This is a genomic window from Pseudomonas sp. FW305-E2 (assembly GCF_058782925.1).
This window is the reverse complement of sequence record NZ_JBYSYE010000014.1, coordinates 19932-109451: the sequence shown is the minus strand read 5'-3', so window position 1 is coordinate 109451 and position 89520 is coordinate 19932. Positions and strand designations below refer to the sequence as shown.

The window sequence follows — 89520 nt, the reverse complement described above, 5'->3', positions numbered from 1 at the left end:
CCCCCCCCCCCCCCCCCCCCCCGGCTCTTTCCTGCTACCCGCCAACAGCGCATACTCTGGCGCCGGGCCTGCGCGCCCGGCGATCTTTGCCTATGCTGCTGTCTACCAACAAGGAACCAACGTGACGAGGGACATCGCCATGTTCTACGTGCAACGCAACGCCGCCGGCCAGTTGCTGCGGGTGGAAGCAGCCGCGTTTGATCAGTTCACCGAAATGCTCCCTTCAGACCATGCCGATATCCAGGAATGGTTTGCCGATGATGTCGTGGAAAACAGCCTCAACCAGCTCAAACAAAGCGACCTGGACATGATCCGCGTGCTTGAGGACCTGATCGACGTGTTGACCGCCAAGGGGGTGTTCAAGATCACCGACCTGCCCGCCGGCGCGCAGGCCAAGCTGCTCAACCGTTCCACGGCGCGCAAGGCGCTCAGCAGCCTCAATAACCTGATTGACGAAGAAGAGCAGGGCGGGCTGATCTGACTGCAGGACGCTCCCGCGAGAGTGATATTGTTATTCCTTAATGGTATTTAAAATATTGGCTTTATGACTTTATAGTCGCTTTCACTGCGTACCCGTCGACCAATCGATGCGCCGCACGACTTGAACCCACACGGGAAATCCCCGTGCGTTTCTGATCGTTGCGCGCCATTGAGGTCGCGCATTGCGTGGGAGTGAAAAATGTCAGCCGCCTTGAACGCCTTGTCGTCCATCGACAGCGCCCAGCCGCAAGTTTTTGAAGTTCGCCCCTTCTCGGGTGCCGTCGGCGCCGAGATCATAGGTCTGGACCTGGCCAAACCGGTCAGCGCCGAGGATTTCACCCGTATCCATCGCGCCCACCTCGACCACCATGTGCTGGTGTTCCGCGACCAGCGTATCAGCCCGGAACAGCAGATCGCCTTTAGCCGCCGCTTCGGTGAGTTACAGATCCATGTGCTCAAGCAGTTCTTGCTGACTGGCCACCCCGAGATCCTGATCGTTTCCAACATCATCGAAAATGGCCAGAACATCGGCCTGGGTGATGCCGGCAAGTTCTGGCATTCGGACCTGTCGTACAAAGAGCTGCCAAGCCTCGGTTCCATGCTGCATGCCCAGGAACTGCCCAGTGAAGGCGGTGACACCTTGTTCGCCGACATGCATAAAGCCTGGGACGCTGTACCTGATACCCTGCGCAAAGTGGTCGAGGGCCGCAGTGCCGCTCACTCCTATACCGCCCGTTACGCTGAAACCAAATTCGAAGGCAACTGGCGCCCGACCCTGACTGCCGAGCAACTGGCGCAGGTAAAGGAGGTCATTCACCCGGTAGTCCGCACCCACCCGGAAAACGGCCGCAAGGCCCTGTTCGTGAGTGAAGGCTTCACCACCCGCATTGTCGGCCTGCCTGATGATGAAAGCCGCGACGTGCTGCAGCAGCTGTATGCCCTTAGCGTGCTGGAGCAGAACATTTACCGCCACCAGTGGCAGCCCCATGACCTGGTGTTCTGGGACAACCGCTCGCTGATCCACTTGGCCACCGGCTGCCCCGCGCACCTGCGGCGCAAGCTGTACCGCACCACCATCCAGGGCGATGCCCCGTTCTGACGACTGAGGAAACCATCATGCGCAAATCCATCAGCCGCCTGGCGGCAAGCATCGGCCTGGGCGCAAGCCTGGTCGTCGGCAGCCTAGCCGCCCCCGCCGTGGCCCAGGCCGAAGGCAAGATCCGTATTGCCGAACAATTCGGCATCGTCTACCTGCTGCTGAACGTGGTGCGTGACCAGCACCTGATTGAGAAACACGGCAAGGAGCAGGGCATCGACATCGAAGTCGATTGGGCGCAGCTGTCGGGTGGCTCGGCCATCAACGACGCATTGTTGTCCGGTTCGGTGGACATCGCCGGCGCCGGTGTCGGGCCGCTGTTGACCGTCTGGGACCGCACCAAGGGCCGGCAGAACGTGAAGGCCGTGGCTTCGCTGGGCAACTTTCCGTACTACCTGGTCAGCAGCAACCCCAACGTGAAGACCATCGCCGACATCTCCGACAAAGACCGTATCGCCGTTCCGGCGGTGGGTGTTTCGGTGCAGTCGCGCTTCCTGCAGTACGCCGCTGCCCAGCAGTGGGGCGACAAGGAATACAACCGCCTCGACAAATACACCTTGGCCGTGCCGCACCCGGACGCCACCGCCGCACTGTTAGCGGGCGGCACCGAGCTGAACGGGCACTTCTCCAACCCGCCGTTCCAGGACCAGGTGCTGGCCAACAAGGACGTGCACGTGGTGCTCAACAGCTACGACCTCCTCGGCCCCAACTCGCCGACCTTGCTGTTTGCTACTGAGAAGTTCCGCAAGGACAACCCCAAGACCTACAAGGCCTTCGTCGATGCCCTGGCCGAAGCCGCAGACTTCGCCCAGAAAGACAAGGCCGCTGCCGCCGACACCTATATCCGCGTAACCAAGGCCAAGATCGACCGCGACGCGCTGATCAAGCTGATCGACAACCCGCAGTACGAATTTACCGTTACGCCCAAGAACACCTACAAGCTGGCCGATTTTCTCTATCGGGTAGGCGCCATCAAGCACAAGCCGCAATCGTGGAAGGATTACTTCTTCCAGGATGAACGCCCGCTGCAGGGGAGCTGACCGATCATGACCGCCCCATTGCCAGGCCACACGGCCAGCAACCTGAGCCGTGTTGCAGCGCCGCCTTTGCTCAAGGTGGATAACCTCAGCCTCGAATACCGTACCGCGCAACGCGTGGTGCGGGCCACCCATCAGGTCAGCTTCGAAGTCGACCGCACTGATCGTTTTGTACTGCTCGGCCCCTCCGGCTGTGGCAAGTCCACCCTGCTCAAAGCCGTGGCCGGTTTTATCCAGCCGCAAGAAGGCCAGATTCTGCTGCAGGGCCAGACAGTTCGTGGCCCAGGCCCCGACCGCATCGTGGTGTTCCAGGAGTTTGACCAGTTGCCGCCGTGGAAAACGGTGAAGCAGAACGTCATCTTTCCGCTGCTGGTGTCTGGCCAACTCAAGCGTGCGGAGGCGGAGGAGCGGGCGCTGCATTATCTGGAGAAGGTCGGTCTGGCCGCCTTTGCCGATGCTTATCCACACACGTTGTCCGGTGGTATGAAGGCACGTGTGGCAATTGCCCGGGCCTTGGCCACCCAGCCCAAGATCCTGTTGATGGATGAGCCGTTCGCCGCCCTGGATGCGCTGACCCGGCGCAAGATGCAGGAAGAGCTGTTGCTGCTGTGGGAGGAAGTGCGGTTCACCCTGTTGTTCGTCACCCACTCCATCGAAGAAGCGCTGGTGGTCGGCAACCGCATCCTGTTGTTGTCGCCCCACCCGGGGCGGGTGCGCGCCGAAGTGCACAGCCATCAATACGGCCTGGGCAGCCTGGGTGGCAGCGACTTCCAGGCCAGTGCCCGGCGTATCCACCGTTTGCTGTTCGATGAAGCCGATATCCCGGAACAGCCTGACAACCTTGGGTTCAACGATATTCGTATCGCCTACTGACAGGAGCCTCAGCCATGACCACTACACCTGTACGCCAGGAATACGAGGTGCAGCTGGAGCCCCTGCTCAGTGTGCCTGTAGAACGACAACTCCCCTTGGCCCAACGCCTGTGGCAGCAAGGCTGGTTGAGAAAGGCGGTCATATTGCTGGTGATCGCTGTGCTATGGGAAGCCGTTGCCCGCTACCAGGACAATGACCTGCTGCTGCCAAGCTTTCTGCAAACCGCCACGGCGCTATGGGACGGCATGATCAGTGGCGAACTGCCCGCCAAGGTCGGTGTTTCGCTGGTAATACTGCTCAAAGGCTATGTGCTGGGTATCGTCCTGGCCTTTGGCCTGACCAGCCTGGCGGTGTCGACCCAATTGGGCCGAGACTTACTGGGCACACTGACCTCGATGTTCAACCCGTTGCCGGCCATTGCCCTGCTGCCGCTGGCCTTGCTGTGGTTCGGGCTGGGTGACAACAGCCTGATCTTCGTGCTGGTGCATTCGGTGCTATGGGCGTTGGCGCTGAATACTTATGCCGGCTTCCTCGGTGTGTCGGAGACGCTGCGCATGGCTGGCCGCAACTATGGTCTGAAGGGCCTGCGGCTGGTATTGCACATCCTCGTGCCAGCAGCCCTGCCGTCAATCTTGTCGGGGTTGAAGATCGGCTGGGCGTTTGCCTGGCGTACCCTGATCGCCGCTGAATTGGTGTTTGGTGCCAGCAGTGGCAAAGGCGGGTTGGGTTGGTACATCTTCCAGAACCGCAACGAACTGTATACCGACAAGGTCTTTGCCGGGTTGGCGGTGGTGATCCTGATCGGTCTGCTGGTGGAAGGGCTGGTGTTCAATACGCTGGAGCGGTTGACGGTGCGGCGATGGGGGATGCAGCGCTAGCAGGTTAGCCAGTACCGGCCTTTTCGCGGCAGATTGACGCTAGAATCCGCGTCTGCGGGATCTTCGTCCTTGAAAGAGGGGCGAGGCGCCGAACCGCCGCGAAAGCCCCTGTACTGGCTACAAATTCTGGTACTGAGCTGCCGCATTGCTCAGAATCCTGCCAATCTCTTCCCGCAAGCCGGCAGGCTGCTCTACCACCACCCTGTCCCCATGGCTCAACAGCCACCAGCGTAATGGCCAGCCGTCACTTACCGTGCCGCGTAACCGATGCCCATGCTCCAGCGCCGTCAGTTGCATGTCGCTGCTCAATGGCGCATCCCGCAACTGCCGCGCCAGTGCATCGCTGATTCGCGCCACCAGCTCCACGCCCTCACCCTGCGATGGCTGCAATGCATCCCCTCGCAGATGTGTCAGCAAGTCGAAATTGCCGCGCAATTCGCCCACGGCACTGGCCGACCAGTGCCAACCGAACGGAATGCTCTTGTCATTGCGCTCCAGCGGGAATATCAGCGAAAGCTCGTTGAGGTCACGCTCGACAGTGCGTTTGCTGACCGTGAACCCCACGTCACGCAGGCGCCAGACCAGCTCGGCACTGGTTATGCCTGGGGAACGGCTGGGCAACTGGCGCAGCAGCGCCCACTGTCGGCTAAGGGTGGCGCGAGTGGTGGCGAACGGCAAAAGATAACGTCCTTGTCTAGGCTTGCCGCAATAGGATGGCGGCATGCGAGGGGCATGGCAATTGGCCACAGCCTGCTCAGATCAAGGAAGTCGCATTTGGTTGCCTCGTGCCGGTTCGTTCGCGACAGGTTTTGACGTGACATCACGCAGAATCACGCCTCATCACAGCCGAAGGTTGGGGCTGTGCGTCGTTCAATGAGGATGAACATGTCTGTTGCCAGCAATATCCATTCGCTACTTGCCCGCCTTCTGCCCGAGCGGGTCATCGCCCCTCCTGCCCCTGCAGGAAGGCGACAGCGGCTGTTCTGCGGTGTGGGCTTGCCCAGCCAGCGGTCACTGCTGGTCAACCGCCTGGATGAGGCCAACGACCTGCAGGCGGTGTATGTCGACCTGCGGCGCCAGGCATTGCAAGGCAGCGTGTCCGCATTGAACGATCTCGGCTGGATCTGGCTCAACGGCAAGTACTGGCGGGCCGATACCGTGCTGGCCGGGCACCTGTTGCGCATGGCGGCCCTGCAGGGCAATGCTGCTGCCTGGTTCAACCTTGGGCAACAACACTACTTCGGCAAAGGCATCGACCCTTCCTATGTGCAGGCGGCGGAGTGTTACCGGCAGGCCTTCGACCGCGGCATGCTGCATGCCGCCGCCGCACTGGGTGACCTGTATGAGGAGGAGGTGTGCGACGGTGACCTGGAGTGGCAGGTTGACCTGGTGCAGGCCTACCAGTGGTTCATGCGTGGCGCCGAACAGGGCGAGGCGCGTTGTCGTTTTGAAGTGGGCTACCGGCTGATGCATGGGCTGCACGTAGAGGCCAACCTCAAGGCAGCGCTGTACTGGCTTGAGCTGGCAGCAGCGGCGGGGGTGGTGCAAGCGGCAGAGGAGCTGGCGGTGCATTTCAGCAGCCGTGATGCGGTGCGGTATCAGGAGTGGCGGGACCGGGCGGTGCAAATGGGCAGTACATTGGCCTTGACCATGAAGCTGGAAGACCAGATCCAGCCCTGAGTATTTCTCTCCAGTGCTGCACAGGGATTGCGTAGATTCCGAAACCGGTGCAGCCCCTGTGTGCGGGTTTACCCGCGAAGCGCGCCAGCACTGGCTGAAAAATGAACAACATTTCACCCCGGCTTTCCGTCGCCCCCTGTTGACGACAGGGGGATGTCGGGGCGTATATTGATAGTTAGCAAACTATGAATATACTTGGTTCTCTTCATGTCCCTTGATTTCCTGCGCCTGCAAGTCAGCAGTGGCCTGGTAGTTGCTGCCCGCCACTGGCGGCGCATCTGTCATACCGCCTTGACCGGCTACGGCATTTCCGAGGCCTGCGCTGCGCCGTTGCTGATGATCGTGCGCCTGGGCGACGGCGTGCATCAGGTGGCTGTGGCCCAGGCCGCTGGCCTGGAAAGCCCGTCGCTGGTACGCCTGCTTGACCAACTGTGCAAAGCTGGCCTGGTGTGCCGCAGCGAGGACCCACTGGATCGCCGCGCCAAGGCACTGAGCCTGACTGCCGAAGGCCGTGCCCTGGCCGAAGCCATTGAAGCCGAACTGGTGCGCTTGCGCCGCGATGTGCTCGGCGGTATCGATCAGGCCGACCTGGAAGCTGCCTTGCGTGTGCTTCGTGCCTTCGAGGCTGCCGGCCTGGGCAGCGCAGGCGGGGTGGCATGAACGGTTTCTTCAGCTCTGTCCCTCCGGCCCGTGACTGGTTCTACGGCGTGCGCACCTTCGGCGCGTCCATGATTGCCCTGTACATTGCCCTGCTCATGCAACTGCCGCGTCCCTACTGGGCCATGGCTACGGTGTACATCGTCTCCAGCCCCTTCGTCGGCCCGACCAGCTCCAAGGCGTTGTACCGTGCCGTCGGCACGTTGCTCGGCGCTGGCGGGGCAATCTTCCTGGTGCCGCCGCTGGTGCAGTCACCGTTGCTGCTGAGCATCGCCATTGCCCTGTGGACCGGCACCTTGCTGTTCCTTTCGCTGAACCTGCGCACGGCCAACAACTACGTGCTGATGCTGGCCGGTTATACCCTGCCGATGATTGCCTTGGCCGTGGTGGATAATCCGCTGGCAGTGTTCGATGTGGCCTCTTCTCGCGCGCAGGAAATCTGTTTGGGAATTGTCTGCGCGGCAGTCGTCGGGGCTATCTTCTGGCCACGCCGGCTGGCGCCGGTGGTAGTCGGTGCCACCGGAAACTGGTTCACCGAGGCGATTCGCTACAGCGACACCTACCTGGCCCGCGATGCCAGTGCCGACAAGGTCGGCGGGATGCGCGGGGTGATGGTCACCACCTTCAACTCGCTGGAGCTGATGATCGGTCAGCTCGCCCACGAAGGTGCCGGCCCGCATACCCTGAAGAACGCCCGCGAATTGCGCGGGCGGATGATCCATCTGCTGCCGGTGATCGACGCCCTCGACGACGCACTGGTAGCCCTGGAAGGCCGCGCCCCGGCCCAGTTCGCCCAGCTTCAACCCGTGCTGGAAGCCGCTCGTGAATGGCTCAAAGGCACTGCCGACAGCGCTTCGGTAGCGCACTGGGCCACGTTGCACGAGCAGATCGGCCGCTTGCAGCCCGCTACAGCCGCCCTCGACCAGCGCGCCGAGCTGCTGTTGTCCAACGCCCTGTACCGCCTGACCGAATGGGCCGACCTGTGGCAGGACTGCTGCACCCTGCAGCACGCCCTGCGTACCGATGATGCCAAGCCTTGGCGTGCGGTGTATCGCCACTGGCGGCTGGGCCGCCTGACAGCGTTTTTTGATCGTGGCCTGATGCTGTACTCGGTAGTATCAACGGTCCTGGCGATCGTGGTCGCCTGCGGCCTGTGGATCGGACTGGGCTGGAACGACGGCGCCAGTGCGGTAATCCTCGCGGCAGTTGCGTGCAGCTTCTTCGCCGCCATGGACGACCCGGCACCGCAGATCTACCGGTTCTTTTTCTGGACGCTGATGTCGGTCATCTTCTCCAGTCTGTACCTGTTTTTGGTACTGCCCAACCTGCACGACTTCCCGATGCTGGTGCTGGCCTTTGCCGTGCCGTTCATCTGCATAGGCACCCTGACCGTACAGCCGCGCTTCTACCTGGGCACCTTGCTGACCATCGTCAACACGTCGACCTTCATCAGCATCCAGGGCGCCTACGACGCCGACTTCTTCACCTTCCTCAACTCCAACCTTGCCGGCCCCGCGGGCCTTCTGTTCGCCTTTATCTGGACCCTGGTGATGCGCCCGTTCGGCGTGGAGCTGGCGGCCAAGCGCATGACCCGCTTCGCCTGGCGCGACATCGTCGAAATGACCGAGCCTGCGACCTTGGCCGAGCACCGCCAGGTTGGCGTACAGATGCTCGACCGCCTGATGCAGCACCTGCCACGCCTGTCGCAAACCGGCCAGGACAGTGGCGTGGCACTGCGCGACCTGCGCGTAGGGTTGAACCTGCTCGACCTGCTGGCGTACATGCCGCGCGCCGGCCAGCAGGCTCGCGAGCGCCTGAACACTGTGGTCGAGGAAGTCGGTGCGCACTACGCCGCCTGCCTGCGTGCTGGCGAACGCCTGCATGCCCCGGCCGCACTGTTACGCAACATGGAACGCGCTCGCCTGGCGCTGAACCTGGACGAGCTGTACGAGCGCGGTGATGCCCGCACCCACCTGCTGCATGCCCTGAGCGGCCTGCGCCTGGCGCTGTTGCCGGGTGTGGAGGTGATGCTCGAGCCAGCTGAACAACCGCAACTGCCCCCCGGCCTCGACGGAGCACCCCTGTGATTGGTGAACTGGATATCAGCGGGGTGTTCCTGCCCACGCTGCTGGTGATGATGTTTGGCACCTACCTGCTGTTCCTGGGGGTGCACGCGGTGCTGGTGCGCCTGCATTTCTACCGCCTGGTCTGGCACCGGGCGTTGTTCAACGTTGCTCTGTATGCCGTGCTGCTTGGTGCGGTGGACCACTTTTGCCGAAACCTGATGCTGCCATGAAAAAACCTATGCTGACCTTGGGCCGTGTGGTCCTGACCTTGCTGGTAGTGACCTTCGCCGCCGTGCTCGTGTGGCAGATGGTGGTCTACTACATGTTTGCCCCCTGGACCCGTGACGGCCACATACGCGCTGACGTGATCCAGATCGCCCCCGATGTGTCGGGATTGATCCAGAAGGTCGAGGTGCGCGACAACCAGACCGTCAAACGTGGCGACGTGCTGTTCACCATCGACCAGGACCGCTTCACCTTGGCCCTGCGTCAAGCCAAGGCAACCCTTGGCGAGCGCCAGGAGACCCTGGCCCAGGCTTCCCGCGAAGCGCAGCGCAACCGCAAGCTGGGCAACCTGGTGGCCGCCGAGCAACTGGAAGAAAGCCAGTCCCGCGAGGCCCGTGCCCGTTCGGCTGTCAGCGAGGCGCAAGTGGCTGTCGATACTGCTCAGCTCAACCTTGACCGCTCGGTGGTGCGCAGCCCGGTAGACGGCTACCTCAACGACCGCGCGCCGCGTAACCACGAGTTCGTCACTGCTGGCCACCCGGTGCTTTCGGTGGTCGACAGTGCCTCCTACCACGTCGACGGCTACTTCGAGGAAACCAAGCTGGGGGGTATCCATATTGGTGACGCCGTGGATATCCGCGTGATGGGCGACAACACCCGCCTGCGCGGCCATGTGCAGAGCTTTGCCGCTGGCATCGAAGACCGCGACCGCAGCAGTGGCGCCAACCTGCTGCCTAACGTTAACCCGGCGTTCAGTTGGGTACGCCTGGCCCAGCGCATCCCGGTGCGCATCGCCTTTGACGAAGTGCCGCAAGACTTCCGCATGATCGCCGGGCGCACTGCCACGGTGTCGATCATCGAGGGCCAGCGCCCATGAAACAGCTGATCCTGGCTGGCCTGTGCCTGTCGCTGGGGGCCTGCATGATGGTGGGCCCCGACTATGAGGTGCCTGGGGATGCGGCCGTGCAACGCAATGACCTGAACGGCCCGCTGCGCCAGGATGCCGACAGCGTCGTGTCGGCGCCGGTCCCCGAGGACTGGTGGCAGCTGTATCAGGATCAGCGGCTGAATGAACTGGTGCGCCAGGCGCTGAGTGCCAACACCGAATTGCGCGTGGCGGCGGCCAACATCGCCAAAGCTCGCGCCCAGGTGGAGGTGGCTGAATCGCAAGGCGGCTTCAACGGTGGCGTCAAACTCGGCGCTCAGCGGCTGCAGGAGTCGGGCGAAGCTTTCCTGCAGCCTGAGAAGGTGCCGGTAGCCAACATCGGTGAGGCCATCATCAGTGCCTCGTACCAGTTCGACCTGTGGGGTACCTTCAAGCGTGGTACCGAGGCTGCCAAGGCAAATGCCGACGCAGTGCAGGCCGCTGCCGACACTGCCCGCATCACGCTTGTGGCGGACGTGGTCAAGGCTTATACCCAGGTGTGCTCGGCCAACGAGGAATACCACATTGCCCGTGAGTCCCTCGATCTGCAGGAGCAAAGCGTGAAACTCAACCAGCGCCTGCGCGATGCTGGGCGTGGTGATGAAACCCAGGTCACCCGCTCGCAGACCCAGTTCAAATCCTTGCGTGCCGAACTGCCACGCTTCAAGGCCGAACGCGAGACGGGCATGTACACCCTGGCCGCGCTGCTGGCCAAGCCGGTCGACCAGTTGCCTGCCGGTACCGCCGATTGCGCCGAGCTGCCGCACCTGAACCAGCTGGTCCCGGTGGGCGATGGTGCGGCCTTGCTCAAGCGCCGCCCCGACGTGCGCCAGGCCGAACGCCAGCTGGCTGCCGCCACCGCCTATATTGGCGTGGCCACTGGCGCCTTGTACCCGGACATCAGCATTGGCGCCCAGGTTGGCACCATCGGTATCCTGGAGAACCTTGGTGAGCCTTCGACCAACCGCTGGGGTTTTGGCCCGCAGATCAGCTGGACCATCCCCACCAACGGCACCCGTGCCCGCATTCGCATGGCCGAAGCCTCGACCCAGGCGGCCCTGGCGAACTTCGATGGGGTTGTGCTGAATGCCATCCGCGAGACCCAGACCCGCCTGGCGCAATACAGCGCCTTGCTCGATCGGCGCGAGGCGCTGGCCGAGGCGGAGAAATCGGCCAAGGAAGCGGCGGACCAGACGCACCGGTATTACCAGGCGGGGCGTGAGTCGTTCCTGGCGGATTTGCAGGCGACGCGGACCTATACCGATATGCGTGCGCAGTTGGCGGCGGCGAACAGCCAAGTGGCGTTGGGGCAGATTGGGGTGTTTCTCGCGTTGGGTGGGGGGTGGAAGGCCCGTACTCAGGAATAAGTGTGCTCACGGCTCGGCGAATTACGCACTATCAAAATTGCCAGTTACGCGGTTCGAAAATAGGGGGCATGCTTCCGTGAGCTAAAAAAGGAGGTGTGATATGGGCGAGGATTCGACGAGTGTCGTGAAGAGCTTTTACTGCCGAGATCGATTGGCAACACAAGTGCGCGAGTTATCGTCGTACTCGTTACTTGACCACCGGCAAGGCTGTCTGGCTCAGGTAAATGTCGGGCAGGGCGCAGGCTCTGTATTATTTGCTGTCGATGCCATGCGGACTGTAATTGCAGGTAGTGCTGAGCTATCTTTTGCCAAAATGTGCTATCAAGCGTACGGACTCAGTTCTCCTCAACCATCGATAGTTCCCTGCTTTAATGGTGAGTCTCGTGACGCCGTCACCGGCTGCTACCTGCTGGGTGCAGGCTACCGTCTTTACAGTCCGGTAATGATGCGATTTTGCAGCCCGGATAGTTGGAGCCCATTTGGCGAAGGTGGTTTGAATGCATATGCCTACGTGTCGTGTGACCCTGTCAACTATTCTGATCCAACGGGGCATGGTAAACACATTAAGATGAAGGTTTCACAACCGAAAGAAAGGCCTGGTAAGTTAGCGGTAGAGCCTCTCCGTACTCCGGCTTCGAAGAGTCCCTCACTGGATCGATCGAACTCAAGCGGTTCGAATTTATCTGGGGCGTCGTCACCCTTGACCCCCTCCCCAGTCAGTGCGGGAAGTAGTAAGCGATACAGCTCTCAAGCTTCAAGTGACACCAGTGCATCTACTGACCTTGACGACATTTGGAAGCTTGATAAGAGCCGAGCCACGTATAAAGAGCTGACACCTGCCGAGCAGTATGTGTTTGATGAATTTCAGAATGCTATAAAAAACGAGGGCAAGTCTCCCAGAGACGCTGCAGAGATGGCAGGTGCCAGTGACTATAAGAGAATGAAAGATAAAAAAGTCAATAGGTTTCAAATCCGCCTTAGTCAAGGGCAGCGTGTGTCATTTGAAATAGAAGGTAAGAACGTGATCATTCGCCAAGTAGGTGGGCATACCTGATTATCGCGTATCAAATTTGTAGCAAGATTTTTCATGAAATCTGCCCAAGACCCTTGAGGTAAGCTGAGTCAGAGTAAAGAATGTTCTCTTTCGCATTCCCTCCGAGACTGGCCATGAATTCCCGTTTCCGTCTACTTGCCTGGCTACCGGCTGTGTTGCTTGGCCCGGTGCTGGCGCTGTGCAGTAACCTGGCGCTGGCAGAAGCCCCCGCCGAGGCCACCAAGGCCTTGCATTTGCTCGATTACATCGGTGCCGACTACCCGCCGACCGTACAAGACGGGAAGGTGATCGACGATGGCGAGTATCGCGAACAACAGGAGTTCAGCGCGGTATTGGCCGATCTGCTCAAAGGCCTGCCGGCAAATGCTGAGCAAAAGGGTCTGGAGCAAGGTGTTCAAGCGCTACGCCAAGCCATCGACCAACGCCAGGAGGGCACCGCAGTCGCCAAACAGGCCCGACAGCTGGGTGCGCGACTGGCTGTGGCCTACGAGGTCAGCCAGGCACCGGTGATTACCCCGGACCCAGCCCGCGGTGCTGCGCTGTACGCGCAAAACTGCTCGATTTGCCACGGCGAAACCGGCGCCGGCGATGGCCCGGCTGGCGTGGGCCTGGAGCCTGCACCCGCCAACCTGCGTGATGTCTCGCGCCTGGACCAGTTGAGCCTGTTCGACCTCTACAACACCCTGGCCTTGGGTATCGACGGCACCGAAATGCCGTCGTTTGCCGACCAACTGGACGATCGCCAGCGCTGGGACGTGGCCGCGTACATTGCCAGCTTCACCGCCAAGCCGGAAGCAGGCAAGGGTGACAAGACCTGGAACCTCGCCGACCTGGCTCGCCAGACGCCGGCCGAAGTCGCCGCCAACGAAGGCACTGCGGCCGTCGAGGCATTCCGTGCCCAGCGTGCTCAACCGCCGCAAGTAAAGCGCGGCCCTGCGCAATTGCTCGAATACACGGCCAGCACACTGGACAAGAGCCTGGCGGCCTACCGCGCAGGCGACCACGATCAGGCCTATGACCTGTCGGTGGCGGCCTACCTGGAGGGTTTCGAGCTGGTGGAAAGCTCGCTGGACAACATCGACACCCAGGCGCGCAAGGACACCGAAAAAACGCTGATGGCCTACCGTCAGTCCTTGCAGGACGGCTTGCCCGTGGCCCAGGCCGAACAGCGTCTGGCCGACGCCAAAACCAAGCTCGAGCAGGCGGCCAAGCTGCTGGGCAGCGATGGCCTGAGCTGGACGCTGAGTTATATCTCCGGTTTGCTGATCCTGCTGCGTGAAGGCCTCGAGGCGATTCTGGTGCTGGCGGCGATCCTGGCCTTCCTGCGCAATACCGGGCAGCAGTCGGCAGTGCGCAGCGTCAACATCGGCTGGGGCCTGGCGCTGGTTGCCGGCTTCGCCACCTGGGCGCTGGCGGCCTATGTGATCGATGTGGGGGGCGCTCAGCGCGAGCTGCTGGAAGGCTGCACGGCGCTGTTCGCTGCTGTGATGGTGCTATGGCTGGGTGTGTGGATGCATGACCGCCGCCACGCCGCCGCCTGGAAGGACTACATCAAGAGCAGCCTGGTCAGCGGTGGCGGGCGCTTCGGCTTTGCTGTGCTGGCATTCTTCTCGGTATACCGCGAATTGTTCGAAGTGATCCTGTTCTACGAGACCCTGTGGCTGCAGGCAGGCCCTGCCGGGCATCAGGCGGTGCTGGCGGGTGGCGCGACGGCATTGTTGCTGCTGGTGGGCCTGGCCTGGGTGATTCTGCGGGGTTCGGCCAAGCTGCCGCTATCGCTGTTCTTCAGCATCAACGCCGCGCTGCTGTGCGCGCTGTCGGTAGTATTCGCCGGGCATGGCGTGAAGGCGCTGCAAGAGGCCGGCGTGCTGGGCACACGGCCAGTGGCGTTCTTTGAGTTCGACTGGCTGGGGATTCATGCCGATGCCTACTCGCTGTCGGCGCAAGCGGTGGCCTTGCTGGCCATCGTGTTCCTTTACGGCCGCTCGTGGCTGGCGGAAAAGCGCAGTACTGCGGCCAACTGACTGGAGCCTGCGCGGTCCTGCAGGGCCCGCGCAAGGTCTCAGATCTTGCGCGAGCCTGATGCTCAGGCCGGCTGTGGCGCCTTGAGAATGTTCTGTAGCAGTTGGACACTTTCAACGGCGTCATGACCCAGGCTGGTCAGATAGCCGCCATCCGGTTGATCGGTCAGCCCCTTCTCATGCAGGCGTTGCGCAGCCGCGATCAGGGCAGGGGATGCGGTGCTGGTTATCTTGATGCCTTCCTGGCTGCTGTCGTGTTTGAACAGCGCGAGTACTTCCATTTCGTCGATCAAATCGGGGGTAAAAGGCATGGCGACTCCTGACTTCCAGACAAGGATTGCGGCACTTTCTACGGTGCCTGATCTTCGAGTGTAGCCGGGTTATTCGTCGTCGCCTTGATCCATCTCAGGCGGCAGCTCCGGCAGTGCCCGCAGAGCGTTCTCATACCACTCGCCGTTGAACGCACGGTCCTCTACCAACATGTTGTCGATTTCGAAGGCCAGCACATGGGCCATCAGGTTCAGAATGTCTTCACGCTCATAGCCGACCAGCGTCAGCTTGTTGAAAGTGGCCTTGGCCGCAGGCGGCTCGCCGCTCTCGATCTGGTTTTCGATGGCCTGGGTCAGTGTTGCCTCGGCGAAGGCTTCGTCGTCGTCATTGTCGATGTTGGTGGGCTCGCTCATCGCGGTACTCCTAGGATGGGATGCAACAGTGTGCCATGCCTGTGGCGGCAATGCCCGGGCATTGACGGGGTGCATGACGCTGGTCAGCGGCAGGCGTTCAGTCTATAAAAGCCAGGCCAACCCCTTACGGCCTGGAGGCTGTTACCTCATGCTCAAGCTTCATGGATTCTCGGTCAGCAACTACTACAACATGGTAAAGCTGGCCCTGCTCGAAAAAGGCCTGCCTTTCGAGGAAGTCACCTTCTATGGCGGCCAGGCGCCACAGGCGCTGGAAGTGAGCCCGCGGGGCAAGGTGCCGGTGCTTGAAACCGAACATGGCTTCCTCAGCGAAACCAGTGTGATCCTCGACTACATTGAACAGACCCAAAGCGGCAAGGCACTGCTGCCGGCCGACCCGTTCGAGCAGGCCAAGGTGCGTGAGCTGCTCAAGGAAATCGAGCTGTACATCGAGCTGCCTGCGCGTACCTGCTACGCCGAGTCGTTCTTTGGCATGTCGGTCGAACCGCTGATCAAAGAGAAGGCGCGTGCTGACCTGCTGGCCGGGTTTGCCACGCTCAAGCGCAATGGGCGCTTTGCACCCTATGTTGCGGGCGAGCAACTGACGCTGGCAGACCTGATGTTCTGCTTCTCGGTCGACCTGGCCAACGCGGTGGGCAAGAAGGTGCTGAGCATCGACTTCCTGGCGGACTTCCCGCAGGCCAAGGCATTGCTGCAGTTGATGGGGGAGAACCCGCACATGGCGCGGATCATGGCGGACAAGGAAGCGTCGATGCCAGCCTTCATGGAGATGATCCGCAGCGGCAAGCGCTGAGATTTGTGTTGGGTCATTCGCGGGTAAACCCGCTCCTACCGGTAAAGCACAACCGTTGTAGGAGCGGGTTTACCCGCGAACGAGGGCGAAGCCCTCGCCCCGGAGGTTAGCGAGACGCCAACAGGGCCTTGCCACGAACAACGGCAGCACGCACCTGCGCCGGCGCCGTACCACCAATGTGGTCGCGCGCATTCACCGAACCTTCCAGCGTCAGCACGGCAAACACGTCCTGTTCGATCTGGTCGCTGAACTGGCGCAGTTCGTCCAGGCTCATCTCGGCCAGGTCCTTGCCAGTGTCCACACCATACTTCACCGCGTGGCCAACGATCTCGTGACAGTCACGGAATGGCAGGCCACGGCGAACCAGGTAGTCGGCCAGGTCGGTCGCGGTGGAAAAGCCGCGCAGGGCCGCTTCACGCATGATGGCGTGCTTGGGCTTGATCGCCGGGATCATGTCAGCGAAGGCCCGCAGCGAGTCGCGCAGGGTATCGGCGGCGTCGAACAGCGGTTCCTTGTCTTCCTGGTTGTCCTTGTTGTAGGCCAGTGGTTGGCCTTTCATCAGGGTCAGCAGGCCGGTCAGGGCGCCGAACACACGGCCGCTCTTGCCGCGTACCAGCTCTGGCACGTCCGGGTTCTTTTTCTGCGGCATGATCGAGCTGCCGGTGCAGAAGCGGTCCGGAAGGTCGATGAACTGGAACTGCGCGCTCGTCCACAGCACCAGCTCTTCGGAGAAGCGCGAAAGGTGCATCATCGCCACGCTGGCAGCGGCGCAGAATTCGATGGCGAAATCACGGTCCGACACGCCATCCAGCGAGTTGCCGGCCACGGCTTCAAAGCCCAGCAGCTTGCAGGTCAGTTCACGGTCGATCGGGTAGGTGGTGCCGGCCAGCGCGGCGCTGCCCAGTGGCATGCGGTTGGTGCGCTTGCGGCAGTCGACCAGGCGCTCATAGTCGCGGCTGAGCATTTCGAACCACGCCAGCAGGTGGTGGCCAAAGGTGACCGGCTGCGCCGTCTGCAGGTGGGTGAAACCAGGCATGATGGTTTCGGCTTCACGCTCTGCCTGCTCCAGCAGGCCCTGCTGCAGGCGGGTGATTTCGCCCAGGATCAGGTCGATTTCGTCGCGCAGCCAAAGGCGGATGTCGGTGGCCACCTGGTCGTTGCGGCTACGGCCGGTGTGCAGCTTCTTGCCGGTGATGCCGATGCGGTCGGTCAGGCGTGCTTCGATGTTCATGTGCACGTCTTCAAGGTCGACACGCCAGTCGAAGTTGCCGGCTTCAATCTCGCCCTGGATGGTTTTCAGGCCATCGATGATGGTGTCGCGCTCGGCATCACTGAGCACGCCGACCTGCGCCAGCATGGTGGCATGGGCAATCGAACCCATGATGTCGTGACGGTACAGGCGCTTGTCGAAATCTACCGAGGCGGTGAAACGGGCGACGAAGGCGTCGACGGGCTCACTGAAGCGGCCGCCCCAGGACTGATTGGTCTTGTCGGTGCTCATGGATTCACTCATTGCAGGCGTGAACGAAAAAGTGGCGTCGATGATAGCAGGGTTGGGCTGGCTGCCGCAGGGCGCCGGTCGAGAGAAATGCCCGGAAAATCGCATAGAAGGATTTCAAGGAATGAACGGCAGTGTTCCACGGACCGTCTACAGTTGGACAAAGGACTGGCAGTGAATCTGCCGGGCCGAGTGAATCTTTGGCCATCGCACCGGTCTAGAGCGTGACCGCAGTGTCGCTCGAACCACACCTGTCTACGCTATACCTGTGCGAGACTCATTCAGGAATCCAGCGCAATTATGAATGTCCTGATCGTTGATGACGAACCCCAAGGCCGTGAACGCCTCAGCCGGCTGCTCGGCGAACTGGAGGGTTACACTGTGCTGGAGCCCAGCGCCACCAACGGCGATGAGGCCTTGGCGCTGATTGAAAGCCTCAAGCCCGATGTGGTCCTGCTGGACATCGGCATGCCAGGCCTGGATGGCCTGCAGGTTGCCGCTCGCCTGTGCGAACGCGAGGCGCCGCCGGCGGTGGTGTTTTGCTCCGGGGATGATGAATACGGTGCAGAGGCATTCAAGGACAGTACCCTCAGCCATGTGACCAAGCCCTTCCAGGCCCAGGCCTTGCGCGATGCCTTGCGCAAGGCCGAAAAACCCAACCGCGCCCAATTGGCGGCGCTTACCCGGCCGGCCAATGAAGGCGGCGGCCCTCGCAGCCATATAAGTGCCCGCACGCGTAAAGGCATCGAACTGATCCCTTTATCCCAGGTGATCTATTTCATTGCCGACCACAAGTATGTGACCTTGCGTCACGAAACCGGGGAGGTGCTGCTTGACGAGCCACTCAAAGCCCTGGAAGACGAATTCGGCGAACGCTTCGTGCGCATCCACCGCAATGCGTTGGTCGCCCGCGAGCGCATCGAACGCTTGCAGCGCACCCCGCTGGGGCACTTTCAGCTGTATCTGAAAGGCCTGGACGGCGATGCCTTGACCGTCAGCCGTCGCCATGTGGCCGGTGTGCGCAAGATGATGCAGACCCTCTGAGGCCCTTGGACTCGGCCCGCTCCTGCACCTGACTGCGTGTGGCCTGTTGATCCGTATCTGCAAGCGATACCGGCGATGCTGTTATGATCGGCGGTATTTCTCTGGATCGGGGCGTTTCATGTCCACTCGCGAAATCCGCATTGCCACCCGTAAAAGTGCTTTGGCCCTGTGGCAGGCCGAATACGTCAAGGCCCGCCTCGAGCAGGCCCACCCCGGTCTGCAGGTGACCTTGGTGCCCATGGTCAGCCGCGGTGACAAGTTGCTCGACGCGCCGCTGGCAAAAATTGGCGGCAAGGGGCTGTTCGTCAAGGAACTGGAAACCGCGCTGTTGGACAACGAAGCCGACATCGCCGTGCACTCGATGAAAGACGTGCCCATGGACTTCCCCGAGGGCCTGGGCCTGTACTGCATCTGCGAGCGTGAAGACCCGCGTGATGCCTTCGTTTCCAATACCTTTGACAGCCTCGAAACGCTGCCCGCCGGCAGTATCGTCGGTACCTCAAGCCTGCGCCGTCAGGCCCAGTTACTGGCGCGCCGCCCAGACCTGCAAATCCGCTTTCTGCGCGGCAACGTCAACACCCGCCTGGCGAAGCTGGATGCCGGCGAGTACGACGCCATCATCCTCGCCGCGGCGGGCCTGATCCGTCTGGGCTTCGAGGACCGCATCACCTCCACCATCAGCGTCGATGACAGCCTGCCGGCAGGTGGTCAGGGCGCGGTGGGCATCGAGTGCCGCAGTGCCGACGTTGAGATTCATGCACTGCTGGCGCCACTGCACCATGTCGACACCGCTGACCGGGTGATCGCCGAGCGCGCGCTGAACAAACGCCTGAATGGTGGCTGCCAAGTGCCGATCGCCTGCTACGCGGTCCTTGAAGGTGACCAGCTGTGGCTGCGCGGCCTGGTCGGCCAGCCTAGCGGCGGGACCTTGCTGGTGGCCGATGCCCGTGCACCCCGTGCTGCTGCCGAGGCCCTGGGCGTACAGGTGGCCGAAGACCTGCTGGGGCAGGGCGCCGAGGCCATTCTGAAGGAAGTCTACGGCGAGGCCGGTCACCCATGAGCCAATGGCGCCTGTTGCTGACCCGGCCTGCCGAGGACTGCGCGGCGCTGGCGCAAAGCCTGGCGGCAGCGGGAGTGGGCAGCAGTTGCCTGCCACTGCTGGAAATTGAACCTATTACCGTGCAAGCCCCACAGCGACTGTCGCTGGAGGGCTTGCATGACTTCCAGGCGATCATTGTGGTCAGCAAGCCGGCCGCCCGGCTGTTGCTTGAGCATCTGGCCGAGACCAGCATCCAGCCTCCGCAGCGAGGCTGGTTCACCGTAGGTGAGGCAACCGCTGGGGTGCTGCAGGGTGCAGGGCTGGAGGTAAGCTTTCCGCCGCGTGGCGATGACAGCGAAGCCTTGCTGGCACTGCCGGCCCTGCGCCAGGCACTTACCGAGCCGGCACCGCGTGTCTTGATCGTTCGCGGCGTCGGAGGTCGCGAACTGCTGGCAGAGCGTCTTGCAGAGCAAGGTGCTAGTGTCGAATATCTGGAACTGTATCGTCGCTGCCTGCCGGCCTACCCGGCGGGTACGCTGATGCGCCGCATTGAAGCGGAACGCCTCAATGGCCTGGTGGTCAGCAGTGGGCAGGGTTTTGAACATTTGCAGCGGATGGCCGGTGCCGATTGGCTGCGGCTGGCCCAGTTGCCGCTGTTCGTGCCCAGCCCGCGGGTCGCCGAGCAGGCCAAGGCCGCCGGGGCCCAACAGGTTGTGGATTGCCGTGGCGCCAGTGCCACGGCCTTGCTGGCAGCCGTGCAGCGTAGCGCTGCACCTGCCTCTTAAGGCGCTAAGCTGAATGCGGTGCGCCCCCATGCAAAGGATGGATACGTGAGCGAGACTGTCTTGTCCAATAACGATCAACCGTCGGCACAGGCGCCTGCGGAACCCGTTACCACCCCACCTGCCAAGCGCTCCGGCAGTGGCCTGGCAGCGCTGGCCTTGCTGCTGGGTGCGGCCGGGGTGGCGGTAGGTGGCTGGGGTGTCTGGCAGGTGCGTCAACTGCAGGGCAGTGAGTTCAACCAGGGCCAGCACATCGAGGCGCTGACCCAGCGCGCCGAGGCGCTGCAGCAACGTGAACAGCAGATCAGTGCGCAACTGGCCAGTCTGCCAGCCGCCAGCGAGCTGGAAGACCGCCGGCGGCTGGTAGCCCAACTGCAGGGCGACCAGCAGCGGCTCAGTCAGCGCCTGGAAACCGTGCTGGGAGAAAGCCGCAAAGAGTGGCGCCTGGCCGAAGCCGAGCACCTCCTGCGCTTGGCTACCCTGCGCCTTTCCGCATTGCAGGACATCACCAGTGCCAAAGCCCTGGTCGAAGGCGCCGACGAGATCCTGCGCGAGCAGAGCGACCCGGGTGCCTTCGCCGCCCGCGAGCAGCTGGCCCGCAGCCTGGCCACGCTCAACAGCACTCAGCAACCGGACCGCACTGGCCTGTTCTTGAAGCTGGCTGCGCAGCGTGAGCTGGTACAGCAGTTGAGCGCCCAGTCCCCCGAGTTCGACAGTAACGCCGATGCGCTTGGCGCCCTGACCGCCGACGGTGATGGTGCCAGCAGGCTGTCGCAGTGGTGGGCAGAAATATCCAAGTACTTCCAGATCGACTTCAATGCCGATGAAAACGTGCGTCCGTTGCTGGCCGGGCAGCAACTGAACCAGCTGCGCCTGGCGCTGAGCCTGACTATCGAGCAGGCCCAGTGGGCGGCGCTCAATGGTGATGCCAAGGTTTACACGCAGGCGCTGGACGACGCCCGCAGCGTACTGCTGGCCAACTTCAACGCAGACAACCCGCAAAGCAAGGCCATGCTCGACAGCCTCAATGCCCTGGCCGATCAGCCGGTATCGGTGGTTACCCCTGACCTTAGTGAAAGCCTGGCGGCAGTGCAGGCCTATATTCAGCGCCGTCACCTGCCGGCCGAGGCTGAAGGGGGCAAGCCATGAAGCGTGTCTACCTGTTGGCCGTGCTTGCGATCGTGGTTGCTGCGGCACTGGGCATCGCGGTCGCCAAGCACAGCGGCTATGTACTGGTTTCCTATGGTGGTTTCCGTTATCAGTCGGGGCTGTGGGCAGCCTTGGCGGGTATTTTGGCGGTCGTCCTGCTGCTGTGGTTGCTGCGCTATCTGGTCGGCCTGGTGCTGACTTCCAGTGGTGTGGTCAACCCGTGGTCACGGCGTAACCGCAGCCGACGTATCCGCCTGGCGATCGAACAGGGCCAACTCGATCTTGCCGAAGGCCGCTGGGCCAGTGCCCAACGGCACTTGCACCGTGCCGCCGAGGCTGAGCGCCAGCCGTTGCTGTACTACCTCGGTGCCGCGCGTGCCGCCAACGAGCAAGGCCGCACCGAAGACAGCGACAACTTGCTGGAGCGTGCCCTGGAGCGCCAGCCGCAAGCGGAGCTGGCCATTGCCCTGACCCATGCCCAGTTGCAAATGGACCGTGGCGAAAACGATGGGGCCCTGGAAACCCTGCTGGCCATGCAGGAACGCCACCCGCACAACGGCCAGGTGCTGCGCTTGCTGCAACGCCTTTACGTGGAGCGCGGCGACTGGTCTGCACTGATCCGCCTGATGCCCGACCTGCGCAAGGGTAAAGTGCTGCCCGCCGCCGAGCTGGCTGCTCTGGAACAACGCGCCTGGGGCCAGAACCTTAGCCTGGCGACCACCCGTGGCGAAGATGCGCTCAGTGCACGTCAATCCTTGGAGCGCGCCTGGCAGCAGCTGACCGCAGCCCAGCGCCAGGAGCCACAACTGGTGCTGGCGTACGCCGAGCAACTGCGCCAGGTAGGTGCCCAGAACGAGGCCGAACAGGTGCTGCGCACGGCCCTCAAGCGCGACTACGAAAGCCACCTGGCCCGCCTTTACGGCCTGGTGCGTGGTGATGACCCGGCGCGTCAGCTGCAAACCGCTGAAGGTTGGCTCAAGGCTCACCCGCAAGACGCCAGCCTGCTGCTGACCCTGGGCCGTCTGAGCCTGCAAAACCGCTTGTGGGGCAAGGCGCGTGACTACCTTGAAAGCAGCCTGCGCATGGAGCGCAACCCCGAGGCCTGTGCAGAGCTGGCCCGCCTGCTCGCGGGGCTGGGCGAGACGGAGCGCAGCAACCAGCTGTTCCAGGAGGGCCTTGGCCTGCTGGACGAGCGCCTGCTGGCGCTGCCTTTGCCAGAAGGCGTACGCGCCTGACCTACCCCAAGGCCCGCGCAAAGGTGCGGGCTTTGGGGGCAGGTAATTTATCTTTCGCTGTCAGTTTGATCTGAAGTCCATTTCTTCCGTCGCCTCCTACGGCATATCTGGAAATTTCCTACGCGATTCAGTGACTTGTCGTTGCTGTCGTGCCTTGAAACAAAGCGTGTCTTTCCTCTACCGTTTCAAGCCACTACTTTTTCCCCGGGACCTTCACCGCCCATGCTGCCGGCCCGTTTGCGCACCTTTTTTCTTCCTGCCTGCCTAGTCGCACTGGCGGTACTGGTTGCGTCTTTCCGTCTGGAAAACACAGTGGGGCTGATGCCGTGCCCATTGTGCCTCAGCCAACGGTTGCTGCTAGGCGTGTACGCGCTGCTGTGCTTCGCAGCCGTGCTGCAGGCGCCGGGCACGCGGGGCATCCTTCGTTATGCTCGCCTGGTGCTGGGCTGCTCGTTGGCCGGCGCCTTGCTGGCAGCACGGCATGTCTGGTTGCAGGGGGCTGAGGGGGTCAATGAGGTATGCCCGGTGCCGATCGGGCGAGTGTTCGAGCAATCCTGGGGTGAGGCGGCACGGCAACTGTTGCTGGGTGGCCCGGATTGCCGTTCGCTTGCCTGGAGCTTTCTCGATCTGACACTGCCGGAATGGAGCCTGTTGGCCTTCCTGCTGCTGGCGGTGCTGCCCTTGAGTTGCCTGCTGGCGTATCGTTTCCGCACCCTGGCAAGAACATGACCTGGCGCAAGGTTGTGCCATTAGCGCGACCAATGGTGATGTAACAGGGTATTAAACACTTGTATGAACTTTGTGTGCTGCGTACCTTGAAGGGCAGCACGCGCGGGAATAATCTCCCAGCACGCATACCGGAAAAACAACTGCTCGATGCCGTCCTGCTGATGTCACCTTTGTGCTGCGCGGTCGTGGTGCGAGGTGCAGCGGCATCTACCCAGAAGGGAAGAGATCGCCATGCTCGATAGTTGTCAGAACGCCCAGGAACGCTGGGGTGGGGTTCACAAGCTGATCGACCGTTGGCTGGAGGAGCGCCAGGAACTGGTGCAGGCTTTTCGCGCCCTGCGCGATGTGAGGCCAGCCTTCGCCGACAAGGACACCAACGGGGACTTTTGCGCCCTTCTGGTCGACTACGTTTCGGCGTGGCACTTCGAAGTCTGCGAGCAACTGGTCAGCGAGGCCAAGGCGTTCGGAGACAAGAAGGCGCTGAAGCTGGCCGAAGAGATCAACCCACGGATCAACGACAGTACTCAGATAGCACTGGCCTTCAATGACCATTGCACCAAGGGGGAGTGCAAGGACACCGAACGCTTTGCCGAGAAGCTGGCCAAATTGGGCGGGTTGTTGCACGAGCGCTTCGAGCTTGAAGACTGCCTGATCGAAGTGCTGCACAACGCACACAAAGAAGAGGGTGCAGTGCAGGCCTGAGGTTGGCGTCAGTCGCCAACCGCCAGCAGTTCGATCTCGAATACCAAGGGGGTGTAGGGTGCAATCAGGTCTCCCGCCCCCTCGGCGCCATAGGCTTGCGCTGAAGGAATTACCAAGCGCCATTTGGCGCCGGTGTGCATTTTCGGCAAGGCGACCTGCCACCCTTCGATAACCGAATCCAGGTTGAACCATTGGGGGGTCTGGTTTTGGTCGAATATTGAGCCATCCGGCAATCTGCCCACATAACGCACCTGCACTTTGCCGCCCGCTTTCGGCTGTACACCCGTGCCTGGTTGCAATTCGCTGTACAGCACACCTTCCGTTAGTTCGTGCACCCCATAACGCCCACGTTCATTCGCCATGAAACGCGTTTCGGCGGCCTGCAGCTTTTGCACAGCGGCGTCGCCTTCCTGGGTTTCATGCTGCTGCAGCACCGCCTGCATGCGTGCCTTGTCGAGTTTCAGGGGTTGCCCCTGATAGGACTGCTTCAGGCCTTCGACCAGTGCGTCCAGTTGCAAGCCCGGCATCTCCTGGCGCAGGCGCTCACCCAGGCTGGCACCCAGGCTGTAGGCCAAATCGTGGTCGTCGTTGTCGGCCAAGGCGAGGGGTGCCATCAGGCATAAGCCTAAAACAAGATATCGAGGCAACGCCTGACTCCCAAATACCAGCAATGATTAATTCAGCAACTACACTTTCACGCAGCTGCAAGATAACAACTTTGCCCAGGCATGCAACGCGGCGTAAACATTACGGTCAACATGCCCTAGCGGCGGTAGCAGCAGAAGCATAGTATGAGCCGCAATCTCGTCAGCCAGGAGGTAAACCATGTCGGCCAAAAAGAAGCCAGTAAGTACGCCGTTACACCTGCTCCAGCAACTTTCGGGCAGCTTGCTCGAACACTTGGAAGAGGCCTGCTCGCAAGCGCTGGCTGATGCGGAAAAACTGCTGGCGAAGTTGGAAAAGCAGCGTGGCAAGGCGCAGGAAAAACTGCACAACGGTCGCCTGAAACTGCAAGACGCGGCCAAGGCAGGTAAAGCCAAGGCGCAAAGCAAGGCGCAAAAAGCCATCGGTGAACTTGAAGAGCTGCTCGAGTCTCTCAAGGAGCGTCAAACCCAGACGCGCTCTTACATTCAGCAACTCAAACGCGATGCTCAGGACAGCCTCAAGCTGGCTCAGGGTGTAGGCAAGGTACGCGAAGCTGCAGGCAAGGCCCTTGATCAACGTGCGGCCAAACCGGTTGCCAAGGCAACCGCTGCCGCCAAGCCTGCGGCCAAACCGGCTGCCAAGGCGACCGCTGCTGCCAAGCCGGCGGCCAAACCAGCCGCCAGGGCGACCGCTGCCGCCAAGCCTGCGGCCAAACCGGCTGCCAAGGCGACCGCTGCCGCCAAGCCTGCGGCCAAACCGGCTACCAAGGCGACCGCTGCTGCCAAGCCTGCAGCCAAACCGGCTGCTAAGGCGACCGCTGCTGCCAAGCCTGCAGCCAAACCGGCTGCCAAGGCGACCGCTGCCGCCAAGCCTGCTGCCAAGGCGACTGCGGCAGCCAAACCTGCGGCCAAGCCAGCTGCCAAAGCCCCTGCTGCCAAGCCGGCCGCAAAACCAGCTGCCGCCAAGGCACCTGCACGCACGGCCGCCAAAGCCGCTGCTAAGCCTGCTGAAGCCAAGCCCGCTACACCACCGGCGGCCACAACCAACTCGGTGAGCCCGCCTGCTGCTGCACCGTCGGCACCTGTGAGTACTCCGGCTCAGGCACCTTCGGCGTCCTGAAGCGCAGCCGCTGCGACGCGCAACTGAACTAGCGCGTCATGATGCAGAGCCTGGTCCGGTGCCAGCCGGGCCAGCCAGTCGTCCGCGGGCTCATGGGAGCCCACGGGCCACTGTTGCGAGCGTTCCTGCAAGCGCTCCAGCAAGGCTTTTTCAGCCTGCAACTCCAACCCCTTCACCTGCTCACGTAATGCCGCCAGTTGTGTATCACCCGATGCTGTGGCTCGCCATTGCTGGCGCAGGCTGCGCAGCGGGGCGACCACGTCACGCTGCCAGGGCTCGGCAAGTTCTTGCAGTGCTTGCGCACGTTCGCCCAGTACGGCCACACCACGTGCTTGCAGCCAGGTCGCGCACAGCAGCAGGCAGACATCGCCACCCAGTGCCTGCAGTTCAAGGCAAGCGGCTTCCACGCCGGGCCTGGTATACAGGGTCAGGGCGTAATTCCACAGGTCGGTGTGCATGGTTCCACTCGCGCTATGGGCCGAGGAAGCTGGTAGACTCCGCGACCATCATGATCAGACTATCCAACCTCACTTTACAGCGTGGTCCGCAGCGCTTGCTAGAAGGCGCCGAGATGACCCTGCACGCCGGTCACAAGGCCGGCCTGATCGGCGCCAACGGCGCCGGAAAATCCAGCCTGTTCGCCTTGCTGCGCGGTGAGCTGTCGCCCGATGCCGGTGACTGCCAACTGCCCGGCGACTGGCGCATCGCCCACATGCGCCAAGAGGTCGACACCCTCGACCGCCTGGCTGTGGACTATGTACTTGACGGCGACGTGCGCCTGCGCAAGGTCCAGGCCGAACTGGCCGCGGCCGAGCAGGCCCACGACGGCACCGCACTGGCGCGCCTGCACAGTGAGCTGGAAAGCGCCGACGGCTATACCGCCGACGCCCGTGCGCGCAAGTTGCTGGCTGGGCTGGGCTTCACCAACGAACAGATGGACCGCCGTGTCGGCGATTTCTCTGGTGGCTGGCGGATGCGCCTGAACCTGGCCCAGGCACTGATGTGCCCGTCCGACCTGTTGCTGCTCGACGAGCCCACCAACCACCTCGACCTCGACGCGATCCTGTGGCTGGAAGACTGGCTCAAGGGCTACCCCGGCACGTTGTTGCTGATCTCCCACGACCGTGACTTCCTCGATGCCGTGGTCGACCATGTGCTGCACGTCGAGCAACGCAAGCTCAACTTGTACAAAGGCGGTTACACCGCCTTTGAGCGCACCCGTGCCGAGCGCCTGGCGCAGCAGCAGCAGGCCTACGAGAAGCAGCAGGCGCAGCGCGCGCACATGGAGAAGTACATTGCCCGCTTCAAGGCGCAAGCCACCAAGGCACGCCAGGCGCAAAGCCGGATCAAGGCCCTGGAGCGCATGGAAGAGCTGTCGGCGGCGCATGTCGATTCACCGTTCGACTTTGTCTTCCGTGAATCGCAGAAAATTTCCAGCCCGTTGCTGAGCCTTTCCGAAGGTCGCCTGGGTTATGGCGACAAGGCCATCCTCGACAAGGTCAAGCTGCAGCTGACCCCGGGTGCTCGTATTGGTCTGCTCGGGCCCAACGGCGCCGGCAAGTCGACCCTGATCAAGAACCTTGCAGGTGAGCTGGAGCCGTTGTCGGGCCGCCTGGTTCGTGGCGAGAACCTGGCTGTAGGCTACTTTGCCCAGCACCAGCTGGACTCGCTGGACGACAAGGCCAGCCCGCTGCTGCACCTGCAGCGCATCGCCCCTACCGAGCGTGAGCAGACGCTGCGCGACTTCCTCGGCGGCTTCGACTTCCACGGTGCCCGCTGCGACGAGCCAGTGGTTAACTTCTCCGGTGGCGAAAAGGCTCGCCTGGCACTTGCGCTGATTGCTTGGGAGCGGCCAAACCTGCTGCTGCTTGACGAACCGACCAACCACCTGGACCTGGAAATGCGTCTGGCACTGACCATGGCCTTGCAGGAGTTTGCCGGTGCAGTGGTGGTGGTATCCCACGACCGTCATTTGCTCAAGAGCACCACGGACGACTTCCTGCTGGTGGCCGACGGCAAGGTCGACACCTTCGACGGTGACCTGGAGGACTACAGCCGCTGGCTGGTCGAGTACCGCCAGCGCAGTGCGCCGGCCAGTACTGCACCGGCCAACCCGGACAAGACCGACAAGAAAGCCCAGCGCCAGGCTGCCGCAGCCTTGCGTCAGCAGTTGGCACCGCACAAGAAGGCTGCCGACAAGCTGGAAACCGAGCTCAACCAGGTGCACACGCAATTGGCCGAGATCGAGACCGCGCTGGGTGATGGTGGCCTTTACGAGGCGGCGCGCAAGGACGAGTTGCGCGACCTGCTGGCGCGCCAGACCAAGCTCAAGCAACGCGAAGGCGAGCTGGAAGAGGCCTGGATGGAAGCGCTGGAAACCCTAGAAAGCATGCAGGCCGAACTCGAGGCGTTGTCCTGATGGAGGAACTGCGTTCGCTGCTGCCAGGGCAATGGATGGACACCTTCTGGCTGGGTTTGCAGATCCTCTTGATCCTGGCCGCGGCGTTCGTCCTGCAGCGCATCATTGCTCGCGGGTTGAGCCGCCTGGGCCAGCGTTACCCGTTGCCGCCGGAGCTGCTGGTGCCCGTGCGCGGCGGCCTGCGCTGGCTGATCATGGGCAGCGCGCTGCTGTTCGTGCTGGAGCGCATGGGTGTTTCGGCGACCGTGTTGTGGACAGCACTTTCCGGCTTCGTAGCGGTAGCGGCGGTGGCCTTCTTCGCCATGTGGAGCGTGCTGTCCAACCTGTTGTGCGCGGTGTTGATTTTCACGGTCGGGCCGTTTCGCATCGGCGATGTGGTCGAGCTGGTCGACACCCTCGACAAGCCAGGCGTGAAAGGCCGGGTGATCGCTATCAACCTGCTGTTTACCACCCTGCTGGAAGTGCCCGAAGCGGGCGGGGCGCTGGTGCAGGTGCCCAATAGTCAGTTCTTCCAGAAGTCGGTGCGACGCTGGCGCGGTGCCGAGGTACAGGCCCTGCACAAAGAAACAGCTGCCGAAGCTGACTGAGCCTGCACCGGCCCCTTCGCGGGCACGCCCGCTCCCACAGGTATTCCACAGCGTCTGAAAATGCACTGTAGGTGTGGGAGCGGGCGTGCCCGCGAAGAGGCCAGATCAGGCCACACAAATCCATCAGAAATCACTGGTTATTTTTTCGCCAAAACCTTAGCTTAACGTTTTGCAACAAATGTTCGAGCGAGGTGTGTGATGTCGATGGAAGTATGGTTAGGCTTCTTTGCCGCCTGCTGGGTGATCAGCCTTTCACCCGGTGCCGGGGCGATTGCCTCAATGTCCAGCGGCCTGCAATACGGCTTCTGGCGTGGTTACTGGAACGCCCTGGGCCTGCAGCTGGGCCTGATCATGCAGATCGCCATCATCGCCGCCGGCGTCGGTGCCGTCCTGGCCGCCTCGGCCACGGCGTTCCAAGTCATCAAGTGGTTTGGCGTCGCCTACCTTGTGTACCTGGCCTACAAGCAGTGGCGTGCCCTGCCGATGGACATGAGCGAAGAATCAGGCGTGCGCCCGATCGGCAAGCCGTTGAGCCTGGTGTTCCGTGGTTTTCTGGTCAACATCAGCAACCCCAAGGCGCTGGTGTTCATGCTGGCGGTGCTGCCGCAGTTTCTCAATCCCCATGCACCGCTGCTGCCGCAATATGTGGCGATCACCGTGACCATGGTGACGGTCGACCTGCTGGTGATGGCGGGGTACACCGGGTTGGCTTCGCATGTGTTGCGCATGTTGCGCACGCCCAAACAGCAAAAGCGTTTGAACCGCACCTTTGCCGGGTTGTTCATTGGTGCAGCCACCTTCCTCGCGACCTTGCGCCGCGCGCCGGTCTGAAAGGCCGCATACAGGCCATTCGCGGGCAAGCCCGCGATTGGCCCATCACTCTTTCTCCTTGTCCACCAAACCCTTCAGCAGATCTATCGGCAGCGGGAAGACGATGGTCGAGCTCTTGTCCCCGGCAATCGTCCCCAGCGTCTGCATATAGCGCAACTGCATCGCCCCCGGCTCCTTGCTCAGCATTTGTGCGGCTTGCATCAGTTTCTCCGACGCCTGCAGTTCACCCTCGGCATGAATCACCTTGGCCCGACGTTCGCGCTCGGCCTCGGCCTGGCGGGCGATGGCGCGTACCATCGACTCGTTCAGGTCAACGTGCTTGATCTCGACGTTGGCCACCTTGATGCCCCAGGCATCCGTCTGCGCATCCAGCACCTGGCGGATGTCCAGGTTCAGTTGCTCGCGTTCTGCCAGCAGCTCATCCAGCTCGTGTTTGCCCAGCACCGCACGCAGGGTCGTCTGGGCCAGCTGGCTGGTTGCCACCAGAAAATCCTCAACCTGAATGATCGCTTTCTGCGGGTCGAGCACGCGAAAGTACAACACTGCGTTGACCTTGACCGAAACGTTGTCGCGGGTGATCACATCCTGCGGCGGCACATCCAGTACCACTGTGCGCAGGTCGACCCGCACCATTTGCTGGATCACCGGGATCAACAGGATCAGCCCCGGCCCTTTGACCTGCCAGAAGCGCCCCAGCTGGAACACCACGCCGCGCTCGTATTCGCGCAGGATGCGAAACGCCGACAGCACCAGCATGGCCAGCACAATCAGAACGGCGCCGAAACCGACTTGCATGAACATGGTCATTCTCCTTGCGTCGCTGGGGCGGCGGCGCTCACTTCCAGCATCACGCCATGGCGCGCGGTCACCCGTACGTTCTGGCCAGTTTGCAGCGGCGTTGCGCACTGCACTTGCCATTGCTCGCCCTGAGCCAGCACAACACCACAGAAGGGGTCGCTTGCCATCACCTGGGTGACGGTAACCAGGCTGCCGACCAGGCCGGCGTCGCCGCTGACCAGTGCCCGTCGGCGGGCCTTGAGGGCCATGCCCAGCACGCCACCGATCAGGAGTGCCGAGAGCAGCGCCAAGGTGCCGATCAAGGCCAGCGGGATGCCGAAACCGGGGGCGTCGGTGTCGATCAGGATCAACGCGCCGACCACAAAGGCAACGATGCCGCCGAAGCCGACCACGCCGAAACTGGGCAAGAAGGCTTCGGCGATCATGAAGGTGATGCCAAGCAGGATCAGCGCCACCCCGGCAAAACTCACCGGCAATAGCTGCAGCGCATACAGCGCCAGCAGCAGGCAGATACCACCGACCACACCGCCCACCGCAGAGCCGGGGTTCATGAATTCGAACAACAGGCCGTAAACGCCGATCATGATCAGGATCAGCGCTACGCTGGGGTTGGTGATGACCGCCAGAACCCGTGTGCGCCAGTCCGGCAGGTGCTCGACCACGCTGGCGCCTGCGGTCTGTAATTGGCGTGGCTGGCCGGCCACCTGGAGCGTTTTGCCGTCGAGCTTGCGCAGCAGGTCAGACAGGTCATCGGCCACCTGATCGATCACGTTCAGCCGCAAGGCCTCGCTGGCGGACAGGCTGACCGCCTCGCGCACGGCCTTCTCCGCCCAGTCGGCGTTGCGGCCGCGCATCTGCGCCAGGCCACGGATGTAGGCGGCGGCGTCGTTGACCTGTTTGCGTGCGAGGGTTTCATCGTCGCCGCCTTTGGCTTTGTCGTCACTGGGCGTGCCAGGCGGGCCGCCGATCCGCACTGGCGTGGCAGCACCCAGATTTGTTCCGGGCGCCATCGCCGCGACATGGCTGGCGTAGAGAATATAGGTGCCGGCGCTGGCGGCACGGGCGCCGCTGGGGGCAACGTAACTGGCGACGGGTACGGTGCTGGCGAGAATCGCCTTGATCATCTGGCGCATGGCACTGTCCAGCCCGCCCGGGGTATCCATGCGGATAACCACCAGTTGCGCACCTTGCGCCTGGGCCTGGCTGAGGCTGCGCACCAGGTAGTCGGCGCTGGCTGGGCCGATGGCGTCGTCGATGCCCAGCACCCACACCGCGCCGGGCGCTGCCTGGCCACCTGGCGTGATGCCAAGCAACAACAGCAGCAACAGCCAACGCCAGCAGCGGGCGATCACCTGTCGTCACCTCATTTGCGCGTATTACACAAGTTTAGCCCCGCCCACCCGTACCCGGCCTAAAATTGAAGATTGGGGGGCGAAACCGGAGGTGCATCATGCGTATGGCAAAGACCCTGCAGGCCCGCCTGGACAAGGCCAACTGCGACTACGACATCATTCCCCACCCACATTCGGCCACCAGCCTGGAGTCGGCCCGAACGGCCGGCGTGCCCGCCGAGCGGGTCGCCAAGTCGGTGATGCTCGATGACCGTCATGGCAACTACATCATGGCCGTGCTACCGGCCAACCGGCACCTGGACATGACCAAGGTGCGCATGTCCGGGGCTTGGCATCTGACCCGTGAAAGCGGTCTGCCGAGCCTGTTCAATGACTGCGAACGCGGAGCCGTGCCGGCCCTTGGCGATGCTTACCAGATAAAAATGCTGCTCGACCCGAGTCTTACCCGCCAAGGCGATGTCTACCTGGAGGCGGGTGACCACGATCACCTGATTCACATGAGCATGGAGCAGTACATGAAACTGGTGCCGCACGCCGAAGTGCGCGAGCTGTGCTGATGTTTTCAAACCAATGCCAGGCAGGCGTCGTGGACGGCTTGCCTGGCGCTAAGGAGGAACCATGGAAGCGCCGATCCATCCCTTTGCCGAACTGTTCAAGCAGCTGGGCTTGCCCGACGATCCCACGAGTATCGATCAGTTCATCACCAGCCATTCCCCGCTGAAGAACGAAATCAGGCTGGTGGATGCGCCGTTCTGGACCGACTCTCAGCGGGCATTTCTCCAGGACAGCATCATTGAAGATTCCGATTGGGCCGTGCCCTTCGATCAACTCAACGAAGCCTTGCGCCGCCCCCGAAAATAAAGCGCCGAGCGGCACCTGACGAGTGATCGGCCGTTGCTATGCTCAGGAAAACAATAAGGGGATAGCGCGATGAAAGATCCCTACGCACCAGGTTTCTGGTGTTCCGTGACGATCCTGGGCACCCTGACGGCCAGTTACTTCTATGGCATCAGACAGACGCAACAGATGAACCAGGCCGTGCATTTCCTGTACGCCGCTGCCGCAGTCACTGTAGCGGTTGCACTGGTGGCGCTGACATGGATCGCCTGGCAGCAGTTGCGCCTGAACAAGCGCGAAGTGGTGCAGGGGCGAACGTTGCTGACCATCTGGAATACCAAGGTTGCACTACGCCGCGTCGAGACGGTTTTCGACCGCTATTTCTGGGGCAGCTACTGGCATTCGGGGCGTACCTTCGAAGAGGTCATGGGCGAGCTCAGGGGCACTCCGCTGGAGCAGAGCCTGGATGCGCTGAAGCGCCAGTGCCGGGTGCTCGACCGCGAAATCCATGACCGCCATCACCACTGGCTGGCCAATGCTCGCGACCTGTCCAGCGTGGCACAGGCGATGGCCCGTGAACGCTACCAGCTGGACCTCGGCGAGCCCACGCACAGCGGCCACGGCAATACGGCAGTGCTCAACCGTGACCTGGAAGTGCTGGTGTACACCTGGTCGGCGCGCTTGCGTAGCTTCGACCATCAGCTGGACGAACTGGAGCGCGCCTACCATTGAGGCGCTTCATTCGCCGCGGATGTACTGCTCCATTTGCTTGATCAGGCTCGCCTGTTCGTCAATGGTTTCCTTGACCAGGTCGCCGATCGACAGAAGGCCGAGCAACCTGCCGTTGTCGACCACCGGCAGGTGACGCAGGTGCCGGTCGGTCATCAGGTTCATGCAGAAATCGAGCTTTTGCTTGGGCTCCACGGTGACTACCGGTGCGCTCATGATTTCGCGTACCGGCGTAGCGGCGGAAGAGCGGCCCTTGAGGACCAGTTTGCGCGCGTAGTCCCGCTCACTGACGATGCCCACTACCTGGCCACCCTCGACCACGGGCAGCGCACCGATGTTTTTCTCCGCCAGCAGTTTCAGGGCGTCGAGCACCGAGTCATCCGGGCCGATGGTGTACACGGTCTGGTGCTGGGACTTGGTCTTGAGGATTTGTTCGACGGTCTTCATACGGGCCTCTGCGGGTGAAAAAAGCACTGTCTCGGTGTAACTAAAGCATCCGGTACGGCGCTCTGCACGGCAATGCAGGAAACGGCATGGAGGCGATTGAAAAACGTCATGGCTGTTCGCTTGTAGGGGCCTTTTCGCGGCTAAAGCCGCGAAGAGGCCGGTACTGCCGATCAAAGCTTCGGCATCTGCCCGATCCGCGCCACCATTTCGCTCACCACCTGCAAGTCCAGCATGAACTGCTCCACGGTCTTGAACTCGTTGTCGTTGTGCCCGGTGTACTTCACGTCCGGCATGGCCAGGCCGAACTGGACGCCGTTGGGCAGGTCGTGGACCGAAGTCGCACCGGCGGACGTGCCGAACTCATGCTTCATCCCCAGGTTCTCGGTGGCCACAGCGAGCAGGGCCTTTACCCATTCGCCTTCAGGGTTGCGGTACATCGGCTCGTCCAGGCTGAAGTCGAACGCCACCGAGGTGTTGCTTTGCCGGGTCCATTTGCCCAGTTTGTCGGCCAGTTCGTCCTTGATCGTGGCGATCGGCTTCCCCTTGGGAATGCGCAGATTCACCGCCAGTTTCAAGCCTTTGTCATCCACCCCGACAAAAGTCAGCGAGGTGGTCAGCGGGCCCATGAACGGGTCCTTGAAGGCCACGCCTAGCTTGTTGCCCAGGTAGTCCAGGCCCCAGTTTTCGGCGGCGTAGCGGGCCGCGTCGGTAAAGTGGTTGTGCTTGAGCGACACCTGCTGGCCGAGGCCATTGATGAAGTCGAGCATACGCGCCACCGGGTTGATGCCGGATTCCGGCTCCGAAGAGTGTGCGGAAACACCGGTCACGGTGAGCAAGACTTGCTTGCCGTCGGCCTTGGCGTCGATGCTGAAGTCGCTTCCATGCTGCTTCACATATCTGGCACCGGCTTGCTGCAGGTGCTTGACCAGCTGTGCCGGGTTGTCAGAAATCAGGGTCGCAACCGAAGTTGTCGGGATCTGGTTGGTGGCCAGGCCGCCGGTCAGGTTGACGATCTCGGCACCCTTGCCGCTGGCCGGGCGCTTGGTGAAGCTGGCCATGACCGTGCCGTAGCCTTTCTCGGCAATCACTACGGGGTAGCCGCCGTCGAGGGCCAGGTTGTAATCGGGCGTAGGGTTGCGCTCAAAGTAGTAGGGGATGGCATCACCGCTGGTTTCTTCGGTGGTGTCGATCAGCAGCTTGAACTGCCGGGCGAGCGGCAGGTTTTCGTCCTTGGCCACTTTCAGCGCGTACATCGCCACCACGATGCCGTTCTTGTCGTCTTCGGTGCCGCGGCCGTACATGCGGTCACCCACCAGGGTGACCTTGAACGGGTCCAGGCGCGTACCGTCGGCCAGCTTCCAGTTGTCCGGGTTGACCGGCACGACGTCAGCGTGGGCATGGATACCGATCACTTCCTTCCCGCTGCCCAGCGAGATCTCGTACACCCGGTTGTCGATGTTGCGGAAGGCCAGGCCGAAGCGCTCGGCCAAGGCCTTGATCTTGTCGGCGATCTTGAGGAATTCAGGGTTTTCGTACTGCGGTGTACCCTCGACGTTGAAGGTGGGGATGGCTACCAGTTCACGCAGGGTTTCGGTAGCGGCTTTGCCATACTTGATGCGGGTATACAGGCCGAGCAGGCGGTTGATCTCGTCTTGTTGCTCGGCGGCCAATGGCTTGTTGGCCAGGTAGGCGTCGACGGTTGCCTCGAGGTTGTCGGCCTTGCCCAGGGCGCTGCCTTTGAGCTTGCCGAGGAATTGCCTGAAATCGCTTGGGTCGCTGCCGTCGAAGGCTTTGACGATAGCTGCGGACTGCTGCTGGGTGAGGTTGGCTTGGGCAGGCTGGGTGAACAGGCCAATGCCGGCCAGCAGCAGGGTGGTGGCGGTGAGTTTTTTCAACTGCATGGTTGTGCGCATTCCTTTGCCAATCATTGTTATGGGTTACCCGTTCGGAGAACGGGAAGACGCCCACGCTAACATCAATGACCCGTGGCACGGGAGTACCAGAAAGGTGACATGGCGCACAAACGAAAAAGCCCCGGGCTCAGGCCCAGGGCTTTCTTGATATGGCGCACTCGGCGGGATTCGAACCCACGACCCCTGCCTTCGGAGGGCAGTACTCTATCCAGCTGAGCTACGAGTGCAACGCGCACGCATGATACCCATCTGTATCGTTGACGTCCATCGCCTTGATCTGTAGCTGTTTTTACCGTGTTGGCTGTGCAGATCCCCGGGGCCGGATACACGACAATACCGATCAAACTGTCGGCCAGGGTGGAACCGGCCGTAACTGGACCCGCGTCAATGCCGTCGACTACGCTGCCGATGGCGACAGCATCATCGTTTCAGCCCACCATCAGGGTGTGTTGAACATTGGCTTTGACAAGCAGTGAAACGATTTTTGGCGTCGCCCCGAGTCCGGCCGCCGCATCGTCTACCCTTCAGCGGCCATTCTGCGGGCGATTTCAGATGGGCTGTTCAACCATTCGTTCTTTTTTTCGAACAGCCTATTGTCCAACACCCCAGCAGCCGCTTAGCATTCGTTTGAGATTTCAAACGCTCGATGCCCTGCCTTGGGCGCTTTTCAACAATCAACAATTCGGGAAGCCGACATGCAGCTCAAAGACGCTCAGTTGTTCCGCCAGCAAGCCTATATCAATGGTGAGTGGCTGGATGCGGACAACGGCCAGACCATCAAGGTGACCAACCCGGCCACCGGCGAAGTCATCGGTACCGTGCCGAAGATGGGCACCGCGGAAACTCGCCGTGCTATCGAAGCCGCCGACAAGGCCCTGCCGGCCTGGCGTGCCCTGACTGCGAAAGAGCGCTCGGCCAAGCTGCGTCGCTGGTTCGAACTGATGATCGAGAACCAGGACGACCTGGCTCGCTTGATGACCACCGAACAGGGCAAGCCACTGGCCGAAGCCAAGGGCGAAATCGCCTACGCGGCCTCGTTCATCGAGTGGTTCGCCGAAGAAGCCAAGCGCATCTACGGTGACACCATCCCAGGCCACCAGCCAGACAAGCGCCTGATTGTCATCAAGCAGCCAATCGGCGTTACCGCGGCCATCACCCCGTGGAACTTCCCGGCCGCCATGATCACCCGTAAAGCCGGCCCGGCCCTGGCCGCTGGCTGCACCATGGTCCTCAAGCCGGCTTCGCAAACCCCATACTCCGCTCTGGCCCTGGTCGAGCTGGCCCACCGTGCCGGCATCCCGGCTGGCGTGCTGAGTGTGGTGACCGGCAGCGCCGGCGAAGTTGGCGGCGAACTGACCGGCAACTCCCTGGTACGCAAGCTGTCCTTCACCGGCTCGACCGAAATCGGTCGCCAGCTGATGGAAGAATGCGCCAAGGACATCAAGAAGGTTTCCCTGGAGCTGGGTGGCAACGCCCCGTTCATCGTGTTCGACGACGCCGACCTGGACAAGGCGGTCGAGGGCGCGATCATCTCCAAGTACCGTAACAACGGCCAGACCTGCGTCTGCGCCAACCGTATCTACGTGCAGGACGGCGTCTACGACGCGTTCGCCCAGAAGCTGGCCGCTGCAGTTGCCAAGCTGAAGATCGGTAACGGCCTGGAAGAAGGCACCACCACTGGCCCGCTGATCGACGGCAAGGCTGTCGCCAAGGTCCAGGAGCACATCGAGGACGCCGTCAGCAAAGGCGCCAAAGTGCTGTCCGGTGGCAAGCTGATCGAAGGCAACTTCTTCGAGCCGACCATCCTGGTTGACGTACCGAAGACCGCTGCTGTCGCCAAGGAAGAGACGTTCGGCCCACTGGCGCCGCTGTTCCGCTTCAAAGACGAAGCCGAAGTCATCGCCATGTCCAACGACACCGAGTTCGGCTTGGCCTCGTACTTCTACGCCCGTGACATGAGCCGTGTGTTCCGTGTCGCCGAAGCCCTGGAGTACGGCATGGTGGGTATCAACACCGGCCTGATCTCCAACGAAGTGGCGCCGTTCGGTGGTATCAAGGCTTCGGGCCTGGGCCGCGAAGGTTCCAAGTACGGTATCGAGGACTACCTCGAAATCAAATACCTGTGCATCAGCGTCTGATAGCACGGTAAAGGCTTTACCTCTGCCAGCGGGGCGCGAGAGCGACGTCTCGCTGGCCTTTTTTACATTGCAGTACCTGGTGGCCAGGGCGTTCACGACAGTCGATCAACGAATACTGTTCGCGAGCACTCCCAGCCGCCCCCGAATAAAAGCGCCATTCCTGTCGGCGCAATGAGGGCATTATGAGCAAAACCAACGAATCCTTGATGCAACGTCGTGTAGCTGCCGTCCCACGTGGCGTCGGCCAGATCCACCCGATCTTCGTCGACACCGCGAAGAACTCGACCGTGATCGACGTTGAAGGCCGCGAACTGATCGACTTCGCCGGCGGCATCGCAGTACTGAACACCGGCCACCTGCACCCGAAAGTGGTTGCAGCCGTGCAAGAGCAGCTGACCAAGGTCAGCCACACCTGCTTCCAGGTGCTGGCTTACGAGCCCTACGTAGAGCTGTGCGAAAAGATCAACAAGCTGGTCCCAGGCGACTTCGACAAGAAGACCCTGCTGGTCACCACCGGCTCCGAAGCCGTTGAAAACGCCGTCAAGATCGCCCGTGCTGCCACTGGCCGCGCTGGCGTCATCGCCTTCACCGGCGGTTATCACGGCCGTACCATGATGACCCTGGGCCTGACCGGCAAGGTCGTGCCGTACTCCGCTGGCATGGGCCTGATGCCAGGCGGCATCTTCCGCGCCCTGTTCCCGAGCGAACTGCACGGTATCAGCGTTGACGACGCCATCGCCTCGGTCGAGCGCATCTTCAAGAACGACGCCGAGCCGCGCGACATCGCCGCGATCATCCTCGAGCCAGTACAAGGCGAAGGCGGCTTCCTGCCAGCGCCGAAAGAGCTGATGAAACGCCTGCGCGCCCTGTGCGACCAGCACGGCATCCTGCTGATCGCCGACGAAGTACAAACTGGCGCTGGCCGTACCGGCACCTTCTTCGCCATGGAACAGATGGGCGTTGCGCCTGACCTGACCACCTTCGCCAAATCCATCGCTGGCGGCTTCCCGCTGGCCGGTGTGTGCGGCAAGGCCGAATACATGGACGCCATCGCGCCTGGCGGCCTGGGCGGTACCTACGCGGGTTCTCCGATCGCTTGCGCCGCAGCCCTGGCCGTGATCGAAGTGTTCGAGGAAGAAAAACTGCTGGACCGCAGCAAGGCTGTGGGTGAGCGCCTGACCGCCGGCCTGCGCGAAATCCAGAAGAAGTACCCGATCATCGGCGACGTCCGTGGTCTGGGCTCGATGATTGCCGTCGAAGTCTTCGAGAAAGGCACTCACACCCCGAACGCTGCTGCTGTTGGCCAGGTTGTCGCCAAGGCTCGTGAAAAGGGTCTGATCCTGCTGTCTTGCGGCACCTACGGCAACGTCCTGCGTATCCTGGTTCCGCTGACCGCCGAAGACGCGCTGCTGGACAAAGGCCTGGCCATCATCGAAGAGTGCTTCGCTGAAATCGCCTGATGTGACGCGCTTCAGAAAAAACCCGCCTCGGCGGGTTTTTTTATGCCCAGATAAGCCATGTGGCGCTATGGTTATCGGAGGATTGGCTTTGGAAGCTGCGACGGACTGTGTGTCAGGGTATTCAGGAGTAGTTGGTGATGAGCGCTGCAGCCCCCACCCCACCAAGCGTACTGATTGTAGAAGGCGATCCTTGGGTACGGGACATGCTCAGCGAGATGCTGCTCAGCGTGCGCTGTGACGCCCGCCTGCAGGTATGCGCTGACGGCGCGCAGGCGCTCAGTGCCCTGTCCAGCAAGCCGGACCTGATCATCGCTGCCCGCGAGCTGGCCGGTGTCGACGGCCTCGACCTGCTGCGCAAGGTGCGCGCCAAAGGGCCAGGGGTGCCGTTCATTCTCATGAGTAACCGCAATGACAGCGCCAGTGTGCGCGAAGCGCTGCCCCTGCACCCCACGGCTTACCTGAGCAAGCCACTGAACCTGGATAACCTGCGCAAGCGCCTGCAAGAGTTGCTGCTGGCTGTTGGCGAGGAGATTGCCTGCCCGGTACCGGCGTTGCAGGCGGGAGCCAGCCTGCCAGCCTACCTTGAGCAGCGCCGCGCTACCGCCGATGGCGGGCCGCTGCTGGCCGATGTGCAGGTAGCGATCAATCGAGCGCTGAACCCTCAGGGCCTGAACCTCAGGGTGCTCGAAGAGGAGGTGCGTAACGACCCGCAGGTGACGGCGGTGCTGATCGCTGCCGCCAATAGTGCGGCATTGCACCGTGAAGCCCCGGTGCAGACGTTGCTGCAGGCCCTGAACAAGCTTGGCAGTACCCAAAGCATGAACCTGATCCTGGGCATGACCCTCAAGCGCAGCGCACGCCTCAGCGACCCACTGTTGGCAGAGCACGCAGCCCGTTACTGGGACCTGTCACTGCACACTGCCGAATATGGCCGCACCTTGGCGCGCATGCTCGAGCTGGACGAGGGCCGTTGTTATTGCGCGGGCTTGCTGCATTGCCTGGGCGACCTGGCGGTGTTGCGCTGCCTGCAAGAGTGGCGGTTGGCCGGGGGAGACCTGGACGAGCGCAATGTGCAGCAATCGCTGGAAGAGTTTGGTGCGGCGTTCGGCTCGGCGCTGCGTACTCGCTGGCGTTTGCCGCTGGCACTGCGCGAGTTGATCGCTGCGATCTACCAGTTGGGCGGTGGCGTTTACTCGCGGGAGATCCTGGCCATGAACCTGGCTGGGCAGTTGTCGCGGCTGCCGGCTGGGCAGGGGCTGGAGAAGGTGGCCAGCGGCAAGACGGCGCGCCTGCTCAAGCTTGGCCTGCCGGAGCTGAGGCGGTTGCGCAAAGAGGAGAACCCGGAAGTAAAACCGCAGGAAGAACCGCCGGTGGCTGGGGCCGAAGTTTCCAGCTGAGATTCGGGGGCCGCATTGCGGCCCTTCGCGGGCTTGCCCGCTCCCACAGGTGTGGCGCCGGGCCCGCGAATACCGGCCAAAGCCGGTGCCCTTGCCGCCTGATCAGCCGCGGACTATCTGGTTCTTGCCCTGCCGCTTGGCCTGGTACATTGCCGCATCGGCCCGCGCATACAGGCTGTCCAGCGCCACATCCTCATCGGTCAGCTCGGTCAGCCCCTGGCTCACCGTCACCCCGTACGTCTGCTGGCCATGGCTGAAGCTCAAGTGCTGAATCTGCCGTTGCAAGCGCTCGGCAATCTGCTCCGCGACCTGGGCGTTGCAGCCCGGAAACACCGCCGCAAATTCTTCGCCGCCAATGCGTCCGAACAGGTCGCCCCGGCGTAGCACGGCCTTGCCGCTGTCGGCGATGTGTTGCAGCACCTGGTCGCCTTCCTGGTGGCCATAGCTGTCATTGATGCGTTTGAAGTCGTCGATATCCAACAGCAGGAAAGCCAGCGGTGTACCGTCCTCGCGTGCACTGTCGAAGGCTTGCTGGGCACATTCGAAAAAGTGCCTGCGGTTACTGCTCTGGGTCAGCACGTCGGTGGTGGCCAGGCGCTGCAGTTCGCCTTCAAGCTGCTTCTTCTCGGTGATGTCTTCGGCGATACCGACAATGATTACCCGGTCGCCATCGTGCTGCTGGTTGATGTAGCACTTGTCGCTCAGCCAGCGCAGTTGCCCATCGGCATTGAGGATGCGGTACTCGCGGTCTTCCACCGCGCCCTTGAGCAGTACCTGGGCCAGGCTACGCTCGGCGAACTCGAGGTCGTCGGGGTAGATGCTGTCACGCCATTCATTGTAGTCAGCCAGCACCAGGCTGACCGGGCGGCCGAAGATGCGCTCGTAGGCTGGGCTCACGTACAGCACCTGACGGGTTTCCCAGTCGAAGGCCCAAAGCACTGCGTTGACGCTGTCGAGCAACGAGCTGAACAGCTGATCACGCTCACTCAGGCGGGCAACCTCACCTTGGGCGTGGAGCAACGCCAGTAAAGTCTGGGCAGCTTCGGGAGGAGGGGTGCCGGGGAAAATCGTTGGAATGTTCTTGGCCATGTGCACGGAGCAGGTCTCAACGTGAAAGCGTGCGGCCAACATCCGGCCCGCCACGCAGGCGATATTCCGGATTCGAGTGGAGAGGCGGGGGCGAAGTTCCGAACGGCACGCCCCGTTGCGGGGCGTGCCGATCAACGGCGGTCAGGCGCCGGTCGGACGCAGCGAGTAAGTCTTGAGTTGTGCTGCGAAGTCGCGCAGTGCCTGGATGCCGCTGGTTTCGGCCTCGTGTACCCAGTCTTTCATGGCAGCCAGCATGTCGTGGCCGTTGGCACTGGTGCGCGCCCAGATCTGCTGCAGGGCCAGGCGTTTTTCGTAGATGGTTTTCAGTGCCTGGCTGTGCGCGAGCATGGACTCGATGCGCACGTGGTGGCGGTCTTCCAGCAGGCTGGTTTCGCGCGAGAGCAGCCGTTTGGCACGGCGGAAGCGGTAACGCACCGAGGCGTCGACACGGGCCAGTTCCTGTTTCACCAGCGGGCCGATCACCAGCTTGCGGTACTGGGCCATGATCTGGAAGCGGTTGTTGAGGATGGCCATGGCGGTGTCCATGTCCAGGCTGGCCTTGCCGGCCACCCGGTGGGCGATGGGCGCCACGCGCTGCACCTTGGCCAGACGCAACAGGCAGAACAAGCGGATCCACGCCCAGCCCATGTCGAACTCCCAGCGTTTGACCGAGAGCTTGGCCGAGTTGGGGTAGGTGTGGTGGTTATTGTGCAGTTCTTCACCGCCGATGATGATGCCCCAGGGCACCAGGTTGGTGGCGGCGTCGCGGCATTCGAAGTTGCGATAGCCCAGGGCATGGCCCAGGCCGTTGACCACACCGGCGGCCCAGAACGGAATCCACATCATCTGCACCGCCCAGATGGTGATGCCCAGGGTGCCGAACAGCAGCAGATCGATCACCGCCATCAGTGCGATGCCGCCCAGTTTGTAACGCGAGTACAGGTTGCGCTCAATCCAGTCATCCGGGCAGTTCTTGCCATAGATGCGCAGGGTTTCGGGGTTGCGTGCCTCTTCACGGTACAGCTCGGCACCTTTGCGCAGCACCGTGCCCAGGCCCTTGTACACCGGGCTGTGCGGGTCGTCGGGGGTTTCGCACTTGGCGTGGTGCTTGCGGTGGACGGCGGTCCACTCACGGGTGTTCTGCGCCGTGGTCAGCCACAGCCAGAAGCGGAAGAAGTGCTTGAGCGCGCCGTTGAGCTCCAGGGCCCGGTGCGCGGAGTAGCGATGCAGGTAGACCGTGACGCTGACAATGGTCACGTGGGTCATCAACAGAGTGATGCCGACCAGTTGCCAGGCCGACAGGTCGAGCAGGCCGTTATACCACATAGGTGCAAATACCCTCGAAATGCAGGGGGAAGGGCTGATTATCCCTTGGCGGGGAAATAAAACCAGTCAACCGTTGAGATAGGAGGTCACGACATGTTTCAGCCTTTATAATGCCCGCTCCTTTTTGATGGCCTTTCCCACCCGACATGTCTGTTTCCGTTCGCGACGCCTTGCGCATGGCTGCGCTGTATGTGGTGCTCTCGATCCTCTGGCTTGCGCTGGCGGAGGTGATGCTGCACAGCATGACTGACGACCCCTTGGCATTGACTGTGGGGCGGCAGATCAACGTGGTGGTCTGGGTGCTGCTCAGTGCCGTGCTGATCTACGTGTCGCGTGTGCGCCTGCTCAATTTCATCGGCCATGGCGCGCGTTTGCGTTGCGAAGACCGTGAACGGCTGCGCATGGCTGCCGCGGTGTTCGACAGTACCCTCGAGGGTGTGCTGGTGACCGACCGCCAAGGCCTGATCGTGCACGTCAATCGTGCCTTCATGCGCATCACCGGCTACCAGCAGGATGAGGTCATCGGCCAGCGCCCGAGCAAGTTCAAGTCGGGCCGCCATGGCCTGGCCTTCTACCAGGAAATTTTTGCCACCCTGGCCGAGAAGGGCGAGTGGAGTGGTGAAATCTGGAACCGGCGCAAAAGCGGGGAAATCTACCCGCAGTGGCAGACCATTTGCGCCATTCGTGATGACGAAGGTGAGCTCAGCCATTACGTGGCGGTGTTCAGTGACATCAGCGCCATCAAGCATTCGGAACAAGAGCTTGCCTACCTCGCCCACCACGACCCGCTGACCGGCCTGCCCAACCGCCTGCTGTTTACCGACCGGGTGGAGCAGGCATTGGCGGTGGCGCAGGCCAACAAGCGCGGTTGCGCCCTGTTGCTGCTGGACCTGGATCATTTCCAGAGCATAAACGACGGCCTGGGCCATACCATTGGCGACCAGTTGCTGAAGCTGGTAGGCGAGCGTCTGGGAGAGGTGTTGGGTAACGGCATGACCCTGGCGCGTCTGGGCGGCGACGAGTTCGGCGTGCTGGCCGAGAACTGCCAGCAGGTTGGCCAGGCGGGCAAGCTGGCGCAATGCATCATCGAGCGCATGCGTGAGCCGTTTCAGTTCGAGGGCAATCGTCTGTTCATCAGCGCCAGCGTCGGAATCAGCCTGTTCCCCAGCGATGCCTTGAGTGCCGAGCAGTTGCTGCGCAATGCCGACTCGGCGTTGTACAAGGCCAAAAGCAACGGTCGGGCCTGTTATGCGCTGTACACCGAAGAGCTGACCGCCCACGCCCAGCATCGGGTCGAGACCGCCGCCGAATTGCGTCGGGCCCTGGAGCAGGATGAACTGCGGGTGTACTTTCAGCCGGTACACGACTTGGCGACGGGCCGGCAGGTCGGGGTCGAGGCGTTGGTGCGATGGCAGCACCCCGGGCGCGGCCTGGTACCGCCGAGCGAGTTCATCCCGATTGCCGAACGCACCGGCCTGATTGCCGAGATCGATACCTGGGTGCTGCAACAGGCCTGTCGGCAAATGGTGCAGTGGCAGGCTGAAGGCCGGCAGCTGGCATTTGTTGGGGTGAACATCTCCAGTCGCCTGTTTGGCCAGCATGAGCTGTATCGGCAGATAGCCGAAGTGCTGCATGACACCGGCCTGGCCCCGGCCTTGCTGGAGCTGGAAGTGACCGAAAGCGCGGTGATGGAAGACCCTGAGGTGGCGCTGGAGCAACTGCACCGCTTGCGCGAACTGGGGGTGACCCTGGCCATCGACGACTTTGGCACCGGGTATTCGTCACTGCTGCGGCTCAAACGTTTGCCGGTGCAGAAATTGAAAATCGACCAAGGGTTTGTGGCTGGGTTGCCAGTGGATGAAGACGACATCGCTATTGTGCGGGTGATCATCGCCTTGGCCCGTAGCATGGGTATGCAGGTGCATGCCGAGGGCATCGAGCAGACGGAACAGGCCAGCTTCCTGTTGCAGGAGGAATGCCAGTTGGGGCAAGGGTACTGGTTCGGGCGGCCAGTGCCGGCTGAGGATCTTCGCTGGGATTGAGAGCGGGCTGCAAAGCAGCCCTGGATTTCAGCGCTTGTTCAAACCCTTCGCCAGGCGGTCCCCGCCCAGCTGGATCAACGCCACTAACGCTACCAGCATGGCGATCACGGTCAGCATGATCTGGCTGTCGAAACGCTGGTAGCCATACCGATAGGCGATATCCCCCAGCCCGCCGGCACCAATCGCCCCGGCCATCGCCGACGAGTTGATCAAGGTCACCAAGGTTATGGTGAAGCCCCCGACGATCCCCGGCAGTGCCTCGGGCAACAGTACATGCCAGACGATGTGCCAGCGCCGGCAGCCCATGGCCTGTGCGGCTTCCACCAGACCATGGTCGACCTCACGCAGGCTGACCTCGGCAATCCGCGCAAAGAACGGTGTGGCGGCAATGGTCAGCGGCACCACTGCCGCCCACACACCATAAGTGGTACCCACCACCAGGCGGGTGAAAGGAATCAGCGCAACCATCAGGATCAGAAACGGAATCGAGCGGAACAGGTTGACGAAGGCGCCCAGCACCCGGTTCAGCAGCCGCGCCTCGAAGATCCCACCCTTGTCGCTGGTGACCAGCAGCACCGCCATGGGTACACCCACCAGCAGGGCGATCAGTGACGAAACCCCAACCATCAGCAGCGTATCAAGCAAGCCTTCCAGCAGGCGATCAAACCACATGGCCCAATACCTCCACGTCCTCGGCCCAACGGCGGGCACGTTCCAGCAATTGATGGGTGTCGTGCGGCGAGTGTTGCACCGAGAGGATGAGTTGCCCCAAGGCATGTTCGCCGATGGTTTCCACGCCGCCCTGCAGCAGACGCACACGCCCGCCCAGGTCGTTGAACAGGGCAGACAGCTCTGGCTCGCCAAGCACCGTCAGTTTCAGCACTACGGCGCTGTTGCCGCTCGCCGGGTGGGCCTGGAGGCTGGCTTGCAGTGCGGCGGGTAGCTTGGCCTGCAAAGGGGCGAGCAGGGTGCGGGTAACCTCGTGACGAGGTGAACCAAACACCCGCCAGACCTCGCCCTGCTCGACCACTGCGCCGCGTTCCAGCACCACAACCCGGTGGCAGATGTCGCGAATCACCGCCATTTCGTGGGTGATCAGCACGATGGTCAGCCCCAGGCGCTGGTTGATATCGCGCAGCAGCTCCAGGATCGAGGCGGTGGTTTCCGGGTCCAGCGCCGAGGTGGCCTCGTCGCACAGCAGGATCTCGGGGGTGTGCACCAGTGCCCGGGCAATGCCCACGCGCTGTTTCTGCCCGCCGGACAGTTGCGCCGGGTACACGTGATGTTTTTCCTGCAGGCCGACCAGTTCCAGCAACTCGCGCACCTTGCGCTGGCGTTCGGCTTTTGCCACGCCGGCGACTTTCAACGGCAACTCGACGTTCTGCCACACGGTCTTGGCCGACATCAGGTTGAAGTGCTGGAAGATCATGCCGATGCGCCGGCGCAGGGCCACAAGCTGGTCCTCATCGAAAGGCGCGATATCCACCTGGTCGATCAATACGCGGCCCTGGCTGGGTTGCTCCAGGCGGTTGATGGTGCGCAGCAGTGATGACTTACCGGCGCCGCTGCGGCCGATGATGCCGAAGATCTCGCCATGGCGGATGTTCAAGTCAATGCCTTGCAAGGCCGGTTGCGCCTGGCCCGGGTAGGTCTTGCCCAGGCCGATGAAGCGCACGTGGGCTTCATTGACCTCGGGGCGCAGGGCCTGTTCCTTGGCTATAGGCGGCAGTGCTTGGGGTGTAGGCGCCCTGAGCGCGCTGGCCTGGCTCATGTCAGCCTTCCCAGCCGGCTTGGTAGAGCTTGCCGTGAGCTTTGTTCAACGCAGCGCGCACCACTGGCGAATGCTGGTAGATGTCGACGAACTGGGCCAGGCGTGGGTCGTCCTTGCTTTGCGGGCGAATGACGAACTGGATCACGTATTCCTTGTTTTCCAGCCCATCGAACAGCAACGCCGAGGTGGCATCGAAGGTGTTGGCCAGGCGGATGTAGGCCGGGTAACCCTGCACCAGGTCGGCGTCGTCGTAGGCGCGTACCAGTTGCACCGCCTCGACCTGAAGGATCTTCAGCTTTTTCGGGTTGGCGAGGATGTCATCCTCGGTGGCCTTGTAGCCCACGCCGGGCTTCAGGGTGATCAACCCGGCCTTGGCCAGCAGCAGCAGGCCACGGCCGCTGTTGATCGGGTCGTTGGCGATGGCCACGCTGGCGCCTTCAGGCAGCTCGGCAAAGCTTTTGTACTTTTTCGAGTACAGGCCAACGTTGTTGATGATGCCCGGGGCGTAAGGCACAAGGTTGAAGCCTGCAGCAGCCTTGGCGTTTTCCAGGAACGGGATGTGCTGGAAGTAGTTCACGTCGATGTCGCCGCTGTTGAGGCTGACATTGGGCGCAATCCAGTCGCTGAACTCGATCAGCTTCACTTCCAGGCCTCGCTTGTGGGCTTCTTCCACCGCGGCTTCCAGCGGAATGGCAAAGGCCGAGGTGGTGCCGATCTTCAACGGCTCGGCAGCAAGGGCACCGGCGCACAGGCCGAGGGTGATGGCAATGGCCGCGACGGGCCGGAACAGTTTCTCAAGCATGGTGCAGGGCTCCAGTCGGGGTAGGGGTAAAGCGGTAAGCCGAGCCAGGGTGGTCGGCGGGTAAGTGCGGGTGGTCGGTATGGAACAGTTTTTCGCGCAGGGTGCCTTCGGTGTAGGCCGTCTTGTAGCGGCCACGCAGCTGAAGTTGCGGGATGACCAGCTCGACGAAGTCCTCGAAGCTTTCCGGGGTGACGGTGCGGGTCAGGTTGAAACCGTCCAGGCCGGTTTCATCGATCCACGCGATCAACTGCTCGGCCACCTGTTCAGGCGCGCCGACCAGGGTTACGTAGCGGCCGCCCAGGGCGTGTTGCTGCAACAGGCGCCGGCGGGTCCAGGCGTTGTCTTGCAACTGGCGCGTGGCTGACTGGATGGCGTTGCCCTGGCTGAAGGCAATGGGTTGGTCCAGTTCATAGGCGGCGAAGTCGATGCCCGTGGACGCGGCGAAGTGCGCGACGCCCGCTTCGGCGCTGGCGTGGCGCAGGTACTCGGCATGTTTGGCCTGGGCCAGTTGCTCGGTGGCCGCGACGATCACCGTGATGCCCATGAACACTTTGACTGCCTGCGGGTCGCGGCCGGCGGCCTGGGCGGCCGCGCGAACCTTGTCGACCTGGGCACGGGTGGCTGCCTTGTCTTGGCCACTGATGAACACGCATTCGGCATGGTTGCCGGCGAAGGCCAAGCCACGCGCAGAGCTGCCAGCCTGGAACAGCACCGGGGTGCGCTGCGGTGAGGGCTCGCACAGGTGGTAGCCTTCGACCTTGTAGAACTCGCCCTGGTGCTGAACCTTGCGCACCTTGTCGGGCGTGGCATAGACGCGATGCTCGCGGTCGGCGACCACTGCGTCGTCGGCCCAGCTGCCTTCCAGCAGCTTGTACAACACCTGCAGGTATTCATCGGCCTGGTCGTAGCGGCGATCATGCGCCGGTTGCTGCGCCAGGCCCATGGCCCGGGCGGCGCTGTCGAGGTAGCCGGTGACAATGTTCCAGCCCACCCGGCCATTGCTCAGGTGGTCGAGTGTGGAAAGTCGCCGGGCGAACAGGTACGGCGCCTCGTAGGTGAGGTTGGCGGTAAGGCCGAAACCCAGGTGACGGGTGACCGCAGCCATGGCGGAGACCAGCAGCAGCGGGTCGTTGACTGGCAGCTGGATCGACTCCTTGAGGGTGACGTCCAGTGACTGGCCGTAGATGTCGTAGGTGCCGACGATGTCGGCAATGAAAAGCCCGTCGAACAGGCCGCGCTCCAGCAGGCGTGCCAGGTTGGTCCAGTAGTCCAGGGTCTTGTACTGGGTTGAAGTGTCCCGTGGGTGGGTCCACAGACCGTGGTTGATGTGCCCGATGCAGTTCATGTTGAAGGCATTGAGCAGAATCTGCTTGGCCATCAGATGGTCCCCCGGCGCGGCGGGTTGGCATCGTTGAGGTAGTAGTTGCCGATGGCGTGGTACTTCCAGCGCACCGGATCGTGCAGGGTGTGCACGCGAGCGTTGCGCCAGTGGCGGTCGAGGTTGTGTTCGGCCAATGTTGCCTGGCTGCCGCCCAGTTCGAACAGGGTGGTACCGGCGGTGAGGGAAATTTCGGTGCTGATGGCGCGTGCTTCGGCCACGGCAATGGAGGCGGCGGCCACGTTGTCGGCAGTGCTGTCGTCGCGGGCGCGGTCGAGGTATTCGCCTGCGCGCTCCAGCAGGGCTTCGGCCGCATGCAAGCGGACCGCCAGATGGCCGAAGCTTTTCAGCGTCAGCGGGTCATCCGTGGCCTTGTCCAGGCCGGAGTCGACCCACGGACGGCTGCGGGTGCGCACGAAGTGCAGGGCGTCTTCATAGGCGGCGCGGGCAATACCGGTGTCGATGGCGGCATGGAGGATCTGCGCCAGCGGGCCGACCGGGGTGGGGCGCTCGAAGGCGCTCTGGAACGGCACCACGTCCGCTGCGCTGACGTACACGTTATCGAACACCACCGAACCGCTGCCGGTGGTGCGCTGGCCGAAGCCGCTCCAGTCGTCGATCACCTGCAGCCCCTGGCTGTCGGCCGGGACGAAGGCCAACTGTTGTATACCTTGTTCATCCACGACCGAGGTTGGAATGCGCTGGGCATAGATGGCGCCTGTGGAATAGAACTTGCGCCCGTTGATGCGGAAACCGTCGCCGTCACGGCTCAGGCGGGTGGTGCGCTCGTGGGCGGTCTTGGTGCCCAGCTCGGCCAGGGCATTGCCGAAACGGCGGCCGGCCAGTACCTCGGTGTACAGGCGCTGTTGCTGTTCGGGGCTGCCGTTTACCCGCAGCACTTCCAGACCGTAGAAATGATTCTGCGGAATCTGCCCGAGCGAACCGTCGGCCTGCGCGATACGGGCGATGACCTTGGCCAGGGTGACGTTGGATACGCCGGCACCGCCGAAGGCTTTGGGCACGCTGATGGCCCACAGGCCGGAGCGGGTGAACAGCTCGAGTTCGGCCAGCGGCAGGCGGCGCTCGCGGTCGCGCAAGGCGCTGTCGCGGCGCAGTTGTTGGGCGATGTCTTCGGCGACGGCCAGGGCTTGGGCGTCGCTGGTGATGATAGCGATTGTCATGGAGTTCTCCGGGGGGCCGCTTTGTGGCCCTTCGCGGGCTTACCCGCTCCCACAGGTGAAGTGATGCCCGTTCAGGCGGTGGCAATCCTGTGGGAGCGGGCAAGCCCGCGAAGGGCTGCGCAGCAGCCCCAAAGGCAGCAAATCAGATCCAGGAATGCCGTGCAGGCAGGGTGCCATTAAGGTGGTAAGCGCCCACCGCGTGGTACTTCCAGCGCACCGGGTCGTGCAGGGTGTGCACCCGAGCATTTCGCCAGTGGCGGTCGAGGTTGAACTCGGCAAGGGTGGCGCGGCTGCCGGCCAGCTCGAACAGCTTTTCGCTGGCCTGCAGGGCAATTTCGGTAGTCAGCACCTTGGCCTCGGCCACCGCAATCGAGGCACGTGCCGCACTGGCTGCGTCGATAGGCGCAGCATTGACCTCGTCGAGTACCCGAGCAGCTTTGCGCAGCAGCGCTTCGGCGGCGTGCAGCTCGAGTTTCAGGCGGCCGATGTCGGCAATTACATAAGGGTCGTCACTGGCACGGTCGACGTTGGCTTCAATCCACGGCCGGGACTTTTCGCGCACGAAGGTGATCGCATCATCGATAGCTGCTTCGGCGATGCCAGCGTCGATCGCCGCCTGGATCAGCTGCGAAGCGGCGCCCTGAATGTTGGGGATATCGCGCTGGCGCCAGTTGTCGATTACCAGTTCCGCGTCCACCGGCACCTGGTCCAGCAGCACGGTACCGCTGGCGGTGGTGCGCTGGCCGAACCCGGACCAGTCATCGACAATGCGCAACCCCGGGCTGCCCCGGCGCACGAATGCCAGGCGCTGGCGGCCTTCGTCGTCGAGGGCTTTTACCGCCACCCAATGGGCGAACAAGGCACCGGTGGAGTAGAACTTCTCGCCACTTATGCGGTAGCTGTCGCCGGCGCGCGTGATTCGGGCCTTGAGGGTGAGGGTATCCCTGGTGCCACGTTCAGGCCCGGCATTGCCGATGCGCCAGCCGTCGAGCACGCTGCGAAAGATCTGCGCTTGCTGCGCCTCGCTGGCCGTCAGGCGCAGCAGTTGCAGCATGCCGAACTGGTTCTGCGGGATCTGCCCCAGGGCGGGGTCGGCGGCGCTGATCAGGCGGAACACTTCGGCGACGGTTGCGAACGATACGTCGGGGCCACCGTAGGCCTTGGGTACGCTGATGCTGCCCAGACCGCTGCGGGTAAACAGTTCGATTTCGGCCCAGGGCAGTTTGCGTTGCTGGTCGCGCCGGGCAGCTTGCTCACGGGCGACCTCGGCCAGTTCGCGGGCCGCTTGCAGGGCTTCGGCGTCGTTGCGCAGTACCTTGGCCGGCAGCAGCGGGGGCGAGCTGTCGAGATCGCTATGGAATTGGGTGTTGGCTTGGCTGGGCATCAGTGCCGCTCCTTGGCTGCACTCAATGCCCTGGCGTTACGCACTGGGGTGATTGTGATCCTGACCATTCCTGACCTCACAAAATAGTTATGTCGCTACAGCTGATCGCGACAGATGTGTGCTGGTCCGGTGGTCCGGTTTATATACCCTAATGATTTATAAAAATTTTATGAACTAACTTTTTGGAATATTTATAGAAGGGGATATGTTACAGACGTGCCGGGCTCTTCGCGGGTAAACCCGCTCCTACACAGATGCCTCAAGATCTGTGCATTCACTGTAGGAGCGGGTTTACTCGCGAAAGGGCCGGAACAGGTTTACTCGGAGGCCGCAGTCCCGAGGAACTTGCGCAAGAACTGCCGGGTACGTTCTTCCTTCGGCGCCGCGAACAGCGCCTTTGCTTCGCCCTGCTCCACGATCACGCCCTTGTCGAAGAAGATCACCCGGTTCGCCACGTCCCGGGCAAAGCTCATCTCGTGGGTGACGATGATCATGGTGCGCTTTTCCTCGGCCAGGCCGCGGATGGTCGCCAATACTTCACCGACCAGCTCCGGGTCTAGCGCCGAGGTCGGTTCGTCGAACAGGATTACCTCTGGTTCCATGGCCAGGGCACGGGCGATGGCCACGCGTTGCTGCTGGCCGCCGGACAGGCGCCGTGGGTAGGCGTCTTCCTTGCCCGCCAGGCCGACTTTGGCCAGCAGGCGCCGGCCGAGCTCGATGGCCTGTTCGCGAGGCGTCTTCTTGACGATCACCGGCCCCTCGATCACGTTCTCCAGGGCAGTGCGATGGGGGAACAGGTTGAAGTTCTGGAACACGAACCCGGCTTGCTGGCGCAAACGGCGAATCGCACCCTGCTGCCCGCCCAAAGGGCGGTTGGCATCGATGCTGATGGCGCCGATCTGGATCTGCCCGGCATCGGGTGTTTCCAGCAGGTTAAGGCAGCGCAGGAAGGTGGTTTTGCCCGAGCCACTGGGGCCGATGATGGCCACCACTTCACCGGGCTGCACGGTCAGGTCGATACCGTTGAGCACGGTCTGGCCCTTGAACCGCTTGGTCAGGCCTTTGACTTCAATCATGCTCAATGCTCCTGGTCATGCTGGTTGACCCGCGCTTCCATGCGGTTCTGGAAGTGCGCAAGGATGCTGCACAGCACCCAGTAGATGACCGCGACCGCCACGTACATGGTGAACACTTCGAACGTGCGCGCAGTAATCAGCTGGGCTTGGCGGAACAGCTCGGGCACCTGGATGGTTGCCGCCAGGGCAGTGTCCTTTACCAGCGAGATGAAACTGTTGCCCAGCGGTGGCAGCGCGGTGCGCAAGGCCTGTGGCAGGATCGCCCGGCGCATGGCTTGCACGCGGGTCATGCCGATGCTGGCGGCTGCTTCCCACTGGCCACGGTCGATCGAGGAAATGGCTGCGCGCAGGATCTCGCAGATGTAGGCCGCCATGTTCAGCGACAGGCCGATCAGCGAAGCGGGGATTGGGTCGAGCTCGATGCCGATTTGCGGCATGCCGAAATAGATCACGAACAGCTGCACCAGCAGCGGCGTGCCGCGGAAGAACGACACGTAGACCCGCGCCAGCCAGTTCAGCGGCAGAATCTTCGACAACCGCATCAGCGCCAGGGCAAAGCCCAGCACCAGACCGAAGAACATGCCGCCGACACTGAGCAGCACCGTATAACCCGCGCCCTTCAGCAGGAAGGGCGCGGAATCGACAACGAGTTGCAGGCTTTCAGCGATCATTTGGTGACATCGGCACCGAAGTACTTCTCGGACAGCTTGGCCAGCGTGCCGTCAGCTTTTAGCTTGTCGATGGCCTTGTTGATGGCTGCCAACAGTTCCGGCTCACCTTTGCGCAGGGCCACGCCGCTTTCCAGGCGCGAGAAGGCATCGCCAGCAAGTTGGGTGTCCTTGGCTTTTTGCGCGTATTCCAGCGCCGCCAGGCGGTCGATCAGGATGGCGTCGATACGGCCGTTGCGCAGGTCAGCGAACTTGCTTGGGTCGTCTTCATAGGTGCGCACATCGGCTTGCGGCACGTCCTTTTTCACCCACTGTTCGTAGTTGGTGCCAAGGCCTACGCCGACCTTTTTGCCGGCCAGGTCCTGTGCGCCCTTGATGTTCAGCTGCTCGGCTTTCTTTTTCAGGATCAGTGCCTGGATGCCGGAGACAGTGTAGGGCTCGGAGAAGTCGTACTTTTTCTTGCGCTCTTCGGAAATGGTCACCTGATTGACCACTACATCCAGGCGTTTGGATTCCAGCGCGGCGAGGATGCCGTCCCACTTGGTCGGCTGGATCTTGGCCTTGACCCCCAGCTCCTTGGCCAGCAGCTCAGACAGCTCCACTTCGAAGCCGGTCAGTTTGCCGTTTTCGTCCTGGAAGCTGAATGGCGGGTAGGTGCCCTCGAGGCCGACGTTGATGACGCCTTTTTCCTGAATGGTCTTCAATTGCTCGCCGGCGAAAGCCTGGCTGAGCAGGCCGGCACCCAGCAGAAGGGCCAGGCTGGCGTTGAGTAGCGGTTTGGCGAATTTCGACATGTCAGAGCCCCGCGCTTGTTGTCTAGGTAGTGAGGTGGCGACTATAGGGTTGGCTGATTAGGCCGAGAAATACTAAAAAATAACTTTAATATTCCTTTTTTGATTTGCGCCAGGTGCTGGCTGCTTTGAGGGTAGGCGACGATACCCACTCCGTCATCGCGGCTTATGCCTGACTTAGTGCAGGATGGAATAAAGCGTTGTTTTTTCCAAGCCTCAGATTTGCCGTAAAGTGGATTGCAGCAGGCAGGTTCGGCCTTTTCGCGGGCCTGGCAACAAAATCAGATGGCCTATACGGCAGGAGAACACCGTGAGCGAACAACCTTCATCCGCGCATTGGCAGTTGCAGAGCATTGTCACTGGCCTGCGCGGGGCCCGTGAGCAATGGCGCACCCGTAATGGCCGCAGTATTGGCGAGCAGGGCGGGCGCGAGCTGCCGTCGCGTGAAGCGATGCGACAGATTCTGGAGCAACTGTGCGGGGCGCTGTTCCCCATGCGCCTGGGGCCAGTCGACCTGCGCGAAGAAAGTGAAGACTTCTACGTCGGCCATACCCTGGATGCCGCGCTGACCGCCTTGCTGGCCCAGGCTCGTCTTGAACTTCGTTACGCGGCACGGCAAAGCAAGGCTGAGCTGGCGGGCGTCGACGCCCGTGCGCTGAGCCTGATCCAGGGCTTTGCAGCTGCGCTACCGGAACTGCGCGTTCTGCTCGACACCGATGTGCTGGCCGCCTACCACGGCGACCCGGCAGCGCGCAGCGTCGATGAAGTGCTGCTGTGCTACCCGGGCATCCTGGCGATCATCCACCACCGGCTGGCGCATCACCTGTACAAGGCAGGGCTGCCGCTGCTGGCGCGGATCAGTTCGGAGCTGGCGCATTCGGCCACCGGTATCGACATTCACCCGGGGGCGCAGATCGGCCCGAGCTTCTTCATCGATCATGGTACGGGTGTGGTCATTGGTGAAACCGCGATCATCGGCGAGCGCGTGCGCATCTACCAGGCGGTGACCCTCGGCGCCAAGCGTTTCCCCAGCGATGAGTCGGGTACGCTGCATAAAGGCCTGCCACGGCACCCGATCGTCGAGGACGATGTGGTGATCTATGCCGGGGCCACGGTGCTGGGGCGTATTACCATCGGTAAGGGTTCGACCATTGGCGGTAATGTGTGGCTGACGCGCAGTGTGCCGGCTGAAAGCAACATTACTCAGGCCAACCTGCAGCTGGATTGCCAGGACAAGAACTGATCCAGCAGTGCAATTGCCTGTGCCGGCCTCTCCGCGGGCAAGCCCGCGCCTACACCGAACGTACCAAATGTAGGTGCGGGTCCACCCGCAAAGAGGCCGGAACAGGACGACACCAATCGGCGCCCCAATTCGCATTGAAATCCGATCCATGTTTAACTTGAACGCTTGTTCAATGAAAAACGCTGGTCCGCTGCCGGTGTTCAACAGGAGGATTCCTTTGCTGAACCCGTTCATTCCGAACCTCACGTCATTCGACGAGGTGCACGCCCTATGAGTGCACCGAACCCTTCCGCTGCCAACGGCAAAATCCGCATGAACCCCCCGGTGTTCTACTTTGCGGCGAGTTTCATCCTCATCTTTGGCCTGGTAGTCATCTCCAACCCGCAAGCCGCAGGTGACTGGTTGCTGGCGGCGCAGAACTGGGCGGCCAACACGGTCGGCTGGTACTACATGCTGGCGATGACGCTGTACCTGGTCTTCGTGGTGGTCACCGCCTTGTCTGGCTATGGCAAGATCAAACTCGGTGCCGACCACGACGAACCCGAGTTCAGCTACCTGTCGTGGGCAGGCATGCTGTTCGCCGCCGGCATCAGCATCACGCTGTTCTTCTTCTGTGTCTCCGAACCGCTGACCCACATGCTGCAACCGCCCCAAGGCGAAGCCGGCACGGTCGAGGCCGGGCGCCAGGCGATGCAGATCCTGTTCCTGCACTGGGGCCTGCATGGCTGGGGGGTGTTCGCCTTCGTCGGCATGGCATTGGCCTATTTCGCCTACCGGCATAACCTGCCGCTGGCCCTGCGTTCGGCGCTGTACCCGCTGATTGGCAAGCGCATCAACGGCCCGATCGGTTATGCGGTGGATGGCTTCGGCATCATCGCCACGGTGTTCGGCCTGGGCGCCGACATGGGCTTTGGGGTGCTGCATCTGAACGCCGGTCTGGACTACCTGTTCGGCATCAGCCACAGCCAGTGGGTGCAGGTGATCCTCATCACCCTGATGATGGGCGCGGCTGTGGCCGTAGCCGTGGCCGGGGTGGAGAAGGGGGTGCGGGTGATGAGCGACATCAACCTGTTCCTGGCCTGTGCGCTGCTGCTGTTCGTGCTGTTCGCCGGGCCTACCCAGCACCTGTTCAACACGCTGATCCAGAACCTGGGCGACTACCTGGGTGCGTTGCCGCGCAAGAGCTTCGACGTGTATGCCTATGGTGAAAACCGCGGCTGGCTGGGCGGCTGGACCGTGTTCTACTGGGCCTGGTGGATTGCCTGGGCGCCGTTCGTGGGCCTGTTCATCGCCCGCATCTCCCGTGGCCGTACCATCCGCGAGTTCGTCTTTGGCGTGCTGCTGATTCCGCTGGGCTTCACCCTGGCGTGGATGTCGATCTTCGGCAACAGCGCCTTGGACCAGGTGATCAACCACGGCATGACCGCACTGGGCCAGTCGGCGCTGGATAACCCGTCGATGAGCCTGTACCTGCTGCTGGAAACCTACCCCTGGAGCAAGGCAGTCATCGCCACCACGGTGTTCATCAGCTTCGTGTTCTTCGTCACCTCGGCCGACTCGGGCACCGTGGTGCTGTCGACCTTGTCGGCCAAGGGCGGTGACGCTGATGAAGATGGGCCGAACTGGCTGCGTATCTTTTGGGGGGCGATGACTGCACTGATCACCAGTGCGCTGTTGTTCGCTGGCAGCATTGATTCGCTGAAGTCGGCAGTGGTGCTGACGTCGCTGCCGTTCTCGCTCATTCTGCTGTGCATGATGTGGGGGCTGCACAAGGCGTTCTACCTGGAGTCGCAGCGGCAGATCGCGCAGATGCACTCGCTGGCCCCGTTCGCCCAGTCGCGTCGCGGCCGTGGCGGCTGGCGCCAGCGCCTGAGCCAGGCGGTGCACTTCCCGTCACGTGATGAGGTGTACCGTTTCATGGATGATGTGGTGCGCCCGGCGATTGCCGATGTGCGTGAAGTGTTCGAGCAGAAAGGCCTGGTGCTGATTACCCAGGACGACCCTAGCCATGACAACGTCAGCCTGAAGATTGGCCATGGCGAGGAACAGCCGTTCATTTACCAAGTGCAGATGCGTGGCTATTTCACACCATCGTTCGCCTTGGGGGGGCTGGGTACGCAGGAGTTGAAGAACCGCCGCTATTACCGGGCGGAGGTGCACCTGAGCGAAGGCAGCCAGAACTATGACCTGGTGGGCTACAGCAAGGAGCAGATCATCAACGACATCCTCGACCAGTACGAGCGGCACATGCAGTACCTGCACCTGGTTCGCTGACCAAGGTCTCCTGTCCTGGCCTCTTCGCGGGCTTGCCCGCTCCCACAGGCACGGCACCGGTTTCGAAACCTGTGTGTACCTGTGGGAGCGGGCAAGCCCGCGAAGAGGCCAGACAGGCAACCGCTAGAAAGGTGCATCCCCAAGGATGGTCGCCCGGTGCATCACCCGCCGGTTCGGCCGGTAATCATCCACCGCAAAATGCTGGGTCACGCGGTTGTCCCAGAACGCCACGTCATGCTCCTGCCAACGCCAGCGAATGCTGAACTCCGGTCGCGTCGCATGGGCGAACAGCAGCCTCAGCAGCGCATCGCTTTCCAGTTCGCTCAGTTCATTGATGCGTGTAGTGAACCCTTCATTGACGAACAACGCCTTGCGCCCGCTCACCGGATGCGTGCGCACCACCGGGTGCGACAGCGGTGGGTTGTTGCGCCGGGTGGCCTCCCAGCGCGTCAGGTCTTCCGGCGTGGTGCCAAAGCGCTCCAGCGGGAACGACTTGGTGAAGTCGTGGGTAGCGGTCAGCCCGCCCAGCATTTCACGCAGCGGCGCCGACAAGGCCTCGAAGGCCGCAATGCCGCTGGCCCAAAGGGTATCGCCACCGTAAGCAGGCAATTGCTTGGCGCTGAGTACCGCGCCCAGTGCCGGGGTCGGCAAAAAGGTCACGTCGGTGTGCCACACGGCGTTGTCGCGCACATCGGTAACCGCCGTGTCGAGCACCAGCACCTGCGGGGTGTCCGGCACGTTGGGGTAAATCGGGTGGATGTGCAGGTCGCCGAAGCGTGCGGCAAAGCGCGCCTGCTGTTCCGGGTTGATCGGCTGGTCGCGGAGGAACAGCACCTGGTGCTGGAGCAGTGCCTGTTCGATGGCATCGCGCTCTTCTGCGCTGATATCGCGGCTGATGTCCACGCCGCTGATCTGGGCGCCGAGTGCTGGGCTTAGGGGAGTGATGGTCAGGCTCATGTCGGTCTCTTCAATCGGGCGCCAGTGTGCTGGCGTGGACAATGGAGTTCAGTGAATCTGCCCATGCCAGGGCACCAGCTTGCGTTGCAGGGCACGCAGGCTCATTTCCAGAGCGAAGGCGATCAGGGCGATCAGCAGGATGCCCAGCACCACCACGTCGGTGACCAGAAACTGCGCCGCCGATTGCACCATGAAGCCCAGGCCGCTGGTGGCGGCGATCAGTTCGGCAGCCACCAGGGTCGACCAGCCGACCCCCAGGCCAATGCGGATGCCGGTAAGGATGTCAGGCAATGCACTGGGCAAAATGACGTGGCGGATCAGTTGGGCCTTGCTTGCGCCCAGCGACTGCGCCGCGCGCAGCTTGGCCGGATCTACCGTGCGCACACCGGTGGCTGTGGCAATGGCGATGGGGGCGAAGATTGCCAGGTAGATCAGCAGCACTTTCGACAACTCGCCGATACCGCACCAGATGACGATCAGCGGCAGGTAGGCCAGCGGCGGGATGGGCCGGTAGAACTCGATCAGCGGGTCGAGAATGCCGCGGGCTACGCGGTTGTAGCCGATAGCGATGCCGACGGGTATTGCGGTCAGGGTCGCTGCCACCAGCGCCAGGCCGATGCGGCCCAGGCTTGCGCCCAGGTGCTGCCACAGGCTGGCATCCATGTAGCCTTGGGTCAGCAAGGTCCATGCCTTGGCCAGGATGTCGCCGGGCGAGGGCAGGAACAGGGGCTCTACCCAACCGGCAGCCGTCACCAGCCACCAGGCCAGTAGCAGGCTGGCCAGGGTCAGGGTGCTGATCCAGCGGGTGGACAGTGGGTGGCGTAGCGTGGCGGCTGGCCGGGTTTGGGTGTTGTGTTTGCCGGCGACCGGCAGGTCCAGGCTGCTCATGCGCGCTCCTGCAGGCTTTGGCGTTGGGAAAACACCCGCGCCAGCACATGCTCGCGGGTTTCGATGAAGGCTGGATCGGACTTGATGGCCCGGGCCGATTCGCCAGCGGCATAGCGCTGGCCGAAGTTCAGCTGCAGGCGTTCCACTACGCGTCCCGGGTTGGGCGCCAGCAGTACCAGTTCGCTGGCGAGGAACACCGCTTCTTCGATGTCGTGGGTAATCAGGAACACCGGCTTGGCGGTGCGTTGCCAAACTTGCAATAGCAGCTCTTGCATCTGCTCACGGGTGAAGGCATCGAGGGCACCGAACGGTTCATCCATCAGCAGTACCCGAGGGGCAGCCGCCAGCGCCCGGGCAAGGCCCACGCGCTGCTTCTGGCCACCGGACAATTGCCAGATACGCCGTTCGCCGAAGCCATCGAGGTCGACCAGGGTGAGCATTTCGCGGGCCTTGGCCTCACGCTGGGCGCGGGGTACGCCAGCCAGTTCGAGGCCGAAGGCGACGTTGCCCAGCACGTTCTGCCATGGCAGCAGGGCATCGTCCTGGAACACCACGCCGCGTTCTGCACCGGGGCCCTGCACCGGCACACCATCGAGGGTGATGTCACCGCCACTGGGGGCGACGAAGCCGGCGATCAGGTTGAGCAGTGAGGTCTTGCCGCTGCCGGAAGGCCCCAGGGCCACCAGCAGTTGGCGTGGTCCCAGGCTCAGGTTGATGTCGGCCAGCACCGGGGTGCTGGCGCCTGGGTACTGTGCGCTGATGCGCTCCAGCTCGAGCAAGGCCATGACGGGCTCCGGATCAGTTTGGAAGGAACTTGGCGCTGACGTACGGCGAGTAGTCCGGCAGCACTGCTTCGACTTTGCCTTGCTGCTTGAGGAAGTTGGCGGTGTCCGTCAGCGCTTGGGTGGTCGGCGCGCCCAGGGCGTTGGCCTGGTCAGCGGCCAGCGGGTAGACGTTGCCCTCCAGCAGCACCGGGATGTCGCTGGCCTTGGCACCGGACAGCTTCACCAGCTTGTCTACGTTGCCCTTGTCGGCCAGCCAGGCTTTCGGGTCCTTGCGGTAGTCGGCGTAGGCATCGAGGGTGACTTTGGCAAAGGCCTTGACCACATCAGGGTGTTTCTCGGCGAAGTCCTTGCGCACGATCCAGGCATCGAAGGTAGGCGCGCCTTTCTGGGCCAGTTCGCCGGAGGTGATCAGGACCTTGCCGTTTTCCTTGGCCACGCCCAGGGCCGGGTCCCACACGTAGGTCGCATCGATGTCGCCGCGCTTCCAGGCGGCAATGATGGCCGGCGGCGCCAGGTTGAGGATCTGTACCTTGGAAGGGTCGATATTCCAGCTTTTCAGTGCGGCAAGCAGGCTGTAATGCCCGGTGGACACGAACGGGACGGCGACCTTCTTGCCGATCAGGTCTTGCGGCGACTTGATGCTGTCACGGGCCACCAACGCTTCACCCGCGCCAATCTGGGTGGCGATGAGGAAGGTTTCAACCGGCAGCTTGCGGGTGGCGGCAGCGGCCAGCGGGCTGGAGCCCAGGTAGCCGATCTGCACGTCGCCGCTGGCCACGGCAGTGATCACGTCTGCGCCGTTATCAAATTTGCGCCAGTCGATGCTGGCCTTGCTGGCTTTTTCGTAGTCGCCATCGACCTGTGCCACTTTGGCCGGGTCGACAGTGGTCTGGTAGGCCACTGTCAGGTCGGCTGCCTGGGCCAACCAGCTGGTGCTGGCGAGGGTCAGGGCGGCGAACAGGCGCAGCGGAGCGTGCGGGATCATGGTTGAACCTCTCGTCAGGCAAGTCGGGTTGGATGACGAGAAGGCTAAATGATCTAAGAAAATTAAAATAAATAACTTTTTTGCATTAGCTTAGGAGCCAAACGCTTTAAAGCCAGGCGTTTCGCAGGCGAACAAGGGGTGAGTGCGCCATGACCCGTGGCGAAATCAGCGAGGCGTGCGAGGCGTTCTAGGCCCGATAGAACGATTTGGCATTAGGTTATGAGCAAACGTTTGCAAATAACCAAAAGTTATTAAACGAGTCGTAGCTACAACGAATTGCAGTAAAGGTTTCTAATATATTCCTTAAAAGTCTTACAAATTCATAAAACGGTCATTTTGGATTTATAGGATTGTCATTATCCTGTAGCGCAGGTGGCGTCTTAGACCAAAGTCGCGAAACGTTTAGAAACGATTGACTTAATAGTCACGCTTTGGGACTAAATCGCCCATCCCGGTGAGCGGGGCATCAGACCCCTCCGCCAGAGATACACAAAAATTAGAACGTAGAGGAGCAAAACATGTACAAGTCCAGCCTGGCTCTGGCCGTGGCACTGGGGGTTCTCGCCCAACAAGCAGGCGCTGCCGGTTTCGTTGAGGACAGCAAACTGTCGCTCAGCTCGCGCACCATGTACTTCAACAACGACAACCGTGAAGATCACGCAAGACCTGGTGCGGAGCGCCCGGATCAGCGTGAGTCGGGCCAGGGCTTCAAGCTCGACTACATCTCGGGCTTTACCCAAGGCACCGTAGGCTTCGGTGTTGATGCCCAAGCGCTGTGGGGTATTCACCTGGATGGTGGCGAGGGTTACCACAAGTCCGGCTTCTTCCCGGATGACGGCAAAGGTTCTGCAGCCCAGTGGGCTCGTTTCGGTGCCAATGCCAAGGCGCGCTTCTCCAAGACCGAAGCGCATTTCGGTAGCGCGCTCGCACCGAACCTGCCGATCCTGGTTTCCAACGATGGTCGTCTGCTGCCACAAACCTTCGAGGGTGGCACCATCCAGTCGAAGGAAATCGATAACCTGACCATCAACGCGGGTCAGCTGACCCACGCCATGGGCCGTGCTTCGAGCAACCGTACCGGTCTGTCTGTCGCCGGTTCCAATGCCGAGAGCAACAAGTTCCGCTATGGTGGCCTGGACTACAAGCTCACTCCAGACCTGACCCTGCAGTACTACTACTCGAACCTGGAAGACTTCTACAAGCAGCACTTCCTGGGCGCGACCCACGTGTTCAAGATCGCTGACGACCAGTCGTTCAAGACCGACCTGCGCTACTTCGACAGCAGCAGCGACGGCAAGAATGGCAACGACAGCGCTTACAACTTCAACAACAACGGTGGCTACGCCAAAAACACCGGCGAGATCGACAACAAGACCTGGTCCGCCATGTTCACCTATACCTTGGGTGGCCACGCGCTGATGCTCGGTCACCAGCAAGTGGGTGACGACGGTGGCTTCGTATGGTTGAACCAGGGCAGCCTGAGCAACGACAGCGGCACCTCGGAAGGTGCTGGCGGCTCCAGCTTCTACCTGTTCACCGACAGCATGATCAACCAGTTCGCCCGTGCTGGTGAAAACACCACCTTCGGTCAGTACTCCTATGACTTCGCGGCGCTGGGTGTGCCAGGCCTGAAGGCATCGGTTGCTTACCTGCGTGGTGACGATATCCGCAACAAGTCGGGCAGCGGTACCTACAATGAATGGGAACGCGATGCGCGCATCGACTACACCCTCCAGGAAGGTGCCCTCAAAGGCTTGGGCTTCAGCCTGCGCCAAGGCGTGTACCGTGGTGCCGGTGAGAGCAGTGCCGACCAGGATCAGGCTCGCTTCATCGTGAACTACACTTACAGCTTCCTGTAAGTCGTAGCCACAAAGAAAGCCTCGCCTAGTGCGAGGCTTTTTTGTGCCTGCTAGTTCGTATGCGTTATGGTTATAAATAAATCGTTATTTATTCTTTTTATTTTTAACTGAATGCAGGCAAATTGAGCCCATACGGTACAGAACCCAGCCCAGGAGCCGCAGCCCATGAGCCTCAAACTCGGCGATATCGCCCCCGATTTCGAACAGGATTCCAGCGAAGGCAAGATCCGCTTCCACGAGTGGCTGGGCAACAGCTGGGGGGTGTTGTTCTCCCACCCGGCCGACTTCACCCCGGTGTGCACCACCGAGTTGGGCCTGACCGCCAAGCTGAAGGACGAATTTGCCAAGCGCGGGGTCAAGGCCATCGCCCTGTCGGTGGACCCGGTCGACTCGCATCACAAGTGGATCGATGACATCAACGAAACACAGAATACCGTGGTCAACTTCCCGATCATTGCTGACGCTGACCGCAAAGTGTCCGACCTTTACGACCTGATCCACCCGAACGCCAGCGACACCCTGACCGTGCGCTCGCTGTTCATCATCGACCCGAATAAAAAGGTGCGCCTGACCATTACCTACCCGGCCAGTACCGGGCGCAACTTCAACGAAATTCTGCGGGTGATCGACTCGCTGCAGCTGACCGACAACCACAAGGTTGCCACACCGGGTAACTGGCAGGACGGCGATGAAGTGGTGATCGTGCCTTCGCTCAAAGACGAGGAGGAGATCAAGCAGCGCTTCCCCAAAGGTTACCGGGCGGTCAAACCCTATCTGCGCCTGACCCCTCAACCCAATCGTTAATGGATTCCTCGTTGCATTGCTCTTAGCCAAGCAGGGATTTTCGGGCCGTTTCGACGGCCCTTTTTTATGCCTGTAAAAAACGGTGGGAGCGGGCGCGCCCGCGAGGAGGTCTTTATGGGTAAAGACAATAATGGAATAAACAAATGAAAAAATATGATTTCTAGATATATGTAGCAGCTGTTAATGTCTCCTCCAACAGAACACAAGGAAGCGCAGCAATGCTGGTCGTCTCAATCGGTGGTAGCCCAAGTCTCCGTTCACGCTCCGGCGTGCTGCTCGAGCGTTCGCGCCAGTGGCTGCAGGATCGCGGCGTTGAAGTGGTGACATTCCAGGTGCGTGACTTTCCCGCCGAAGACCTGCTGCATGCCCGCTTCGACAGCCCGCATGTGCAACACTTTCAGCAGCTGGTGGCCCAGGCCGATGGCCTGATCGTCTCCACCCCGGTGTACAAGGCTTCGTTTTCCGGTGCCCTGAAAACCTTGCTTGACCTGCTGCCCGAGCGCGCCCTGGCCCACAAGATCGTGTTGCCCATCGCCACTGGCGGCAGCATCGCCCACATGCTGGCGGTGGATTACGCATTGAAGCCGGTGCTGTCGGCACTCAAGGCACAAGAGACCCTGCAAGGGATCTTTGCCGACGACAGCCAGGTGGCTTACGCAGAAGGTACAAAGCCCGCGCAGTTGGTACAGGCGCTGGAAGAACGCCTGCACGACTTGCTGGAAACCTTCCACGTCGCCCTGGCCCGTCGGCCGCGCCCCGTGGCCCCTGGCGTACTGAACGAACGTCTGATCAGCGCTCGCTGGAGCATCTGAACGGCATTACCCGCTTCACCACCTTACTCGCCCGTTAACGAGGCAAGCAGGTGCAACCCGAACCCCATTCGCACAGGAGAGCGCCATGCGCACAGTCTTCTTGCGTCGTGGTCTGGTCGCCCTGTTTGCGGCGGCTGTGTCCTTCGGCGCCATTACCCAAGCCCAGGCCGAGAGCCTGCGTATCGGTTACCAGAAATACGGCACCTTGGTGCTGCTCAAGGCCAAGGGCACGCTGGAGAAGCGTCTGGCCGAGCAGGGAGTACAGGTGCAATGGACCGAATTCCCCGGCGGCCCGCAGCTGCTTGAAGGGCTGAACGTCGGCTCCATCGATTTCGGCGTAACCGGCGAGACGCCTCCTGTGTTCGCTCAGGCCGCTGGCGCCGACCTGCTCTACGTGGCCTACGAGCCGCCAGCGCCGCACAGCGAAGCGATCCTGGTGCCCAAGGGCTCGCCGATCCAGTCGGTGAAGGACCTCAAGGGTAAAAAGGTCGTCCTCAACAAAGGCTCCAACGTGCACTACCTGCTGGTCCGCGCCCTGGAAGACGCCGGCCTCAAGTACAGCGACATCCAGCCTGTCTACCTGCCGCCAGCCGACGCCCGCGCCGCCTTCGAGCGCGGCAGCGTGGATGCCTGGGTGATCTGGGACCCTTACCAGGCCGCCGCCGAGCAGCAGCTGCAAGCGCGCACCCTACGTGACGGCAAGGGCCTGGTCGACAACCACCAGTTCTACCTCGCCACCCGCAACTATGCGACACAGCACCCAGCGGTGATCAACACCGTGATCGAGGAAGTGCGCGCCGTGGGTGAATGGTCCCAGGCCAACCCGCAAGAGGTGACCGACCAGGTTGCCCCGCTGCTCGGCCTGCCTGCCGGCATCACCCTGACCTCTGTCAAACGCCAAGGCTACGGCGCTGCGCCGCTGACCCCGGACGTGGTGGCCGCGCAGCAGAAGATCGCCGACACGTTCCAGGCGCTGAAGCTTATTCCCAAGCCGCTGAGCATCAAGGACGTGATCTGGACACCCCCTGCCAAAGTTGCTAGCGCGCCTTGATTGACTGCCAGTGCCGGGGCGCCGCTCCGGCTAGAGCCACCCTTGAGGAGACGACTCCAATGAGCCTTAACATTTTCTGGTTCCTCCCAACCCACGGTGACGGCAAGTACCTGGGCACTTCCGAAGGCGCACGTGCGGTCGACCACGGTTACCTGCAGCAGATCGCGCAGGCCGCCGACCGCCTTGGTTTTGGTGGGGTGCTGATCCCGACCGGGCGTTCCTGCGAGGACTCCTGGCTGGTGGCCGCGTCGCTGATCCCCGTGACCCAGCGCCTGAAGTTCCTTGTAGCCCTGCGTCCGGGCATCATTTCACCGACCGTGGCAGCACGCCAGGCGGCCACCCTCGATCGCTTGTCCAATGGCCGTGCGCTATTCAACCTGGTGACCGGTGGTGATCCGGACGAGCTGGCGGGTGATGGCCTGCACCTGAACCACCAGGAGCGCTACGAAGCTTCGGTCGAGTTCACCCGTATCTGGCGCAAGGTGCTGGAAGGCGAAAACGTCGATTACGACGGTAAGCACATCCAGGTAAAGGGCGCCAAGCTGCTCTACCCGCCGATTCAGCAACCACGCCCACCGCTGTATTTCGGCGGCTCGTCCGAGGCCGCTCAGGACCTGGCGGCCGAGCAGGTCGAGCTGTACCTGACCTGGGGCGAGCCACCGGCAGCCGTTGCCGAGAAGATCGCACAGGTGCGCGAAAAAGCGGCTGCTCAAGGGCGCGAAGTACGCTTCGGTATCCGCCTGCACGTGATCGTGCGGGAAACCAACGAAGAGGCTTGGGCCGCCGCCGAGCGCCTGATCTCGCACCTGGACGATGACACCATCTCCCGCGCCCAGGCCTCGCTGGCGCGTTTCGATTCGGTGGGCCAGCAACGCATGGCTGCCCTGCACGGCGGCAACCGCGACAACCTGGAGGTCAGCCCCAACCTGTGGGCAGGTGTTGGCCTGGTACGGGGCGGCGCGGGTACCGCGCTGGTGGGCGACGGCCCGACTGTGGCAGCACGGGTCAAGGAATATGCCGACTTGGGCATCGATACCTTCATCTTCTCGGGTTATCCACATCTGGAAGAGTCTTACCGCGTGGCGGAGCTGCTGTTCCCGCACCTTGATGTGCAGCGCCCAGAGCAGCCGAAAACCGGTGGTTATGTAAGCCCGTTCGGCGAAATGGTGGCCAACGACATCCTGCCCAAATCTGTGTCGCAGAGCTGAGGGCCTGGCCATGAGTCGTGCAACTTCCTCCAACCTGACCCAGCGCCTGGCGCCGTGGGCGCTGCCGGTGCTGCTGTTGGCAATATGGCAACTGGCCGTCAGCGCTGGCTGGCTGTCGACGCGTATCCTGCCGGCACCTAGCGCAGTGGTAAGCGCGGGCGTCGAGCTGGTGCGCAGCGGCGAAATCTGGACCCACCTGGCCATCAGCGGTTGGCGTGCAGGCCTGGGCTTTGTCATCGGCGGCAGCATCGGCCTGGTACTGGGCTTCATCACCGGCTTGTCGAATTGGGGTGAACGCCTGCTCGACAGCTCGGTACAGATGATCCGCAACGTGCCGCACCTTGCGCTCATACCGCTGGTGATTCTGTGGTTCGGTATCGACGAGTCGGCAAAGATCTTTCTGGTCGCGCTGGGCACGTTGTTCCCGATCTACCTGAACACCTACCACGGCATTCGCAACGTTGACCCAGCGTTGGTGGAAATGGCGCGCAGTTACGGCTTGTCCGGCTTCGGCCTGTTCCGCCAGGTGATCCTGCCGGGGGCGCTGCCTTCGATCCTGGTGGGCGTGCGTTTCGCCTTGGGCTTCATGTGGCTGACGCTGATTGTTGCCGAAACCATTTCGGCCAACGCTGGCATCGGTTACCTGGCAATGAATGCTCGCGAATTTCTTCAAACCGACGTGGTAGTGCTGGCCATCGTCCTGTATGCCGTACTCGGCAAGCTTGCCGACCTTGCGGCCCGGGGCCTGGAGCGCGTGTGGCTGCGCTGGCACCCGGCCTATCAAGTTGCCAGGAAGGAGGGCGCATGACCGTGCTCAAGGAACAGCCACCACGCCTGCTGCGTGGCACCCCGCTGGCCTCCAAGGGCCTGCGCAAGACTTTTGGTCAACGCGAAGTTCTGAAGGGTATCGACCTGCACATTCCGGCCGGCCAGTTCGTGGCCATCGTCGGCCGCAGCGGCTGCGGCAAGAGCACTTTGCTGCGGCTACTGGCCGGGTTGGACCAGCCCACTGCCGGGCAGCTACTGGCGGGTGCCGCGCCGCTGGAAGAGGCCCGTGAAGAAACCCGCCTGATGTTCCAGGACGCGCGGCTGCTGCCGTGGAAGAAGGTGATCGACAACGTTGGCCTTGGGCTGTCTGGCGACTGGCGCCCGCGTGCGCTGGAGGCCTTGGATGCGGTTGGCCTGGCCGACCGCGCCAACGAATGGCCGGCAGCGCTCTCGGGAGGCCAGAAGCAGCGCGTGGCTTTGGCCCGAGCCTTGATTCACCAGCCCCGCCTGCTGCTGCTGGACGAGCCACTGGGGGCGCTGGATGCATTGACCCGCATCGAGATGCAGCAACTGATCGAACGCCTGTGGCGTCAGCACGGCTTCACTGTGCTGCTGGTGACCCACGACGTCAGCGAGGCGGTTGCCGTGGCTGACCGGGTGATCCTGATTGAGGACGGCGAGGTCGGGCTCGACCTCACTGTTGACCTGGCACGGCCCCGGGCGCGTGGTTCGCACCGTCTGGCCGCGCTGGAAAGCGAAGTGCTCAACCGTGTTCTGTCCACCCCGGGCACTGCGCCCGAGCCGGATCCTGTAGCCCCTCTGCCCACGCAACTGCGCTGGGCGCACTGAATCCCAAAAGCCAAAAGGAAGCAAACCATGACTATCAAAGCCATCAATGTTCGTAACCAGTTCAAAGGTACTGTGAAAGAAATCCTCGAAGGCCCGGTACTGTCGGAAATTGACGTGCAGACGGCTTCGGGTATCGTCACTTCGGTGATTACCACCCGTTCCGTGCGTGAGCTGGAGTTGCAAGTGGGCAGTGAAGTGATTGCCTTTGTGAAGTCGACTGAAGTGTCTATCGCCAAGCTGTGATGCGGCGGGTCGATATTGGGGCTGCTTTGCAGCCCTTCGCGGGCAAGCCCGCTCCCACAGATACTTCGCAAGCTCCAGGGGGCGCGCGGGCTCTGTGGGAGCGGGCTTGCCCGCGAAGGGCCGCCAAGCGGCCCCAGATTTCTCAGCGGGAACGCTTGGCCAGAAACGGCGGCAGGTACAACCCTAGATACGCCTCGAACACCCGCTTGCCTTCCTCGGCCATGCGCGGGGTGATCGCCTCGTGCAACTGTACCGACCGCGCATACACCCGGTCGCTCAATTCCATGGCCAAGGCAAACACGTCCACATCCAGTGGCATCACCGGCAGGTGAAAATGCTGGTCGAACAACGTGTGCATCAAGTCGCCCAGTTCCATGTCGTGCTGCCGGTCGGCCTGCACCACCTCGCTCAGGCCATGCTGCGCCAGGATCAACTGCCGCGCCGCTGCATCCTCGTGATAGATATCAAGCATGCGTTGTTCGATCAGCCGTGACAGTTCGTGCCAGGTGCTGAACGCGCTGCTGTCGATCGGAGCGCTCAGGGCTTCGCGAAACGCCCGGTGCACATCTGCAGTAAGTGCCTCCAGCAAGGCCGGCACGCTGGCGAAAAAGTGATACACCGACGAAGGCGGAATCTGCGCCCGCTCGGCCACGCTGTAGATAGACAGTGCTGCCACCCCTTGCTCGGCCAACAGCTCACGCGCAGCCGCCAGGATCGCCTCGATCCTGGCCTGGCTGCTGGCGCGCGGTTTGCGCGGGGTGGTGGTGCGGTTCATCAGCTGCTGATTGCCAGGATGCTGGCCTGGTAGGCGCCGACGAACAAGTCGAAATCACCGACTTCGTCTCGCTCCAGCTCGGACTGCCTGGCGAGCGACTCGCGGGCCAGCGTCTCGAATGCTTGCTGCTTTTCGTTGCTCAGCGGTTGCTCGCGGAAAGTCTCGGCGTGCACACGGCTCTGGCGCAGCGAGAACTGGACGAAACTCTCGTCATGCTCGGTCATGCGTGCCAGCACCTGGGCCGACGGGGTCAGCGAGGTGTCGTCGACCTTGGCCTGCTGCGCATCCAGGGCCTTGGCGTGCTCATCAGAACCTTGCGCCTGGTCGAGCAGATTGGCCAATTGGCGGATACGCTCGATCAGCTCGCTGGCCCAGTCTTTCAGGCTGATCGGCTGGCCATTGCGGTGCAACTCCAGGCCCGGACGACGACCTTCCTTGACCACGGTCAGGAAGTTGCTGGTGCACTGGCCGCACTCACCGTTGTCCAGTTGCGGGCTGTCTTCCAAGGCGCAGAACAGCAGGAATGCGTCGAGGAAGCGCGCCTCGGTCAGGTCGATACCGACCGGCAGAAACGGGTTGATGTCCAGGCAACGCACTTCCACATACTGCACGCCCCGCGAGGTCAGGGCCTGGATCGGCCGCTCGCCGGTGTAGGTGACGCGCTTGGGGCGGATGTTCGAGTAGTACTCGTTTTCGATCTGCAGAATGTTGGTGTTCAGCTGAACCCACTCGCCATCCACATGCGTGCCGATTTCAACGTAAGGCGGGTAGGGCGTGCCAACGGCCTTGCGCAGGCTGTCGGTGTAGCTGGCCAGGTTGTTGTAGCAGGGCGTCAGGCCGGCCTGGGCGTTGCTCTGGTAACCCAGGTCGCTCATGCGCAGGCTGGTGGCATAAGGCAGGAACAGGGTTTCGGCATCCAGCTCTTCGAGCTGGTGCGGGCGGCCACGCAGGAAGCCTTTGTCCAGGGCCGGCGAGGCGCCGAACAGGTACATCAGCAGCCAGCTGTAGCGGCGGAAGTTACGAATCAGCGCGATGTAGGCCGACGACTGGTAGTCGCGGTCATTTTCCGTACTGCCTTCGGCTTCGCGCAGCAGTGGCCAAAGCGCTTCGGGCAGCGAGAAGTTGTAATGAATACCGGCGATGCACTGCATGGTGCGGCCGTAACGCAGGGCCAGGCCCTTGCGGTAGACGTGTTTGAGCTTGCCGATATTCGAGCTGCCGTACTCGGCGATCGGGATGTCCTCCTCGGCCGGCAGCGTGCACGGCATCGACGGGCTCCACAGGTATTCGTCGCCCAGCTTGCTGTAGACGAAACGGTGGGTCTCTTCGAGGCTTTCGAGCACCTTGGCCGGATCGGCCAGGGCTGGGGTGATGAACTCCAGCAGCGACTCGGAATAGTCGGTGGTGATCTGCTCGTTGGTCAGCGCCGATCCCAGTGCTTCCGGATGCGGGGTCTGGGCCAGGCGACCTTCATCGGTCACGCGCAGGCATTCGCGCTCAATACCGTGCAGGCACTGCTTGAGCAGGGGGAGATTGGCGCCGAGCAGGCTCAGGCGGCGGTTGAGGAGTTCGCTCAAGATGTATTCCTTCACGCGTCAGTCGCCCCAATATGGGGGTAGAGATAACGGTCTACAAGGGTAGGAAGAAAGGAACTGGCGTTGTCGCCTGGTTTACGCGGTTCCAGCAGTGCCAGCGCACTGCTGAAAATACCGCAGATACTGCTTGGTGAGCTAGAGAACCGCGAAGGTTCCTTGCGCTTTGGCCACCAGCTTGTCGCCCTGAACTACGTCGGCGTCGACCACCAGGGTGCGCCGCCCAGCGTGCAGCACGCGGGCGGTGCACAGCACTTCGCCGTCGCTGACGGCACGCATGTAGTTGATCTTGCACTCGATGGTGACGCTTTGCTGGTCAAAGCCATGGCTGGCCGAGCAGGCCAGGCCCATGGCGATATCCACCAGGCTGAAGATCGCCCCGCCGTGCAGCTTCTGGCCACGGTTGCGCAACTGGGGCTCCAGCGCCAGCGCTACCTCGGCAACACCTGTGTCCAGGTGTTGCAGGCGGCAGCCCAGCAGTTGGCTGAAGGCGCTTTCGACGTATTCGCGTGGTACGTCCATTACTTCTTCTTCAATTGCTTGGCGTTGGCGAACAGCGAGGCCATGGCGTTGTTGGCCGGCGCAGCCGTGGCGGTTTCACGCTGGCGCGGTGCCTGCTGCTGGCGGCTGCCACCATTGCCGCGGTTACCACCGCGGTTGCCTTCGACCTTCTCGCCCGGGGTGTCGCTCATGCGCATGGACAGGCCGACGCGTTTGCGCGGGATGTCCACTTCCATGACCTTGACCTTGACCACATCGCCGGCCTTGACCGCTTCACGCGGGTCTTTGACGAACTTCTCCGACAGCGCCGAGATATGCACCAGGCCATCCTGGTGCACGCCGATGTCGACGAAGGCACCGAAGTTGGTAACGTTGGTCACCACGCCTTCGAGGATCATGCCCGGTTCCAGGTCCTTGAGGTCTTCGACGCCGTCCTGGAAGGTGGCGGTCTTGAACTCCGGACGCGGGTCGCGGCCGGGCTTGTCCAGCTCTTGCAGGATGTCGGTGACAGTTGGCAGACCGAAGGTTTCGTCGGTGAACTTTTTCGGGTCCAGGCGCTTGAGGAAGCTGCTGTCACCAATCAGCGAGCGGATGTCGCGGTCGGTATCAGCAGCAATGCGCTGCACCAGCGGATAAGCCTCAGGGTGCACCGCAGAGGCGTCCAGCGGGTTGTCGCCGTTCATCACACGCAGGAAGCCGGCGGCCTGCTCGAAGGTTTTCTCACCCAGGCGGCTGACCTTTTTCAGTGCTGCACGGGTGGCAAACGGACCATTGGCATCGCGGTGGGCGACGATGTTCTGTGCCAGCGTGGCATTGAGGCCGGAGATGCGCGTCAGCAGCGCCACCGAAGCGGTGTTCACGTCCACGCCCACGGCGTTCACACAGTCCTCGACCACCGCGTCCAGGCCACGTGCCAGTTTCAGCTGGGACACGTCGTGCTGGTACTGGCCGACACCGATGGATTTCGGATCGATCTTCACCAGTTCGGCCAGTGGATCCTGCAGGCGGCGGGCGATCGACACGGCGCCGCGGATCGACACGTCCAGGTCCGGGAACTCGCGGGCGGCCAGTTCCGATGCCGAGTACACCGAAGCACCGGCTTCGGAGACCATGATCTTGGTGATTTTCAGGGCTGGATATTTCTTGACCAGCTCGGCCACCAGCTTGTCGCTTTCGCGGCTGGCGGTACCGTTGCCAATGGCGATCAGCTCCACCGAGTGTTTGGCGCACAGTGCGGCCATGATGGAAATGGTGCGGTCCCAGTCGTTCTTCGGCGCGTGCGGGTAGACCGTGGTGTGGTCCAGCAGCTTGCCGGTTGCGTCGACCACGGCGATCTTGCAGCCGGTGCGCAGGCCCGGGTCGAAGCCCAGGGTGGCGCGCGGGCCGGCCGGGGCGGCCAGCAGCAGATCGTGCAGGTTGTGGGCGAACACGTTGATCGCCTCGCCTTCGGCACTGTCGCGCAGCTCGCCGAACAGGTCGGTTTCCAGGTGGGTGTACAGCTTGACCTTCCAGGTCCAGCGCACCACTTCTCCCAGCCACTTGTCGGCGGGTCGGCTGCGGTTTTCGATGCCGACGTGGTTGCCGATCATCAGTTCGCATGGGTGCAGGGTGCCGGGCAGTTCTTCGCCGACCTTCAGCGAGACGCTCAACACGCCTTCGTTGCGCCCGCGGAAGATCGCCAGGGCACGGTGCGATGGCGCCGTGCGCAGCAGCTCGTCATGAGCGAAGTAGTCGCGGAACTTGGCGCCTTCCTCTTCCTTGCCAGCCACGACGCGGGCGCTGAGTACGGCTTCCTGCTTGAGGTAGCTGCGCAGCTTGTCGAGCAGGGCGGCGTCTTCGGCAAAACGCTCCATCAGGATGTATTTGGCGCCTTCCAGCGCGGCCTTCACGTCGGCCACGCCCTTTTCGATATTGACGAAGCGTGCGGCTTCGCTTTCCGGGGCCAGGGTCGGGTCGTTGAACAGGCCATCGGCCAGTTCGCCGAGGCCGGCTTCCAGGGCGATCTGGCCCTTGGTGCGGCGTTTCTGCTTGTAGGGCAGGTACAGGTCTTCGAGGCGGGTCTTGGTGTCGGCCAGCTTGATCTCGCGGGCCAGTTCCGGGGTCAGCTTGCCCTGTTCCTCGATGCTGGAAAGGATGCTGGCGCGACGCTCGTCGAGTTCGCGCAGGTAGCGCAGGCGCTCTTCCAGGTGGCGCAACTGAGTGTCGTCAAGGCTACCGGTCACTTCCTTGCGGTAGCGGGCGATGAAGGGCACGGTCGAGCCTTCGTCCAACAGGCTCACGGCCGCCTCGACCTGCTGCGGGCGTACGCCCAGTTCCTCGGCGATACGGCTGTTGATGCTGTCCATGTAAACCACCTGACATTTGTGAATACGGGGGTCGCCTGTGGGCTTTTTGCCCGGCGGCGCTGGATGAAAGCCGCGCATTATACCCATCGCAAACGGCTTGCGGTGATGGCGCCCGGCCAGCCGGAACTGGCGCCGGGGGAAAAATCTGCTAACAATGCTCACGCAACGTGCAGCAATGGCTACGCCATAATGCGCGGCGATATCAGAGGAGTTATTCATGACCGGCACGCCAAACACCGCTGAAGGTGACAAGATTCTCATCGTCGACGACGATCCGGGGCTTAGCAGCCTGCTGGAACGTTTCTTCACCAGCAAGGGCTACCGTGCCCGTGCGGTGCCCAACACCGAGCAAATGGATCGCCTGCTGCAGCGCGAGGTGTTCAACCTGGTGGTGCTCGACCTGATGCTGCCAGGCGAGGATGGCCTGTCCGCCTGCAAGCGCCTGCGCCAGCAGAACAACCAGATCCCGATCATCATGCTGACCGCCAAGGGCGACGAGCTCAGCCGCATCAAGGGCCTGGAGCTGGGCGCCGACGACTACCTGGGCAAGCCGTTCAACCCGGACGAACTGATGGCCCGGGTCAAGGCGGTGCTGCGTCGTCAGGCGCCGAGCGTGCCGGGTGCGCCGGGCAGCGAGGACGAGTCGGTCACCTTCGGCGACTATGAGCTGTCGCTGGCCACCCGCGAGCTCAAGCGCGGCAACGAAGTGCACATGCTCACCACCGGCGAGTTCGCCGTGCTCAAGGCCCTGGTCATGCACGCCCGGGAGCCGTTGACCCGCGACAAGCTGATGAACCTGGCGCGCGGCCGCGAATGGGATGCGCTGGAGCGCTCCATCGATGTGCAGATCTCACGCCTGCGTCGCATGATCGAGCCGGACCCGTCCAAGCCGCGTTACATCCAGACCGTCTGGGGCGTCGGCTACGTGTTCGTACCGGACGGAAACGCCGGAAAATGATGCCTGAACGTCGATGAAAACACCGCTCTGGTTTCCGCAAAGTTTCTTCGCCCGCACCCTGTGGCTGGTGTTGATCGTCGTTCTGTTCTCCAAGGCGCTGACCCTGGTCTACCTGCTGATGAACGAGGACGTGCTGGTCGACCGTCAGTACAGCCATGGTGTAGCGCTGACCTTGCGCGCCTATTGGGCCGCCGACGAAGAAAACCGCGACAAGATCGCCGAGGCGGCAGGCCTTATCCGGGTGACCGGCTCGGGTGTGCCCGAAGGCGAGCAGCATTGGCCCTACAGTGAAATCTACCAACGGCAGATGCAGGCCGAGCTGGGTGACGACACCGAAGTGCGGCTGCGCATTCATGCACCGCCCGCGTTGTGGGTCAATGCGCCAAGCCTGGGTCCGGGTTGGCTGAAAGTGCCGCTGTACCCGCACCCATTGCGTGGGCAGAAGATCTGGAACGTGCTGGGCTGGTTCCTGGCCATTGGCTTGTTGTCCACAGCATCGGCGTGGATTTTTGTGCGTCAGCTCAACCAGCCGCTCAAACGCTTGGTGTTCGCCGCCCGCCAGCTTGGCCAGGGGCGCAGTGTGCGCCTGCCGATCAGCGATACCCCCAGCGAGATGACCGAGGTGTACAAGGCGTTCAACCAGATGGCCGAGGATGTCGAGCAGGCCGGGCGCGAGCGTGAGTTGATGCTGGCCGGGGTTTCCCACGACTTGCGCACGCCACTGACGCGCCTGCGTCTGTCGCTGTCCTTGCTGAACAGCGACAACGAGCTGAGCGATGACATGGTTCGCGATATCGAGGACATGGACGCGATTCTCGATCAGTTCCTGGCCTTCATCCGCGATGGGCGTGACGAGCCGGTGGAAGAGGTCGACCTTGCTGACTTGGTGCGTGAGGTGGTGGCTCCGTACAACCAGCCGGAAGAGCGTGTGCGCTTGTGCCTGGAGCCGATTCCACCGTTCCCGCTGCGCCGGGTTTCGCTCAAGCGCATGCTCGGCAACCTGATCGGCAACGCCCTGCACCATGCTGGCAAGGGGGTCGAGGTGGCTGCCTATGTATCAGGTGATGAGAGTGCGCCGTATGTGGTGCTCAGTGTGCTGGACCGGGGCACCGGTATTGACGAGTCGGAGCTGGAAACCATTTTCAACCCGTTCATTCGCGGTGACCGGGCGCGGGGCGGCAAGGGCACCGGGTTGGGGCTGGCGATCGTGAAGCGGATTGCTGCGCAACATGGCGGGAACGTGGAGTTGCGTAACCGGTCTGGCGGCGGGATCGAGGCGCGGGTCAGGTTGCCGCTGGGGCTGCTGCTGCCGCGTAATGCTGTGTGAGGCTCACTGGCCTCTTCGCGGTTAAAGCCGCTCCTACAGGGATTGTGCAGTACCTGTGGCAGCGGCTTAGCCGCGAAGAGGCGGGCACAGGCTTGAATCAGCCTTTGCCCTTGGTCCGGGTCTGATTGGGCCCGCCATTCTTCTCCAGGTGCTCGATGATCATCCCGGCGACGTTCTTGCCGGTGGTGACTTCAATGCCCTCCAGCCCTGGCGACGAGTTTACCTCCATCACCAACGGCCCGTGGTTGGAACGCAGGATATCCACACCCGCCACGCTCAACCCCATCACCTTGGCCGCCCGGATGGCGGTGATGCGCTCTTCTGGGGTGATTTTTATCAGGCTGGCGACGCCACCCCGATGCAGGTTGGAGCGGAACTCGCCCGGTTTGGCCTGACGCTTCATCGAGGCAATTACTTTGTCGCCTACCACGAAGCATCGGATATCTGCGCCACCGGCCTCCTTGATGTACTCCTGAACCATGATGTTTTGCTTGAGGCCCATGAACGCTTCGATTACCGACTCGGCCGCCTGGGGGGTTTCGCACAGCACCACGCCAATGCCCTGGGTGCCTTCCAGTACCTTGATCACCAGTGGGGCACCGTTGACCATCTGGATCAAGTCGGGGATGTCATCCGGCGAGTGGGCGAAACCGGTGATCGGCAAGCCGATGCCGCGCCGCGACAACAGCTGCAACGAGCGCAGCTTGTCGCGCGAGCGGGCAATGGCTACCGACTCGTTGAGCGGGTAGACGCCCATCATTTCGAACTGGCGCAGCACCGCGCAGCCATAGAACGTAACCGAAGCACCTATGCGCGGGATCACGGCATCGAAGCCTTCCAGCGGCTTGCCGCGGTAGTGGATCTGCGGCTTGTGGCTGGCAATGTTCATGTAGGCCCGCAGGGTATCGATCACCACCATTTCGTGGCCACGCTGGGTACCGGCTTCGACCAGGCGGCGGGTGGAATACAGACGCGGATTGCGCGACAGCACAGCGATCTTCATGCAGCACCTGTGACAGGGGAAAGGGTGGCCGGGAAGGCCGGTTTGTCTTGTACGTATTTCAGGCCTGGGTTCACTACCAGCTGGCCGTGTATCAGGGCCTTGGAGCCAAGCAACAGGCGGTAGCGCATGTTCTTGCGGCAGGCCAGGGTGAACTCCACCTCCCACACACCATCACCCAGCGCCAGTGACGTGCGGATGACGTAGCGGGTCTGGGCGTGGCCGTTGGAGCTTTTGATGGTCTTCATCGTCACCAACGGTGCCTCGCAGCGGCGGTGGCGCAACTGCACCACCGAGCCCAGGTGCGCAGTGAAGCGAACCCAGGGCTGGCCGTCGCGCTCGAAGGGTTCCACTTCGGTGGCATGCAGGCTCGACGTGCTGGCACCGGTGTCGATCTTGGCGCGCAGCCCGGCCACGCCGAGGTCAGGCAGGGCGACCCACTCGCGCAGGCCGATCACAGTCAAATGGTCAAATGTCTTCACGAAGCGCACCCTGCGAATGAGGTGGAGAACTTTAAGCACGGCGGGGACTTTTTGCATCCGTATGTGAAGGTAGTACAGTTCGATGAAAGACAGAATCCGAGGTAACGGGATGGCACAAAAAGCCGAAGACGACGACAAGGTTCGCCTGGACAAATGGTTGTGGGCGGCGCGCTTCTACAAGACGCGAGCGCTGGCCAAGGCGGCGATCGAGAGTGGCAAGGTGCATTGCCGGGGCGAGCGTTGCAAGCCGGGCAAAGAGCCGCGGGTGGGCGACGAGTTCGTGCTGCGTACCGGCTTCGATGAGCGCACGGTGGTGGTGAAGGCGCTGTCGGTGGTGCGTCGTGGTGCCCCAGAGGCGCAGGCGTTGTACGAGGAAACCGAAGAAAGTGTGCGTCGCCGTGAACAGGCGGCTGAGATGCGTAAGGCCGGGGCCATGGGCGTGACCACCGATGGCCGGCCGACCAAGAAGCAGCGGCGGCAGATTCACCAGCTGCATGGAAGTTACGATTGAATGGGGCTGCTGCGCAGCCCCAGGAATCTAGCGCAACACCGCCATTCGTCCGACCAACGGTAACGTGGACAGCAGCTTGAACAACGGCGCTGTCCAGCGCATCAACGCCTCGCTGCCTTTGGCCGCCAGGGGCGTGTAGTAGCTCCAGCCCAACGCCAGTACGGCCATCAGCAAGCCGCCGATGTAGTCGTCCTGCCCCCAGTGGGCACCGGCCACCAGGCGCGGCAGCATGAACAGCGCTGCGAGCCCCCAGACCACCAGGTATTGCACAAGGCGGCGGCTGAACACGCTCATGAACAGCGCCCAGATCAGCAGCACCGAGGCGTGATCACCCGGGAAACTTTTGCTGGAACGGTCCTTGAGTTCCCAGGCCGCCTCCAGGTTCGGGTAATAGTCACTCAGGTGCACGACGTCGTCGAAGATCATCGATGGGCTCTTGTGTTGCCACCCGGCTGCATCCACCCACTTGGAAAACAGCGCGCGAATCACCACTAAGAGGAGTAGCGTGACCAGAAAGCCGAAAAATGCCTGGCGAACCTGAGCGGCCTTGAACACCCAGTCACCACGAATGAGCACAGCGAGCAGGATCAGGCCGACGACGATGTCGAACGGGCGTAGGCTGCCGATGGTCCAGATGTAGCGCCAGGTGGTGCTATCGGCCAGCGGCGCGTTCAGGCTGCGGAACAGCCACTCGTCGAAAGTCAGGCACAGGATCTGGCCAAAAGGCCATAACCAGAAACACAGTAGAGCGATGGGAAGCAGCGTACAGGCTGCCAATGGCCCCCAGGACCACCTTGCTTGGAACAGTGGTCGATTGTCCATAAAATACCTCTATTGCAAACAGGAATCGGAGCGCCTTGTGAGCGCTCTGTCACGGGTTCTCGCCGATTCTCGACAACCCTTGTAACCATTTTGTCATCATTTTTTAGATAGCCGAAACCTATGAGCGATTTGCCTGATACAGATTTCACCCAACGTTTCATCTTCGACGAGCGCGATGTGCGCGGCGAGTGGGTGTCTCTCGATGACAGCTACGCCGCAGTGTTGGCGCGTCATGAGTACCCCCAGCCGGTCAAGGTGCTGCTCGGTGAGTTGATGGCCGCCACCGCCTTGCTGGTGGGTGCGATGAAGTTCGATGGCTTGCTGATTCTGCAGGCGCGCTCGGCTGGGCCGATTCCGCTGCTGATGGTGGAATGCTCCAGCGAACGCGAGATCCGCGGCATGGCCCGCTACGAAGCGGACCAGATTTCGGCTGATGCCACCCTGTCGCAGCTGATGCCCGACGGCCACCTGACCCTGACCATCGACCCGGTCAAGGGCCAGCGCTACCAGGGGACCGTCGACCTCGATGGCGCCAACCTGTCGGAATGCTTCACCAACTACTTCGTCCAGTCGCAGCAGCTCAATACCCGTTTCTGGCTCGATGCCGCAGGCGGCAAGGCCCGTGGGCTGTTGCTGCAGCAACTGCCGCGTGATCGCCAGCCGGATGATGAAGAGCGCGAAGACAGCTGGCAGCACGTGGTGGCCCTGGCCAAGACGCTCAAGCCTGAAGAGTGGACAGAGGGCAACGAAACCCTGCTGCACCGCCTGTACCACGAAGACGCCGTGCGCCTGTTCGATATCCAGCCACTGCGCTTCAATTGCAGCTGTTCGCGGGAACGCTCCGGCAATGCGCTGGTCAGTCTGGGCGAGCACGACGCCAAGGCGCTGGTGGACGAATGTGGCGGGACGGTAGAGATCGATTGCCAGTTCTGCAACGAGCGCTACTTCTTCGATGCCAGCGATGTGGCGCAACTGTTTGCGGGTGGCGGTACTGACGTGGCCTCAGAAACTCGTCACTGAAACGTTAAATCACAGGATAATCTCCTGTCGAATTGCGCAAAAGCGCAGTTCTGACAGGAGGGGCCTACTTTTTTTGGGCGTTTCTGGCATAATCCGGCCACTTTTTTCGCTGTAGTAGTTTTTTCAAGACAACTACAAAACGTTTGGAGCACTCGGCCTCGGGCCGGATGGGGTATCTCATGACGCAAGCCAACAACACCGTGTACACCGACCTGAGCGTCGATGAGCTGGTAAAAGAAGCGCTGCAACGCGGTGAAGGCGTACTAGCCGATACTGGCGCACTGGTCGTGGAGACTGGTCACCGTACTGGCCGCTCGCCGGCTGACCGTTTCATCGTCGAAGAACCTTCCACCCAGGACGCCATTTCCTGGGGCCCGATCAACCGCAAGTTCCCGGCTGACAAGTTCGATGCCCTGTGGGCTCGCGTCGAGGCGTTCAACAACGCCCAGGATCACTTCGTTTCCTATGTTCACGTAGGGGCCGCAGCCGAGCACTACCTGCCGGTGAAGATGACCACCCAGACTGCCTGGCAGAACCTGTTCGGTCGTTGCCTGTTCATCAACCCGGAGCAGTTCAACCCGGCTGGCCGCGACCAGTGGCAGATCCTCAACGTCGCCAACTTCGTGTGCGAGCCTGAGCGTGACGGCACCAACTCCGACGGTTGCGTGATCATCAACTTCGCCCAGAAGAAAGTGCTGATCGCTGGCATGCGCTACGCCGGCGAAATGAAGAAAGCCATGTTCTCGGTGCAGAACTTCCTGCTGCCGGCTGCCGACGTACTGCCAATGCACTGCGCAGCCAACATCGGCGAAGAAGGCGATGTGACCTTGTTCTTCGGCCTGTCCGGTACTGGCAAGACCACCCTTTCGGCTGACGAAAGCCGTTACCTGATCGGTGACGACGAGCACGGTTGGGGCGAAGGCGTTGTCTTCAACATGGAAGGCGGCTGCTACGCCAAGTGCATCGACTTGTCCGAAAAGAACGAGCCGGTCATCTGGAAAGCCATCAAGCACGGCGCAGTACTGGAAAACGTCGTTCTCGACGCCAACAAGCACGCCGACTACACCGACGTCAGCCTGACTCAGAACAGCCGTGCGGCCTACCCGCTGGAGCACGTTGCCAAGCGTTCGGAAGCGAACCTGGGCGGCGAGCCTAACGCAGTGATCTTCCTCACCTGCGACCTGACAGGTGTTCTGCCTCCGGTTTCGATCCTGAACAACGAGCAGGCGGCCTACCACTTCCTGTCCGGCTACACCGCGCTGGTCGGTTCCACTGAAATGGGCTCGGGCGGCGGCATCAAGTCGACCTTCTCCACCTGCTTCGGCGCACCGTTCTTCCCGCGTCCGGCTGGCGAGTACGCTGAGCTGCTGATCAAGCGTATCAACGGTTTCAACTCCAAGGTCTACCTGGTCAACACCGGCTGGACCGGTGGTGGCTACGGCGTTGGCAAGCGCTTCAGCATCCCCACCACCCGTGCCGTGATCGCTGCCATCCAGAGCGGCGCACTGGTCGGTGCCGAAACCGAGCACCTGGACATCATCAACCTGGACGTGCCGAAGGCCGTTCCGGGCGTTGAAACCGAACTGCTCAACCCGCGCACCAACTGGGCTGACAAAGCGGCCTACGACGAGGCTGCCAAAGGTCTGGCCAAGCTGTTCATCGAAAACTTCAAGAAGTTCGAAGTTTCCGACGCCATCAAAGCCGCTGGCCCGCAGCTGTAAGCCGAGCTCAGCCGCAACGAGAAAGCCGCCCCCAGGGGCGGCTTTTTTGTGGATGCGGGATTACCCGCGAAAAGGCTGGACCTGCTGGCCAATGTCCACCCGCGATTCACCGTCGCAGCCGCCATCGTATTCGCGGGTAAACCCGCTCCTACACACTGACCGGTGGGGGGGGCAGGCCGTTGTAGGAGCGGGCTTGCCCGCGAAGGGGCCCGCATAGGCAGCGAAAGTCTGGTTTTTCTGTTTCACTGTCAGCATCCATTGCGAAGACAAGAGCCAGCCAGATGACCGAAGCCCCTCAGCGCACTGCCTTCTCCCACTTCCACCCGATCCTCACCCGCCCCCAGGACAACGACCTGAACGGCCACATCGCCGGTGCAACGGTGCACGGTTTTTTTGAAACCGCGATCCAGGCGTTTCTCGTCGAGCAGGCTGAACTGGACCTGCGGCACGGTGAACTGGCCGCCTTCGTGGTCAGTTCGGCTGCGGATTTCTACGCGCTACCGGGCTTCCCGGATTTGTTGGAGGTGGGGTTGGGAGTGACGCGTCTGGCGGGCAGCACGGTAGAGTACCGGCTGGCGCTGTATCGCCCGGGCGAACCGGAGGCGTGCGCAGCAGGCACGGTAGTGCAGGTGTTCATCGAACGCGACAGTGGCCGGCCTGTGGCGTTGCCAGAGGCGCTGCAGGTTATCCTGTCCGGCCTCATGCTGGAGCGGCAGGCATAAAAAAGCCCCGCTGGCAGGGGCGGGGCTTTTGTTGCCGGGGGCAGGGCCCTCAGGCGTTAGTCGCGCCAGTGGCGCTTGTGCTTGCGGTGGCCATAGTGGTGACCACGGTCCCAGTGACGACGGTCGTCGTCGTAGCCGCGACGATAGCGGCGGCCATCGCGGTAATCGTCTTCGTCGGCCTCTTTGCCCAGGTAGTTACCCAGCGCACCACCGGCACCACCGCCGGCTGCCGCGCCAATGTAGCTACCCGTGGTGCCGCCCACGGAGCGACCGACCACGTTACCACCTGCAGCGCCCAGCGCGCCGCCGATAGCGGCCTCACCACGCTGGCGTTTGTCTGCGCCCAGGGCGCCACCTGCCGCACCGCCCAGACCGGCACCAATGGCGCCGCCGGTGCTGCCACCGATGGAGTTGCCCACGACAGAGCCCAGTACCCCACCCAATGCGCCGCCAATGCCGGCCTCGGTGGTGCCGCCTGCCATGGCAACGCCGCTGAGCAAGCTGAAAGACAACAACAGAATCGAGGAGTACTTCTTCATCAAGAGAGCCTCATAGGGATGACGAGGCGAATTTGAGGCTAAGAGACGTGGCTGGCAACGGAAATCCGACGAGTAACACGAGTTGTACACAATTCTCTAACTTGCTGTATTTACTATGAAACTTTATCGTTTTTAGGCTGTCTGAGACCTTTATGACAAAGCCCTGAGCCGCCACGGAACAGGGCTTTTTTCATTTTTACAGGATACGCCCGTCCTCGCGCGCACGCTCCAGCTTGATGGCAATGAACTTCGATGTTGGCGTATGGCTACCCACACCAATGCTCTCCAGTGGCACCAGCGGGTTCACCTCCGGGTAATACGCCGCCGCCTGCCCGGCAGGTATGTCGAAGGCCAGCAGGGTAAAGCCTTGCACCCGGCGCACATGTTCATCCCCCCACAGCGAAACGATGTCGACCTTCTGCCCCGGCTGGAAGCCCAGGCGGATGATGTCGGCTTCGTTGGCGAACAGCACCTCGCGTTGGCCGCGCACACCGCGGTAGCGGTCGTCCAGGCCGTAGATCGTGGTGTTGTACTGATCGTGCGAGCGCATCGATTGCATGATCAAGTCTGGCAACTGGCCGCTGGCCCGTACGCGTTCGTCAAGCAGCGTGTCGGGCAGCAGGTTGGCCTTGAAGTTGGCGCGGCCGGTGCTGGTCGCCCATTCGCGGCTGGCCGCGCTGTTGCCCAGATAGAAGCCACCCGGATTACGTAGGCGCTGGTTAAAGCCGCTGAAACCGGCAATGGTATCGCCGATCAGATCGCGAATGCGGTCGTAGTCGGCCACCAGCCAGTGCCAGTCCACCGGTTGCTTGCCCAGCGTGGCGGCGGCGATGCCAGCGATCACTGCAGGCTCCGAGCGCATTTGCGTCGACAGCGGCTTCAGCTGGCCGTTGGAGGCGTGGACCATGCTGAACGAGTCCTCCACCGTGACTGCCTGCGGCCCGTCGGCTTGCAGGTCGATGTCGGTGCGGCCCAGGCACGGCAGGATCAGTGCCTGCTTGCCATGGACCAGGTGGCTACGGTTGAGCTTGGTGCTGATGTGCACGGTCAGCTCGCAGTTGCGCAGCGCCTGGGCGGTACGCTCAGTGTCGGGTGTGGCTTGGGCGAAGTTGCCGCCCAAGCCGATGAAAACCTTGGCCCGGCCATCGAGCATCGCGTGTATGGCTTCGACGGTGTTATGGCCATTGCGCCGCGGCACAGGGAAGCCAAAGCGCTTTTCGATGGCATCCAGCAGCGCCTCTGGCGGGCGCTCGTTGATGCCCATGGTGCGGTCACCCTGCACGTTGCTGTGGCCACGTACCGGGCACAGGCCGGCGCCGGGCGCGCCGATGTTGCCACGCAGCATCTGCAGGTTGACGATTTCCTGAATGGTCGGCACCGAGTGGCGGTGTTGGGTGATCCCCATCGCCCAGCACATGATCACCCGCTTGCCACGGCAGTACATGCGCGCGGCCAGTTCGATGTCGGCCAAGGTCAGGCCGGACTGTGCCTGGATGTGCGACCACGGCGTGGCGTCCACCACGGCCAGGTACTCATCGACGCCATGGCCATGTTCGGCGATGAAGGCGTGGTCGAACACGGCCGGTTCGCCGTTGGCCTGGGCTTCGCGTTCCCATTGCAGGGCGAACTTGGCCATGCCACGCAGCATCGCCATGTCGCCACCCAGGGCCGGGCGGAAGAAGGCGGTGTTGGTCGGACGGTCACTGTTGGTCAGCATTTCCAGTGGGTTCTGGGGGTGCTGGAAGCGCTCCAGACCACGCTCCTTGAGCGGGTTGATACACACCACCTGGGCGCCACGTTTTACCGCATCGCGCAGTGGGTCGAGCATGCGCGGGTGATTGGTGCCGGGGTTCTGGCCCCAGACAAAAATAGAGTCGGCGTGCTCGAAGTCGTCGAAGGTGACTGTACCCTTGCCGACCCCGACGCTTTGCCCCAATGCCACGCCGCTGGCCTCATGGCACATGTTCGAGCAGTCAGGGAAGTTGTTGGTGCCGTAGGCGCGCACGAACAGTTGGTACAGGTACGCCGCTTCGTTGCTGGCACGTCCCGAGGTATAGAATTCGGCCTGGTCAGGGTTGGCCAGCTTGTTCAGTTCGCGGGCGATCAGGGCGAAGGCGGCATCCCAGCTGATCGGCAGGTAACGGTCGCTGGGTGCGTCGTAGACCATCGGTTCGGTCAGACGCCCTTGGTACTCCAGCCAGTAGTCGCTTTGCTGCAGCAGCGAGGTGACGCTGTAACGGGCGAAGAAGGCAGCATCGACACGGCGCTTGGTAGCTTCCCAGTTCACCGCCTTGGCGCCGTTCTCGCAGAACTTGACCATGCCGCTTTCCGGCGAATCCCCCCAGGCGCAGCCGGGGCAGTCGAAACCGCCGTTCTGGTTGGTCTTGAGCAGGGCGCGAATGTTCTTCAGCGCGTTATCGCTGCCGACCCAGGCCTTGGCCACGCTACGCAGTGCGCCCCAACCGCCGGCGGGGCCGTGGTAGGGCTTGTAGCGAGGAGGGGAGGCTGGGGCGTTGTCCGGAAGATGTTGGTACGAGGTCACGACTGTTACGACTCCGCCGCTGGGCTGTAGACCCGCGGTGCGCTGTGCTTGGGCAAATGGATAAGGTTGAGGTTGTGCTTGCGTGCCCATTGCAGGGCAAGGCCGGTGGGCGCTGACAGGCTGACCAGGGTCTGGATGCCGGCACGCAGTACTTTCTGGATCAACTCCAGGCTGCAGCGGCTGGTGACGATGGCCAAGCCACCCTGGCTGTCGATGTGTTGCCGCAGCAGGGCACCAATCAGTTTGTCGAGGGCGTTGTGCCGGCCGATGTCTTCGCGGCCGAGCAGCAGTTCGCCTTTGCGGTCCATGAACAGTGCTGCATGTACGGCGCCGCAATGCTGGCCCAGTGGCTGGAAGGCGTCGATGCGCTCGCGCAGGCCGACCAGCCACTGGGCCGGGGGCAGGGGCGCACCCGGCAACACGGCCAGATCCGGCAGCGCCTGCTCCAGGGCCTCGACCCCACACAGCCCGCAACCACTGGTGCCGGCCAGTTGGCGGCGCTGGTTTTTCAGGTTCCAGAACGCCCGGCTGGAGATTTCCAGGTCGGCGTACATTGCCGAGCCGCTGCCGGAGAGCTTGAGGTCGTAGATTTCTGCGGTGCCTTCGACAATGCCGCTGCCGACGCTGAAACCGACCGCGAAGTCTTCCAGATCGGTAGGGCTGACCAGCATCACCGCCTGGTTGAGGCCGTTATAGACAATGGCCAGGGCCACTTCCTCGGCCAGCGGGGTGCTGTCGCGTTTGGCGTCGCTGAGCTGGACGTAATCGTAGGTGTTGCTGGCGGCGGGCATGGACAAGGGCGATGAGGCCGCGCAGACCGGAGGCTTGCTGTTCATCGGGGCGCTGAATACCGGCGGCTTTCTGATAGCACAAGCCTAGGCGTGCGGGCCGGCGGCGTCTAATCGCTAGGGTCTATGCCTTGATAGACCGCGTCGATTGGTCGCGCAGGGCGGGAGTGGTAAAGCTGGCCTAGACTCCTGTGTCCAAGGTTTCGTCAACAAGGAGAGCGCAATGAGCCTGTTCAGTTTCGTGAAGGAAGCCGGCGAGAAGTTGATCGACCTGCTGACCCCTGGCAACGCCAATGCCGAAGAGCAGCTTAAGAAACACGTGGAAGCTGTTGGCCTGGGCAACCCCAACATCACCGCCACTGTAGAAGGAGACAAGATCATCCTCAAGGGTGAAGTGGCCAGCCAGGAAGAGAAGGAGAAGATCATCCTGGCGGCGGGCAACATCAGCGGCGTGGCCAGTGTCGAGGACCAGATCACCGTGACCGGGCCGGTAGTCCAGGCGGCAAGGTTCGTCACAGTGAAATCGGGCGACACACTTTCAGCCATTGCCATGGTCGTGTATGGCAATGCCAACCAGTACAACAAGATTTTCGAGGCCAACAAGCCGATGCTCAAGCACCCGGACAAGATCTATCCGGGGCAGGTGCTGCGTATTCCTGACTGATCGCTGAAGTCTGTGCCGGCCTCTTCGCGGGCATGCCCGCTCCCACAGGTTGAGCGCCCTCTCACGGCTGGCGCAGTATCTGTAGGAGCGGGTTCACCCGCGAAGAGGGCCTCATAGGCCTACCAGTAACTCCCGGTAATCCTCGACCGCCGCAAACTCTTCAGTATCCCGCGGCCCTGCTTTGCTATCTGGCTGGCGCACCGCCAGCAAGTGCCCCACACCAAACCGCCGTGCACTGCGCAGAATCGCCAGCGTGTCATCAATGAACAGGCTGCGTTCTGGTTCGAAGCCGATATCCGCCTGCAGGGCATCCCAGAACTGCGGGCTTTCCTTCGGGTAGCCATAGTCGTGCGAGCTGATCAGCCGCTCGAAGTACGGTGCAAGCTCCACCCGTTCCAGCTTCAGCGACAGCGAGTCACGGTGGGCATTGGTGATCATCACGACACGCTTGCCGGCCTGGCGAATCGCCGCCAGGAAGGTATCGGCATCCGGGCGCAGGGCAATCAGGTCGGCAATTTCCCGCTTCAGCTCGCGAATGGGCAGGCGTAGCTCGCGGCTCCAGAAGTCCAGGCAGTACCAGTTCAATGTGCCGGCATTGCGTTCGAACAGCGGTTGCAGCTCCATTTCCGCCATGGCCCGGCTAACACCGTGCAGCTCGGCATAGCGCTGGGGCAGGTGGTCCAGCCAGAAGCGGTTGTCGTAATGCAGGTCGAGCAGGGTGCCATCCATGTCCAGCAGGACGGTATCGATGGCAGACCAGGGAAGAACAGGCATGGGAAACTCTCGATCAGTCGGCAAGCCACGGTATAGTAACCCGTTCACGCCAAGGAGCCGCCCCATGCGCCAGAAACCCACCGTACTCAGCCGCGAAATTGTCGCCAGTAGCCGCCTGTTCCGCGTCGAAGCCGTACAGCTGCGCTTCAGCAATGGCGCCGAGCGCACCTATGAGCGCCTGGTGGGCCGGGGTAACGGCTACGGCGCGGTGATGATCGTGGCCATGCTCGATGCCGAGCACGCCGTGCTGGTGGAGGAATACTGCGGTGGCACCGATGAATACGAGCTGTCGCTGCCCAAGGGCCTGATCGAGCCGGGCGAAGACGTGCTGGCGGCAGCCGACCGGGAGCTCAAGGAAGAAGCCGGTTTTGGCGCACGCCAGCTGGAGCACCTGACGGAACTGTCGTTGTCGCCGGGCTACATGAGCCAGAAGATTCAGGTGGTGCTGGCCAGCGACCTGTACGAAGAGCGCCTGGAAGGCGACGAGCCCGAGCCGATGCGGGTCGACAAGGTCAACCTGCGTGAGTTGTCGGCCTTGGCCATGCATCCGCAGTTCACCGAGGGCCGCGCCCTGGCGGCGTTGTACCTGGCCCGTGACCTGCTGATTCAGCGGGGGCTGCTGGAGCTATGAACGACCTGCAACTGATGCACGAAGTGGTCAAGCTGGCGCTGACGGCAGGCGAGGCGATCCTGCCATTCTGGCGCGCCGATGTCGCGGTAACCAACAAGGCCGACGATTCGCCGGTTACCGCCGCCGACCTGGCCGCGCACCGGGTAATTGCCGATGGTCTGCTGGCGCTGGCGCCGCAGATTCCGGTGCTGTCCGAAGAGGACTGCAATATTGCGCTGGCCGAGCGTCAGGGTTGGAGCCGCTGGTGGCTAGTCGACCCGTTGGATGGCACAAAGGAATTCATTGCCGGCAGTGAAGAGTTCACGGTCAACATCGCCCTGATCGAGAACGGCGAGGTGGTGTTTGGCGTGGTGTCGATGCCCACCAATGGGCGCTGCTATTTTGGTGGGCGCGGCATGGGGGCCTGGCGTGCAGATGCCGGTGAGGCAGCCCAGCTGATCCAAGTACGCAACGCACCCGCGCAGGGCGAGCGTTTTACCGTGGTGGCCAGCCGTCGGCATTCCAGCCCGGAGCAGGAAGCGCTATTGGCCGGCCTTGGGGCTGCGGTGGGCGAGCTGGAGCTGGCCAATATTGGCAGCTCGTTGAAGTTCTGCCTGTTGGCCGAGGGCAGCGCCGATTGTTATCCGCGCCTGGCGCCGACTTCGCAGTGGGATACTGCTGCGGCGCAGGGTGTGGTGGAGGGGGCCGGTGGCGAAGTGATCGGGCTGGATGGCTTGCCGTTCCGGTATCCGCCGCGCGAGTCGCTGCTCAATCCGCATTTCCTGGCATTGCCTGCCAATGCTGCATGGCGCCAGGCCTTCCTGAACCTCATCTAACTGCCTGGCACGATCCTGTGGGAGCGGGCTTGTGTCGCGAAAGGGGCCCAAAAC

General features: G+C 62.3%; 88 protein-coding genes and 1 tRNA gene. 52 read left to right on the top strand and 37 right to left on the bottom strand.

Annotation, left to right across the window (positions count from 1 at the left end):
- Positions 1-139: 139 nt before the first annotated feature.
- The 5 genes from AC3WLP_RS13610 to AC3WLP_RS13590 all read left to right on the top strand — a co-directional run bounded on the left by AC3WLP_RS13610 (position 140) and on the right by AC3WLP_RS13590 (position 4364).
- A complete protein-coding gene (locus AC3WLP_RS13610; protein ID WP_003255921.1) occupies positions 140-481 on the top strand; it encodes a hypothetical protein in 342 nt (113 codons plus the stop codon).
- A gap of 198 nt (positions 482-679) precedes the next feature.
- The gene (locus AC3WLP_RS13605; RefSeq protein WP_003255919.1) at positions 680-1579 is read left to right on the top strand and encodes a TauD/TfdA dioxygenase family protein; all 900 of its coding nucleotides are present in this window, start codon (positions 680-682) and stop codon (positions 1577-1579) included.
- Between the two features lie 17 nt (positions 1580-1596).
- Positions 1597-2616 (top strand): ABC transporter substrate-binding protein, encoded by a 1020-nt coding sequence (locus tag AC3WLP_RS13600; RefSeq protein ID WP_003255916.1) that lies wholly within the window; start codon positions 1597-1599, stop codon positions 2614-2616.
- Between the two features lie 6 nt (positions 2617-2622).
- The gene (locus AC3WLP_RS13595; RefSeq protein ID WP_003255915.1) at positions 2623-3486 is read left to right on the top strand and encodes an ABC transporter ATP-binding protein; all 864 of its coding nucleotides are present in this window, start codon (positions 2623-2625) and stop codon (positions 3484-3486) included.
- 14 nt (positions 3487-3500) lie between these two features.
- A complete protein-coding gene (locus AC3WLP_RS13590; protein ID WP_011953178.1) occupies positions 3501-4364 on the top strand; it encodes an ABC transporter permease in 864 nt (287 codons plus the stop codon).
- Between the two features lie 117 nt (positions 4365-4481).
- Here the strand turns inward: AC3WLP_RS13590 and AC3WLP_RS13585 are convergent, their stop codons facing one another.
- Entirely contained in the window at positions 4482-5042 is a 561-nt protein-coding gene (locus AC3WLP_RS13585) for a WYL domain-containing protein (RefSeq protein ID WP_003255912.1), read from the bottom strand.
- Between the two features lie 207 nt (positions 5043-5249).
- Here AC3WLP_RS13585 and AC3WLP_RS13580 point away from each other — a divergent pair, with 207 nt between their 5' ends.
- From AC3WLP_RS13580 to AC3WLP_RS13545, 8 genes are all read left to right on the top strand, one after another.
- Positions 5250-6044, top strand: coding sequence for a tetratricopeptide repeat protein (locus tag AC3WLP_RS13580; RefSeq protein WP_011953180.1), 795 nt, complete (start codon positions 5250-5252; stop codon positions 6042-6044).
- A 207-nt stretch (positions 6045-6251) separates the two neighbouring features.
- Entirely contained in the window at positions 6252-6704 is a 453-nt protein-coding gene (locus tag AC3WLP_RS13575) for a MarR family winged helix-turn-helix transcriptional regulator (protein WP_003255908.1), read from the top strand.
- A complete protein-coding gene (locus tag AC3WLP_RS13570; RefSeq protein ID WP_088513462.1) occupies positions 6701-8788 on the top strand; it encodes an FUSC family protein in 2088 nt (695 codons plus the stop codon). The genes AC3WLP_RS13575 and AC3WLP_RS13570 overlap by 4 nt, the downstream gene beginning before the upstream one ends.
- Positions 8785-8997: a DUF1656 domain-containing protein gene (locus AC3WLP_RS13565; protein WP_003255905.1), complete on the top strand. Its 213-nt coding sequence runs from the start codon at positions 8785-8787 to the stop codon at positions 8995-8997. The genes AC3WLP_RS13570 and AC3WLP_RS13565 overlap by 4 nt, the downstream gene beginning before the upstream one ends.
- Positions 8994-9869 carry an efflux RND transporter periplasmic adaptor subunit gene (locus AC3WLP_RS13560; protein WP_014755000.1) on the top strand — a complete coding sequence of 292 codons (876 nt, stop codon included), beginning with the start codon at positions 8994-8996 and terminating at the stop codon, positions 9867-9869. Before AC3WLP_RS13565 ends, AC3WLP_RS13560 begins: the two co-directional genes overlap by 4 nt.
- The gene (locus AC3WLP_RS13555; RefSeq protein WP_011953182.1) at positions 9866-11284 is read left to right on the top strand and encodes an efflux transporter outer membrane subunit; all 1419 of its coding nucleotides are present in this window, start codon (positions 9866-9868) and stop codon (positions 11282-11284) included. Before AC3WLP_RS13560 ends, AC3WLP_RS13555 begins: the two co-directional genes overlap by 4 nt.
- Positions 11285-11384: 100 nt before the next feature.
- The gene (locus tag AC3WLP_RS13550; protein WP_088513463.1) at positions 11385-12338 is read left to right on the top strand and encodes an RHS repeat-associated core domain-containing protein; all 954 of its coding nucleotides are present in this window, start codon (positions 11385-11387) and stop codon (positions 12336-12338) included.
- A gap of 80 nt (positions 12339-12418) precedes the next feature.
- Positions 12419-14362 (top strand): FTR1 family protein, encoded by a 1944-nt coding sequence (locus AC3WLP_RS13545; RefSeq protein ID WP_017147904.1) that lies wholly within the window; start codon positions 12419-12421, stop codon positions 14360-14362.
- A gap of 62 nt (positions 14363-14424) precedes the next feature.
- Here AC3WLP_RS13545 and AC3WLP_RS13540 read toward each other — a convergent pair whose 3' ends face one another.
- Complete coding sequence (locus tag AC3WLP_RS13540) at positions 14425-14670, bottom strand: TIGR02647 family protein (protein ID WP_003255900.1); 246 nt, start codon at positions 14668-14670, stop codon at positions 14425-14427.
- 69 nt (positions 14671-14739) lie between these two features.
- The gene (locus tag AC3WLP_RS13535) at positions 14740-15042 is read right to left on the bottom strand and encodes a hypothetical protein (protein ID WP_011953185.1); all 303 of its coding nucleotides are present in this window, start codon (positions 15040-15042) and stop codon (positions 14740-14742) included.
- Between the two features lie 148 nt (positions 15043-15190).
- On the opposite strand from AC3WLP_RS13535, the gene AC3WLP_RS13530 reads away from it, so the two are divergent.
- Complete coding sequence (locus AC3WLP_RS13530) at positions 15191-15853, top strand: glutathione S-transferase (protein WP_011953186.1); 663 nt, start codon at positions 15191-15193, stop codon at positions 15851-15853.
- 106 nt (positions 15854-15959) lie between these two features.
- Here the strand turns inward: AC3WLP_RS13530 and argH are convergent, their stop codons facing one another.
- Positions 15960-17354: an argininosuccinate lyase gene (gene argH / locus AC3WLP_RS13525; protein ID WP_003255897.1), complete on the bottom strand. Its 1395-nt coding sequence runs from the start codon at positions 17352-17354 to the stop codon at positions 15960-15962.
- A gap of 297 nt (positions 17355-17651) precedes the next feature.
- Here argH and AC3WLP_RS13520 point away from each other — a divergent pair, with 297 nt between their 5' ends.
- The 7 genes from AC3WLP_RS13520 to AC3WLP_RS13490 all read left to right on the top strand — a co-directional run bounded on the left by AC3WLP_RS13520 (position 17652) and on the right by AC3WLP_RS13490 (position 24031).
- Positions 17652-18395: a LytR/AlgR family response regulator transcription factor gene (locus AC3WLP_RS13520; protein ID WP_003255896.1), complete on the top strand. Its 744-nt coding sequence runs from the start codon at positions 17652-17654 to the stop codon at positions 18393-18395.
- 118 nt (positions 18396-18513) lie between these two features.
- The gene (gene hemC / locus AC3WLP_RS13515; RefSeq protein WP_088513464.1) at positions 18514-19455 is read left to right on the top strand and encodes a hydroxymethylbilane synthase; all 942 of its coding nucleotides are present in this window, start codon (positions 18514-18516) and stop codon (positions 19453-19455) included.
- Positions 19452-20219 (top strand): uroporphyrinogen-III synthase, encoded by a 768-nt coding sequence (locus AC3WLP_RS13510; RefSeq protein WP_011953189.1) that lies wholly within the window; start codon positions 19452-19454, stop codon positions 20217-20219. The genes hemC and AC3WLP_RS13510 overlap by 4 nt, the downstream gene beginning before the upstream one ends.
- A 45-nt stretch (positions 20220-20264) precedes the next feature.
- Positions 20265-21365: a uroporphyrinogen-III C-methyltransferase gene (locus AC3WLP_RS13505; RefSeq protein WP_003255892.1), complete on the top strand. Its 1101-nt coding sequence runs from the start codon at positions 20265-20267 to the stop codon at positions 21363-21365.
- The gene (locus tag AC3WLP_RS13500) at positions 21362-22600 is read left to right on the top strand and encodes a heme biosynthesis protein HemY (protein ID WP_011953190.1); all 1239 of its coding nucleotides are present in this window, start codon (positions 21362-21364) and stop codon (positions 22598-22600) included. Before AC3WLP_RS13505 ends, AC3WLP_RS13500 begins: the two co-directional genes overlap by 4 nt.
- A gap of 222 nt (positions 22601-22822) precedes the next feature.
- Positions 22823-23329, top strand: coding sequence for a disulfide bond formation protein B (locus AC3WLP_RS13495; RefSeq protein ID WP_003255889.1), 507 nt, complete (start codon positions 22823-22825; stop codon positions 23327-23329).
- Positions 23330-23560: 231 nt separating this feature from the next.
- Positions 23561-24031 carry an Rsd/AlgQ family anti-sigma factor gene (locus AC3WLP_RS13490; protein WP_003255887.1) on the top strand — a complete coding sequence of 157 codons (471 nt, stop codon included), beginning with the start codon at positions 23561-23563 and terminating at the stop codon, positions 24029-24031.
- Between the two features lie 8 nt (positions 24032-24039).
- Here AC3WLP_RS13490 and AC3WLP_RS13485 read toward each other — a convergent pair whose 3' ends face one another.
- Positions 24040-24678, bottom strand: a complete 639-nt coding sequence (locus tag AC3WLP_RS13485; protein ID WP_011953191.1) for an FKBP-type peptidyl-prolyl cis-trans isomerase — start codon at positions 24676-24678, stop codon at positions 24040-24042.
- 178 nt (positions 24679-24856) lie between these two features.
- Here AC3WLP_RS13485 and AC3WLP_RS13480 point away from each other — a divergent pair, with 178 nt between their 5' ends.
- Positions 24857-25795, top strand: coding sequence for an AlgP family protein (locus AC3WLP_RS13480; RefSeq protein ID WP_492576161.1), 939 nt, complete (start codon positions 24857-24859; stop codon positions 25793-25795).
- Here the strand turns inward: AC3WLP_RS13480 and AC3WLP_RS13475 are convergent.
- Positions 25774-26253 (bottom strand): TIGR02444 family protein, encoded by a 480-nt coding sequence (locus AC3WLP_RS13475; protein ID WP_011953193.1) that lies wholly within the window; start codon positions 26251-26253, stop codon positions 25774-25776. The two genes, AC3WLP_RS13480 and AC3WLP_RS13475, sit on opposite strands and share 22 nt — an antisense overlap.
- Positions 26254-26303: 50 nt before the next feature.
- On the opposite strand from AC3WLP_RS13475, the gene AC3WLP_RS13470 reads away from it, so the two are divergent.
- The 3 genes from AC3WLP_RS13470 to AC3WLP_RS13460 all read left to right on the top strand — a co-directional run bounded on the left by AC3WLP_RS13470 (position 26304) and on the right by AC3WLP_RS13460 (position 29632).
- Entirely contained in the window at positions 26304-28214 is a 1911-nt protein-coding gene (locus AC3WLP_RS13470) for an ATP-binding cassette domain-containing protein (RefSeq protein ID WP_088513465.1), read from the top strand.
- Complete coding sequence (locus AC3WLP_RS13465; RefSeq protein WP_003255880.1) at positions 28214-28801, top strand: mechanosensitive ion channel family protein; 588 nt, start codon at positions 28214-28216, stop codon at positions 28799-28801. Before AC3WLP_RS13470 ends, AC3WLP_RS13465 begins: the two co-directional genes overlap by 1 nt.
- A 198-nt stretch (positions 28802-28999) precedes the next feature.
- Entirely contained in the window at positions 29000-29632 is a 633-nt protein-coding gene (locus tag AC3WLP_RS13460; protein WP_011953195.1) for a LysE family transporter, read from the top strand.
- Between the two features lie 45 nt (positions 29633-29677).
- On the opposite strand, the gene AC3WLP_RS13455 is transcribed toward AC3WLP_RS13460, so the two are convergent.
- Together AC3WLP_RS13455 and AC3WLP_RS13450 are read right to left on the bottom strand one after the other, a co-directional pair.
- Positions 29678-30433 carry a slipin family protein gene (locus AC3WLP_RS13455; RefSeq protein ID WP_014861487.1) on the bottom strand — a complete coding sequence of 252 codons (756 nt, stop codon included), beginning with the start codon at positions 30431-30433 and terminating at the stop codon, positions 29678-29680.
- Between the two features lie 2 nt (positions 30434-30435).
- Positions 30436-31782, bottom strand: coding sequence for an NfeD family protein (locus tag AC3WLP_RS13450; RefSeq protein WP_088513466.1), 1347 nt, complete (start codon positions 31780-31782; stop codon positions 30436-30438).
- Between the two features lie 98 nt (positions 31783-31880).
- Between AC3WLP_RS13450 and AC3WLP_RS13445 the strand changes: the two genes are divergently transcribed.
- From AC3WLP_RS13445 to AC3WLP_RS13435, 3 genes are all read left to right on the top strand, one after another.
- Positions 31881-32339 (top strand): aminoacyl-tRNA deacylase, encoded by a 459-nt coding sequence (locus AC3WLP_RS13445; RefSeq protein WP_003255874.1) that lies wholly within the window; start codon positions 31881-31883, stop codon positions 32337-32339.
- Between the two features lie 61 nt (positions 32340-32400).
- Positions 32401-32643 (top strand): DUF2789 domain-containing protein, encoded by a 243-nt coding sequence (locus tag AC3WLP_RS13440; protein ID WP_011953198.1) that lies wholly within the window; start codon positions 32401-32403, stop codon positions 32641-32643.
- Positions 32644-32712: 69 nt separating this feature from the next.
- Positions 32713-33351 (top strand): hypothetical protein, encoded by a 639-nt coding sequence (locus AC3WLP_RS13435; protein ID WP_003255871.1) that lies wholly within the window; start codon positions 32713-32715, stop codon positions 33349-33351.
- A 6-nt stretch (positions 33352-33357) separates the two neighbouring features.
- Here the strand turns inward: AC3WLP_RS13435 and AC3WLP_RS13430 are convergent, their stop codons facing one another.
- The 3 genes from AC3WLP_RS13430 to AC3WLP_RS13420 all read right to left on the bottom strand — a co-directional run bounded on the left by AC3WLP_RS13430 (position 33358) and on the right by AC3WLP_RS13420 (position 35935).
- Positions 33358-33795 carry a CBS domain-containing protein gene (locus AC3WLP_RS13430; RefSeq protein ID WP_010951586.1) on the bottom strand — a complete coding sequence of 146 codons (438 nt, stop codon included), beginning with the start codon at positions 33793-33795 and terminating at the stop codon, positions 33358-33360.
- Positions 33796-33965: 170 nt separating this feature from the next.
- Complete coding sequence (locus tag AC3WLP_RS13425) at positions 33966-35696, bottom strand: dipeptidase (RefSeq protein ID WP_088513467.1); 1731 nt, start codon at positions 35694-35696, stop codon at positions 33966-33968.
- A 162-nt stretch (positions 35697-35858) separates the two neighbouring features.
- A tRNA-Arg gene (locus AC3WLP_RS13420) sits at positions 35859-35935 on the bottom strand.
- 30 nt (positions 35936-35965) lie between these two features.
- On the opposite strand from AC3WLP_RS13420, the gene AC3WLP_RS13415 reads away from it, so the two are divergent.
- The 4 genes from AC3WLP_RS13415 (at position 35966) to AC3WLP_RS13400 (ending at position 40703) form a co-directional block, all read left to right on the top strand.
- Positions 35966-36184: an aryl-sulfate sulfotransferase gene (locus AC3WLP_RS13415; RefSeq protein WP_004576384.1), complete on the top strand. Its 219-nt coding sequence runs from the start codon at positions 35966-35968 to the stop codon at positions 36182-36184.
- Between the two features lie 219 nt (positions 36185-36403).
- Positions 36404-37846 carry an NADP-dependent succinate-semialdehyde dehydrogenase gene (gene gabD / locus AC3WLP_RS13410; protein WP_003255867.1) on the top strand — a complete coding sequence of 481 codons (1443 nt, stop codon included), beginning with the start codon at positions 36404-36406 and terminating at the stop codon, positions 37844-37846.
- Between the two features lie 182 nt (positions 37847-38028).
- On the top strand, positions 38029-39306 hold the full coding sequence (gene gabT / locus AC3WLP_RS13405; protein ID WP_003255866.1) for a 4-aminobutyrate--2-oxoglutarate transaminase: 1278 nt from the start codon (positions 38029-38031) through the stop codon (positions 39304-39306).
- A gap of 137 nt (positions 39307-39443) precedes the next feature.
- Entirely contained in the window at positions 39444-40703 is a 1260-nt protein-coding gene (locus AC3WLP_RS13400; RefSeq protein WP_003255865.1) for a response regulator, read from the top strand.
- A gap of 102 nt (positions 40704-40805) precedes the next feature.
- Here the strand turns inward: AC3WLP_RS13400 and AC3WLP_RS13395 are convergent, their stop codons facing one another.
- Both AC3WLP_RS13395 and desA read right to left on the bottom strand, forming a co-directional pair.
- A complete protein-coding gene (locus tag AC3WLP_RS13395; RefSeq protein WP_003255864.1) occupies positions 40806-41834 on the bottom strand; it encodes a GGDEF domain-containing protein in 1029 nt (342 codons plus the stop codon).
- 99 nt (positions 41835-41933) lie between these two features.
- Positions 41934-43118, bottom strand: a complete 1185-nt coding sequence (desA, locus tag AC3WLP_RS13390; RefSeq protein ID WP_004576383.1) for a delta-9 fatty acid desaturase DesA — start codon at positions 43116-43118, stop codon at positions 41934-41936.
- Between the two features lie 146 nt (positions 43119-43264).
- On the opposite strand from desA, the gene dibA reads away from it, so the two are divergent.
- The gene (dibA, locus tag AC3WLP_RS13385) at positions 43265-45160 is read left to right on the top strand and encodes a phosphodiesterase DibA (RefSeq protein ID WP_011953200.1); all 1896 of its coding nucleotides are present in this window, start codon (positions 43265-43267) and stop codon (positions 45158-45160) included.
- Between the two features lie 27 nt (positions 45161-45187).
- Here dibA and AC3WLP_RS13380 read toward each other — a convergent pair whose 3' ends face one another.
- The 9 genes from AC3WLP_RS13380 to tcyJ all read right to left on the bottom strand — a co-directional run bounded on the left by AC3WLP_RS13380 (position 45188) and on the right by tcyJ (position 54214).
- Positions 45188-45832: a methionine ABC transporter permease gene (locus AC3WLP_RS13380; RefSeq protein ID WP_003255861.1), complete on the bottom strand. Its 645-nt coding sequence runs from the start codon at positions 45830-45832 to the stop codon at positions 45188-45190.
- Complete coding sequence (locus tag AC3WLP_RS13375; protein ID WP_011953201.1) at positions 45822-46931, bottom strand: methionine ABC transporter ATP-binding protein; 1110 nt, start codon at positions 46929-46931, stop codon at positions 45822-45824. Before AC3WLP_RS13375 ends, AC3WLP_RS13380 begins: the two co-directional genes overlap by 11 nt.
- Before the next feature lies 1 nt (position 46932).
- Entirely contained in the window at positions 46933-47733 is an 801-nt protein-coding gene (locus AC3WLP_RS13370; protein WP_003255857.1) for a MetQ/NlpA family ABC transporter substrate-binding protein, read from the bottom strand.
- Positions 47726-49111, bottom strand: coding sequence for an LLM class flavin-dependent oxidoreductase (locus tag AC3WLP_RS13365; protein ID WP_088513468.1), 1386 nt, complete (start codon positions 49109-49111; stop codon positions 47726-47728). Before AC3WLP_RS13365 ends, AC3WLP_RS13370 begins: the two co-directional genes overlap by 8 nt.
- A complete protein-coding gene (locus AC3WLP_RS13360) occupies positions 49111-50292 on the bottom strand; it encodes an SfnB family sulfur acquisition oxidoreductase (RefSeq protein ID WP_088513469.1) in 1182 nt (393 codons plus the stop codon). The genes AC3WLP_RS13365 and AC3WLP_RS13360 overlap by 1 nt, the downstream gene beginning before the upstream one ends.
- A gap of 142 nt (positions 50293-50434) precedes the next feature.
- Entirely contained in the window at positions 50435-51676 is a 1242-nt protein-coding gene (locus AC3WLP_RS13355; protein ID WP_088513470.1) for an SfnB family sulfur acquisition oxidoreductase, read from the bottom strand.
- A gap of 317 nt (positions 51677-51993) precedes the next feature.
- The gene (gene tcyN, locus AC3WLP_RS13350; RefSeq protein ID WP_003255850.1) at positions 51994-52752 is read right to left on the bottom strand and encodes an L-cystine ABC transporter ATP-binding protein TcyN; all 759 of its coding nucleotides are present in this window, start codon (positions 52750-52752) and stop codon (positions 51994-51996) included.
- A 2-nt stretch (positions 52753-52754) separates the two neighbouring features.
- Complete coding sequence (gene tcyL / locus AC3WLP_RS13345) at positions 52755-53423, bottom strand: cystine ABC transporter permease (protein ID WP_003255849.1); 669 nt, start codon at positions 53421-53423, stop codon at positions 52755-52757.
- Positions 53420-54214, bottom strand: coding sequence for a cystine ABC transporter substrate-binding protein (gene tcyJ, locus AC3WLP_RS13340; protein ID WP_003255847.1), 795 nt, complete (start codon positions 54212-54214; stop codon positions 53420-53422). Before tcyJ ends, tcyL begins: the two co-directional genes overlap by 4 nt.
- Positions 54215-54521: 307 nt before the next feature.
- Here tcyJ and epsC point away from each other — a divergent pair, with 307 nt between their 5' ends.
- Together epsC and betT are read left to right on the top strand one after the other, a co-directional pair.
- Positions 54522-55454 (top strand): serine O-acetyltransferase EpsC, encoded by a 933-nt coding sequence (gene epsC, locus AC3WLP_RS13335; protein WP_003255846.1) that lies wholly within the window; start codon positions 54522-54524, stop codon positions 55452-55454.
- Between the two features lie 270 nt (positions 55455-55724).
- Positions 55725-57728, top strand: a complete 2004-nt coding sequence (gene betT, locus AC3WLP_RS13330) for a choline transporter BetT (RefSeq protein ID WP_003255844.1) — start codon at positions 55725-55727, stop codon at positions 57726-57728.
- Positions 57729-57851: 123 nt separating this feature from the next.
- Here betT and tauD read toward each other — a convergent pair whose 3' ends face one another.
- Genes tauD through tauA form a run of 4 tightly spaced genes read right to left on the bottom strand, consistent with a single transcriptional unit; the run spans position 57852 to position 61343 of the window.
- On the bottom strand, positions 57852-58685 hold the full coding sequence (tauD, locus tag AC3WLP_RS13325; RefSeq protein ID WP_019750185.1) for a taurine dioxygenase: 834 nt from the start codon (positions 58683-58685) through the stop codon (positions 57852-57854).
- Positions 58686-58733: 48 nt separating this feature from the next.
- Complete coding sequence (tauC, locus tag AC3WLP_RS13320; protein WP_011953207.1) at positions 58734-59573, bottom strand: taurine ABC transporter permease TauC; 840 nt, start codon at positions 59571-59573, stop codon at positions 58734-58736.
- Positions 59570-60358, bottom strand: a complete 789-nt coding sequence (tauB, locus tag AC3WLP_RS13315; RefSeq protein WP_011953208.1) for a taurine ABC transporter ATP-binding subunit — start codon at positions 60356-60358, stop codon at positions 59570-59572. The genes tauC and tauB overlap by 4 nt, the downstream gene beginning before the upstream one ends.
- Before the next feature lie 13 nt (positions 60359-60371).
- Positions 60372-61343, bottom strand: coding sequence for a taurine ABC transporter substrate-binding protein (gene tauA, locus AC3WLP_RS13310; protein WP_003255840.1), 972 nt, complete (start codon positions 61341-61343; stop codon positions 60372-60374).
- 518 nt (positions 61344-61861) lie between these two features.
- Between tauA and AC3WLP_RS13305 the strand changes: the two genes are divergently transcribed.
- From AC3WLP_RS13305 to AC3WLP_RS13270, 8 genes are all read left to right on the top strand, one after another.
- Entirely contained in the window at positions 61862-63202 is a 1341-nt protein-coding gene (locus tag AC3WLP_RS13305; protein ID WP_011953209.1) for an OprD family porin, read from the top strand.
- Between the two features lie 165 nt (positions 63203-63367).
- The gene (locus AC3WLP_RS13300; protein WP_003255836.1) at positions 63368-64006 is read left to right on the top strand and encodes a peroxiredoxin; all 639 of its coding nucleotides are present in this window, start codon (positions 63368-63370) and stop codon (positions 64004-64006) included.
- A 218-nt stretch (positions 64007-64224) separates the two neighbouring features.
- A complete protein-coding gene (gene ssuE / locus AC3WLP_RS13295) occupies positions 64225-64818 on the top strand; it encodes an NADPH-dependent FMN reductase (RefSeq protein ID WP_088513471.1) in 594 nt (197 codons plus the stop codon).
- Positions 64819-64903: 85 nt separating this feature from the next.
- Positions 64904-65869 (top strand): sulfonate ABC transporter substrate-binding protein, encoded by a 966-nt coding sequence (locus tag AC3WLP_RS13290; protein WP_004576375.1) that lies wholly within the window; start codon positions 64904-64906, stop codon positions 65867-65869.
- A 59-nt stretch (positions 65870-65928) separates the two neighbouring features.
- Positions 65929-67077, top strand: coding sequence for an FMNH2-dependent alkanesulfonate monooxygenase (gene ssuD, locus AC3WLP_RS13285; RefSeq protein ID WP_004576374.1), 1149 nt, complete (start codon positions 65929-65931; stop codon positions 67075-67077).
- Positions 67078-67087: 10 nt separating this feature from the next.
- On the top strand, positions 67088-67885 hold the full coding sequence (gene ssuC, locus AC3WLP_RS13280) for an aliphatic sulfonate ABC transporter permease SsuC (RefSeq protein WP_003255831.1): 798 nt from the start codon (positions 67088-67090) through the stop codon (positions 67883-67885).
- A complete protein-coding gene (gene ssuB / locus AC3WLP_RS13275; RefSeq protein WP_010951617.1) occupies positions 67882-68694 on the top strand; it encodes an aliphatic sulfonates ABC transporter ATP-binding protein in 813 nt (270 codons plus the stop codon). The genes ssuC and ssuB overlap by 4 nt, the downstream gene beginning before the upstream one ends.
- Positions 68695-68721: 27 nt before the next feature.
- Entirely contained in the window at positions 68722-68937 is a 216-nt protein-coding gene (locus AC3WLP_RS13270; protein ID WP_003255829.1) for a TOBE domain-containing protein, read from the top strand.
- Positions 68938-69079: 142 nt separating this feature from the next.
- Here AC3WLP_RS13270 and AC3WLP_RS13265 read toward each other — a convergent pair whose 3' ends face one another.
- The 4 genes from AC3WLP_RS13265 to AC3WLP_RS13250 form a co-directional block, all read right to left on the bottom strand.
- Entirely contained in the window at positions 69080-69712 is a 633-nt protein-coding gene (locus AC3WLP_RS13265; RefSeq protein WP_011953211.1) for a TetR/AcrR family transcriptional regulator, read from the bottom strand.
- On the bottom strand, positions 69712-71289 hold the full coding sequence (gshA, locus tag AC3WLP_RS13260; RefSeq protein ID WP_029611781.1) for a glutamate--cysteine ligase: 1578 nt from the start codon (positions 71287-71289) through the stop codon (positions 69712-69714). The genes AC3WLP_RS13265 and gshA overlap by 1 nt, the downstream gene beginning before the upstream one ends.
- A gap of 153 nt (positions 71290-71442) precedes the next feature.
- Positions 71443-71826 carry a PaaI family thioesterase gene (locus AC3WLP_RS13255; protein WP_003255824.1) on the bottom strand — a complete coding sequence of 128 codons (384 nt, stop codon included), beginning with the start codon at positions 71824-71826 and terminating at the stop codon, positions 71443-71445.
- The gene (locus AC3WLP_RS13250; RefSeq protein ID WP_088513472.1) at positions 71826-74150 is read right to left on the bottom strand and encodes a Tex family protein; all 2325 of its coding nucleotides are present in this window, start codon (positions 74148-74150) and stop codon (positions 71826-71828) included. Before AC3WLP_RS13250 ends, AC3WLP_RS13255 begins: the two co-directional genes overlap by 1 nt.
- Positions 74151-74367: 217 nt before the next feature.
- Between AC3WLP_RS13250 and ompR the strand changes: the two genes are divergently transcribed.
- Positions 74368-75108: an osmolarity response regulator transcription factor OmpR gene (gene ompR, locus AC3WLP_RS13245; RefSeq protein ID WP_003255821.1), complete on the top strand. Its 741-nt coding sequence runs from the start codon at positions 74368-74370 to the stop codon at positions 75106-75108.
- A gap of 13 nt (positions 75109-75121) precedes the next feature.
- On the top strand, positions 75122-76435 hold the full coding sequence (locus tag AC3WLP_RS13240) for an ATP-binding protein (protein WP_003255819.1): 1314 nt from the start codon (positions 75122-75124) through the stop codon (positions 76433-76435).
- A gap of 97 nt (positions 76436-76532) precedes the next feature.
- Here the strand turns inward: AC3WLP_RS13240 and rimK are convergent, their stop codons facing one another.
- Together rimK and rimB are read right to left on the bottom strand one after the other, a co-directional pair.
- Positions 76533-77438, bottom strand: coding sequence for a 30S ribosomal protein S6--L-glutamate ligase (gene rimK / locus AC3WLP_RS13235; protein ID WP_003255817.1), 906 nt, complete (start codon positions 77436-77438; stop codon positions 76533-76535).
- Positions 77435-77917, bottom strand: coding sequence for a retropepsin-like aspartic endopeptidase RimB (rimB, locus tag AC3WLP_RS13230; RefSeq protein ID WP_004576370.1), 483 nt, complete (start codon positions 77915-77917; stop codon positions 77435-77437). Before rimB ends, rimK begins: the two co-directional genes overlap by 4 nt.
- Before the next feature lie 109 nt (positions 77918-78026).
- On the opposite strand from rimB, the gene AC3WLP_RS13225 reads away from it, so the two are divergent.
- Positions 78027-78428, top strand: a complete 402-nt coding sequence (locus AC3WLP_RS13225) for an RNA-binding S4 domain-containing protein (RefSeq protein WP_003255812.1) — start codon at positions 78027-78029, stop codon at positions 78426-78428.
- 27 nt (positions 78429-78455) lie between these two features.
- Here the strand turns inward: AC3WLP_RS13225 and AC3WLP_RS13220 are convergent, their stop codons facing one another.
- Positions 78456-79250 carry a phosphatase PAP2 family protein gene (locus AC3WLP_RS13220; protein WP_004576368.1) on the bottom strand — a complete coding sequence of 265 codons (795 nt, stop codon included), beginning with the start codon at positions 79248-79250 and terminating at the stop codon, positions 78456-78458.
- A gap of 120 nt (positions 79251-79370) precedes the next feature.
- Here AC3WLP_RS13220 and hslO point away from each other — a divergent pair, with 120 nt between their 5' ends.
- From hslO to AC3WLP_RS13205, 3 genes are all read left to right on the top strand, one after another.
- A complete protein-coding gene (hslO, locus tag AC3WLP_RS13215; protein WP_088513473.1) occupies positions 79371-80270 on the top strand; it encodes an Hsp33 family molecular chaperone HslO in 900 nt (299 codons plus the stop codon).
- 179 nt (positions 80271-80449) lie between these two features.
- Positions 80450-81991, top strand: coding sequence for a phosphoenolpyruvate carboxykinase (locus AC3WLP_RS13210; protein WP_003255806.1), 1542 nt, complete (start codon positions 80450-80452; stop codon positions 81989-81991).
- A gap of 281 nt (positions 81992-82272) precedes the next feature.
- Positions 82273-82713: an acyl-CoA thioesterase gene (locus AC3WLP_RS13205; protein ID WP_011953215.1), complete on the top strand. Its 441-nt coding sequence runs from the start codon at positions 82273-82275 to the stop codon at positions 82711-82713.
- 56 nt (positions 82714-82769) lie between these two features.
- Here AC3WLP_RS13205 and AC3WLP_RS13200 read toward each other — a convergent pair whose 3' ends face one another.
- The 3 genes from AC3WLP_RS13200 to fdhD form a co-directional block, all read right to left on the bottom strand.
- Positions 82770-83252: a YMGG-like glycine zipper-containing protein gene (locus AC3WLP_RS13200; protein ID WP_003255803.1), complete on the bottom strand. Its 483-nt coding sequence runs from the start codon at positions 83250-83252 to the stop codon at positions 82770-82772.
- 196 nt (positions 83253-83448) lie between these two features.
- Positions 83449-85794 carry an FdhF/YdeP family oxidoreductase gene (locus AC3WLP_RS13195; protein WP_088513474.1) on the bottom strand — a complete coding sequence of 782 codons (2346 nt, stop codon included), beginning with the start codon at positions 85792-85794 and terminating at the stop codon, positions 83449-83451.
- Between the two features lie 5 nt (positions 85795-85799).
- Positions 85800-86630, bottom strand: a complete 831-nt coding sequence (gene fdhD, locus AC3WLP_RS13190) for a formate dehydrogenase accessory sulfurtransferase FdhD (RefSeq protein WP_088513475.1) — start codon at positions 86628-86630, stop codon at positions 85800-85802.
- Between the two features lie 175 nt (positions 86631-86805).
- On the opposite strand from fdhD, the gene lysM reads away from it, so the two are divergent.
- On the top strand, positions 86806-87246 hold the full coding sequence (lysM, locus tag AC3WLP_RS13185; RefSeq protein WP_010951629.1) for a peptidoglycan-binding protein LysM: 441 nt from the start codon (positions 86806-86808) through the stop codon (positions 87244-87246).
- Positions 87247-87357: 111 nt separating this feature from the next.
- Here the strand turns inward: lysM and yrfG are convergent, their stop codons facing one another.
- Entirely contained in the window at positions 87358-88020 is a 663-nt protein-coding gene (yrfG, locus tag AC3WLP_RS13180) for a GMP/IMP nucleotidase (protein WP_003255795.1), read from the bottom strand.
- Between the two features lie 64 nt (positions 88021-88084).
- Between yrfG and nudE the strand changes: the two genes are divergently transcribed.
- Both nudE and cysQ read left to right on the top strand, forming a co-directional pair.
- Positions 88085-88651, top strand: a complete 567-nt coding sequence (nudE, locus tag AC3WLP_RS13175; RefSeq protein WP_003255794.1) for an ADP compounds hydrolase NudE — start codon at positions 88085-88087, stop codon at positions 88649-88651.
- Entirely contained in the window at positions 88648-89466 is an 819-nt protein-coding gene (gene cysQ, locus AC3WLP_RS13170) for a 3'(2'),5'-bisphosphate nucleotidase CysQ (protein WP_088513476.1), read from the top strand. Before nudE ends, cysQ begins: the two co-directional genes overlap by 4 nt.
- The last annotated feature ends 54 nt before the right edge of the window (positions 89467-89520 follow it).

Bases quoted from the DNA above. Each gene is read 5' to 3' on its own strand.
- AC3WLP_RS13610 (WP_003255921.1), top strand. From the start codon at position 140: ATGTTCTACGTGCAACGCAACGCCGCCGGCCAGTTGCTGCGGGTGGAA.
- AC3WLP_RS13605 (WP_003255919.1), top strand. From the start codon at position 680: ATGTCAGCCGCCTTGAACGCCTTGTCGTCCATCGACAGCGCCCAGCCG.
- AC3WLP_RS13600 (WP_003255916.1), top strand. From the start codon at position 1,597: ATGCGCAAATCCATCAGCCGCCTGGCGGCAAGCATCGGCCTGGGCGCA.
- AC3WLP_RS13595 (WP_003255915.1), top strand. From the start codon at position 2,623: ATGACCGCCCCATTGCCAGGCCACACGGCCAGCAACCTGAGCCGTGTT.
- AC3WLP_RS13590 (WP_011953178.1), top strand. From the start codon at position 3,501: ATGACCACTACACCTGTACGCCAGGAATACGAGGTGCAGCTGGAGCCC.
- AC3WLP_RS13580 (WP_011953180.1), top strand. From the start codon at position 5,250: ATGTCTGTTGCCAGCAATATCCATTCGCTACTTGCCCGCCTTCTGCCC.
- AC3WLP_RS13575 (WP_003255908.1), top strand. From the start codon at position 6,252: ATGTCCCTTGATTTCCTGCGCCTGCAAGTCAGCAGTGGCCTGGTAGTT.
- AC3WLP_RS13570 (WP_088513462.1), top strand. From the start codon at position 6,701: ATGAACGGTTTCTTCAGCTCTGTCCCTCCGGCCCGTGACTGGTTCTAC.
- AC3WLP_RS13560 (WP_014755000.1), top strand. From the start codon at position 8,994: ATGAAAAAACCTATGCTGACCTTGGGCCGTGTGGTCCTGACCTTGCTG.
- AC3WLP_RS13555 (WP_011953182.1), top strand. From the start codon at position 9,866: ATGAAACAGCTGATCCTGGCTGGCCTGTGCCTGTCGCTGGGGGCCTGC.
- AC3WLP_RS13550 (WP_088513463.1), top strand. From the start codon at position 11,385: ATGGGCGAGGATTCGACGAGTGTCGTGAAGAGCTTTTACTGCCGAGAT.
- AC3WLP_RS13545 (WP_017147904.1), top strand. From the start codon at position 12,419: ATGTTCTCTTTCGCATTCCCTCCGAGACTGGCCATGAATTCCCGTTTC.
- AC3WLP_RS13540 (WP_003255900.1), bottom strand. From the start codon at position 14,670: ATGCCTTTTACCCCCGATTTGATCGACGAAATGGAAGTACTCGCGCTG.
- AC3WLP_RS13535 (WP_011953185.1), bottom strand. From the start codon at position 15,042: ATGAGCGAGCCCACCAACATCGACAATGACGACGACGAAGCCTTCGCC.
- AC3WLP_RS13530 (WP_011953186.1), top strand. From the start codon at position 15,191: ATGCTCAAGCTTCATGGATTCTCGGTCAGCAACTACTACAACATGGTA.
- argH (WP_003255897.1), bottom strand. From the start codon at position 17,354: ATGAGCACCGACAAGACCAATCAGTCCTGGGGCGGCCGCTTCAGTGAG.
- AC3WLP_RS13520 (WP_003255896.1), top strand. From the start codon at position 17,652: ATGAATGTCCTGATCGTTGATGACGAACCCCAAGGCCGTGAACGCCTC.
- hemC (WP_088513464.1), top strand. From the start codon at position 18,514: ATGTCCACTCGCGAAATCCGCATTGCCACCCGTAAAAGTGCTTTGGCC.
- AC3WLP_RS13510 (WP_011953189.1), top strand. From the start codon at position 19,452: ATGAGCCAATGGCGCCTGTTGCTGACCCGGCCTGCCGAGGACTGCGCG.
- AC3WLP_RS13500 (WP_011953190.1), top strand. From the start codon at position 21,362: ATGAAGCGTGTCTACCTGTTGGCCGTGCTTGCGATCGTGGTTGCTGCG.
- AC3WLP_RS13495 (WP_003255889.1), top strand. From the start codon at position 22,823: ATGCTGCCGGCCCGTTTGCGCACCTTTTTTCTTCCTGCCTGCCTAGTC.
- AC3WLP_RS13490 (WP_003255887.1), top strand. From the start codon at position 23,561: ATGCTCGATAGTTGTCAGAACGCCCAGGAACGCTGGGGTGGGGTTCAC.
- AC3WLP_RS13480 (WP_492576161.1), top strand. From the start codon at position 24,857: ATGTCGGCCAAAAAGAAGCCAGTAAGTACGCCGTTACACCTGCTCCAG.
- AC3WLP_RS13475 (WP_011953193.1), bottom strand. From the start codon at position 26,253: ATGCACACCGACCTGTGGAATTACGCCCTGACCCTGTATACCAGGCCC.
- AC3WLP_RS13470 (WP_088513465.1), top strand. From the start codon at position 26,304: ATGATCAGACTATCCAACCTCACTTTACAGCGTGGTCCGCAGCGCTTG.
- AC3WLP_RS13465 (WP_003255880.1), top strand. From the start codon at position 28,214: ATGGAGGAACTGCGTTCGCTGCTGCCAGGGCAATGGATGGACACCTTC.
- AC3WLP_RS13460 (WP_011953195.1), top strand. From the start codon at position 29,000: ATGTCGATGGAAGTATGGTTAGGCTTCTTTGCCGCCTGCTGGGTGATC.
- AC3WLP_RS13455 (WP_014861487.1), bottom strand. From the start codon at position 30,433: ATGTTCATGCAAGTCGGTTTCGGCGCCGTTCTGATTGTGCTGGCCATG.
- AC3WLP_RS13445 (WP_003255874.1), top strand. From the start codon at position 31,881: ATGCGTATGGCAAAGACCCTGCAGGCCCGCCTGGACAAGGCCAACTGC.
- AC3WLP_RS13440 (WP_011953198.1), top strand. From the start codon at position 32,401: ATGGAAGCGCCGATCCATCCCTTTGCCGAACTGTTCAAGCAGCTGGGC.
- AC3WLP_RS13435 (WP_003255871.1), top strand. From the start codon at position 32,713: ATGAAAGATCCCTACGCACCAGGTTTCTGGTGTTCCGTGACGATCCTG.
- AC3WLP_RS13430 (WP_010951586.1), bottom strand. From the start codon at position 33,795: ATGAAGACCGTCGAACAAATCCTCAAGACCAAGTCCCAGCACCAGACC.
- AC3WLP_RS13425 (WP_088513467.1), bottom strand. From the start codon at position 35,696: ATGCAGTTGAAAAAACTCACCGCCACCACCCTGCTGCTGGCCGGCATT.
- gabD (WP_003255867.1), top strand. From the start codon at position 36,404: ATGCAGCTCAAAGACGCTCAGTTGTTCCGCCAGCAAGCCTATATCAAT.
- gabT (WP_003255866.1), top strand. From the start codon at position 38,029: ATGAGCAAAACCAACGAATCCTTGATGCAACGTCGTGTAGCTGCCGTC.
- AC3WLP_RS13400 (WP_003255865.1), top strand. From the start codon at position 39,444: ATGAGCGCTGCAGCCCCCACCCCACCAAGCGTACTGATTGTAGAAGGC.
- AC3WLP_RS13395 (WP_003255864.1), bottom strand. From the start codon at position 41,834: ATGTTGGCCGCACGCTTTCACGTTGAGACCTGCTCCGTGCACATGGCC.
- desA (WP_004576383.1), bottom strand. From the start codon at position 43,118: ATGTGGTATAACGGCCTGCTCGACCTGTCGGCCTGGCAACTGGTCGGC.
- dibA (WP_011953200.1), top strand. From the start codon at position 43,265: ATGTCTGTTTCCGTTCGCGACGCCTTGCGCATGGCTGCGCTGTATGTG.
- AC3WLP_RS13380 (WP_003255861.1), bottom strand. From the start codon at position 45,832: ATGTGGTTTGATCGCCTGCTGGAAGGCTTGCTTGATACGCTGCTGATG.
- AC3WLP_RS13375 (WP_011953201.1), bottom strand. From the start codon at position 46,931: ATGAGCCAGGCCAGCGCGCTCAGGGCGCCTACACCCCAAGCACTGCCG.
- AC3WLP_RS13370 (WP_003255857.1), bottom strand. From the start codon at position 47,733: ATGCTTGAGAAACTGTTCCGGCCCGTCGCGGCCATTGCCATCACCCTC.
- AC3WLP_RS13365 (WP_088513468.1), bottom strand. From the start codon at position 49,111: ATGGCCAAGCAGATTCTGCTCAATGCCTTCAACATGAACTGCATCGGG.
- AC3WLP_RS13360 (WP_088513469.1), bottom strand. From the start codon at position 50,292: ATGACAATCGCTATCATCACCAGCGACGCCCAAGCCCTGGCCGTCGCC.
- AC3WLP_RS13355 (WP_088513470.1), bottom strand. From the start codon at position 51,676: ATGCCCAGCCAAGCCAACACCCAATTCCATAGCGATCTCGACAGCTCG.
- tcyN (WP_003255850.1), bottom strand. From the start codon at position 52,752: ATGATTGAAGTCAAAGGCCTGACCAAGCGGTTCAAGGGCCAGACCGTG.
- tcyL (WP_003255849.1), bottom strand. From the start codon at position 53,423: ATGATCGCTGAAAGCCTGCAACTCGTTGTCGATTCCGCGCCCTTCCTG.
- tcyJ (WP_003255847.1), bottom strand. From the start codon at position 54,214: ATGTCGAAATTCGCCAAACCGCTACTCAACGCCAGCCTGGCCCTTCTG.
- betT (WP_003255844.1), top strand. From the start codon at position 55,725: ATGAGTGCACCGAACCCTTCCGCTGCCAACGGCAAAATCCGCATGAAC.
- tauD (WP_019750185.1), bottom strand. From the start codon at position 58,685: ATGAGCCTGACCATCACTCCCCTAAGCCCAGCACTCGGCGCCCAGATC.
- tauC (WP_011953207.1), bottom strand. From the start codon at position 59,573: ATGAGCAGCCTGGACCTGCCGGTCGCCGGCAAACACAACACCCAAACC.
- tauB (WP_011953208.1), bottom strand. From the start codon at position 60,358: ATGGCCTTGCTCGAGCTGGAGCGCATCAGCGCACAGTACCCAGGCGCC.
- tauA (WP_003255840.1), bottom strand. From the start codon at position 61,343: ATGATCCCGCACGCTCCGCTGCGCCTGTTCGCCGCCCTGACCCTCGCC.
- AC3WLP_RS13305 (WP_011953209.1), top strand. From the start codon at position 61,862: ATGTACAAGTCCAGCCTGGCTCTGGCCGTGGCACTGGGGGTTCTCGCC.
- AC3WLP_RS13300 (WP_003255836.1), top strand. From the start codon at position 63,368: ATGAGCCTCAAACTCGGCGATATCGCCCCCGATTTCGAACAGGATTCC.
- ssuE (WP_088513471.1), top strand. From the start codon at position 64,225: ATGCTGGTCGTCTCAATCGGTGGTAGCCCAAGTCTCCGTTCACGCTCC.
- AC3WLP_RS13290 (WP_004576375.1), top strand. From the start codon at position 64,904: ATGCGCACAGTCTTCTTGCGTCGTGGTCTGGTCGCCCTGTTTGCGGCG.
- ssuD (WP_004576374.1), top strand. From the start codon at position 65,929: ATGAGCCTTAACATTTTCTGGTTCCTCCCAACCCACGGTGACGGCAAG.
- ssuC (WP_003255831.1), top strand. From the start codon at position 67,088: ATGAGTCGTGCAACTTCCTCCAACCTGACCCAGCGCCTGGCGCCGTGG.
- ssuB (WP_010951617.1), top strand. From the start codon at position 67,882: ATGACCGTGCTCAAGGAACAGCCACCACGCCTGCTGCGTGGCACCCCG.
- AC3WLP_RS13270 (WP_003255829.1), top strand. From the start codon at position 68,722: ATGACTATCAAAGCCATCAATGTTCGTAACCAGTTCAAAGGTACTGTG.
- AC3WLP_RS13265 (WP_011953211.1), bottom strand. From the start codon at position 69,712: ATGAACCGCACCACCACCCCGCGCAAACCGCGCGCCAGCAGCCAGGCC.
- AC3WLP_RS13255 (WP_003255824.1), bottom strand. From the start codon at position 71,826: ATGGACGTACCACGCGAATACGTCGAAAGCGCCTTCAGCCAACTGCTG.
- AC3WLP_RS13250 (WP_088513472.1), bottom strand. From the start codon at position 74,150: ATGGACAGCATCAACAGCCGTATCGCCGAGGAACTGGGCGTACGCCCG.
- ompR (WP_003255821.1), top strand. From the start codon at position 74,368: ATGACCGGCACGCCAAACACCGCTGAAGGTGACAAGATTCTCATCGTC.
- AC3WLP_RS13240 (WP_003255819.1), top strand. From the start codon at position 75,122: ATGAAAACACCGCTCTGGTTTCCGCAAAGTTTCTTCGCCCGCACCCTG.
- rimK (WP_003255817.1), bottom strand. From the start codon at position 77,438: ATGAAGATCGCTGTGCTGTCGCGCAATCCGCGTCTGTATTCCACCCGC.
- AC3WLP_RS13225 (WP_003255812.1), top strand. From the start codon at position 78,027: ATGGCACAAAAAGCCGAAGACGACGACAAGGTTCGCCTGGACAAATGG.
- AC3WLP_RS13220 (WP_004576368.1), bottom strand. From the start codon at position 79,250: ATGGACAATCGACCACTGTTCCAAGCAAGGTGGTCCTGGGGGCCATTG.
- hslO (WP_088513473.1), top strand. From the start codon at position 79,371: ATGAGCGATTTGCCTGATACAGATTTCACCCAACGTTTCATCTTCGAC.
- AC3WLP_RS13210 (WP_003255806.1), top strand. From the start codon at position 80,450: ATGACGCAAGCCAACAACACCGTGTACACCGACCTGAGCGTCGATGAG.
- AC3WLP_RS13205 (WP_011953215.1), top strand. From the start codon at position 82,273: ATGACCGAAGCCCCTCAGCGCACTGCCTTCTCCCACTTCCACCCGATC.
- AC3WLP_RS13200 (WP_003255803.1), bottom strand. From the start codon at position 83,252: ATGAAGAAGTACTCCTCGATTCTGTTGTTGTCTTTCAGCTTGCTCAGC.
- fdhD (WP_088513475.1), bottom strand. From the start codon at position 86,630: ATGAACAGCAAGCCTCCGGTCTGCGCGGCCTCATCGCCCTTGTCCATG.
- lysM (WP_010951629.1), top strand. From the start codon at position 86,806: ATGAGCCTGTTCAGTTTCGTGAAGGAAGCCGGCGAGAAGTTGATCGAC.
- yrfG (WP_003255795.1), bottom strand. From the start codon at position 88,020: ATGCCTGTTCTTCCCTGGTCTGCCATCGATACCGTCCTGCTGGACATG.
- nudE (WP_003255794.1), top strand. From the start codon at position 88,085: ATGCGCCAGAAACCCACCGTACTCAGCCGCGAAATTGTCGCCAGTAGC.
- cysQ (WP_088513476.1), top strand. From the start codon at position 88,648: ATGAACGACCTGCAACTGATGCACGAAGTGGTCAAGCTGGCGCTGACG.